A 115343-nucleotide genomic window follows, 5' to 3' on the forward strand; every position below is an offset into this window, starting at 1 on the left:
TCGAGAAAGAGATTGAGATCACGCGCCAAAACGCCAAACTCATCGGCGCTGCGGATGTCGGCGCGATGGGTCAACCCGCCATAGGCCCGCGCCAGATTGCTCACCACAGCCCGCAGACCCAAGAGCGGCTCCAACCGCGCGCGCAGAATGAGGAACAACAGCACCGAATGCAGCAGGATCTTGGCCAGGGCCAAGAGGCCGGTCAGGCGCATATCCTCGACCCATTGCGCGAAATCCGTGGCCAGATCGCGCCGCACCGTCACCTCGCCCAGCACGTCGCCCACCGCCGCCTCGGTGTGGCAGGCGAGGCAAAAGGGCTCTGCGGTGAGGGGCAGGGTGGCGCTTGCATGGGCGGTGTCAGGCCAATCGCCGCGCGGCAGGCCCTCGGGCGTGAACTCGAACCCCTGTTCAATGGACCGGATCGTAACCTCTGAGGGGATGATCGCAATGCGATAGCCCAGCCCGTCCCAATTGTCCTTGAGGATCGGATAGACCGTGCGCGCGGCCACCGGCCCGCCCTCGTTGCGCATGATCGAGCGGACGTTATCGGCCAGATCCTGTGCGGCCTCTTGGGCATCCGTGGGGCCATGCACCCGGAATTTGTAATAGACCATCCCGGCCTTGAGCGCGAATTCCAACACCGTCACCATCAACAGGATGACAAAGAAATCGCGGATCATATGGATCAGGAAAGACTGATCGAATCGTCCGATCAACGGACTGTTCTGGTCGAGTTTCTGCCCTGTCATGGCGCTGTCCCCGGTGTTTATCCCAAGGACGTAGAGCGTATTTTCCGAAAGGTAAGGGACGGCGTGGTCACAAAGGATCGCAGCGGCGCGACGGCGACGTCAGGCGCAAGAGGTCTGCGCGCGCACGGTCTCCATCGCCTCAACCACCGCTTCGAGCGTCAAAAGGATCGACGCATGGCGATTCTTGTAATCCCGCGCAGGCCGCAGCACCTCGAGCCCGTCAAACGGCGCGGGCGGGGTCGGGCCGTCGGATTTCAGCATGTCGCGCAGCGCGTCGCGTGCCGCCGTCACCTGAGCCAGATCGCAGCCGATGATGCCGCGCCCCACGACACTCGCCGCCGCCTGACCAAGCGCGCAGGCCTTGACCTCGGCGGCATAGTCGCTGATGCGCCCGTCCTCGCAGCGAATGTCCACGGTTACGGTCGAACCACAGAGCGGCGCGCGCCGTTTGACGCTGGCCTGCGCATCGGCAAGCCGCCCGTGATGCGGGATGTCGGACGCCAGTTCCAATATCCGCGCGGAATAGAGCTTGATCAGGTCGGTTTCGCCGCTCATGGCTTTCCCTTTCGTGTGTTGCCCCATAAATAGGCGCGTGACGCGCAGATGCAAAAGGAAATCCGCCATGCCCTTCGATCCGGCGACACTAAAGTATGACGCGAACGGGTTGATCCCCGCCATCGCCCAAGAGGCCGCGACCGGCGAGGTGCTGATGATGGCCTGGATGAACGCGGACGCCGTGGCGCGCACGCTGGACACTGGCCGCGTGACCTATTGGAGCCGCTCGCGGCAGGCCTTCTGGATCAAGGGCGAAACCTCGGGCCATGTGCAGGACTTGGTCGAACTGCGCGTCGATTGCGACCGCGATTGCCTGTTGGTGCAGGTGCGCCAGAGTGGCCCCGCCTGTCACACCAACCGGCGGTCGTGTTTCTACACGGCGGTGCGAGAGGGAAAAGAGACCGAGATCATGGCGCCGATTGCGGGCGCGGAATGAGTATTTAAGGAACGATGAAAGCCTAGAGGCCCAGCAGGGCGCGAATGTCGCTTGGGCTGGCCCCTTCGGCGCGATAGGTCGCGATGGCGCGCGCATCGTCCCGTTTGGCCAGACGCCTGCCCGCCGCGTCGCGGATCAGGGCGTGATGGTGATAGGCCGGCGTGGGCAGGCCAAGAAGGCGCTGCAAGAGTACATGGATTTGCGTCGCCTCTTGCAGGTCTTCTCCCCGGATCACATGGGTGATGCCCTGATCGGCATCATCCACCACCACCGAGAGATGATAGGATGCGCCCATCTCGCGCCGCGCCAGCACCACGTCACCGACAGTATGCGGCAGGTTGTGGGGGGTGATAATCCTGTCTTTTTCTTTGTAAATCAACGGGCCGCTTAGCATTCTGCAGGCGCGCGCCATATCAAGGCGCAGGGCGCACTCCTCAGGCATAGGGCCCTGCGGTGGGGTCGTGGGGCGGCAGGTGCCGGGATAGATCACGCCATCGGGGCCCAAGAGCGGCGCGCCCTCTTGCGGGGCGGTGGCGGCGGCGCGAATATCGGCACGGCTGCAGGAGCACGGGTATATAAGCCCCTGATCCCAAAGCGATTTCAGCGCCGCACGATAGCGGGGTAGGCGGGTGGACTGGCGCAGCACGGGGCGGGGCCAGCCTAGCCCAAGCCACGCCAGATCGCTAAAAATCTGCAGCTCCCACTCCGATCGACAACGGGTCTGATCGAGGTCGTCGATGCGCAGGAGAAAGGTTCCAGCCTCGGCCTGCGCCCGGTCATAGGCCAGTATCGCGGAATAGGCATGCCCCAGATGCAGCGGGCCGGTCGGCGAGGGGGCAAAGCGCGTTATGAACATCTATACAATGGGTTATGAGGCAATGCTCATGTTTTGATCGGCCAGCCATTCGCCCCAGGCCGCCTTGGCGCGGTCGGTATAGCCCTTGTAGCGATCCATGCGTCCGCGCCGCCCGCCCTTGAACCCGTCGATCGGGCGAAACAGGCCGAAATTCACGTTCATCGGTTGAAAGGTCTTGGCCTCGGCCCCGCCGCTGATGTGGTGGATGAGCGCGCCCATGGCGCTGTCCTGCGGTACGGGGGGCAAGGTTTGCCCAAGAATTTCCGCCGCCGCCAAACGGCCCGCCAAGAGGCCCATCGCGGCGGATTCGACATAGCCCTCGACCCCGGTGATCTGCCCGGCAAAGCGGATATGCGGGCGCGAGCGCAGGCGCATCTGCGCATCGAGCAGCGTCGGCGAATTGAGAAATGTGTTGCGGTGAATGCCGCCAAGACGTGCGAACTGCGCGTTCTCAAGGCCGGGAATCATTTTGAAAACAGCGGTTTGCGCGCCGTATTTCATCTTGGTCTGAAAGCCCACGATATTGTAGAGCGTGCCAAGCGCGTTGTCGCGGCGCAGTTGCACCACGGCATGCGGCTTGACATCCGGCGCATGCGGGTTGGTCAAGCCCACAGGTTTCATCGGGCCATGGCGCAGGGTCTCGCGGCCACGTTCGGCCATGACCTCAATGGGCAGGCAGCCGTCGAAATAGCCCGCCGTTTCGCCGTCATGGAATTCGGTTTTGTCAGCGGCCAGCAGCGCGTCGATGAACGCCTCGTATTGGTCACGGTCCATCGGGCAGTTGAGGTAGGCGGTGCGCTCGGCCTCGGTCTCGCCCTTGTCATAGCGCGACTGCATCCAGGCGCGCGACATGTCGATGCTCTCGTGATAAACAATCGGCGCGATGGCGTCGAAAAACGCCAGCGCTTCGGTGCCGGTCTCTGCGGCAATCGCGCGACCCAGCCCCTCAGATGTCAGCGGGCCAGTTGCGATGATCCAATGGCCGCTCTCAGGAAGTTGCGTGATTTCATCATGTTGCACGGTGATCCTCGGGTGATCCAAGAGCCGCGCCGTGACCGATTGGGCAAAGCGGTCCCGGTCCACCGCCAAGGCCCCACCGGCAGGCAGGCGGTTTTCGTGGGCCATCGCCATGATCAACCCACCCGCCGCGCGCATTTCCCAATGCAAGAGGCCCACGGCATTCTGTTCATCATCATCCGAGCGAAAGGAATTGGAACAGACCATTTCCGCCAGATCGCCGGTGCGATGCGCAAAGGTTTTGACCTTGGGGCGCATTTCGTGGATGACCACGTTGACGCCCATATTGGCCGCCTGCCACGCCGCCTCTGATCCGGCCATGCCGCCGCCGATGATATGCAATACCTTGTCCATGGGCTGCGATTTAGGTCATTGCGTGCGGTTTGGAAAGGGGCGTCACTGATCCCAGTCCGGCGCGCGTTTGTCGATAAAGGCCGCGATGCCTTCGGCGGTGTCGCGGTCGAGCATGTTCTCGACCATCACCGCGCCGGTATGGGCATAGGCGGCATCCAGCCCCATTTCCAATTGCTCATAGAACGCACGCTTGCCGATCCGCACGGCAGACCCCAGCTTTGCCGCTACAGTTTCAGCGAGCGCCGTGGTTTCCGCTGCCAGGTCCTCTTGCGGCACCGCCCGGTTGATCAACCCCAGCTCCGCGGCGCGGGTCGTGTCGATAAAGGCCCCCGTGGTCAGCATCTCGAACGCCTGTTTGCGCGGGATATTGCGGCTGAGTGCCACCATCGGCGTGGAACAAAAGAGGCCGATATTGACGCCATTCACCCCAAACCGCGTGCCATGGGCCGCCACGGCCATGTCACAGCTTGCCACCAACTGACAGCCCGCCGCCGTGGCGATGCCATGTGGGGCGGCGATCACCGGCTGGGGCAGGGAGCGAATTGCGGTCATAACAGCGGTGCAGCGTGCAAAGAGATCGGCGAAATAGGCGCGCCCACCATCCTCGGCCTGCCGCCCGGCGGTCATTTCCTTGAGATCATGCCCGGCGCAAAACGCCTTGCCCGCGCCCATCATCGTGACCACGCGGATCGTGCGATCCTGTGCCAGCCGGTCGAATTCGGCCTGAAGCGCCGCCAGCATCGCATCCGAGAGCGCGTTGAGATTGCCGGGCGAATTCAACGTGAGCCGCGCGATTGCACCCTCATCGGTGCGGTCGAGAATTGTCATCTTGTAACCCCTTGTGCCTTGGGGTCATTCTAGCCCGGAACAGGGCAGGGAGCAAAGCATGAGCGTCAAGATGACCGCCACGGAATTGATGGAGTTCCTCGATCGGGAATTTCCGCAAGTGACTGGCGACTTCGCCATCGAAGAGGTGGGCGATATGCGCATCAGAACCCGCCTTCTGGTGGCGGATCGTCATTTGCGCCCCGGTGGCACGGTGTCGGGACCGTCGATCTTTGCTTTGGCGGATGTGTCGGTCTATCTGGCGATTCTCGCGATGATCGGGCCGCAGGGGTTGGCCGTGACCACCAATTGCAGCGTCGATTTCATGCGCAAACCGGTGGCGGGCGTCGACCTGATCGCGGAATGCCGCCTGCTGAAACTCGGTCGGGTTCTGGCAGTGGGAGAGGTTTTGATCTTTTCCGACGGTATGACTGCCCCCGTGGCACGCGCCAGCCTGACCTATTCGATCCCCCCGAAATGAGCGCAGAGCCAGGGGGCTGTCCGCCCCCCGGACCCCCCGAGAGTATTTTGCGAAGGTGAGGGGTGAGATGTGTTGGGGTAATATAATACCTATTTTTTAAGTCCTTGTTTTTGAACATCTAAATTGAACATATGGCGGTTGACCTGCGCATCGAACTGATTATAACCCGCTCATCGCATCAGCGCTGCCCGCAGGGTGGCCGAAACTGATCAAGACCAAAGACCAAGCACAAGGTTCTGCCTGACATGAAAACATTCTCTGCTACCCCGGCAGATATCGACAAGAAATGGATCCTGATCGACGCCGAAGGCGTTGTTCTGGGCCGTCTCGCCTCGATCATCGCCATGCGCCTGCGCGGCAAGCACAAGGCCAGCTTTACCCCTCACATGGACATGGGTGACAACGTGATCGTCATCAATGCCGAAAAGGTGCAGCTGACCGGCAACAAGCGCAGCAAACCCAACTATTGGCACACCGGCCATCCGGGCGGCATCAAATCCCGCACCACCGGCGAGATCCTCGAGGGCAAATACCCCGAGCGCGTCGTGATGCAGGCGGTCAAGCGCATGCTGCCGGGCAATCGCCTGTCGCGCACGCAGATGACCAACCTGCGCGTCTATGCAGGCGGCGAGCACCCCCACGAGGCGCAGAGCCCCGAGGTGCTGGACGTCAAATCCATGAACTCCAAGAACACGCGGGTGGCATACTGATGGCTGACGAAATCAAATCCCTCGAAGGTCTCGAAGCCGTCGCTGGCACCGTCAGCGCAGCACCGATGGAGATCAAAGCCCCGCGTGAGCCGCAGCGCGATTCGCTTGGCCGCTCTTATGCAACCGGCAAGCGCAAGGACGCGGTCGCCCGCGTCTGGATCAAGCCCGGTTCGGGCAAGGTCGTGGTGAACGGCAAGCCGATGAAAGAGTATTTCGCGCGCCCCGTGCTTCAGATGATCCTCAAGCAGCCCTTCACCGTGTCGGGCACCGAAGATCAGTTTGACGTGATGGCGACGGTTGCCGGTGGTGGTCTGTCGGGTCAGGCCGGTGCGGTCAAGCACGGCGTGTCCAAGGCGCTGCAACTCTATGATCCGTCCCTGCGTGGCGCCCTCAAGGCCGCCGGGTTCCTGACCCGCGACAGCCGCGTCGTGGAACGCAAGAAATATGGCCGGGCCAAGGCGCGCAAGAGCTTCCAGTTCTCCAAGCGCTGATCGCTTTCCGGATATCACAGTCAAAGGGCCGCCCAATGGGCGGCCCTTTCGCATCTGTCACGGGTCTCAGCTGGTGGCCTGACCCTCGGCGGGTTTGCGGCGCTCATCAATGAATTGATCGAACTCCGCCTTGTCGCGGGCATCGCGCAACCGCTGCAAAAACGCCTCGAACTGCTCCTGTTCCTCTTCCAGGCGGCGCAGCGTGTCGGCCTTATAGGCGTCAAAGGCGGCATTGCCGGTGCCCTTTGAGGCATGACGGCCCTGAAAACGCGAGAGTTTGCTGCGACAGGTCATACGGTTGCTCCAGATCATATAGCCCAATAGGGCGAGGCCGACGGGCCAGAAAACGATAAAGCCAAGGACCATGGCGATGATCCAGGCGGGTCTGCCTTGGCGGTCGAGCCAGGATTCGGCTTGTGCAGGCCAGGTGGCGATGGCGGACATTGGGTCTCCTTTGCGGTGTAAATGTTACTTACATTTACATAAGTAAGATCCAAAATGTCCCATGCAAGGGATATGCGCGGATTTTTTGCATCAGACCTCGGTGTCGGGCGGAATCAGCCCCAGACCCCGCAGATAGACGCCGATGCCGGATTCCAGCAGGTCTTCGGGCGGGTAGGGCGACCGTGCCCCCGGCGCGCCGCGCGCATAGAGCTCGACCACCCCGTGGCTCATCGCCCAGACATGGGCGGCAAACATCGCCGCAGGTGGCCTGCGGTCCGGCGGCAAATGCGCCGAGAGCGCGGCGGCGGCGCGGGTCAAGATCGCCTGCGCGCGCCCCGCCGCATCGGCCAGTTCCGGGTTGGTGTTCACCGAGAGGCCGGATTCGAACATCGCCACATAATGCCCCGCATTCGAGCGCGCAAAGGCCAGATAGGCCCGCCCGGTGGCCATGAAGGCCGCCAGCGGATTTGGACGGGCGTCATCAAACGCCGCCTCCATCCGCTCGACAAAGATTTCAAACCCCTGGCGCGCGGCCTCTGCAATCAGCGCCTCGCGGCCCGGAAAATGCCGGTAAGGGGCGGCGGTCGACACCTCGGCCAGCTTGGCCGCCTCTGCCATGGTAAAGCCCTGCGGTCCCTTCTCGGCAATCAGCCGCAAGGTGGCATCTACCAAGGCTTGCCGCAGATTGCCGTGATGATACCCCTGTTTACCCATTCCAGATTTCAGGCCCGGCGGTGATGGATGGATCACAGTCCCCCACCGCGCGTACATCCTTGCGGGCATAGTCCAACCGGCTCAAAACGCTCCGGATGGTTCCCAGCCGCGCCCGCCGCTTGTCATCCGAACGCACCACGGTCCACGGCGCATGGTCGCTATGGCTGCGGGTCAGGGTCTCGGCGATGGCGGCGGTATAGCTGTCCCATTTGCGCAGACCCTCCACGTCGATCCAGCTCAGTTTCCATTGTTTGAGCGGGTCTTGCTCGCGCTCCAGAAATCGACGGAGTTGTTCGGCGCGGCCAACGTTGAGCCAGATCTTGAAGAGATGGATGCCCTCATCGACGATCATCCGCTCGAAATCCGGCACCTGAGCAAAGAAATGTTCGCGCTGCGCGTCGGTGCAAAAGCCAAAGACCTTTTCCACCACCGCGCGATTATACCAACTCCGGTCGTAAAGCACGATGTCACCACCGGCTGGCAGGTGGTCGATATAGCGCTGGAAATACCACTGTGTTGCCTCGACATCCGAGGGTTTGCTGAGGGCTACGACGCGCGCGCCGCGCGGATTGAGATATTCGCGAAACCGTTTGATCGTGCCGCCCTTGCCCGCCGCATCGCGCCCCTCAAAGACGATGGCAATCCGCGCGCCGCTTTCCTTGGCCCAATGCTGGAGCTTGACCAGTTCGATTTGCAGCTTTGCGAGATCTTTCTCATAGGTCTTTTTCGACATTGCCTCGGAATAGGGGAAATCACCGCCCAGAATGTCGTCCTTTTCGGCACGACGGATTTCCTTGCGGATCGCGTCGGGGGCTTCGGTCTCGAAAAAGGCGCTGATTGCGCCATCAAAGGGCAGGTCCATGGGGCCTCTCGCAGATGTTTCGCGCAGTATGGCCGCTCAATCGGCGGGGCGCAATCCAGCGCGGGTGGCCGCGCGGTGGATGGCGGCGATCACAGCCTCGGGGGCGCTGTGATGCGGCATATGACCGATGCCATCGAGCACGGTCAGATTGGCCCCCTCGATCTGGGCCGCCAGCGGTTCGGAATGGATGGCGACGCCCACCGTCGTATCCGCGCTGCCATGCACGATCTCGACCGGCACCGCGATGTCGCCAAATCGGCCATGCAAGGCCTCGACCTCACCCAGCAAATTGGCGCGTTGCAGGGCATTGGCACGCATACTGTCCCGCCGCAGCGTCAACCCCGCGCCGATGTGATCCAGATAGCCGTCGGGTGGCCCTTGGGGTTCAAAAATCTCGCGCACCGCCTGTTCAACGCGGCTGTCATGCACAAAGGCCGTCAGCAGCGGGATCAGCACCGGCCCCAACACCGGATGCGACAGAATCCGGTAATAGGTTGAGAGGCCGGTGTCCCATGGCTTGGCTGCGCCGGCCACATCGACCAGCGCGGCAATGTGGTCGGGCCGTGTCACCGCCCAGGCCAGCGCCACCGCGCCGCCATAGCTGTGACCCAGAACGATCGGCCGCTCCGCCCCCAATAGCGCTGCCGCCGCTTGCAAGAGGGCGGCTTGCTGGGTGATCGTGGCTCCGGTGCGATTGATCCGCGCGGTATAGCCCAGACCGGGACGATCCAGCACGATGACCCGGTAGTGCCGTGCCAGACGCGGAGCGAGATCAAAGGTCATGTCGCGCGTATTGCCCGAAGCGCCGTGAATCAGCACGAGATCGGGGCCATCGCCCATGACGACCGCATGCACGCGGTGGCCGTTCACCTCGAGAATCTGCCCCTCAGGGGGAAAGGCCGCCTCCGCCTGCGCCTCATGCGCCCGCGCCCGATACTGGCTCCAACTCCAGAGCGTTGCCAGACAAAAGACAAGTATGATCAGGGATTTAACAGCCAATGGCATTCATATCGAACGGAGTCGTCTGATAAATCTGGTTGATCCAGTTGCCATAGAGAAGATGCGCGTGACTGCGCCAACGGTTCTGTGGCGGGCGCGCAGGGTCATCACCCGGGTAGTAATTGCAGGGCACATTGATCGGCGTTCCATTGGCCACGTCGCGGTCATATTCCTGCTTGAGCGTGTCGCTGTCATACTCGAAATGGTTGAAGATATAGAGCGCATGCCGCGCCGTATCCTCGACCAGACAGGGACCAACCTCGTCACTGTCCAAGAGGATCGTCAGCCCCTCGACCGCCTCGATCTCGTCCCGCTTCATTTCGGTCCACCGGCTCACCGGGATCACGCAATCGTCGGAAAAGCCACGCAGATAGGGCGAGGCAGGCACCATGTTGCGATGCCGGAAACAGCCAAAGGCCTTTGCTGGCAGCATATGTTTCTTGACCCCGTGGAAATGGTTGATCATCGCCATCCCGCCCCAGCAGACGCCAAAGGTCGAATGCACATGGCTTTGCGTCCACGCGAACACGCGCTCCAACTCTTCCCAATAAGTGACCGCGTCAAACTCCAGATGCTCGATCGGTGCGCCGGTGATGATCAACCCATCATATTTGTCCCCCGACACCACCACCTCCTCAAAAGGCCGGTAAAAGCTCTCCATATGCTCGGCAGCGGTGTTCTTGGCCTGATGCTCGCTCATGCGAATCAGGTCAAACTCGATCTGCAACGGTGTCGCCCCGATCAGCCGGGCAAACTGGTTCTCGGTCTGGATCTTCTTGGGCATGAGATTGAGCAGGCCGATGCGCAGGGGGCGAATATCCTGCCGCGCCGCCTGATCCGGGTCCATCACCGACACCCCTTCGCGCGTCAGCACGGCATAGGCGGGCAGATTGGCGGGCATCTTGATGGGCATGGGGCAGGGGTTCCTTGACTGTCTGGCCTTAGATAGGCGTGGCGGCGCGGCGCTCAAGTGCGGTGGCAATCAGCGCCTCGAAATCCTGCGCAGTCTTGACCCCCGCCACCTCATTGGCACTGACGCTCACCCCCCATTTCACCATCGCCTCATAGCGTGGTTGCCGATGCGCCAAGGCGCGCGCATAGGTCCAGCGGATAAAGCTATCTGGATTAACATCACCCTCTTCACACTTGTTTTCGCGCAGATATTCCGCCCAGGCCGCATCAAGGAACGCGGGCTGATAGGCCATCGGCTTGGGGGCGCGATCAAAGCGGCGGATGAGCTCTGCGGTATGCGCCTCGGACCCCTCGATGTAGATCAAGAGGCACTGCGCCGAGAGCTCCGTCAGAATCGGATCGTCGGGATTATTGCCATCCACCCATTCACAGATCGACCCGCCCGTGTCGCAGATGAAATGCGGGTAGCCATAGAGCGCACCGGCACGGCGGATGAAATACGCCGTATCCATCAGCGCGTGGATCTCGGCCTGCCGGAACTGCTCCTGCCGGATGCGGTATTCCTCGATCGGCATGCCGCCCTTGGCCGGATTGCCCGGCTTGCCCAGATAGGTCGAGACGGGGGTGAGATTGTGAAAGGTGATGTTCGACCCGATATAGATCGAATCGCTCAGCAGCAGGTCGCGCAGGAACGGCACCTGCATCGCATGTGCCTTGGCATTATCCGCGATCAGCTCGCCCATGTAGCGGGTGCCAATGCGGTAATCTATCGAATAGTGAAACCAGTCCCCGGCATCGCGCAGCATGTTGGACAGATGCGTTTTTCCCAGCCCTGACATGCCATAAAACAGCACCCGTTTATGTGTGGCCTCGCGCCAGTCCTGTGCCGAAGTGTAAATCATCACCGCTCCCTCTCGGGGCTTGGTACAAAGCGCAACGCGCAGGGTCAAACGCTATCATGAAAAACCCCGCCCAAGAGGGGGCGGGGCTTGAATTTGGCGAGTGAACCGCTCAGAACCGGAACGCAACCTTGGTGCCGATGGCAATGGCGTCGCTGCCAGAAAAGGACGTCACGCTGGTATTCGCGTCACCGATGTCAAAATACTTGATACCGGCAGAGATTTCCCAAGCCTCTGTCTCATAGGTCGCGGCCAGACCATAGCTGATATAGCCGTCCTTGCCCGAGAGGTTGCCGACAATATCGCCTTCGTCCTTTTCATAGCCAAGGATGAATGCGCCGCTCCAGTTTTCATTGAACTTGCGTCCAATACCGAGCTCATAGGTCCAGATGTCGCTGGGGCCGCTTGCGATGGGGACGTTGACCGGAACACCCGTTGCGACAGAAAAGAAATCGCCCGGCTGCACGGCGAACTTCGACCATTCCCGCCATTTGACAGACCCGAAGAGCAGCGTGTTGGCCGCAATGCCCGACTGCGCATGCAGCGTAAAGGCCTGCGGGATCTCCACTTTGAAACCCGCGCCGGTGTTGTCCTTGAAATCGTGCTCGGTCTTTGACTCATAGGTCAGGGCAACGCGCAGCGCGATATCCGGGATCTCATAGGCCGCGCCCAAGAGATAGCCGACCTGGAAATCCTTGCTCACGCCAAGGGTATAGGGCGAGTTGGGGGCGGGAACCGCACTGCCCAATGTGGCAGGCGAGATCACGGTGATGTTGCCCGAGAGACCGATATACCGCAGGCCACCATAGACGCTGATCCGATCAGTGGCCTTGTATTTCGCCAGACCTGTGAACGCGACCGAGTTGACCTCGGCATTCGATCCGCCAAAGAACGCACCGCCCAGGCCGGCGGGGGGCGTGCGGTAATTCACCGACGCGCCGACCGGCTCGTCGACGACAATCGCAAAGGTGAGCCTGTCATTCAGGTCGTGCTTATAGCCGCCCGCAAAGGACTGATAGCGTTCCTGAATATTGCCTGTGGGGGCGGTCGGAATGCCCGGAAGCGCGGTGCCCGAAACGGATGGGTCAATCGTGGCGGCAGAGAACTCAAGATAGTTCTTGCCCTTCTCGAACAGGATCATCGACGGATCGCCGCGGCGCTCTATCTCTCCACCAAAGGCTGTGGATGCTGTTGCGGTGAGCAATGTCGCCGCGAGCCAAGTTGTCTTCATGTGTCCCTCTCCTCCAGAGTTATTGGCGTCACATTACCGTTACGCCGAAACCGGTCAATCTTTGACGCGGCGTCACAGATTGCGACGGCGACACGGGTTGCGCTGTGGACACACCCTAAAGGTGAAAAAAGAGCAAATTCAGGCGCTTTTGCGCGTTTCGCGCCATATATTCAGGTAATTCGCGCCAAAGATCACCATCGCGCCCAAGATCACAAATGCGTCAACAGGCTCAGCATACACCACAAGACCGATGATTGCGATCACGGGCAGTCGCAAAAAATCTACCGGCGTGATCAAAGTGGCGGGCGCGAGGGACAAAGCCGTGGTCAAACAGAAATGCGCGAGCAGCCCCGCACAGCCAATCAGAATCAACCAAGGGGCAGAGGCCAGCGACGGCAGCGCTATGTCGCCGTCCACCCCGGCGCAGAGGATACCGAGGATGATCTGAACCAATGTCATCCAGAACAGGATACAGGTCAGGCTCTCGGTCCGGGTCAGCCGCTTGGTCATCAGGATCGACCCGGCAAAGCCGATGGCCGCCGCCGCGGCCGCCAGAGTGCCTAGACTGAATGTCTCAGGACTTGGCCGTGCCACGATCAGAATACCAATGAACCCGATCACCGCCGCAAGGGCGCGGGTCCGCGTCAGCCGTTCACCCAGAATCAGCGGAGACAAGACCAGCACCCAAAGTGGCGCGGTGAATTCCAGGGCAAAAACCTGCGCGAGCGGAATGACCGTGATCGCATAGAACCAGAGGTTCTGTCCGGCAAAGTGGCACAGATTGCGAATCAGATGCGTGCCGGGACTGCGCGTGGTGATGGTGGCGGCATGGCCTGTCAGTCGCGCCAAGATGATGACGATGACAAAGCCCACGATGCTGCGGTACATCATGATCTCGAACGTATCGAGCTCAAAGCTGACCGCGCGTCCCGCAACCGCCATCGACGAAAACGACACCACCGCGCCCAGCATCCAAAGCCCCGCGCGGAGCACAACACCCGGATCGCGGGGCGGGGTGAGACCCGTCGCCATTCAGCCGCGCCACCGCTGTTGTGATCGTGCCGCCGCCACTTCGTGCCCGTGGGCCCTGTGACCCGCGTGATGAATGCCGCCGCAAACAGGGGGACGCAGATCGTACGTGCCACCCATCCTGTGCCGCCGACCGGGCTCTGTCCGACTCACATGCGGTCTTTGCGCGTCCTCCGGTCGATCCATCTCTGCCCCCGTTGACCCTGCTTCATAGCCAGCGTGGCAGGCTTGGTCTCGTGTCGTTCTACCGCTGCATTCGGGCGATGGCCCTGTGTACAATTCAAGCCCGAAAATGCACATCCTGTACACAGTCAGCGCGCGATCTCAGGCGAATTTGCAAAAGACGTCGCCGGATCAGCGTTTGCGCCCGAAAGCGGTCATTCCCACTCGATCGTTCCCGGTGGTTTAGAGGTGATGTCATAGGTCACGCGGTTTATGCCTTTGACTTCATTGATAATTCGCGTGGCGGTCTCGCCGAGAAACTCATGGGTGAAGGGATAGTAATCCGCCGTCATCCCATCGACGCTCGTCACGGCGCGGAGCGCACAGGCGAAATCATAGGTTCGCCCATCGCCCATCACCCCCACCGTCCGCACCGGCAAAATGGCCACAAACGCCTGCCAGATCGCATCATATAGTCCATGTTTGCGGATTTGATCTATATATACCGCGTCCGCCTTGCGCAGGATCTCCAGCTTTTCGCGGGTAATCTCCCCCGGACAGCGGATCGCAAGCCCGGGACCGGGGAACGGATGACGACCAATGAAACTCTCCGGCAGCCCCAATTCACGCCCCAAGGCACGTACTTCGTCCTTGAACAACTCGCGCAACGGCTCAACCAGCTTGAGCCCCATCTTCTCCGGCAAGCCGCCAACATTGTGGTGCGATTTGATCGTCACCGAGGGACCACCCGAGAAGGAAACGCTCTCGATCACATCCGGATAGAGCGTGCCCTGAGCCAAGAACTCAGCCCCTTCAATTTCATTGGCGTGTTTCTGGAACACGTCAATGAACAGACGTCCGATTATTTTTCTCTTTGTTTCCGGGTCACTTACGCCATCAAGTTCACCTAGAAAAAGGTCTGATTCATCCGCGTGAATGAGGGGGATATTGTAATTGTCGCGGAACATCGTCACGACGTCTTGCGCCTCGTTCAACCGCAAGAGCCCGTGATCGACAAAGACGCAGGTGAGCTGATCGCCAATCGCCTCATGGATCAAAACAGCGGCCACGGAGCTATCAACCCCGCCCGAAAGACCGCAGATCACCTGTTTGTCGCCGACCTGCGCACGGATCTTGGCAATCGCCTCTTCCCGGTACGCGCCCATGGTCCAATCACCTGCAAATCCCGCGAGCTTGATGAAATTCTCATAGAGCCGCGCCCCATTGGGCGTGTGATGTACCTCAGGATGAAACTGCACCGCATAAAACCGCCGCGAGCGGTCGGCCGTGATCGCAAAAGGCGCTCCCGGCGAGGTGCCGAGAACCTCAAATCCTGGAGCGATTTCAGAGACATGGTCGCCGTGGCTCATCCAAACCTGCTCGCGACCCGAGTCATCAGCGAACCAGCCGTTCACGAAGTCACTCTCGATCTGGGCACCGGTCACATAGGCGCGGCCAAACTCGGCTGTGGCGTGTTCTCCCGCCTCAACCTTGCCACCAAGATCCTGCATCATCACTTGTTGACCATAGCAGATACCAAGGATCGGCACGCCCAGATCATAGGCGGCCTGAGGTGGCCTTGGGCTACCCTCGCGCATCACGCTGTCGGGCCCCCCCGAAAAGATGATCGCCCGCGGCGCCATCTCTTGCAGAAAGGCGTCCGTCACCTTTTGATAGGGGTGAATTTCGCAATAGACATTCAGCTCGCGCAGGCGACGCGCAATCAGCTGCGTCACCTGGCTGCCAAAGTCGATGATCAGGAGGCGGTCATGGGATATCTGGCTCATGTTCTGCCTAGTAATTGGCGTCCCGCCCCTGCGCAAGAGAAAGAGCGCGCCTTACCAGCGATAGCTGATGCCGGTTGCGATCTCGTCCTGGTGCATGCGAATTTTCACCGGTTGCGCCACGCCCGTGAGCGCGGGATTGCTCCCGGAGAAACTGTTGGAGAACGCATGGGTGTAGGAGAACGTAAAGGCCCAACGCTCGTTGATCCGATATGTGCCGCCGGCCGAGAGATGCCATTGCGGCGTTGCAGGGGCGATGGTGTTGATCACCACGTCGCCGTCGTTCTTGATGAATTCGGTCGAATAGCTGACCCCGGTGCGCAGCGTCAGCTTGTCCGACTTGCGCCAGATGGTGGCCAGACGCCAGACATCGACATCGTCCCAGCCAAAGCCCACGCCATTGGGTGCGCCCAGCGGTCCGTTCGGAGGCGCGCTCGGGTTGGAGATGGATTTTACATCGCCGTAGAAAATGCGCTGATATTCGCCTGTGATCGTCCATTGCGGCGCTGAGGCGGGCGTATAGGCCGCGCCAAGGGTCAGCATCGCGGGCACGTCAAATTCTCCCCCTGCAAAGAGGCCCTGGTATCGGCTGAACTTGGACATCTGGATTTCGTTGCGATAGGCCGCGCCAAAGGTCCATTGCGGGTTGGCCTCGTAGAGCAGACCGAGGTTCACGCCGAACCCGGTGGACCAATCATGGCCCCGGTTGGTGACTTCGCCGGGGCTGATCGAGAGGCCGGAGAAGGCCTGTAGCCCCTGCGCCTTGAACCGTTGCATCGCAAGGATCGGAGAGATGCCCAAAGTCAGGCGATCGTTCACCTTGCGGGCATAGTTCAGCGTTATGAACGCCTGTTCGAGATTGACCCCGAGCGGGGCGGACCCCGCGCCAAGCCCGGCAAAGAAATTCGTATCGAATTCGGTGTTCATGCCTCCGTTGCCAAAGACAAAAGCGCCCAGCGACGAGCGATCATCGAGTTTCCAGTTGGCACCGCCGCAGGGGATGAAGAACACGTCATTCTGGCTTTTGTGGGTGCCGGGGGTCAGCGGGCCACCGGGGGCAATTTCGACCTCGCGGTTGGGGGCAAAGGTGGTGAGGCAAAACCCCGCCTGATTGCCCACCTTGACGCCCGTGGCCGGGTTCTGCGCCATGCCCAAAACACCTGTCGTCACCGCGACGCCCGCTCCGGCCATGCTTTTGGACTGACCGCCATAGCCATTGGCGAAATAGCCATTGGTGGCCGTGGCGGGACTGGCGAGTACAGCCGCACTCATCAGGGCGCAGACCTTGGCCATGAGGCCAAAACGCTGTTTGATCATTGTATCCCTCCCAATGCAGTGCGGTTCGCCCGCATCTGTCAGTTTGTCTTTTGGTTTTCCAGAGCCGTTTAGGGTGGTCGAAAGATGAAGCTCACACTCAAATATTACGATCTATGAATGTAATTTGTCATTCACTTTTTTGTGTTCCGAAATGGCCGCTCTGTGAGGGCCGAATTGATCTTCGGAATGTGTCGCTTTTTCCCCGCAATCGCCGGAATCTTCGCCTGATACGCCCCGGCAAAGAGGTATGACGGGCCGAGACCTGCCGCGTGGCGGGCGCATTGGCTATCGCAATTGACCATGAAAAGGGTGCATCCATGTCAGAAGCAGCAGTTAGCAGCAGACGGTCCCGGGGTGGCGGTGGCGCCGCACGTCGCGCCGAACGCACCGCCGTCAGCGTTGAAACCGCGCGTTATATCGAACGCAACATCCCGAATTTCGAAGTTCTGACCGAAGAGGCGCTCGAGATCATCGAAGCCAACGCCGAGATTGTTCTTGAAGAAGTTGGGGTGAATTTCGTTCAGAACCCAGCGGCACTTGAGCGGTGGCGCAATGCGGGTGCGGACGTTCAAGGTGAGCGGGTGCGCATCCCGCGCGGCCTTGCGCGGCAACTTTGCGCCACGGCCCCGTCGCGGATCATCCAACATGCCCGCAATCCCGAACGTACGGTGGAAATCGGGGGCAAGTCCCTCGTTTTGGCTCCGGTCTATGGCCCTCCCTTCGTGCGCGACATGGAAGGCGGGCGCCGCTATGCCACGATGGAGGATTTCCGCAAATTCGTGAAGCTGGGCTATATGTCGAAATGGCTGCACCATTCCGGTGGCACAGTGTGTGAGCCGACCGACATTCCGGTGAACAAGCGCCATCTCGACATGCTGCTGGCGCATATGACCCTGTCGGACAAGCCCTTCATGGGGTCGGTGACAGAACCAAGCCGCGCGCAGGACAGTGTGGATATGTGCAACATCCTCTTTGGAGAGGAGTTCGTGCAGAACAACACAGTTATGACCTCGCTCATCAACGTCAACTCGCCGATGACGTTCGACGATGTCATGATGGGGTCGCTGGAAATCTACGCCGCCAACAATCAGGCCTGTATCCTCTCGCCCTTCATCGTCGGCGGCGCGATGGCGCCGGTATCGGTCGCGGGTACGCTGACGCAGGTTCTGGCCGAGGTCCTGGCGGGCATCGCCTATAGCCAGCTCGTGCGCCCCGGTGCGCCGATGATCTTTGGCGCGTTTGTCACCTCGATTGACATGAACTCGGGCGCGCCGACTTTTGGCACGCCGGAGGCCGCGCATATCACATATGGCGCGGGGCAATTGGCGCGGCGTCTGGGGCTGCCATTCCGGTCCTCTGGGTCGTTCAACGGTTCGAAGCTGCCGGATGCGCAAGCCGCATATGAGACGGCGAACAGCCTCAACGTGGGCCTCTTGGCCGGTGTCAATTTCATGCTGCATGCCTGCGGTTGGCTCGAAGGCGGGCTGGTGTCCTCCTTTGAAAAATTCGTCATGGACGCCGATCAGTTGGGCACCTTGCACCATCTGGCGCGCGGCGTGCAGATGGACGAAGAGGCACAAGCCATGGACGCAATCCGCGAAGTGGGTCCGGGGGGGCATTACCTCGGCTGCGCACACACGCAGGCGAATTTCAAATCCGCCTTCTGGCGGTCTGACCTGTTCGACTACAAGCCGTTCGAGACATGGTCGGATGAGGGCGAGCGCGATACAATGGTTCTGGCCAACGCGCGGGTCAAGAAGATGCTGGCTGACTATCAACAGCCTGAACTTGATCCGAGCATCGCCGAGGCGCTTGCGGTTTATGTCGCGAAGCGTAAGGCAGAGATGCCCGACGCCTTCGGCTAAGGCGATCGCTCTCGAAGACGTCAAAACGCGTCGCACTTCGGTTGCGGCGCGTTTTTGTTTGATAGGTCAACCAGCATGGGTGCAGTGCAAATCAACTGTGCCTCACCCATCATGGCGATCAGAATGTCGACATGCTGCAAGGGTGAATATCCGGTCGCATGGACTTTCCGATCGTGTTCCAGCCGCGCTTCGGTTTCGATCAGATGGGCAAGCGCCTGCGAACTGCGCGGCAGGACTCCGTTGCCGACATGTCGGCCTAGATGTGCCTCACGACGGTAGGCCGAGAGACCAATCCGCGCTGCGCGGATCAAGAGAGGTGGGCGGCGTAATGTTCTGAGTGTTCCAAGTACATCTTGCATGAGGGCCTCCTGGTATCGTGCGACTCCTTAGTTGCATGGGTCGGAGGCCCGTTGCGTCCAAGCTCGATACGCCGCACGCAGGTCATTGGATTTGTTTACGATTTGTCAACAAAGGTTACATTTCTGGAAACGATTAACGAACCGGTAATCTTTGCACGCCTAAGTTGTGGATAACTCTGTGGGTAAGTTGCTTGGCCGCTATCCGGTGCCGTATGGCCTAATTCTGGGGGACGACGATGCGCGAGGGTTATGCATTCAAATGCAATTTGCAGGAGATGCCGAGTTGGGTACCCGAAGCCGCGCTGCACTATTTGGCCCACACTGAAACAGGTACGCCCATTCGGGCGTTGGCGCGGCGGGCAGGGCGGCATGCCTCGACCGTGATGCGCCAGATACGTGCCTATGAAACACGGCGCGACGATCTGCTGGTTGACGAGGCGCTGAGGCGGCTTGGCCAACGCGTAATCCACGACAGGACGCCCGGTTCTCCCCCCAAGGAGGCCACGATGACATCCCAAACCATCCCGACGCCCTACGATACGCAAGAATTGACAGAACTACGTCTGAAATCAGAGGCTCGCCGTGTTCTGCGGCGCCTCTGTGAGACGGATGCGCTCTTGGCGGTTTCGGCCGAGATGGACAAGGCGGTCGTGGTCCGTGACTCAGGTAGTGATCAGCCGTCACGAACGGCCGTGGTTGACCGCGAAGTGGCCGAGGCCATGGCACTCAAAGGATGGATTTCCTGCGATAGGCCCGGCCGGATCTCGCGCTATAATGTGACCGCCATGGGACGTAGTGCGTTGAGCCTTATGCTGGCAGAAGCTGAGAACCACGCAAGTGGTCTTGGTGATGGGGCCATCGCACGTGTAGCTCACAGGATCCCGCAGGCCTATTCAGAGGCTTCGGGACGACGGGTGCGCTACGGCATTGTGGATTCGCCGCTGGTCGCCCTAGCGCGTCGCCGGGATAGGGACGGCAGCCGCTTTCTGTCCCCAGATTTGGTACGCGCTGGCGAGCGTCTGCGCGAAGATTTCGAATTGGCTCAGATGGTGCCCCGTGTCACGCAAAATTGGGATGTTTTCCTCAGCCACGTCGATCAGTCAGACCGTTCCCCTTTTCTGGGAGGATATGGGGCAGAAGCCGCGCGTGCGCGTGTCATGTCGGCCTTGCGCGAGTTGGGCCCGGGACTGGGTGATGTGGTGCTGCGGTGCTGCTGCTACATGGAAGGATTGGAGCGTGCAGAAAAGAGAATGGGTTGGTCGGCGCGCTCAGGAAAGATCGTGCTTCGCATCGCTCTGCAAAGGCTTAAGCGGCATTACGAGGGGTTGGGTGATGCCGGTGGCATGATCGGTTAAAGCATGCGAGCCTGCAGGCGGACGTTTGGACCGTTGAGGCCCGCCGGTTCCCTGCAGGCGGTGATATCAAACAAAGAGTTTGTATCCGGCGGCCTGCATTCCCTGGATTTTGATAATTCATCCTTGCAGAGTTTGCCGAAAGTAATAATTTTACACTATGAATGTAACGCTGCGACAGCTCGGTTACTTTAAGGCGCTTGCGGAGCAGCGTAATTTTGGGCGTGCGGCTGAGAGGGTCAATATCTCTCAACCTGCACTCTCGGTTCAGATCAAGGAGTTGGAGAGCACCTTGGGTCAGAAGCTCGTGGAACGGCGCGCGCGCGATGTTGTTCTGACCCCGTTTGGCCGTTTGATCCTCGCGCACGCTATACGGGTTCTTGACGAGATGCAGGGGTTGACCGAGGCCGCCCGTTGGCAAGGAGGCTTGGCAGGGCGGCTTTCGTTGGGAATCATCCCCACAATTGCGCCTTATATCCTTCCTGGTGTGCTTGAGGCGTTGCGCAGTCGCGACATCTCGCTGGATGTCCAAGTGCGCGAAGCGAAAACCGATCAGTTGATTGCTGATATCCAAAGCGGACAGTTGGATGCCGCGATCATGGCCAGGCCCGTGGCATCCGAAGGGTTGAGTGAACGGCTGCTTTTCGAAGATCGGTTTCTTCTGGCGGGGACGGCGGTGCGGCTTTCGGCCTTGGGGCAGGGGGTAGATGCGCTGCGACCCACGTCGTTGGCTCATAGTCCGCTTTTACTTCTTGAGGATGGTCATTGCCTGACCGATCAGGCGCTTGAAGTTTGTGGGCGCGGTCGCGGGCATGCCCAAATTGACATGGGTGCCTCATCCCTAGGCACCTTGTCGCGACTGGTGGCCGCAGGATTTGGGCTGACGCTCATGCCCGAGATTGCCGCAGCGACCGAAGTGCGCGCGGCTCCAGGGATATATTTGCGCAGATTTACCCCGCCCGAACCTGCACGCCAGATTGTTCTCGTCCGTCGCCATAGTACCCATGACGAGGTCTGGTTTGAGAAACTGGCCGAGGTGCTACAGGCTGTGGGGCAGAGCATGATAAGTCACGCGCGCGCGGATCAGCCGGAAAGGTCGGATATGTCAGATGCACGGCCTGCGCCAGAAACAGCGCAGGCCGACGTTACAGGGACACTCGCTAATCGCGATGGTCACTCGTTACCTTGATTACAGACGCCAAAATGCGGCGTTGCTTGACTGGCACTCTCCATCGCTATGACCTATACTAGACAAGCGTTACCAAACCATTCGCGGGGAAAAAAACGTGCGCGATCTCAAACTGCCCGACCAACGTCATCCTGAAAAGGCGCATCGCCCCGACAATGCTCAGCCGCGCAAGCCAGATTGGATCAGGGTCAAGGCGCCGACGAGTAAAGCCTATTTCGAAACGCACCGGATCATGCGTGAGCACAAGCTGGTGACTGTTTGCGAAGAGGCGGGATGCCCCAATGCCGGCGAGTGTTGGAGCCAAGGGCATGCGACCATGATGATTATGGGTGAGATTTGCACCCGCGGCTGCACCTTCTGCAATGTGGCGACCGGAAAACCGCAGACGCTTGACGCATTCGAGCCGGGACGGGTCGCTGACGCTGTTTCAAAGCTGGGCCTCAAACATGTCGTCATAACAAGCGTCGATCGTGACGATCTTGAAGATGGTGGAGCAGAGCATTTCGCACAAACGATCCGGGCAATTCGTCACCGGGCGCCCGGCACCACTATTGAAATTCTAACACCCGATTTTTTGCATTGTGCTGACAGTGTTCTGGAAACTGTGGTTGCAGCCAAGCCGGATGTGTTCAATCACAATCTGGAAACCGTGCCCGGCCTTTATCTTACGGTTCGTCCCGGTGCGCGCTATTTTCACTCGCTACGCCTGTTGCAGCGGGTCAAAGAAATGGACCCCACAATGTTCACCAAGTCCGGCATCATGGTGGGTCTCGGAGAGGATCGGCAGTCTGTGCATCAGGTGATGGACGATATGCGTGCCGCCGAGATTGATTTCTTGACCATTGGTCAATATCTACAACCGACACCCAAGCATCACGCGGTGGACCGCTTTGTGCATCCTGATGAGTTCGCAGCCTATGAGAAGGCCGCCTATGGGAAAGGGTTTCTCATGGTATCCGCCTCGCCGTTGACGAGGTCGAGCTATCATGCGGGTGACGATTTTGCCCGTTTGCAGGTCGCGCGAAACGCTAAATTCGCCTGAGAGGGCATTAATGCGATCTCGAAGCGCGTTTTTACTCGTTGAGGAGAGGAAGGCGCTGTGTCCTGAGACAGCGCTCGGGGTGTCTTCTTTATGTCGACGGAAAACACACATGTCCTGCGCAAGTGTTTAGTAGGCGCCAATCTGATGCCTAGCTTTTCATACGCTCTATCTCTGACCGATATTCAGCGACCCCAGGTGCGTAAGGGACCGCAATCCATATGCACAAAGTTGCTACCGGAATAGCGTCCGACTCCGCCAGCTCCGCAGGCGACGCCCGCGCGATAGATCTGGCTGACTGAGCGGCTTCCAAGCCGAAGGTCCGCAGCCTCGCCAACCATGTGGAGAGAATTCTTCGCAACCCCACCGGAACGGCTTCGCAACATGGCATTGGTTTGAGCGCTGCGATACCCGCTTAACAAGGTATAGGGTTCCGACGCGTCCAACAGATTGTGGCTCGCCGCCATGATGTCGATTGTGCGAATGTCAATGTTTCGCACTTGGTTTGTCCGCCAATCACGCATGAAGAGTGAAATTTCTCGCACTGCTTCCTTGAGATAATCGCCCTCGATCCAATAAATTGTATCGAGGCGTTCACCGGTTCTTGGAGATACCAGGCGGATGCGGCGAATATCACCAGCTCCGCGAAGGAACCCTGCAGCACTTGAGAACGTTGGTGCTGCTGCAACCGCCGTAGCGGCAAAAGCCATCAACACGCCACGGCGCGAGATGCCAGTTGAACTGAATTTTGTCATATTTTCAATCGCCTGTCCCGTAGCCTACCTGCGGCCGCTGTCCCGCGACCTTTTCGTATCATCCCCAGATGTGGGAGTTTATTGCACACTGGGAATCAATGACCAAGACTTGTTTTTACCGTTCAAAGAACCTTCAAGTGATTTCGGCGGGTTTTCGCGCATTATTTTTCCCCTGTGACTACATTGCGCAAACCCCGCTGTATTTTCGCCGCAGTCACGCGGTTGTTGTCAAAGGTGACATGGATTCCTTAGTAAAAAATTGAGAGCGCCATGATTTCCGGATTATAATTAAGAGTGAACGAAATCCGCGACCTAGGGGTAGAACTATGAATTTGGCGCTCAGCCGCTGGCGTGATGGACATTTGGTCGGGATCGCCTCTCTTGCATTTATGATTGTCTTCCTCATGGTTGCATCTACCGTGCCAGCCGCGGCGCAAGTAACCGCTTTTCGACAGGCTGTGGCAGAAGCGGCAGCCGAGGACCGCGACCTCGCTGCGTTCTATCAGAGCACTGAGTATCGGTCCGTTTGGATCGGCGAGGGCGAAGAAGATCGAACCCGCAGGCAGGCTCTCGTGCGTGCCCTGTCGCAGGCGGAGGTTCACGGACTGCCCGCCGTGCGGTATGATCTTGCCGGGTTGATGACGATGATGGCAGAGGCACGCTCGTTGCGGGATCTGGGCGCTGTCGAGGTCGCATTGAGCCGGACTTACCTGCAATATGCAAGGGATGTTCAGTCTGGAGTCCTGATACCGTCCCGCGTCGACAGCGATATTAAACGAGACATCGTTTATCGTGACGCCTCCACGCTGATGTCGCAGATCGTGTCAGGAGATGCTTTCAAGGTTATGCGGAGTTTCCCGCCGCATAGCAATGAATACGCGCGATTGCTCAAGGAAAAGCTACGACTTGAACGATTGATCGCCCAAGGAGGATGGGGGGGGGCCGTCCCCGCTGAAACGCTTCGTCCGGGAGACACCGGGCAATCCGTTGTTGCTCTGCGCAACCGTTTGATTGCGATGGGATATGTCACCCGCAGTGCATCACAGACCTACGACGCCCGTCTCCAACAGGCTGTGCAGGCATTTCAGACAGATCACGGGCTTGATGCAGATGGCGTTGCAGGGGGGGCCACTATGGCTGCTTTGAATACATCTGCGTCTGAACGTCTGAAATCCGTGATTGTCGCGATGGAGCGGGAGCGGTGGTTGACAGAAGATCGCGGAACGCGGCACATTCTTGTGAATCTCACTGACTTTAGCGCGCGCATTCTGGACAACGATCAGGTTACATTCGCGACTCGTGCGGTGATCGGCAAGAACGACGCTGGCCGACGCAGCCCGGAGTTCTCGGACGAGATGGAGCATATGGTGGTCAATCCGACTTGGCATGTTCCCTACTCGATTGCGGTCAACGAGTACCTTCCACAGATGCAACGCAATCCCGGAGCGGCATCACATCTCAAGCTGTATAATCGGAACGGTCGAGAGGTGAGCCGGGGGGCCGTCAATTTTGGCGCCTACAATGCGCGTAATTTTCCCTTTGCCATCAAGCAACCGCCATCCGAGCGAAACGCGCTTGGACTGGTAAAATTTATGTTTCCAAACAAATACAATATCTATCTGCACGATACGCCGCAGAAGGCATTGTTCGATCTCGAAAAGCGCGATTTCAGCCATGGTTGCATCCGTTTGCATCAACCTTTCGATTTTGCGTATGCGCTGTTGGCCAAGCAGGAAAGTGACCCTCAAGCTTATTTCAAGTCGGTGCTTGACACGCGGCGTGAAACATATGTCCAACTTGAGCAGCATGTGCCGGTTCATATCATTTATCGGACGGCGTTCACTCAGGCACAGGGTCGGCCACAGTATCGTGGTGACGTTTATGGGCGAGATGGTCGAATTTGGGACGCGCTTCAAAAAGCAGGGGTTTTGCTGGAGGCGGTTCAGGGCTAGTTAGCCTTTGATTGCGCGGGGTTCCACATGCTCTACAACGATGACGGGTGTGTTGTGCGTGTGGCCTTCCTCGGCGTGTCGTTAGTGTTCTAGGAAACAAGCAGCATGGAAGCAAAGCCGGCCTCTTAGGCGAAATCGGGTTCAGTGAAGGTGTCTTTGTTTTTGTCAGCTTGATCGCCGATAGTGCGGGCATCGAGTGGCGCTTTATTCCGACGGTTCGCGTCATGATGTTCGACGTGCGATAATGATGACCATGATTGTCGAGCGTTTCACGGGTTATGTTTGACTGAAAATATTGCTCGACAGTGTCCCGGATCATAAAAAACGGTTACAAAACCGACGCACAACTCCGACAACCGGCCCGATATAGGGCGACAGAATGAAAGACCTTGCCATGAGCAGCATTCAGGACCGAGTCATAGCAATTATCGCAGAACAGGCTGTGCTGGAACCTGAGGATGTGACCCTCGACAGCACCCCTGAGGATCTGGGGATCGATAGCCTTGGCTTGGTCGAGAGCATTTTTGCAATTGAAGAGGCGTTCGATATCTCCGTTCCCTTTAATGCCAACAATCCCTCGGAGAGCGACTTTGACATTTCCTCTGTCCGCACGATCATCGCGGGTATCGAGCGGCTGGTCGCGGAGCAATCGTGAAACGGGTTGTGATTACCGGTGCGGGCACGATCAACGCGCTTGGTGCAAATGTTGCATGCACGCTCGAGGCGATGCGAGAAGGGCGCTCTGGTATTTCTGATCTTGAGTTTCAGGATGTGGAGCGGCTCTCGATCCGTATCGGAGGGCAGGTCAAAAATTACGATCCAGAGGCGCAATTCAATCGCCAGCAATTGGCTCTCTTTGACCGTTTTACACAGTTCACGCTGATAGCCGCGCGTCAGGCGATGGCACAGTCCGGGTTGGAATTCTCGGGCGAATTGGCAGCAAAGGCTGGGGTCATTCTTGGCAATTCGGGTGGAGGCATGACCACACTCGATGAAAATTACCGCTCCGTTTATGAAGAGGGCAAGAACCGGGTGCATCCCTTTGTGGTGCCCAAATTGATGAACAACGCCGCCGCATCGCACCTGTCGATGGAGTTCAACCTCAAGGGGCCAACATTTACCGTCTCCACCGCTTGCGCCTCTTCCAATCATGCGATGGCGCAGGCGTTTCAGATGGTGCATGGCGGCATTACGCCCGTGATGATTACCGGCGGCTCCGAGTCGATGCTCTGCTTTGGCGGGGTCAAAGCGTGGGAAGGGTTGCGTGTGATGTCGCGCGACGCCTGTCGCCCGTTCTCGGCCAATCGAAATGGCATGGTGCAGGGCGAGGGGGCTGCGATTTTTGTCTTTGAAGAGTTGGAGCATGCACGCAAACGTGGTGCGCAAATCCTCGCGGAAGTGGCCGGTTTTGCAATGACTTCGGATGCATCCGATATCGTCATGCCCTCCAAGCAGGGGGCTGCGCGCGCGATAACTGGTGCGCTCAACGATGCGAGGGTCAACCGTGAAGAGGTCGGGTATATCAACGCACATGGGACTGGCACGGCTGCCAATGACAAAACCGAATGTGCTGCCGTTGCGGATGTCTTTGGCCATCATGCGGATCGGCTGATGATTTCGTCTACCAAGTCCATGCACGCCCACCTGATAGGCGGCACCGGTGCCGTAGAGCTATTGGCGTGTATCATGGCGCTGCGCGACGGGATCATCGCGCCTACTATTGGTTATGAAGAGCCGGACCCTGAATGCGCCCTTGATGTGGTGCCCAACGTGGCGCGAGAAGCGCGGGTTGACGTAGCGTTGAGCAACGCCTTCGCTTTCGGAGGTCTCAATGCTGTGCTGGCGCTGAAGCGGTTCAATTGAACCAATCCAAGCAAAACGCCGCCCAAACGGGCGGCGTTTTCTCAAGCACTATTAACGTAGATCAGTTCTGGAGTACGGATGCCTCGTCAAATGCAGCGGTAAAGCCTTTCAGTGAAGCTTCGATGCGGACCTTTTGATCCGGAGCCTGTGCCGGAACGATTTCGATGGTGACCTTGACGCCGCGTTTCATCGCATTGATGTCTTCTTGTGTCAGGCCAATACGCGCGAAACATCCTGCCATCGTGCAAAATGAATAGGCATAACTCTTGGCATTGCCTCCATCAACAGACAGCTTGATCTCCTCAGTCAGCAAAGTGCCCAGTGGTGCTGCAATAGTTGCTCCTGCGACAACGGGTGCACCCTCAGGTAATTTGTAAATGCTGAATTCTGCGACTGGATTGCCACCGCTCTCTTTCAACAACTGATACATCTGGCACAGGTCTTCTTGACCCTCCGCGCCAGTTCGGAAGCATTTTAACTGCCAGTCATCGTGTGTGGCTTTGATATACGCGGGGTCCTCTTGTACCGGGCGTCCAGTGTCGAGTCCAACACCTGAGCTATCGCTTTCCGCTTGGGCTGCGTCTGCCTCGGGATCGGGTGTTGGCTCGGTTTCCGCCGCCGTCTCGGGTGCGGGAGCGGGTTGTGTCGCCTCTTGTGCGCTGAGGGCACTCCCCATCGCCAGAAGCGCCATAATCGAAAGGCTGGTCAGAAGTTTAGGCATCGTTTCCCCATCTAGCTCTGAATCTCTGCTGTGCTCTAGCATGGCGTGCCGAAAGTGTCAGGATCAAAACGGAAAAATCACGACATGGCTAGCAGGTTTATGCCAGCCTAAGGATGCCTGATCAGGTGGACGTGCACGCGGAAAGCCCGTTGCGTCATCTGCTATCAGCAAAAAGAAAGAGGCCTTTCGGCCTCTTCCTGCGTTTCTCCCCGTCGGACTGGCCGACTTAGTTATTGAACAGGACGCTAGGACAGATGCGGTCACCCGTCAACAGGGAAGGTCGTAAAATGCGAAAAAAGGCCGCACCCGTAAGGCGCGGCCAGTCTGACAGGGAGGAAGTCACCCGCAACCAGAGGACAATTGGCTCCGGGCATGAATTCAGACTGGCATGGGAGGGTTAATTAAGTATGGTCAGCCCGTGATCCTTTCTGGACAGGGGGTGTGAGGGTGCAGACTTCGATATTCGTGGGCGGCGGTGGCGCGGATTATGCCGAGCCTCAGGAACTCTTGCTTAAATACGGCAATCGACATGGGCTTGTCGCGGGGGCCACGGGCACCGGTAAGACCGTGACGCTGCAAGTGTTGGCCGAAGGGTTCTCGGATGCGGGCGTGCCAGTGATCCTATCGGACATCAAGGGCGATGTGTCGGGCATGGCCGTGGCCGGTAGTCCTGACAGCAAGCTGCACGCGCCTTTTACGGAACGGGCGCAGAAAATCGGCTTTGACGGCTTTCGCTACGACACCTTTCCGGTGATTTTTTGGGACCTCTTCGGCGAGCAGGGCCACCCGGTGCGCACCACGCTGGCCGAAATGGGGCCGCTCTTGCTGTCACGCCTGATGGGTCTGTCTGAGGCGCAGGAGGGCGTGCTCAACATCGCCTTTCGTGTGGCCGATGAAGAGGGGCTGCCGCTCCTTGATCTCAAGGACCTGCAAGCGCTCCTGACATGGGTGGGCCAGAACAGCGGCGATCTATCGCTGCGCTATGGTAATGTCGGGGTTTCCTCGGTCGGGGCCATTCAGCGCGCGCTCTTGGTGCTGGAAAATCAGGGCGGCGCGCATTTTTTTGGCGAGCCTGCTCTGGCGCTCGAAGACCTGATGCGCGTGACACCGGAGGGGCGTGGCTATGTCAATATCCTCGCGGCCGACCGGCTTATCAATTCGCCGCGCCTCTATGCGACGTTTCTTTTGTGGCTCTTGAGCGAGCTCTTTGAATCGTTGCCCGAGGTGGGCGATGTCGAGAAGCCAAAGCTCGTGTTTTTCTTTGACGAGGCGCATCTGCTGTTTGAAGACGCACCGAAGGCGCTTGTGGATAAGGTCGAACAGGTGGCGCGGCTCATTCGGTCCAAGGGGGTTGGGGTCTATTTCATCACGCAGAACCCCGATGACGTGCCCGAGGATATTCTGGGCCAGCTTGGTAACCGGTTTCAGCATGCGCTGCGTGCGTTCACCGCGCGGGATCAAAAGGCGCTGAGCCGCGCCGCCGAGACCTATCGGCCCAATCCGCGCTTTGACACGGTCGAGGCGATCCGGGATGTGGGCGTGGGCGAGGCCGTGACCTCGATGTTGCAAAACAAAGGCGTGCCCGGCGTGGTGGAACGCACGCTCATTCGCCCGCCCGCGACACAGCTTGGGCCTTGCGGTGCCGCCACGCGCCGCGCGGTGATTGCGGCCTCACCCGTGGCGGGGAAATACGAGGCGGCGATTGATCGGCAGTCCGCCCATGAGATTCTGGCCGCCCGCGCCGAATCCGCCGCAAAAGAGGCCGAAGAGGCTGAGGCCAAGATTGTCGCAGAGGCAGCCGCCGAAGAGGCAGAAGCCGAGCGCGCGCGCGAATTCAAGGCAGCGCGGCGCTATTCGGCTGGTACCCCGACAAGTTCAAGTCGTCGTGCGCGGGAACCTGATGGCATCGGAGGTCAACTCGCCTCGGTCGTTATGAAGGAATTGACCGGCACCACAGGACGCCGCATCGTTCGCGGTATTCTCGGGGGGCTCTTTAAGGGGCGCTGAAGCGCCCCGTTTCAGGCTTTCGCCGCGCGCTGCAGCATCCCAAAGAGGTCGCGGGGGTCGTCCGGGTCGGCCAGAAGGTCCAACTCGAGGAAAAGATCGGTGCCTGCGATATGGTCGCGCACATAGCGCAGCGCGGAAAAATCCTCGATGGCAAAGCCTACGCTGTCGAAGAGCGTGATTTCGTTGGCGCGGGTGCGTCCCTTGGCGGTTCCGTTGATCACCTGCCACATCTCGGTTACGGGGTGGTCGTGGTCAAGTTGCTGGATCTCGCCCTCGATCCGGGTTTGTTCGGGATATTCGACAAAGATGGTTGAGCGGTGCAGCACGCCGGGGGCGAGTTCCGTCTTGCCCGGGCAGTCACCGCCGATGGCGTTGATATGCACGCCAGCCCCGACCATGTTATCGGTCAGAATGGTGGCATATTGTTTGTCCGCGGTACAGGTGGTGATGATCTGCGCGCCTTCCATGCTCTCCTCTGGGCTGGTGCAGCTGACAACCTCCAGCCCCAGACCGCGCAGGTTGCGAGCAGCCTTGGCCGTGGCAGCGGAGTCTATGTCATAGAGGCGCACGGATTTGAGCCCGCAGATCGCCTTCATCGCGAGCGTCTGGAATTCCGACTGGGCACCATTGCCGATCATCGCCATGGTGTCCGCGCCTTTGGGTGCCAGATACTTGGCCACCATCGCGGAAGTGGCCGCCGTGCGCAGGGCCGTGAGCACCGTCATTTCAGAGAGCAGCACCGGGTAACCATTGCCCACATTGGCCAAGAGGCCAAAGGCGGTGACGGTTTGCAGCCCTTCGCGGGTATTCTTGGGATGACCGTTCACATATTTGAAGCCATAAACCTCGCCATCCGAGGTGGGCATCAGCTCGATCACGCCTTCTTCGGAATGGCTGGCGATGCGCGGGGTTTTGTCGAAAAGCTCCCAACGGCGGAAATCGGCCTCGATATAGTCGGCCAGACCGCGCAACATCGGTTCGATCCCGATGTGATGCACCAGCTTCATCATGTTGTCGACAGAGACGAAAGGCACCAGAGCCTTGTGGGAGGGGGACAGCGTCATCTTTGGATCCTTAGCTATAGGCCTGGGTCGGGCGGTCGAACACGCGGCGACCAAGGGCCGAGGCCGCGAGATCAACCATCACCTGCGCAGTGCGCCCGCGCTCGTCGAGAAAGGGGTTGAGTTCTACGAGATCGAGCGAGGTCATGAGCCCGCTGTCGCAGATCATCTCCATTGTTAGATGCGCCTCGCGGATCGTGACACCGCCGGGCACCGTGGTACCCACGGCGGGGGCAAAGAGCGGGTCGATGAAATCGACATCAAGGCTGACATGCAGCGCGCCACCCACGCCTGCCACGCGGTCAAGAAAGGCGGCGAGCGGGCGGGAAATGCCCTCTTCGTCTATCACACGCATGTCGTGATAGCGGATGCGGCTGGCTTGAAGCGCCTCGCGCTCGGCCCGGTCGACGGAACGCAGGCCAAGGATGCAGATATTCTCCTCGGGCACGGGATTGGCAACCTCAGGAAAGCCATAGAACCCGTCGCGGCCAGTGACATAACCGAGCGGCGTACCGTGCAGGTTGCCCGAGGCTGTGGTCTGTGGCGTGTGAAAGTCGCTATGGGCATCGAGCCAGAGCACGAATTGCGGGCGTCCCGTGGCGGTGGCATGATTGGCCACGCCGGCCACAGACCCGAGCGAGAGGCTGTGATCCCCACCCAGAAAAATCGGCAGCCCCTCGTGCATCGCGTCCTCAGCCGTTTGCATCAAGGTTGCTGTCCAGCCGGCCGTTTCCGCAGGTGCATGCACATGCAGGGGCAGGGCGGGATCGACCGTAGCCGGGGCAGGGCAGAGATTGCCAAGGTCGCGCAAGCTATGCCCGAGATCACCAAGTGCCTCGGCCAGCCCTGCCGTGCGATAGGCATCAGGGCCCATCAGGCAGCCGCGCCGGTCCTTGCCGCTATCCACCGGGGCACCGATCAGAAGAATGGTTCGAGAGGTCATGGAATAGTCTCCAAGCTGCGGTGACTTTTAGTGTGCTGCCGAATTGAGTTGAACTGAAGGGTGATATTTGCACAAATAGGGGATATTTTGTACAAAGTGGATCTGGATAGTTTCGAAATGGATGATACTGATCACAGATTGATTTCTATATTGCGTCACGATGCACGCGCATCTCTGTCGGATCTGGCAATTGATCTTGGGATATCACGCACCACGGTGCGCGCGCGCATCGAGCGGTTACGTGCTAGCGGTGAAATTGTCGGGTTTTCGGTCGTGTTGAGGGGCGATGCTGGTCGCGATCCGGTACGTGGCCTCATGATGTTGGGGATCGAGGGGCGCGGTACGGATCGGATCATTCGTCAGCTCAACGGTTTGAGCGCAGTACGCGCAACCCATACGACGAATGGCAGATGGGATGTGATCGTCGAGATTGGCACTGTGACACTCGAGGAATTGGACAAAATTCTCGCGCAAATCCGACGGTTCGACGGGATTGCGCAATCCGAGACCAGCCTGTTGCTCAATACTTGGAAATCAGGGGGCTGACGACAACTCAGCGCGCGCGAAATGCCATGAGCCAAACCGCCGCAAGCCCGAGTGACGCCAGCATGTTCCAGCTTGCCATTGAGAGGCCAAGCATCTCCCACGGAACCTCGTCACAGCGCACAAGTGGCGCCGACATGATTTGATCGAACAGGTCGTCAGCGCTGATGCCGCTCGCGCCAGACGACGAGCAACTGGTTGGACCCTGCCACCAGCCGCGCTCGACGCCGGTGTGATAACTGCCGATTGCGGCGGTTGTGAGGGCCGCGGCAACGCCACCCGCGGCCATAAACCGCGGCAGAGCGACGAGTGCAAATACCCCAAAGCCGATTGCGATCACATGGGGCCATCGCTGCCAGATGCACAGTTTGCAAGGTGCCATCCCACCAAGATGCTGGAATCCGAGCGCGCCCAGCATGAGCGCGAGGGAACCTCCGGCAGCTATTAGTATGAGGTGTTTTTGAGAAAGGGGCATCACAGGAACCTCGTTGCGTAGAACCCGCCAAAGAGCAAAACCACAAAGACGATGGTCATCAATCCCAGGCGTCGTTCGATGAAATCCCGTATCGGAGCGCCATATTTCCAGAGAAGCGCTGCGACCAAGAAGAATCGGATACCGCGCGCAAGGATAGAGGTTGCGATGAACACCCCAAGTGGCATACCGGTCCAACCTGACATGATGGTGATCACCTTGTAGGGAAAGGGAGTGACCCCGGCCGTCAGCACAGCCCAAAAGCCAAAATTGTTAAACCGCTCACTGAAGGCCGTCATAGCGTCACCCTTCCCCAAGGCATCAAGAATGGGTTGACCGATTTCCTGAAAGGCGAATGCTCCGATGACGTATCCCAAGAGACCACCTAGAACTGAAGATACGAGTGCGACCGCCGCAATAAGCCATGCCCGGTTGGGGCGGGCCAGGACCATTGGGATCATGAGCACATCGGGTGGGATCGGAAATACCGAGCTTTCAACAAAGGAAACTGCTGCCAACGCCCATAGTGCATGCCGGTGTTCGGCCATGCGGATCGTCCAGTCATAGAGAGCACGGATCATTTTGGATCTCTTTGTTGATCTATCGCGACACATCATGCCCGCATGCCGGGGTCAAGGGCCGAGAGGATTAAGCCACAGATTCCGGCGAAAATGCTGTTTCGCCACTGGACGAGGCCTGCGGGCTTCGCTAATTACCGCATCGGGCCCAAGTGGCGGAACGGTAGACGCAGCGGATTCAAAATCCGCCGCCTTTACGGGTGTGTGGGTTCGAATCCCACCTTGGGCACCATCCGCATTCCTACAGTTAGACAATCGGGTGCTTTCCATTGCGCTGTTCGATGCGTCACGGTGTGAATTCAAATGTATCGGCGCGGGCGTGGCTCCAGTATTTTTCGAAGGCTGGGTGGTTCACGCGACCGGAGAGCAATTCCCCCGGCTCCAACCAGAGATATTGGCTCGCCGCAGACCGAACCTCTCGGCTATTAACACGGATCATGAGGTGATCTGGGGTAAAGTCCTGCGGTCTGCGCAGGCCTGAGGATTCCACAGCTTCTTTAAGTGCGAAGAGTGTGTTGCGGTGAAAATTGGCGACACGCTGGTGCTTTTCTGCGACCACGAGGGCGCGATAGCGGCTTGGATCTTGTGACGTCACGCCGGTGGGGCATTTCCCAGAATGACAGACTTGGGCCTGAATGCAGCCGACGGCAAACATGAACCCACGTGCCATGTTGCAGCTATCGGCCCCCAAGGCGAACATGCGACACATGTCAAAGGCGCTGATGATCTTGCCTGAGACAATGAGACGGATGCGGTCGCGCAGGCCCATCCCTACCAGTGTATTATGGACTAGCATCAAACCCTCGCGGATGGGCGCTCCCTTGTGATCCGCGAACTCGACCGGTGCTGCCCCGGTGCCACCTTCTGCCCCGTCGATCGTAATGAAATCAGGAGTAATTCCCGTAGCGTGGAAGGCTTTGACCATGGCAAAGACTTCCCATGGGTGACCAACGCACAGTTTAAGTCCAACAGGTTTGCCGCCTGAGAGGATGCGCAGTCGGGCGATGAAATTGCAGAGCCCATCGGGCGTGGAGAACTCGGAATGCGCCGCCGGGCTGATGCAATCTTGACCAATCCGGACACCACGCGCTTCTGCGATGGCCTCTGTTACCTTGGCTCCTGGCAGGATGCCACCGTGGCCCGGCTTTGCACCTTGGCTAAGCTTTATCTCGATCATCCTGACTTGATCCTCGGCAGCAGCCATCGAGAACATGTCTGGGTCGAAGCCACCTCCTGAGGTGCGACATCCGAAGTAACCCGAACCGATCTGCCAAATCAAATCTCCGCCATGCTTTCGGTGAAACCTCGAAATCGAGCCTTCGCCTGTCGTATGTGCAAATCCACCAAGCTTTGCGCCCCAGTTCAGAGCCTCAATTGCGGTGGGTGATAGGGCACCATAAGACATGCCGGATATGTTGAGCGGAGAGCTCTTATAAGGCCGCGCGCAGTCCGGACCTCCAATCCGCAATCGAAACTCTCCATCACCCAGATGCGTCGGAACCATAGAGTGGTTGATCCATTCATGCCCGACGGCGTTCACATTGCGCAGAGTTCCAAACGGGCGCAGCCCCTCGATCCCTTTGGAACGTCGATAGACCAGAGCGCGCTGTTCGCGCGAAAATGGGGTCTCTTCGTGGTCGCTCTCGAGGAAATACTGCCGGATCTCAGGGCGAAAATGTTCAAAGAGAAACCTGAGCCGTGCCGATATTGGGTAGTTCTTGAGCACGGCGCGTTTGGTTTGAAAGAGGTCATAAAGACCGACCGTGGCAGCCAGACATGCAACGCCACCGAGCAGACCGCCCCAGACGGGGAAGTGGAGGGCCAGTGCAATCCCACATGGGATGAGTAGGATGCTGAGACAGAGAGGTATGTAACGCATTTTATCCGTTCCCCATCGTACCGATCCTCAGGCCACAAAAGCACCTACTGTACGTGCAAGGTGTTTTAGGACGCAATCATGGCTATTGAGTGAATGTGCTCAGATATTCGTCCTCAGTAATCTCGTTCAAAGAACACACCAATCCCTGTGGAGCCATCGTTCGACGTCCCTCCCTTGACCGTAAGATTGTCGGTCAGGTCGAGATTAAGATTAATTCGCTGCTTTCCTTCGCTGTCCGCGGTAACTTCAGTATAGACTTTGTCCGAGATATAGGCACCCGCACTTACTTCTGTTCCACCATCATCGGTCTGCGACACATCAAGATCTGACAGACCGACGGCATTCCGCAATTTACCGACGACATCACCGCCGCTCCGACCTGAGAGGGTGGCCACCGCAGAGGCCATCTGAGCCGCTTGGAATGGCGATATGCTGTCGAGGCCGCGCCCGAAGATCAGGCGAGAGACAACTTCTTCTTGCGGTAGATCCGGATCAGAGATGAAGCGAACTTCTGGCGCACTTGCCAAACCTTCAATGATCACCTGAACGGTAACGTCATCAGTTTCGGTTTCTCCTACAAAACGGAGATACGGGTCAAGCGAGCCTTGCAAGGTGACGCGTCCTTGGGTCATGGTCAACCGCTGGCCCAGAATGTCGAGCCGTCCGCGGATCAATTCAAAGAACCCATCCGGTGCGACGGCCTCGGTTGTTCCAGCTAGGCGCAGTTGGCCGCCCAATTCAGCATCCAGCCCGCGACCGCGCACAAATATCCGATTGGGAGCGTTGATTGAGAGGTCGAGGAGATAGGGTCGTGCGCGGCCCGTGCCCGGAGCCTTTATAAGGCCGGCGCGTTCTCTGGTCGCGCGGACATCTACGGGTTCGTTCACGTGCTTCAATTCTGGAAGGGACACAGATGCGGGACCGAGGCCCGAGGGAATACGGATATTGGTTTCACCTAATGTCAGGGTGCCTCCAATCCGGGCACCTCCGGTCAGCGGGCCATTCACCGCCACGTTGCCATTGACGGATGTCGTGTAAATTGCCTGATCGCTGAGCACGAGATCGGTCAAACCAACTTGCAGATCGCCAGCATAGCCCGGTGTCAATGCAATCGGACCTGTGATCCGGACTTGCCCACCATCCCGCATGCGAGCGGTGAAATCAGTTTGCATGCGGCGCTCACCGAGCGTCGCTGTCCCGCTGATGTCCTCTACGGCAAGACCCGTGCCGGGAAGGGCAATCCGTGTTCCAGACGTGGTAATGCGGCCAGACACCGCCTCTAGTGAGGGAGCGCCGTCTATCCGAAGGTCGTAGCTGGCACTTCCCTGAAGCGCATTTGGTTGAATGAAACTATTTGCAAGCGCGAGAGGTAGGGAACCATTAGCGGCGATATCAACGGATGCCGCATGATCGACGATATCGCCGGAGACTTGTGCCGTTGTGCCTCCGGGACCGGTGGCGGACAACGTGAGAGAAATTCGTTGTGCCAGATCGCCAATCAGCCTAGCGCTTCCGTTTGCCGATACGGGGCCGGAAAACTCTGGGGCAAAAAGCCCAAGGTTGGCGAGGCGCGCGGTGAACTCAACCGGCGCGTCGGGACTGTTTGATCCAGCCGATAGAGAGACTTGTGGAGTTTCGAAGTCCAAATTGCTGATCTCGATCCTGTCGGGGCGTCGGGCGGCGTCTGCGGTGAGGGTCAATCGCCCGGCAATGAGCTTGTCGAGTTCGGCAATGCCGGTCGCCAGGTTTTGCCCGTTCATCGCGGCTTTAAGAGCCACGTCCTGAGCACTGTCCTTGGCTGAGCCCTCGAGCGTCAGGTCAAGCTGTCCGCGCAGGGTCTGACCCGCGAGGGCATTGAAACGCGCCAGATCCTCGATTTCCGCCCTGAGCTTTCCCCTTACGGGCAGCCCTGGTGTCTCTGGCGAGAGGGCTGCATCGGCGCGCAGGCGCGCCCCCATCAACTGTGCGTCAAGCCCGTTCAAGGTTATGTCGCCGCCGGCCTGCCATGACACGTTGCTGCTGAGTTCTGCGGGGCCAGAGAGGCGAGGATCAGAGAGAGAAAGATCTGAGAGCCGCGCGGCAAGGCTGAGCGCGCCGCTTTCACTGCTAAGGCGCCCCGAAGCCGTGGTCCGAATGGTGTCATTGTCAATCTGGAACCGGCTGAGATCGGTGCCTGCCGTATCTCGGCGGGCCGCCAAGGAAAGCGTTGCTGGGTTGGCGATCAACGGATCAACCTGCGGTAGTCCAAAGGCGAGGCCGTCAGTTTCGGCGTCGAGTGTGATGTCAAAATCTCCGCCCAGCAGGCTCCCTGAGCCAGCAATCGTCGCGCGCGCCGCACCAGCAATGTCTTGACCTGCAAGCGCTGCAAACCGCGACAGGTTCGGAGCTTCGAGAGTCACCGTGCCCGACACTGGAAATCCTGCGGCTAACTCCGCTATTTGTCCGTTGCCCGTGAGCTGTGCTGCGCCTGCGTCGAGACGCAGTCCAAGCAACTTGAGCGGGCCACCTTCGGTAAAGTCGAGCGACGCAAGCCCCGACAGCACTGTTCCCGCCGCCTCAGCGAGGGCAGCGTCCTCTAGCCTCAGGCCTGATAAATCAAACTCGGTCAGTGCAGTAACGCCGCGCGGTGCGGTCCGTCGCAATACGCCGCGGCCAGAGAGATTGGCGCTTGTGATGCCGATTTCTGGCCTCTCGAATCCAGTCATGCCGACCTTGGCCCGCCAACGGTCGCCGCGCGCGGCATTAAACCGCGCCTCAATCGTCGCGCTTGTAACATGCGTGGCGGGACCGGTGATCGGCAGGCGGACCGGGGCGCCTTCATTGTCCAACTCGCCGTTGAGGGCAAACCGTACAGGCCATCCGGCTGCGTCAAGCGAGAGTGAGCCATCGAGTTTGATCTGTGCCGCAGAAAGGTTGAATTCTTCGATGTCAAGATTTCCACCGCTCTGCTGCTGACCCTCTACTGAAAGTTGGCTGTTCGTGCCAAAGAACGGACGATACTCGGCGGCAAAGAGCGGCGTCAAATCGCCCCGCAGCTTTGCTGAAAATGCCCGGATGGGCGTCTCGGATGTGTCCACATTACGAAGGGTCACCTGACCAGTCAGGCGTGGCTCATTGTCAGATGCCAAGCGAATGTCTGCAACGTAATCGCTCAGAGGGGCCGTGCCGTTGATCTCTAATGACAACGCGGGCCGATCAGGCAGTTGCAGCAAAGTTGCTGCAATGCCGCCCTCGTCCTCTTCGAGAGATAGGTCTAAAGCTAGAACTTCGGTCTCGTTCACAAAACTCGCGTCTAATTGAACAGCACCGCGCCCGTCCAAGCGCGTCACGTCGATCTCAGCCGCGCCTTCGCCGCCTCCGAGCGACAGTCTTCCCAAGAGTTGAAGGTCAATCTCTTCACCGAGGATGGGCGAACCAAGTGTGAGTGTTTCGGCGCTGATCTCTCCTATGTTGACCGAGACTGGCAGGTCAGGAAGTTGAAACGGCTTGGCCTCGGCCATCTCGGGCGAGAGTTCCTCTTCGGCCTGTGGTAGCCGGGCCAGCACAATTTCACGCGCGGTCAGACGATTGATCTCTACCCTACCTCGCAAGAGGGCCGAACGTGTCCAGTCAAGTGTGACTTCATTCAAGGTGATCCAGATGCCGTCTTTGTCGGCGATGGTTAGTTCGTCCACTGTAGCCTGTGATGAGAGCGCCCCGGAAAATCCGATGATCCGTACATCACGACCGGCGCCCGAGAGGTTGTCCTCTAGCAGGGCTTGTAGATAGCCCCGGTCCTGTTCAGGCGTCTGCGCCAAGAGTGGCAGCGCAAGACAGGCGAGTGCAATCGAGAGGATGGAGATAAGGCGTGCCATCAGAAGGCCTGTCCGATGCCGATGTAGATCTCAAAATCTTCACCGACATTGTCGCCAAGAGGCGTGCCTATGTCCACACGAATTGGGCCGACAGGAGTGAAGTAGCGTGCGCCAAAGCCCGCGCCGCTGTGCCAACGCCCACGTCCGGTGCCGAGCGCATCTTGTCCGATAAATCCCGTATCAGCAAAGGCCACGGCCTGAATTTTATCGTTGATGTTAGCGCGCAATTCGCCTGAGAAACCAGCAAACGCACGGCCGCCCACGGTGACGCTGGGTGCGATATCAACACCGAGCGACTGATAACTCTGACCACGCACGGTGCCTGCACCGCCCGAGTAAAAGAGCATGTCAGCCGGGATTTCATCAACGGTTGCACCCGCGATCGATCCGATCTGCGCCCGTCCTGCTAGGACAAAGCGATCGTCAGGACCAAAGCTGCGATAATGTCGTCCATCCGCATAAATTCGCGCGCCGTCGCCACTCTCTTGATCAAGACCGATAAACGGGGTCAGCGTCACTTCGAGGAAAATCCCGGATGTTGTGTTCAACGGATCGTTGCGCCGATCCCATGTGATGCTGCCTGGAAACAGCAAGTGTTGCAGTTTGCGCGTTCCCAAATCGTCACTTATGTCGGAATAACGGTAGGCGATGCCGAGCTCGCCGCTCAGTTCATCCGAAAAGATGTGGCTCAGACCGCCGCCGATTTCTATCTTTGCCTCGCGATAGTCAGGCTCATCATTTCCTTCGGCGCGAGCTTCTAGGAAAAGACCTGTGTCGGGGGTGAATGTTGCGGGTCGGTCGTAACGCACGCCAAGCCGGTAATCCTCGCCGCCAGAGTCACCGCCAATACCGCCGATCAAACCATCGATCCGCAACCTCTCGGCCCCGCCCCAAAGGTTTCGGTGCAACCAGAAGCCAGATAATGTAAGACCTTCCAATGACGCCAACTCTGCGCCCGCGCCGATGCGGCGACGTTCGGCGTCGGTCACACGCGTTGTGATGTCGAGTGTTCCATCCGTATTAGGACTCTCGGCTTCGGTCATCACTACAGAACGAAAAGCCCCTGACCGACGTAGGCGTGTGGCAGCCTCTTCCAGATCCTCGGGTGAAAATACTCGGCCAGTGGGAAGGCCTGCGATGGCCCGAATACGTGATGGGCGAACGCGGCTTGGGTCGCCTTCGTTTGAGATTTCGAGCGTCCCAAATCTTAGACGCGGACCCGGATCAAGAGCGATGTCAGCGGTTAGCGTCGAGACCGCGTGGTCAGCAATAACAGTTTGATCGGCAACAAGCGCCTTGGCATGACCTGAGGCACGCCACGCGGCAATCCCCGTTCGTGTCGCCTCTCCGACCAACTCGCCCTTGGCCGGATTGCCCGTCGCAAACCCTTCTGGCAGCTTCGTATCCGGTGGGAGTGGGGCCACCCGAGCCGTTGAGAAAGTGAAGGCCGTCCCGCGGTCAACGCTGATATCGATTTGCGCGATCTCGGTTGGGGCCCGCAGGGGTGGTATACTCGCTGCTTCCTGTCCATTCACCCGGATGCGGATCACCCCGCCGTAATAGCCTTCAGCATAAAGGACGCCAATCAATCGCCCGTAATCTGCCTGGGCTGCGGCCAAGAGATCTTGCGCCGTCGCCTCTTGTTGAGCGGCAGTGGTCATAACAAGCGATGCACTGCGCAGCTTCTCCGAGAATGACTTGGGGGCGTTGGGTGTGGAGAATGACACATCTGTTGCATGAGCGAACAAAGGCATGAGCCCTACGCAAAGGGCCGTTATTCCTAACAGTCTTGAATGGGACTTCATCACTCGAGATGCACTCCGCTAGCTTGCGCTTTTTATCGCATTGCGAAGGAGGGATTGCCACCCTTGCCAAGAGCCAAATCCGCGCCCGGCGTTTCGAAGAGGGCAAGATTTCATTCCGCCGGTAGATGGCTTTTGGCCAGCGCAGCGTCGAGAGTCTTCTCAACGGCGCCGCGTGGTTTGGTGAAACGGGCCATCAGATCGTAAAGAATTGGCGTCACAAAGAGCATCAACGTCGTAGCCATGGCGAGGCCCGCGATGATCACTGTACCGACTGCGATCCGGCTTTCAGCACCTGCACCAGAGGCTGTAATCAGCGGTACGGCTCCTAAAATCGTTGAAACTGCAGTCATCATGATGGGGCGAAGACGCAGCACCGAGGCTTCGATCACTGCTTCGCGCACGGCGTATCCTTCATCGCGCAGTTGGTTGGCAAATTCCACGATCAGGATGCCATTCTTGGATATGAGCCCGATCAGCAGGATAATTCCAATCTGACTGTAAACATTGAGCGACAATCCGCCTGCTGCCATTGCGTAAATCGCGCCGGCGATGCCGATGGGAACGGTCAACATAATGACAAGTGGGTGCACAAAGCTTTCGAATTGTGCGGCAAGAACCAAGTAGACGATCAGCAGCGCTAGAAGAAACACAAGACCAACGCCACCTGAGGTATCCTGATAGGTGCGCGATTGGCCATCATATCCCAACTTGGCCTCTGGTGGCAGGATCTCTGCAGCAATTTCCTCTAGTCGGCTCAGCACGTCGCCAAGTTCGGCGTCGGGTGCCAGTGCGCCCGAAAGCTGAATCGAGGGCAAACGGTCGAAGCGTCGAAGTGACGGGGTTGCAGCGTTTTCCTTGAGGGTCACAAGAGCCCCCAAAGGAACCAATGTCTCACCGTCTCCGGCCCGAACGAAGATATTCGTGATGTCGGTGGGTGAGCGCCGATCTTCATCTTCGGCCTGAACGAGGACGGGGTATTCACGGCCTCGACTTACAAAGGTCGTAACCTCCCGCGATGCGAGCATGGTTTGCAACGTGGCTGCAATTGCATCCGCGGATATGCCCAAATCGTCGGCGCGCGCACGATCAATCTCTATGTCGAGTTGCGGCAGGTTCTGGTCAAAGTTGATCTCTGGGTTCACAAGGCCTTCGACACTTTCTGCACGCTCTAGAAAGGTTGTCGCCCAGTCTTTGACGCTCTCGAAATCGGGGCCTCCGATCACTATCTGTACCGGGGTAGAGCTGCCGCGTAAGCCAAGCCCCGCAGGTGTTACAGGGAAGCCGCGCGCAATGGTGACATTCCCCATCTGCGGAGCAATCTCCGACACGATCTCGGTTACAGAGCGCTCTCGGTCTTCCCAAGGAGCGAGACGGAAGACAACAAATGACCGCCACGGACGACCACCCCAACCTGTAAAGCTGAACACGGTTTCAATTTCACCGGACTCTCGCAGGGGTTCCATAATGGCTTCAACCTGACGGGCGGCCATGTCGGAATGTGCGACGGTCGACCCCTGTGGCGCCGTCAGCGGCACGAAGCCCACCCCCCGATCCTCACGCGGTGCAAGTTCGCGCGGAAGTCCATCATAAAAGAGCACGGCTCCTGCCGTTATCACAAGTGCCAACGGCAGGATAACAAGAGGCATGCCAATAGCACTGGTCAAGAGCGAACGATAAATGCGTTGAATCATCGTTGGTGGACGTGGTCCGGTGGGAGCGTTGGCGCGCAACTTGCGAGCGCTCAGAACTTTTGAAGCAAGCGCCGGGCAGGCAGAAAGCGCGACAAACGTAGAGATCGCCACCGTTCCAGCCATAACCCAGCCAAATTCGACAAACAGCCGTCCTACTTGACCGGGCATGAAGGATAGCGGCACAAAAACTGCAATCAACGTTAGCGAGGTTGCAATGACTGCAAATGTAACCTGCCGCGCTCCATGCATGCTGGCTACCAGAGGGCTTTCACCGTCTTCAATTCGGCGTTGGATGTTCTCAAGAACAACAATGGCGTCATCCACAACAAGACCAATGGACAGCAAAAGCGCCAGAAGCGTTAGCGTGTTGAGCGAAAATCCCCAAATTCCAATCAGCAAGAAGCTTCCGATCAATGAAACTGGAATTGTGATGAACGGCACAAGCGTCGCAGGGATGCTGCGTAGAAAAAGGAGGATGACCGCTATCACGAGTGCCAGCGAAATAAACAGAGCCACCACCACCTCGCGGATTGAGGCTCCGACAAAAAGGGCGTCATCGGACCCAACTATAATCCTCATGCCCGCTGGCAGGTTGGGCGCCAATGTCTTGATTTCGGCGCGTACGGCCTTGGAGATTGCCAGAGTATTGGACTGGCTCTGACGCAAGACCTGAACGCCGACAGCATCGGTGCCATTGGTTCGAACAATGGTTGAATCGTCTGCAACTCCCGGCACGACACGCGCCACATCGCGCAATCTGATTGGATATCCGGCCATCCTGTCCAAGACGATGTCACGAAAATCCTCAATGCTGCGCAATCGGCTGTTGAGACGGACTGTGAGTTGGCGGTTGGTCGATTCAACGTCGCCTGCAGGCAGTTCGAGATTATTGCGACGCAAAGCCGCTTCGACATCGGCCACCGTGAGGTTGCGCGCGGCAAGGGCTCTTCGATCCAACCATATGCGAACCGCAAAGGGTTGATCCCCAATGATTTCGACATTGGCGACGCCGTCAAGTGTGGCGAACCTGTCCACGACAAAACGGTCAATATAATCGGTAATCTCGGCTGTGGTCATGCGGTCCGACGTGACAGCAAGACGCATCACGGGATCTGCATCGGCATCACTCTTAACGACTTGTGGTTCGTCCGCCTCTTCAGGCAGATCACCACGCACTCGCCCCACAGCATCGCGGACGTCATTTGCCGCAACATCGATGTCGACGCTGGTCTCGAATTCGACGGTGACCCTTGATCTTCCCTGGCGGCTCTCGGAACTGATTGTGCGGATGCCGGATATGGAGGCTATGGCACCCTCCACCGTTTCCGTAATGTCGGTATCGATTACTTCAGGCGCTGCTCCGCGATAGGTTGTCGTGACAGTAACAACCGCATTATCTACGTCGGGGAGTTCCCGCACCGGAATATCGCGTAGGGCGGCCATGCCGAATATCACGATCAGAAGACTTGCCACCGCAGCCAGAACGGGCCGTCTGATCGAGATGTCAGAGAGGGTCATGTTGCACTCTCGGGCTGGGGTAGATCGGTTTCGGCAGTGGCTCCGGTGTCGGCCTCTAAGATCCTAAGCAAGGTGCCATCGCGCACCCGTTGCAGACCGCGTATGATCACGGATTCACCGGCCTCTAGGCCTGAGGTAATGGCGATCTGCCCATCCTTGCGTTGTCCTGCGATTACGGTACGGCGGCTGGCTTTGCCGTCCGTAGCGACAAAAACATAAGTTTCGGCTGCTTGGAAAACGATAGCCTCTTCCGGGACCGTGACTTCTTCGCTCTCTGATAGGACCAGCGTCAGTGACAGGAACATCCCTGCAGGGAGTGTGCTATCGGAGTTTGGGATTAACGCGCGGGTGCGAAAGGCGCGGCTGACCGGGTCTATGCCACTGTCCACAACATCCACGGTGCCATTGAACACGCGATCTGCGAAGGCCGCGCTGCGCGCGGTCAGTGGTTGTCCCTTCTGCACTTGCCCATAGATCATCTCGGGCAGGGAGAACTCGACTTCGACCTGGCTCAAGTCGTCGAGCCGGGTGAGGACCTCGCCTTCTGTGACGCGTGCGCCCACATCGAAGTTTGTAAGCCCGACGATGCCTCCAAAGGGCGCTGTGATGGTTCGATCGTCAAGGCGCCTGCGTGCGCGCTCGACCTCTGCCTCAGCTTCTGCGAGACGTGCGATCGCCTCTTCCTCGGTGGCTTTCGATACGGCACTGGTCTGACGCAACTGACGTGTGCGTTCCAAAGTCTGACGTTGTTCAATCAGAACAGCCTCGGCTTCGGCTAGATCCGCGCGCTCGATCGTATCATCAAGGCGCGCCAACACGTCGCCTTTTTCCACCTTCGTCCCCGGAGAGATGGACAGCGCGATCAAGCGCCCGTCGACTTCTGGAACAATGTCGATGGATTTCAAGGCCCGCGTCGTCCCAACCGCTTCAATTGTCTCTTGGAGCGTACGTCTTTCGGCTGATGTCACTTCAACAGTTACAGGTCGCTCTCCATCGGGCGCGGTCTCTGCGGCGGCATTGGGCGCGAAATAGGTCTGGTATGCCAAATACCCGCCGTAAGATGCTGCACACATCAGACAAAGTACTACCAGTTGTTTCCATATCTTCATATTGGCCGGGGTCCCGTTCTCTGGTGCCCCGCGATGACGCGGGAAGTCTGATAGCGAAGTGTATGCCGTGGAACCTATAGTAAGCCAGATGAAAGGCAACTCTAAGTGAGTTTTTCAGCGTTTCTGATTGTGCTCTTTGAGCTGTGCCAGCGTCGCTTGCAACAGCTCTGGGATTGCCACGCTGGTTGTTGCTATTGTGGATTCGTCTCCAGTGCGCAGGGCTACTTCTGTGAGTCCCAGAAGGGCCTGTAACCTGAGCGCGCCTGTTGAGGCGGCTGTGCCAGCAAGTTTGTGTATGTGATCTGCGAGGTCGTTGTCGGATCGTCTGTCTTGCTGATTGAGTGCAACGAGGATCGCAGAACCTTCGGCCTCGAACTCTGTGATAAGCCGGTCAATCCGCTCTTGAGGCAAGGCTGAACGCAATTGTGTTAGGTATGTGGAATCGACACAATACGTCGTGTCCGCGGAGCTGACGCCTTGGGTGGCCGTCTGATTGATGACGGCGCGCAAAGCTTCGCGACGCAGAGGTTTCGTTTCGACCCTGTCAAAACCTGCGGCTTCCAGATCGCCGCGGTCCTCCGCCCGCACATGCGCTGTCAGGGCGACGATGGGTGTCTTTGAATTCGGGCCCCGGCTGGCTCTGATACGGCGCGTAGATTCTCTACCGTCCAGCCGCGGCATGCTGATATCCATTAAGATCAAGTCATATTGCTCAGCTGCCGCGCATTCCAACCCTTCCATGCCATCACAGGCAAGCTGGACTTTGTGACCATCGTTGGTCAGCATGCTCTCCAGCACAAGACGGTTGGTGGCATTGTCCTCGACAACCAGAATATTGAGGGTTCGATCGGATTTTTTCCTTGGGGGTAGGGGGACATGGGAAGGCTCCGGCGCTGCGACTACGCCTGTTGCCGGGGGCAGGGGCAGGCGCACCCAAAATAGGCTGCCTTCTCCAAGTTCACTTTCGACGCCAATGTTGCCTTTCATAAGCTTGACCAGTTGGCGTGCAATGCCGAGCCCAAGACCCGTCCCCTCGGGTCTGTCACCCGAGATGTCCTGAACACGCATAAAATCATCAAACACTTTCGGTAGGTCGGTCTCACTTATACCAATGCCGGTGTCTGTGACCTGAAATTCCACCTCGTCCAAACCGCTCTGGCTAGGGTCATGTCGCGTCACGTCCAACGTGATTTCGCCATCCTTGGTGAATTTGATTGCATTCGAAACGAGATTGAGGAGCACTTGATAAATCCGTGCCCGATCTCCTATGCTTCGTCCAAGCCCAGAGTGGGGCCTGCGCAGGCGAAGGGCATTTCCTCGGGCCTGTGCCGGCCCCTGTTGGGTTTCAACCAACTCTTCCAGCAATTGGTCCAGATCAAAGGCCGCAGGTCGCAGGACGATCTGTCTTGCAGCGGCTTGGGTCAAATCCAGCGCATCGGTGATTTGCGTCAAGAGGAGTTGACCCGACGACCGCATGATCCGGGTGAACTTCTCTTGGTCGGGCGTTAACCCAGTATCGTCCAGCAGTTCAAGCGCTCCCAGAATACCATTCAGCGGTGTGCGCATTTCGTGACTGATCATCGCGAGAAATCGTGCTTTGGCTCTCTCTCCTGCAAGTGCCCGGTCGCGGGAGCTAGCGATTTCGGCCTCGGCGGCGATCCGTTCGGAAATATCCCGAACAAAGCAGATGCAAATTGTGGTTTGGCCCCGCTTTGCAAGATCCGCCGACAACTCAGCTGCAAACTCGCGGCCTGCGAAATTGCGAACTATCACATCCTCTCGGCGCACTGGACCGTCGACGCATGTCTCTCGCAATACGTTCGCATCAAGTGGCTTCAACCGTCCATCAGCTTGCTTGTAAAATAGAAATTCACTTAGTTTGACTGGAGTTGCAGGATCTCCTGAAAGTTCCAGCAAGTCACCTGCGCGCGCATTTGTATCTTCGATGCGCCCATCTGGGCCAACGACCAGAACGGCATCCTGCGAGGTGTTGAGGATGGTTGCCAGCCTATTTGATGTACTCGTACTTTGCTCGGCCTGCCTGCGATAGCTGCGATACAGGCGCCAAACCAAGAATAAGAGCGAAGAGAGGGCCGCAAGCATCATGACACTGAGTGCCGCCATCGAAAGAATTTTTGCGGTGAGGCCGGCGCGTTCCGAATCCGAGCGCTTGGCATGCGCGGCCAGTCCCCGCGTTGCGATACTTCGAATTGGGTCGGCCATTTCCAGACCGAGTGAGATCAGGCGGTCTCGTTCTTGAAATACTGTTGCCGCATCCGTATCAACAAGAGGTACCATTCTCGCAAGAAGGTCCCCGATGCGGTCGAGGTCTGCATGAGAAACATCCTGTGCCAAAACTTCGCGGTACACCCTGCCGTTCCTTAGGGCCGTTGCTCGGCTGTAGAGAACATCAAACTGACGCCGGACGTGATCGACTTGCTCAGGGTCAGGCGCTGACAAGGTCTGCAATGCGGCCAAGTACTTGAGCTGGTCAACCTCCAGGCGCGATGTCGTCCACTGTAGATTGTCTTGGTTCGCGATGCCGTAGTCGTCCAGTTGTACGAAAACCTTGCTGGTCATAACCACCGCCGCCACCATGCAGCCGATCGCAAACACGCTTAACGTGATCAGTAACAAGCGATGCTGGGTTGGTGACTTGCGAAGTCTCGAGGCGTGCATGATTTGCCTTATAATTCGTTACCTACATACAACTTGTTCTAGCCACTGACCGACAAGTACGCCAAACGCACCCCCTGAAAAATAGTTCAGTACCCTGGATCGGACTAGCGCTATGGTTGTATATCAATCAAAGTGATCCTTTGTCACCTAGGCCTATGGGTTTTCAGCGCCTTTCCATCTTGTATCGAACGTGGCGCGCAGCAAAGCTCTGGGGAGTGTTGATTGCCGTGAGGCCAAGTATTTCTATTCTTTCATTTTGTTGGTTTTATGGCGCAGAGACGTGCCGGTCGGCCTTTCGCTAAAGTTTTTGCTTTTTTTGTTGGAATGTGGCGTTTGGCGTCGAGCAAAAAGGTTGGAATGCACGGATGGGACCATGGGAACCACCACTGCTCTTGCGGGTATGCTGCGGTTTTCCAAGGTTTGACCAGCCCCCTATCCCGAAAGATAGGGGCAGCGCGGGGATTGGCATGGAACTTGCCACATGTGCAGAGGATATGGGTGACCTTGATGCGGGTTGCCGAACAATTGTCATGGCACCGAGCGCAGCTTATTATTTGAAATATAAGCAGAAAATCGGTGGCAGAGGGAAGATGCACTGATGACCAAACTTTTACTGGCCGACGACCACGATCTGGTGCGTGAGATGATCGCCGAGTACCTCCGGGTGCAGGGAGGCTTTGACGTTTTCGTGGCCGAGAGCCTAGAGAGCGCATTGAAGGTCCAAGAAAAAAATGTTCCTTTTCAGTTGGTTATGCTTGATTTGATGATGCCCGGAATGGATTCTCTGTCGGGCCTTGCCGTGATGAAATCGCGGGCGGGGTGTCCGGTGGCGATTTTGTCGGGGACGGGGACGCCGGAGGTGGCGCGGAGGGCGCTCAGATCTGGGGCGGCGGGGTTCTTGCCGAAAACGCTGGATCCACAGTCTTTGGTGGCTGCTGTCCACCATATGTTGTTGGGAGAGACCTATACGCCGCTAGATTTTCTTGAATCCGGCGATACGGAGGCGGAGGGGAAGGTGCACCTCACGCCCAGAGAGACGGATGTTCTGGTCGGCGTTCTGGACGGAAAATCCAACAAGGAAATCGCAAGAGACCTTGATATTCAAGAGGTTACAGTCAAGCTGCACCTCAAGACCCTATCCCGCAAACTCGGCGCCAAGAACCGCACCCAAGCCGCGATGATCGCCCGCGATATGGGGCTGACCTGAGGGGCGGCGCGTACAGGATGTACGTTTTGTACATGGGTTCTGTACGCAGGGGGAGGGGCGCGGTTGGCTTTAGTCGTCTTTATTGAACGGCGGGTGAAAAGTGGTCGGAGTAGCCTGTCTTGGACGGTTGTGCAGCGTGCCGCAAGTATCGGGTTGTCGACGCGAAGGGCGGATTTTGTTGAAAAAGTCTTCAACCCGAAATTCGGCGCGAAAAGTTGGAACGCAGTTCTCGCGAATAGACTTCTGGCAAATATCGTTTGCCACATCACCATTTTGCGGGAGGATGTTCCGCAAAATTGATCGCTATCGCTTGAAGGTGGAGTTTTTCAACAAAATCGGCGGATTCCGGACATTCGCTGCAGTACCGATTGATTGATACAGGCCTTGTCAAAGCAGGCCTTTATCGTGAGAGCCAAGGTCGGCAATCGACCGTCCATGTCGGGACGCGCTCTCCAGTTGGGGTTTCTCTACCTAATAACAATTATGAAGTTAGCCGATTCATGAAATATGGCCGCATTAGTTCTTGTTCGGCGGTAGTTTTGTTAAGATCAAAAGGAAGAATTAAATACCGTAAGAAAACGCCTTCCTTATCTGGATCAATCCATAATTTCTCTGGGTTTAAGATAGTTCCAACAATGTAAAAGCCCGTCGTGTTCTGAATGTGCCCTACTTTCTGCGGTGGGTGAACTTGATACTGTACCTGTACCTCTGCGATGAATTGGCCTGGTTCTTCGCCAAAAAGTCCGTTCAAGCGCTCAGGCATAAATTCACCGTCAACAATAACATGCTCACGCATTGACATCTTGGCACCATCCAAATGATTGAGAACTAAACCACAGAAAAGAAAACTTCTTACTGGATCGGTGACAATAAAGTCATTTAGATTGAGCGCACGGTAAAACTCCGATAACTCACTTAGGAGCCGTTCTATATTTAGACAATCACTAAACTTGGATTGAATAGAGCGTTCATCATCAATACCAGGCCACAAACTTTTTGACACATTGGCAAGGTGATGTCGCGCTGCAGCACGATCCAACCTTTCATGAAGCAAAAAGTCACAAACAAGATCTACAGTCTTGTATTTACCTCTAAATTTAAGCGCCTCAATGCATGATCGAGTGTCAGACATTATCATTGCGACATCGGCTGAGATTGGAATGTCTAACTCTGCAGTCTTATCGAGGTAGAATTGTAGGCTCTTTAGTTTTCTTGGCTCATCCAAAACAGCTAGACTCCCTGCCGCGATCACATGCCTACATCTTCGCGGACCGACATGGCGAGCACCGCGGCGTGGGATGCAGTGAAGTGTAAGCGGTATCTGCGTTCACTGTCACGGTAATTTTCCGAGTTTACATGGCATGAGCTTGTCGATGCGAATCGCAAGGTGGCGCACTTTCCCGGCTCCAAAGCGCCGCACCGCATTCGATCCAAGTGTTCTTCATAGAAGATCCGTTGAGCCATCTGGAATGTGTTGCTGGACTGCATTTCTACGCCAGCGCCCAATCGGCTTTGGTGTAAATGCGGTTGTTTTACCCGCTGACCAACGATTGAGGCAATAGAAAAAACTGCCGGTGGATGAATGGCCGCAATGCGAAAGCTGCACCGCAGCGCTGGAAGTAGCTATCAAAGTCCGCTTCGGGCCGGTCGCGTTCCGAAGGGCACTTACGGTTTGCGCTTTTGAACTGTCCGTTTCCTGCGCATTGCCGACAGTCGTTCCTGATGAGCTGTAAGGTAGATCAGTTGTGGGGCTTACCTTCTCAAATGCTGCGGTAGCCCGGCCTTGGTTTGGGTATCCTCAAGAGACCCCGGATCAAGTCCGGGGTGACGGGGTTGGGGATACATTGGCGTGTTTGGGGGGAGGTTTACCCCAACCGCTGAGCCGCGCGGGGCCTGTCCGCCGGGGGGGCGCTGCTGCGGTGTCGGCTGGCAGTTTATGTCTGCCTCATACTTCCGCGTTTTCAAGGAACTGCTACGTTGGAAAAGCGCCCGCCCGTCACGCCAGAGGCGTGCCGACTAGAAGCGGCGCACCTTTGGTGCGACAGGGCGGACGGGCGCTGCGCGGCGGGCTTCGCCCTTGATTCCGCGCATAGGTACGTAGGGGTGAGGCGCGTGCCACTGGCGGATGGGTATTGGGTGGCGGCACCTGCGGCGCCTTGATTCCGCGCTTCGGTGATTGGGGGAACGTTTCGCTCAACGAAAAAAGGCGGCCCTTTTGGGGGCCGCGCTTTGCTCTTTTCGGGTTGGTGCCTTAGCCCCGGCGGCGGCTGCGGCTTCCGGCGCGGCCGCCGGTGCGGACCTCTTCGCCGGGTTTGGGGGGGGCTTTGTTGAACTTGATCCAGTTGCCGCCGTGCGGGTCGGCGTTCATCAGGAAGTTGGCGGCCATGATCGCCTCCATTTCCTTGCCCGGACGGGCCTTGGTCGAGCCCAGGCCAAAGAGTTGGCAGAAGGTCTCGTCGTCCATATCGTCGGGCAGGATGAGGCCGGAGGCGGCGACTTCGGCCTTTTTCGCCTCGATCTCGGCCTGTTTCACCGGCAGCGCGATCGGGTTCATGATGGCGGAGGTCATGCCCGCCTGCATCGCCATCGGCAGAAAGGCATTGTTGATGCCGTGGCGGTTGGGCAGGCCAAAGGAGATGTTGGAGGCACCACAGGTGGTGTTGACGCCCAGCTCTTCGCGCAGGCGGCGCACGAGGGTAAAGACCTGACGACCGGCGGTGCCCATCGCGCCCACCGGCATGACCAGAGGATCGACCACGATGTCATGCGCGGGGATGCCGAAATCGGCAGCGCGCTCGACGATTTTCTTGGCGACGGCAAAGCGGACGTCGGGATCCTCGGAAATGCCGGTGTCGTCGTTGGAGATGGCCACGACCGGCACGTTGTATTTCTTGACCAGCGGCAGCACGTATTCGAGGCGGTCTTCCTCACCCGTCACCGAGTTGAGGAGGGGGCGGCCATGGGCGGCCTTGAGACCGGCCTCAAGTGCTGCGGGCACCGAGCTGTCGATGCAGAGCGGCAGGTCGACGAGGCCCTGAACCAGCTCGATCATCTTGGTCATCAGGGGCGGCTCGGTCTCGTTCGGGTTGGGGTTGGAGTTGTAGACCACGCCCGCATTGATATCGAGCACGGTGGCGCCAGCGGCGGCCTGTGCCAGAGCATCGGATTCCACGGTCGAGAAATCGCCTGCCTCAAGCTCGGCTGCGAGCTTCTTGCGGCCCGTGGGGTTGATGCGTTCGCCAATGACGCAGAACGGCTCGTCAAAGCCGATGACGGCGGTTTTGGTTTTGCTCTCGACGATAGTGCGGGTCATGTGTGGTCCTTCAGGATGCGTTGGCAGGGGTGGCGGCGGCACCGCCATTGGCGATGGCCCATTCGGCATTGCTCTTGATCCCGCCGAGCGGGAAGAAATGCACATGCTCGATGTTGAACTCGGGGTTGGCGGCCTTGTGGGCGGCCAGTTCGGTCAGAACTTCGTTTGGCTCGTAGGGGAGCAGGAGTTTCGAGACATCCATGGCGCGTTTCTGCAGAACCTTGAGCGAGGGGCCGACACCGCAGGCGATGGCGAATTTGATCAGGGTCTGCAGCTTGGCGGGGCCGGCGATGCCGATGTGGATAGGCAGGTCGATGCCTGCCGCCTTGAGATTGTCGGCCCATTGGATGATCGGCTTGGCCTCGAAGGCGAATTGGGTGGCGAGGGCCATTTTCGCGTCGGTGGTTTCAGAGAATTTCTGTTTCCAGCGCAGCGCGTCCTCGACGTTTTTCATGCTGCCATCGGGGTCGATGTCACGGTTGCCTTCGGGGTGGCCTGCGACATGCAGGCGCTTGAAGCCCGCGCGGTCGAATTCACCGGATTGCATCAGTTGGATGGAACTGTCGAAATCGCCATGCGGGGTGGTGACGCCTCCGGCGAGGAGGAGGGCCTGATCGACGCCAGCCTCACCTTGGTAGCGGGCGATCCAATCGGCGAGGGTGGCGCGGTCCTTGATGATGCGGGCCGGGAAATGGGGCATGACGGGATAGCCGTCCCGCGCCAGACGCGCGGCGGTGGCGACCATATCCTCGATCGGGGTGCCCTCGATATGGGCGATGTAGACGCGGGTGCCGGTGGGCAGCAGGTCGCGGAAATTCTCGATCTTTTCGGCGGTGCGGGGCATCACCTCGACGGAATAACCCTGCAAGAAGGCCTCGAGTTGGCCATTGGCGGGGGTGAATTTCTCACGCTTCTTGAAGTTGAAAAGTGCCATCGCGGCCTCCCATAGAGATCCAGAGCGCATTCACGCCCAGCCATCATTCGCGATCAGGGCCTTGATGCGCTCCTGATCAAACTCTGCGTCGATCCGGGCCGCCTCGGATTGGGCGACGGCGTCGGGTTCGCCTTCCACGGGATAGGGATCAGCCTTGCGCCATTCGGCGAGGTAGGCGTCGGTGCCAGCGGCGCCGCATTTCATCGCCGCGCGGTCGATGGCCTGCTCGAAGCGCTCGGGCAGTTGAACCTTGCTGCCGCGGCGGCCCTTGCCGACGATGACCTGAGCGGGGATGTCCCGCCAGTAGACGATGGTGACGTCGACCATGGTTGATTCCTTTTTCCTTCGTGGTCCCTACCTAATGCAGGCTGGGCGATGCGCAGGGTCCGATTTCGACAGAACGGGAGCGTCATGCGACGTGGCCACCTTAGCGGCGCGCGGCGCGGCGAGCCATTGGGCGAGATGCGAAAAATACTCATCATCGTTATGACCCGTCGCAACGCTTGCGTGCGCGCCCGCTTCGGACTAGTTTGGAGGTAACTTGAAATGGAGGGCGTGTTGCTATGACGCCCAAGCGTCCCGAAAGTGCGGGCGCGGTCCCGAAACCGGTTGAGAGCCCCGCACTGACCCATCTGGATCAGGGGCCGCTCTATGCGGCGCTTGATCTGGGAACAAACAGTTGCCGGATGCTGATTGCCCAACCCGAGGGCCATCAGTTTAAAGTCGTGGACAGTTTTTCGAAATCAGTGCAGCTGGGCGCGGGGCTTGAAAGCTCTGGACGTCTGTCGCGCGCCTCAATCTATCGGACCATTCAGGCGCTTCGCGTTTGCAAGCAGAAGCTGAAGCGGCACCGGGTGACGCGCATGCGGCTGGTCGCGACCGAAGCCTGTCGTCGCGCAAGCAATGGCGCGGACTTCATGGCGCGGGTCGAGCGCGAGACCGGTCTCAAGCTCGATATCATCGCGCCTCAGGAAGAGGCACAATTGGCTGTGGTGTCTTGTGCGCCGCTGGTCAGTCTGCGCACCGATCAGCTCTTGGTGGTGGATATCGGGGGCGGGTCCACGGAGTTGGTGTGGATTGACCTGACGGCCGTGCCGCATTCCGAGCGGCGGCGTGCCATCATGCGGATGCATATGGGGTTTCATTCCAGCCCGGTCGGTCTGCCTGCGGCCAAGGTGGTGGATTGGATCAGCGTGCCCTTGGGTGTGGCAACGCTGCGCGATCAGTTCCGGGATGTCGAGGATGACGCGGCGCGGTTTGCGTTGATGAGCTGGTTCTTTGAGGAGAACCTTGCGGAATTCGCGCCCTACAAGGATGAGCAGTCGCGCGAGGGGTTTCAGATCGTGGGCACCTCGGGCACGGTGACGACGGTGGCGGCCAGCCACTTGAACCTGCGGCGCTATGATCGCAACAAGGTGGACGGGCTGACCATGACAAGTGACGAGATTGATCGGGTGATCCGGTCCTATCTGACGCTTGGTCCGGCGGGGCGCAGACGTGATCCGCGCATAGGTCAGGACCGGCAGGCGCTGATCATGTCGGGGGCGGCGATCTTGCAGGCGTTGTTGCGCTGCTGGCCGACGGATCGGCTGAGCGTGGCGGATCGAGGCCTGCGCGAAGGCATGCTCTACGCGCAGATGGCGGCGGATGGCGTATTGACGGACGGAGAGGCATGATGGTGGAGGACGGTCCGGCGCAATCACAGACTATCTGGCCTATGCCGAAGTTTTATTTCCGGGTGGCATGGGACACGTTGGAGCTGACTTTCCAAGAGGTGTCTGGGCTGGAGGTGGAAAGCCAGCCGATTGAATATCGCGCGGGAAATGCGCCCGAGTTTTCGCAGGTGAAAATGCCGGGACTCCTGAAATCGAGCACCATCACCCTGAAAAAGGGGGTATGCGCCACGGAGAGCAAAATCTTTGACTGGTTTTCCGAGATCAAGATGAACGTGATCAAGCGTAAAGATCTGACGATTGCCTTGCTGGATCAAAGTGGCGCGCCGACGATGATCTGGCGGGTCAAGAACGGCTATCCGGTCAAGGTGACAAGCAGCGCTCTGAAGGCCGAGGGCAATGAAGTGGCGATTGAAGCGATTGAGATCGCTCATGAAGGGCTGACAATTGAAAACGTGTGAGGCAGACTAGATGGCCAAGACACCGGATGGCAAGAATACCTCGGGGCGCGGGCAACGCGATCTGACGGTCAAGGTCAAGACGGCGCGTGGGCGCACATCGTCGTCGACGCGCTGGTTGCAGCGGCAGTTGAACGACCCCTATGTCAAGCGGGCGCAGATCGAGGGCTATCGCGGTCGTGCGGCCTTTAAGATCATGGAGTTGGATGACAAGTTCCGGTTTCTGGTGCCCGGCGCGCGGGTGCTTGATCTGGGCTGTGCGCCGGGGGGCTGGTGTCAGGTGGCGGTGCCGCGTGTGAACGCCCTCGGCGAGAAGAAGGGCAAGGCGATTGGCCGGATCGTGGGAGTCGATCTGCAAGAGGTGGAGCCGATTGCGGGATGCGAGATCCATCAGCTTGATTTCATGGCCGACGATGCAGACCAGCAAGTCAAGGACTGGCTGGGCGGCAAGGCGGATGTGGTGATGTCGGATATGGCCGCCTCAAGCTCGGGTCACAAGCAAACAGACCATTTGCGCATCATCGCGCTCTGCGAGGCGGCGGCCTATCTGGCGTTTGACGTCCTGGAGGTGGGCGGCACATTTGTGTCCAAGGTTCTGGCAGGTGGGGCCGAGGGCGAGTTGCAGACGCTGCTGAAAAAGCGGTTCGACAAGGTGGCGAATGTCAAGCCGCCCGCATCGCGCGCGGACAGTTCGGAGAAGTTCGTGATTGCCACGGGATTTCGCGGTTAGGCGCTCAGAACAGCGGCTGGGATGGACGGTCCGGCGCGATGGAGCGGCTGGCGGATTGTGCAAAGAGGCGCAGGTCGGCGGATAGAGTTTCGGGCAGTGCGGTTCTGTTCTGCGCCACATAGTGCGCCATGTTGCGCTGACGGAACAGCTCGAACAAGAGCGCGTGACGCGCTCTGTCGAGTTTGGGGCGGGGGCGCGGATCGGGGTCGGACATCTATGACCTTTGAGTGGCGGTGGACCAGGTATGCAGCAAAGAGCTTGTCAAAGGATTACGGCGATTTTGGCACATTAACTGTCCGAACCTATGGCATCGGGGGCAGGGGACGCACAGGAATGGCGCGCAAGGGCGGCTGAATGTCGGCAAGCGGTTTGCGTCTTGGCCCGAGTTGCGGGATAGTCAGCGAAAATGGGACTGAGTCAGATTGGGATCTGATCGGCGAACAACAGGAAAGGAAAGCCGGAATGCGGTATGAGGCACCTCAGGATGTAGAGGCCGCTGTGCGGATACTGGCCGCAGAGCAGGGCGCGTATGTGTTGGCGGGGGGCACGGATCTGTTGGTCAAGCTCCGCTCGGAGATGGTCGAGCCGGACGTGATCGTCGATATCAAGCGGATCGCAGGCATGAAGGCGGTGACGCCGGAGGCCGGAGGCTGGCGGATAGGTGCTGCGGTCTCGGGTGCCGAGATGGGCGAGCATGCGGGGCTTGTGGCGGCATGGCCCGGTGTGGTCGAGGCGGCGGGGCTCATTGGCTCGACGCAGGTGCAGGGGCGGGCGACATTGGCGGGCAATCTCTGCAACGCCTCGCCTGCGGCGGATTCGGTGCCGGCGATGGTGGCGGCGGAGGCGGTCGTGCGCGTGGTTGGCCCCAAGGGCACGCGCGACGTGGCGGTGATTGATATTCCCACGTCGCCGGGCAAAACCTCGCTGGGTGCGGGGGAGTTCATCGCGTCGGTGTTTTTGCCTGCGCGCGGCGAGCGCGCGGGCGATGCCTATCTGCGGTTCATTCCGCGCACCGAGATGGATATTGCGGTGGTGGGGTGCGGGATTTCCTTGAGTTTGGACGCGGCGGGCAAGGTTGCGGCGGCGCGCGTGGCGCTGGGGGCGGTTGGACCCAAGGTGATGTTGGTGGATGCAGCGGCGGAGGCCATTGTGGGTCGGGCGCTGGATGAGGCGGCACTGGCGGATTTGGCGGCGGCCTGTTCAGCGGCGGCCACCCCGATTGATGACAAGCGCGGTACGGTCGATTTCCGTCGCCATGTTGCGGGCGTTTTGGCGCGCCGCGCGGCGGTGATCGCCGAGGCGCGCGCGAAAGGAGAGAAGGCATGAGCCGGATACATGTGACGACGACGATCAACGGGGATGAGACCGAGTTTCTCTGTGATGCTGAGGCGACGCTCTTGGATGTGCTGCGCGACGAGCTGGGCCTGACGGGCACCAAGGAGGGCTGTGGCACCGGCGATTGCGGCGCCTGTTCGGTGACGGTGGATGGGCGGCTCTTGTGTTCGTGCCTGATGCTGGGGGCCGAGGCCGAGGGGCGTGAGATTGCCACGATCGAAGGGATGGCGGCGGGCGAGGTGCTGCATCCGTTGCAGCAGAAGTTCATCGAGATGGCCGCGCTGCAATGTGGCATCTGCACGCCGGGGATTCTGGTGGCGGCGAAATCGCTGCTCGAGCGCAACCTGGACCCGTCTGAGGAAGAAGTGCGCTATTGGCTGGCGGGCAATCTGTGCCGTTGCACCGGCTATGACAAGATCATCCGCGCCGTGATGGAAACGGCAGCGGACATGCGGAGGGCGTCGTGATGGCATTGGATGACACCAAGAAAATAAAGGATTTCAAGGTTGTGGGCACGCGGCCCAACCGGCCTGACGGGATCGACAAGGTGACGGGGCGCGCGCGGTTCGGTGCCGATGTGGTGGCGCCGGGGATGCTGACGGGGCGTATTCTGCGCAGCCCGCATGCCCATGCGCGGATCTTGCGGATTGATACCAGCAAGGCCGAGGCGCTGCCGGGGGTCAAGGCGGTGGTCACGCGCGCCGATTTCGGCGATGTGCCGGACCATGTGGCCGATGTGATGGATAATTGTCTGGCCGGGGCCAAGGCGCTCTATGACGGGCATGCGGTGGCGGCGATTGCGGCCAATTCGGCGGCGGTGGCGCGCAAGGCGATCCGGCTCATCGAGGTGGAATACGAGGTTCTGCCGCATGTGACGGATGTGGACGAGGCGATGAAGCCCGGCGCGCCGGTGCTGCATGAGGGGCGACGGCAGGAGACGGTGCCAGAAGGCCTGTCCGGCAATGTCATCGCGCGCTCTGAATTCGGGCATGGCGATATCGAGGCGGGGTTGAAACAGGCGGACCGCGTGGTCGAGCGGACCTATCGCACCGGGGCCACGCATCAGGGCTATATCGAGCCGCATGCCTGCCTTGCGACGATGAGCGCGGATGGTCAGGGCGATCTCTGGGTCTGCACCCAAGGGCATTACATGGTGCGCAATGTCTGTGCCGCGATCCTTGGGATGGAGCAGGGGCAGTTGCGGGTGACGGCGAGTGAAATCGGCGGCGGTTTTGGCGGCAAGACGGTGGTCTTTCTGGAGCCGGTTGCCCTCATGCTGGCCAAGAAATCGGGCCGCCCGGTCAAGATGGTGATGAGCCGGTCCGAGGTGCTTCGGGCCACCGGGCCCACGGCGTCTTCCTCGATTGATGTCAGGATCGGGATGAAGACGGATGGCCGGATCACGGCTGCCTTTGCCGAGTTGCGCTATCAGGGCGGCGCCTATCCGGGGTCGCCGGTTGATATGGGGTCGATGTCGGCCTTTGCGCCCTATGATCTTGAGAATGTGAAAACTGTCGGCTGGGACGTGGTGAGCAACCGGCCCAAGGCGGCGGCCTACCGCGCACCGGGCGCGCCGATGGCCGCCTTTGCGGTGGAAAGTGCCATTGACGAATTGGCCAAGGGATTTGGTCTTGATCCGTTGGCGGTGCGGTTGATGAACGGAGCGAAGGAGGGCACGAAAGCCTCTTACGGTCCAACCTATCCGGCGATTGGTCTGATGGCGACGTTGGAGGCGGCGCATACGCATCCGCATTGGACCGCGCCCTTGGGCGATAACCAAGGGCGCGGTGTGGCCTGCGGGTTCTGGTTCAACTTTGGCGGTGATACGTGCGTGAGCCTCAACGTGACGCCGGACGGGACGGTGACGGTCTCCGAGGGCAATCCCGACATTGGCGGGTCGCGCGCGTCGATGACGATGATGGCCGCCGAAGAGCTGGGCATTCCCTATGATCAGGTGCGGACGGTTATTGCCGATACCGGATCGCTGGGCCAGAACGAGGTGACGGACGGCAGCCGTGTGACATTCGCGGTGGGTCTGGCCACGATTGAGGCGGCACGCGCTGCCAAGCGTGAGATGTGCAAACGCGCCGCGATGATCTGGGGCATCGACGCCGATGCCGTCGAGTGGGAGGATGGGGCCGCGCGCCCCGCTGGTCCGAATGCGGGGAAATTCCCGCCGATGACCCTCAAGGAGATCGCCGCGATTGCCAGCAACACGGGCGGTCCGATTGCAGGACACCATGAGGTCAACGCCGAAGGGGCGGGCGTGAGTTTTGGCACGCATATGGTCGATGTTGAGGTTGATCCCGATACCGGCGCCACCAAGATCCTGCGCTACACGGTGTTTCAGGACGCGGGGCGCGCGGTGCATCCGGCCTATGTCGAGGGACAGTTTCAGGGCGGTGCCGTGCAGGGCATCGGCTGGGCGCTCAACGAGGAGTATATTTATGGCGAGGATGGGATTCTGCAAAATGCGGGCTTCCTCGACTACAGGATTCCCGTGGCCTCTGACCTTCCGATGATCGACACGGTCATTTTGGAAATCCCCAATCCCGGCCATCCCTACGGGGTGCGCGGTGTGGGCGAGACGCCGATTGTGCCGCCGCTTGCGGCGGTGGCCAATGCGGTCTCGGCGGCAGCGGGCGTGCGGATGACGCGCCTGCCGATGTCACCGCCGCGTGTGTTGGCGGCGATCCAAGAGGCCGCGCGCGGCTGATGGTCAAGGTCGTGCTCTGGGGGGCTTTGGCCGAGAGTGCGGAGGGCGCGCGCGAGGTGGTGGTGGAGGCCGCCACGCTGCGCGCGTTGCTTGATGGGCTGGGGGAGAAGTTCCCCGGCCTGCGCGCGGAGTTGGAGCGCGGCGTGTCGGTGTCGATTGACGGGCGCGTCTATAACGACAGTTGGTTCACGCCGATTGAGCCTGATAGCGAAGTTGTGTTGCTCAAGCGGCTCAAGGGCGGCTGAGCCGCGCGCATTCGCCGCTTTTCCTGCGGTTTCGCTTGGCCTATGCCGATGCGAGCATAACCGGAGAGTTTCCCCATGATGTCCGCCTCTGTTCCCCTGACTCGTGATCTGGTGCTGATCGGGGGTGGGCATGCACATGCGTTGGTGCTGCGGATGTGGGGGATGGACCCGCTGCCGGGAGCGCGGTTGACGGTGATCGACCCCAATCCGGTTGCGCCTTATACGGGCATGTTGCCGGGGTTGGTGGCGGGGCATTACCGGCGCGAGGAGCTGGAGATTGATCTGGTGCGGCTGGCGCGGTTTGCGGGCGCGCGGCTGATTGTGGGGGCGGTCACGGGGATTGAGGCGGGCGCGGGCCGGGTCACGGTCGCGGGGCGCGGCGCGATCGGGTTTGACGTGGCCTCGGTCGATGTGGGCATTCATTCGGGGATGCCACGGTTGCCGGGATTCGCCGAGCATGGGGTCGCGGCCAAGCCGCTTGGGCCCTTTGCGGGGGCCTGGGAGGGGTTTCTGGGCCGGGTGGCCGACGGGACCGCGCCGCAAGCGGCGGTGATCGGCGGCGGCATTGCCGGAATCGAATTGTCGATGGCGATGGCCTATCGGTTGCGGGGCGTTGCGGGGCGGGCCGAGGTAACGCTGATCGAGCGGTCGGTGGAGATTGCGCCGGGCGCGCCGGTGATCCGCCCGCGCCTGATCCGCGCCTGTGCGGCGGCGGGGGTGCTGATTGTGACGGGGGCCGAGGTGGCGCAGGTGACGGGCGCGGGTGTGATCCTGAGCGATGGGACCCAGATTGCGGCGGGGTTTGTCGCGGGGGCAGCGGGCGCGCGGGCGCATGGTTGGCTGGCAGAGACCGGATTGCCGGTGACAGAGGACGGGTTTCTGCGCGTGGGTGCGGATTTGCGGGTCGAGGGGCAAGAGGCGATTTTTGCCGCTGGGGATTGCGCGCATCTGAGCCATGCGCCGCGCCCCAAGGCCGGGGTCTATGCAGTGCGTGCCGCCCCTGTGCTGCGCGACAATCTGCGCGCGGTGCTGAGTGGGGGCAAGACGCGGCCGTTTCATCCGCAGCGCGATTACCTCAAGCTGATCTCTCTCGGGGGAAAATCGGCCTTGGGGGAAAAGATGGGCATGGCCTTTGGCGGGCCGCTCTTGTGGCGGTTGAAGGATCGGATCGACCGCAAGTTCATGGTGCAATTCGCGGAATTGCCGGCGATGGCTGCGGCGGAGGCACCGCGTCTGCGCGCCTTGGGTGGTGTGGGAGACGAGCCGCTTTGTGGCGGATGCGGAGCCAAGGTGGCACCGGGGGTTTTGCGCGAGGTGCTGGCGGCGGAGCTGTCGCGGGGGCGCGAGGACGTGCTGACCGGGCCGGGGGATGATGCGGCGGTGATCCGGGTGGGGGGCGTGCGGCAGGTGCTGACCACGGATCATCTGCGCGGCTTTACCGAGGATCTGGGGGTGATGGCGCGGATTGCGGCGCTGCATGCCTTGGGTGACGTTTGGGCGATGGGGGCAAAGCCGCAGGCGGCCCTGGTGTCGGTGACACTGCCGCGCCTGTCTGAGGTGTTGCAGGCGCGCAGTATGGTCGAGATCATGGCGCAGGCGGGCGATGCGTTGCATTGCGCGGGCGCTGAGATCGTTGGCGGGCATTCGACATTGGGGGCGGAGGCGAGCATCGGCTTTACCGTGACGGGAATTTTGGACGGCGAGGCGATCACGATCGCGGGGGCGATGCCGGGCGATGTGCTGATCCTGACGCGGCCTCTTGGCTCGGGCGTGCTCTTGGCCGCTGAGATGCGCGGGGTGGCCGACGGGCGCGATATTGCCGCCCTGCTGGCCGCGTTGCAGGTGCCGCAGGGGGAGGCGGCGGAGATCTTGGGGCAGGCGCATGCGATGACGGATGTGACGGGTTTTGGTCTTGCGGGGCATCTGATGGCGATGTGCCGGGCGTCGGGCGTTGCGGCTGAGGTCGATCTGGCGCAGGTGCCGGTCTATGCGGGGGCTGAAGGGTTGGCGGCCGCGGGGGTGCGGTCCACGATATGGGCGGCGAATGTGGCGGCAGCGCCGGTTGAGGGCGGGGCTGGGCCACGGTTGGCGTTGTTGCATGATCCGCAGACGGCGGGCGGGATGCTGGCGGCGGTTGGGGTCGATGCGGTGCAAGGGGTGGTGCAGCGGTTGCATGCGGCGGGCCATGAGGCGGCGGTGATCGGGCGGATTGTGGCGGGGCCGGTGGGGATCAGGGTGCGGGGGTGAGTTTGGGTCTCAAGCGATCCGCGCGGCGGCGCGTACCGCGCCTTGATTCCGCGCGGGGTGGGGATTTTGGCTGACGCTCGCGATACCCCACGCCTATGCGCTCTTGATCAAATTCCGTGCTGCCGCGTGCAGCGTGGCCTCTGACAAATCTGGCAAGTCCAAGGGGGTGATCCCTTCGGGGCGGGGTTTGCGGATGTAGCGCGGGTCGTAATGGGTCTCGATCAACTGCGTCACGAGGGTGGGAAAATCCCCCGTGGCGGCGAGGGCGCGCCATTGGTCGACCTGCGCATGGCCATGATACTGGACCAGCCGCGTGAGGATCGCGTCGAGCCGGTCGGGATCGGCGATGAGGTCGGTGTAATCGGCGCAGAGATGGGACACGCGGGCGGCAAGGGGCACCTCGAGCCGGATCACAGGTGCGACACGCATGGCGCTGGTCAGCATGGGCGGCAGGTTGATCCGCCCGATGCGGGTGCTCTCGGCCTCGATATAGACCGGGCGCGTGGGATCGAGCCGCGCCATTTGAGCGGCCAGCGCGCTCTCGAACGATTTCTGCGAGGGTTGCCCGCCCGCGACGGGGCCAAAGACCGAGCCGCGATGGGCGGCCAGGTGTTCAAGGTCGATCACTTGCGCGCCTTGGGCTGCGAGATGGGAGAGCAGATGGGTCTTGCCGGTGCCGGTGCCACCGTCAATCAGCGTGATTGGGGCGGGAAACGCCTCTTCATAAAGGGCGCGGACGACGAGGCGGCGATAGCTCTGATAGCCGCCCTGAATGGTGTCTGCCTTCCAGCCGATCTGTTGCAAAATCACGGTGAAAGAGCCTGAGCGCTGACCACCGCGCCAGCAATAGACGAGCGGACGCCAGCCGCCGTGACGATCCGCAAGCGGGCCTTCAAGATGGGCAGCAGCGTTTCGGGCCACGAGTGCCGCGCCAATCTTGCGAGCGAGAAATCGGTCCTGTTGCACGTAGATGGTGCCAACATGGGCGCGTTCTTCGTTCGAGAGTGCGGGCAGGTTGATGGCACCGGGAATGTGATCCTCGGCGAATTCGGCGGGGGACCTGACGTCGATCACCTCGTCAAAGGGCAGGGCGGCCAGTGCCGCGAGACTGTCGAGGGCAATTGGCATCAGGGAAAATCGGGATGAGGACAGGGATGGGACATGGCCCTGTGCATGCGCTGCGCGTCCCCCAAGATCAAGCCCTGACGCGCCTGTGTGGCGTCGGGGGATGTGAAAAAAGGTGGGCAGCGCGGGGCCGCCCACCTCAGTCAGGGAAGGTTAGTTCTGGAGGTAAACTTCGAGACTGTCGTCAAGCGCGTCTTTCCATGGCGTATGGTGCATGGGCGCCATTGTGCCGGTGATGACAGATTTATAGGCGTTGTTGCGGAAGCCCATGATGTCCTTTTTCTTGTGGCCCTTCCACTCCTTGAAGGCTTTGCAGGCGCCTTCGACATCAAAGCTGGGATAGTCGGTCTCGTCGATCAGTTCCTTGACGTAATCGCCCTGATACCAGATCGCTGCGTAATCATCCTCGCCGGCGTCCTCGCGGGCAACGCGCTCGATCACATCCGCCTCCATCGTGGCCTGATCCGGTAGGGCGATGCGGCCCATGATCACGTCGCGCACCCACCACGCCTGCGCGTCGAACATGTTGAAGGTGAACCACTGGTCCTGCATGCCGAGGTAGAAAAGGGCCGGTTCGCGCACGAAGGCGACACCTTTGTAGAGGTCGGCTGTGGCGAGGCGATTGGCGGTCTTGAGCCGCAGATCGTCGGGCAGGAAGGGGAAATGGTGCTTGTAGCCGGTGCAGAGGATGACCGCGTCCACGTCCTTGGTGGTGCCATCCTTGAAATAGGCGGTGTTGCCCTCGACCTTTTGCAGGAGCGGCACCTCTTGCCAGTTGTCTGGCCAGTTGAAGCCCATGGGCGCGGTGCGGTGGCTGACAGTCACGGATTTGCAGCCGTATTTCCAGCATTGCGAGCCGATGTCTTCGGCGGAATAGCTGGTGCCGACGATGAGAATGTCTTTGTCCTTGAATTCCAGCGCGTCGCGGAAGTCATGGGCGTGCAGGACGCGACCTTTGAAATTCTCGAAGCCGGGGAAATAGGGTACGTTGGGCGTGCTGAAATGGCCCGAACAGACGATGACGTGATCAAATTCCTCGGTATAGGTGCGGTCTTCGGGTAGGTGGCAGACGGTGACGTTGAATTTATCGCCGGCTTTTTCGACCCAGCGGACGGCGGTGGAGAAGCGGATCAGATTGCGCACGCCGGCCTTGAGCACGCGGCCTTCGATATAGTCGAAAAGCACGGCGCGGGGCGGATAAGAGGCGATTTGCTTGCCGAAATGTTCCTCAAAGGAATAGTCGGCGAATTCAAGGCCTTCTTTTGGTCCGTTCGACCACAGGTAGCGATACATGGAGCCATGCACCGGCTCGCCATATTGATCAAGGCCGGTGCGCCATGTGTAGTTCCAGAGCCCGCCCCAGTTGTCCTGCTTTTCGAAACAGACGATTTCGGGGATTTCGGCACCCTTGGCCGCTGCGGATTGGAAGGCCCGCAATTGGGCCAGGCCCGACGGTCCCGCGCCGATGATCGCAATTCGTTTTTTGGTCATGTAGCCCTCCAAGCTGGTATGGACCAATATTCTAGTATTGGTGCCTTTGGTCCATGCCAGACTGAGGTTGCGCCGGACCTGTTGTCAATAAATTTTCTCGCGAAGAATAAAATTTTCCCATGAACTGGGTGGCGCAGGGCCGCGAACCTGCTAGAAATCAAGCATGTCCAATTCCAGTTTCGCACAACGTCTGGCCATCAGAAGCGCTCTGCCCCGGTTTTCCGTCGGGATGCGCAAGACGTTGACCATCGGATTTCTGGCCCCCTTGAGCGGTCCGGTCGAATCATGGGGGCTGCCGGGGCTGAACGGCTGTCAGATTTGGGTGGATTGGCTCAACCGGGCGGGGGGCGTGCTGATGGGAGGGCGGCGTTTCCCGGTGCGGCTGGAGGCCTATGATTGCGGCTATGACGGGGCGGAGGCGCTGACCGGGGCGCGACATCTGGTGCAGGAGCATGACGCGGCACTGGTGATGATGCTGGGGGGCGATTCGTTTACGGAGGTGCGCGATTACCTGATGGGGCAGAAGGTGCTGACCTCATCCTTGCTGACGAGTGATCTGTCGCCGGATACGCCGTATCTGATCGCGCCGGGCGAATCGCTGCCGATTTATACGGTGACGGCGGTGGAATGGATCGCCAAGCATCGGCCGGATATTCGCACCGTGGCGCTCTGTGCGCAGACCGATGCGCTTGGCCTGCCAGCGCTGGCCGCCTATCGCGCGGCGTTCAAGGCGGTGGGGATCGAGATCGTTGAGGAAATCCGCTATGATCCCGGCACGGCATCGGCCCCCGAAGTTGTCGCGCCGATGTTGGCCGCGTCGCCGGATATGCTGTGCTGGTGCACGAGCTATACGCCGATGGTGCATGCGATGACGGAATTTGCCTATCTTCAGGGATATGAGGGCCAGATCCTGAGCTGTACGGCGGATTGCTATGAGCAGTTGATCGCGCTGACTTCGGCGGAATTCATGGAAGGGTTCCTGTTCCAATTTCCCGATTTCGACGATCCGGCGCTTGCGGAAAAGGCGTTCTTCTTTAACCAGCCGCAGGCGTTTTATGAGGAATACAACAGAAGGTTTCCGGGCAGCTGGACGGCGGTGAGTTGGGAATATGCCGCCATCCTCGATATCTGGCAATCTGCGGTCGAGCGGGCGGGGACGGTCAATTCGGTCTCGGTTCTGGCGGCGATGCGGCAGTTGGGCGAGGTCAACCATGCCTTTGGCCCGGCGCAATGGTGGGGGCAGGACATGTTTGGCCTCAATCATACGCTGATCGGTGATTGGCCGGTGGTGCAAATCCAAGGCGGTAAGGCGCGGATCGTCGATTTCGGGTCAATCCCTGAGTGGCTGGCGCGGCACGAGGCGCTTTTGCGGGCCGAGATGGCCGCATTGGGGCAACTGTGGCATCAGCGGCACGGGCAGGGGGCGGGCAAGGCCTGTTTGGAGGCGCGGCTGGTGGTGAGCTGAAGCGGCGCGGCCGTCTTGGGCTCAGTCCTCTTGCAGCAGGGTTTTTTGTTCTTCGATCAGATGCAGCTTGATATATTCCACAGCGGTTTCGACGTCGCGGGAGGAAATCGCGTTGAAGAGCGCATTGTAGCGTTTCTGGTAATCCTCGATGCGTTTGGGCGTGAGATGCCGCCGCATCATGGTGGAACGATGGGTCTGCAAGCAGGCCTCGATCGCCAGATCATAGCAGGAGGCGAGCAGCGGATTGCCGGTGCCTGCGGCAATCTTGCGATAGAATTCCTCTTCGCAGCTCACGAATTCGGCGGCATTGGTGCTGATTGCCTCCATCCGGGTTAGAATGTCGTCGAGTTCCATGATGTCGCGGGGGGTCATGTTGATGACCGCGAGGCGGATCATCTCGGGTTCCAGAATACCGCGCACGACAAGGTGGTCGAGCGGGCTGGTGTTTTCGGCCAAGGCGCTGCGGTTGCCGGTGCGGCTGAGTTCGCTCTTATAGGTGACAAAGCTACCCGAGCCTGCGCGGCGGCGGATGATCTGGCGCGATTCGAGCACATCGAGCGCATCGCGCACCGTGTTACGGGCGACGCCGAGTTCTGACGACAGCGTGCGCTCTGACGGCAGTCGGGCACCCTCGGGATAGTCCTCGGATTTGATTCGGGCAAAGAGGCTGTCGATCACCACCTGCACGGTCGCCCCAACCGAATGTGTGGTGACGAGTTGCGCCGTGGTATTCGTGGTCTGACTGGCCATGATGTGATGTCCCTCGTCTGGTCCCTCGTCTGGCGCGAAGGGCGATTGGTGGAAATCTAGGCGGAATGCATCGCCTTCACAAGTCGGACGGCGGGATCATAGGACCAATTTTAACCCCTTGGAGGACCAGTTTTTCAGGGTGAAAGCCGTTATGTGCCAATTGCCCGCAAACTGATCTTGCTAAAATTCTGTGCGAATTGAAAGATTTGGCTTAGAGATCCTGTTTAATTATAACTCTAAGAAACAAATTTTCTTGTGAGTTGCAGATCGCTTTGCTAGCCTTCCCTCGTGGGCCAAACCAATTTCGGAAACTGGTATAGTGACTGAGGTTGGAAATGAACCAAAAACAGGTCGCTCTTGGCTACTCTCTGCTGCGCGGATGGCGCGTGGCGCCAACAGTTGGAGGAACGCATGCTTTCCAAATATATCGCTTCGGGGTTCACACGTCGGACCTTTCTAAAGACATCGGCAGCGGCGACTGCGGCGCTTGGGCTGCCGAAAATGGCGCTTGCGGCGGGTGAGCCGATCAAGATCGGATTTCTTGCGCCGCTGACAGGTGCTGTCGCGGCCTGGGGCAAGCCCGGTCTGGATGGCTGTGAAATCTGGGCCGAGCGGGTCAATGCCGCGGGCGGCATCACGCTGGCGGATGGGGCGCATCCGGTGGAATTCGTGTCTTATGACAATGAATATGACCCTGCCAAGGCCCGGACAGGGGCGACCAAGCTGATCCGCGAAGATGGCGTGAGTTTCATCATGATGCTGGGTGGCGATACCTGGCCCGGTGTGCAGCCGGTGGCGGAACGCACGGGCATGCTCTTTTCGACGCTTCTTCCGTCGGATCTCTCTCCGGACAGCAAGACGCTCTTGGCACCTGCTGAGGTGCACCCGATCTACAACGTGACAGGGGTCGAGTGGCTGGCGCAGAACAAGCCGGAGCTGAAAACGGCCGTGATGTGCGCGCAGGACGATGCGCTTGGCCTGCCGTCGGTGGCAACCTATCTGGCAGCGTTCGAGGCTGCGGGGATCGAGATGCTGGACGAGCCGCTGCTGTTTGATCCTGCGACGACGGATTTCGCGCCGGTGGTGACGCGGCTCTTGGCCAAGAACCCCGATATCATCTGTCTCGACACGTGTTATTCAGACTATGTTCACCCGATCGCAGAGCAACTCTTCCAGCAGAACTTTGGCGGGCAGATCATCAGCTGCACGGCGGATTTCTATGACCAGATGATCGCCAAGACCTCTAAGGAATTCATGGAAGGGTTCATTTTCCAGTTCCCGGATTTCGATGATCCGGCGCTGAATGCAGAAACCGTGAATTTCGAAGACCCCAACGGGTTCTATGCCGAGTATAACAAGCGGCATCCCGGTCAGTGGGGCGCGGTGAGCTGGGAATACGCCTCGATCATGGATCTGTGGAAAGCGGCGGCGGAAAAGGCAGGCTCTGCCGATCCCGAAGCGGTGATCACAGCGATGCAGGACGGGCCCGGCAAACACGCCTTTGGTGATGCGGAATGGTGGGGTGAGGAACTCTTTGGCATCAACAACGCGCTGGTCGGCGATTGGCCGGTGGTGGCGATTGAGAACGGCAAGGCTGTGATCAAGGAATTCCGGTCCATTCCCGATTGGTACAGCCGGCATGGCGATCTGTTGATCAAACATATGCAGGCCTATGGCCAGATGTGGGATCAGCGAACCTAAGATCGGCACACGGACAGCGCCCGGCACGCGGGCGCTGTTTCTTCTTCTCTCTAAAATTCGAGCATTCCGATGATGGAACTCCTGGCGCAGACCGGCCTGAACGCCGTCTATGCAGCAAGCTATATTTCTTTGGTCGCGGTCGGCCTCGTGTTGATCTTTGGGGTGATGGGTGTGGTCAATTTCGCCCATGGCGAGTTGTTCATGGCCGGTGCCTATGCGGTGGTGGCGCTCTATGCCGACATGCATTTGCCGTTCTTTGTCGCGGTGCCAATTGGCATGCTGTTCGTCGGCATGTTGGGCCTGCTGATGGAATGGGGGCTGTTTCGACCGCTCAAGGATAATCCCCTGGGCGGGCTGGTGGCCTCGATCGGGTTTCTGATGATCCTGCAATCCCTGGCGGTGATGGGGTTTGGCGTGCGGATGGAGCATATTCCCCCCGTCACGCAAGAGGTGTGGCGGATCACTGACAAGGTGGGCGTGCCGGTGGCGCGGCTCTATGTGATCGTCGCGGCGGTCGTGCTCTTGAGCGCGCTGTGGTATTTCCTCAAGCGGACGCGGTTTGGCTGGGCGCTGCGCGCCTCGGCGCAAGACCCGGAGGCCGCCGCGTTGCAGGGGATTTCGATCACGCAAACGGCGCGGATTGCGATGTTTATCGGCGCGGCACTGGCTGGGGTTGCGGGAGCGCTGACGGCGCCGCTGGTGTCGGTCAACCCGCATATGGGGCATTCGGTGATTGTCACGGCCTTTATCGTCATCATCGTGGGTGGTGTTGGATCACTGGAAGGGGCGATCGTCGCCTCGGTGGTCTATGCCTTTGTCCACACCTTCGTGACAACGTTTTCTGATGGGGTGCTGGCCGATATCGTGGGTTTGTCGCTCATGCTGGTGGTGCTGATCGTCAAACCCACCGGATTGTTCGGGAGTGCGGATCGTGCTTAAGCCGTTGATGTTTCTCTTCGGCGCGGTGGCGCTGATTGCCTTGCCGCATGGGTTGAGCTTTTCCCAGCAGGAAATTCTGGTCTTTCTGGTGATCAATATCCTCTTGGTCACCTCGTATCGGTTGCTGACGCTGACCGGCGAATGGTCGCTTGGGCATGTGGTGATCATGGGGGTGGGGGCCTATGCCTCGGCGCTGCTGACCAAGGAATTAGGTGTCGCCGTGCCGGTGGCGATGTTCCTTGGCGGGATCACATCGGCGCTTTTGGCGGTGCTGCTGTCGTTTCCGCTCTTTCGGATGAAGGGGTTCTACTTTCTCATCGGATCGTTTGCCGCGGGGGAGATCATCCGACTGATCTGGAAGCGGTTCCGCGAGCCATTCGGCGGCGTACGGGGGATTTCGGGGATTGATCCGATGCCGGACTTCTCGCTGGGGTTTTACAGCTTCGATTTCTTCGAGCCGGTGTCCTACTACTATTTTGCCGGGGTGATTGTCTTGGCCTGTCTCTGGGTGCTGTGGCGGATCGAGAAATCACCCGTGGGTCTGACCTTTCACGCAGTGCATTGGCAGGACAAGCTGGCGCAGGCGTCGGGGGTCAATCTGCGCGCCTACAGAACGCTGGCCTTTGCCATTGCCTCGGGCTTTGCCGGGATCGCAGGGGCGTTGCAGGCGCATTACGTGGGCACGGTGAATCCCAATTCCTTTGACATCGAGGTGATGGTCTTTGTGCTGACATGGGCCATCGTGGGCGGCACAACGACATTCTACGGGCCGATATTGGGCTGTGTTCTGCTGACCGTGATCAATGAGATTGTGCTGCGCGGGATGGGGTTCGAGCAGGCACGGCCGCTGATCTACGGGGCGATCATGATCCTGTCTATTCTCTTTCTTCCCAACGGATTGGAGAGCATTGTTCAGAAGTTTCTGCCACGTAGGTCCACAGCTAAATCCGACAGAAAGGCAGAGGCATGACCGATTTTCTGGAAATGCGCGGGCTGACCATGCGCTTTGGCGGGTTGATGGCGGTGGATGGGCTGTCGTTCAAGGTGGCGCATGGCAGCATCCACGGGCTGATCGGGCCGAATGGCGCGGGCAAGACGACCACGTTCAACATGATGTCGGGGTTCTATACGCCGACGTCTGGTCAGATCCTCTTGCGGGGTGAGGATATATCCGGCCTTGCGATGCATGAGGTCGCGCGGCGCGGTGTGGTGCGGACGTTCCAGCACTCGACGTTGTTTGCCGAACTGACGGTGCTGGAGAACGCGCTGGTGGGCACGCATATGCCGTTCCGGCCCAATATCTTTGCCGCCATCGTCGGCTGGGATCGCGAAGATCGTCGTGGGGCAGAGGCGCGGGCGCGTGAGGCGCTTGAGTTCTTTGGTCTGAGCGATCTGGTTGAAGAACGTGCTGGGGATCTCTCGCATGGGCATCAGCGCGCGCTTGGGCTGGCGGTGGCCTATGCCAGCCATCCCGATGTGATGCTGCTCGATGAGCCGTTTACCGGCATGAACCCCGAGGAAACCCGGCAGATGATGGAGTTGATGCGCCGTCTCAAGGCGGATGGGATTACGATTCTCTTGGTCGAGCATGATATGCAGGCGATCATGGGGCTCTGCGATACCATCACCTGCATGAGTTTCGGCAAGTTTCTGGCCGAAGGGGGGCCTGCGGAGATCCGGCACCACCCGGCGGTGATCGAGGCCTATCTGGGAGGCGCGCGCCATGTTGCTTGAGATGCGCAAGATTGCCGTCAACTATGGCAAGATCAACGCGATACGCGACATTTCCATTGCCGTGCCCGAGGGCAAGATCGTGACGATCATAGGCGGCAATGGCGCGGGCAAGACCACGACGCTGCGCGCCATGTCGGGGATGGTCCCGATTGTCGCGGGGGAAATCCTGTTCGAGGGCAAGCGGATTGATCATCTGCCGGCGCATAAGGTGGTGGCGCATGGCATCGCCCATGTGCCCGAAGGGCGGCGCATCTTCAAGGATATGACGGTGGAAGAGAACCTGCGCACCGGTGCCTTTCTGCGGCGCGACAAGCCGGAGATCGAGCGCGATCTGCAGCAGGTCTATGACCGGTTTCCACGCCTGCGCGAACGGCGGGTGCAGCGGGCGCAAACCATGTCGGGCGGCGAGCAACAGATGCTGGCGATTGGCCGCGCGCTGATGTCGAAGCCGCGTTTGTTGCTGATGGATGAGCCGTCGATGGGGCTGGCGCCTGTGATCGTCGAGGAAATCGCGCGGATCATCGAGGAAATCAACGCGCAGGGGCTGTCGGTGGTGCTGGTGGAACAGAATGCCGAATTGGCGCTGGAACTGGCGCATCATGCCTATGTGTTGGAAACCGGGGATACCGCAATGGAGGGACCTGCCCATGAGTTACGTGGAAATGAACATGTTCGCGCCGCGTATCTGGGGCTTTGAGCGCGGCGACACCGAGATGCGGGTGGCGCGCGCGGCAGGCTGGTCGCGGGCCGATCTGGTCTGGGAGCGTCTGACCGAGGCGGGCTGTGCGGCCTATACGACGGGCGACCGGACGGGTGCCGCCCGGATGCTGCGGCGGGCCGGATGGGTGGCGCGGCTGTTTTTCCCGGCGCAGGATATGCGACGGGCGACAAGCCTTGCCAATCTGGCCGTTCTGGCGCGGGATGCCGGGCAGGGGGCGCAGGCGGAGCGGTTGCAAAAGCAGGCGTTGAGCCGGTGGATGGGGGCCTCGGAGGCCGTCGGCGGGATTGTGTTCAAGCCGCGCAGCCGCTCGTCGCTGTTTCATCTGCGGATGGAGGCGCTGCACCGCGACACGTTCCATGACAATATGCGCAAGCGGTATCGCGCGATTGCGGCCGAGAGTGATCAGGCCTTGCGTCGGCTGTTGACCGGGGCGCGACCGGACCGACCGATTTGTGCCCGCTGGCGGGGCGAAAAGCCGCCGGTGTTTGATGACGGGCGCAAGTTTCTGGCCGCAGCGTTGTTGATCGCCGAGGGCTGAGATTTTTGAGTATTTGAAGACCGATGAAAGCGGCAGGTCAGTGACCGCTGCCCAGGAGTCCGATGGCGGTGAAGACGCCCAGAACCGCCAGCCATTGCGTGCCGCGCAGCCGTTCGCGCAGGAAAATGGCCGCGAAGAGGACGGTGATCACGCCAAAGGTCGAGGCACCGATGGCGGCGAATTCGGGCCGCGCGGTCTGACCCGCGCCGATCACGCAGCCGATGGCCAGCGCATCGAGTGTGCCCATCAGCGCCAAAAGCGGGACGTGGCGACGGGTGAGGGTGAGGGGGGCGCGTACGGCGAACGCAAAGCCCAGCACGACCACCAGGGCGGCGGCGCGGGTGGGGGCCAAGAGCAGTAATTCGCCGCCGTTGGCCGTGGCCCTATGCCCGACTGCAAAGGTCAGCGCGAAACCCACGGCGGCCAGCAACGACCAGCCGATCGCAGGAAGCGGACTTGGGGTGGCCTCGGCCTGGTCATGGCCCGCATCGCTCTGGGCGATATAGGCCACACCGCAGATGATCAGGCCCACCATGACCCATTCGAGTGCAGTGGTGGGCGTGCCACTGAGGCTGGCCCAAGCGACCGAGAGAATCGGATAGGCACCGATGACCGGGGCGACCAACCGCACCGGGCCGATGGAGAAGGCACGGTAGAGCGCCGTGCCGCCCACGCCAAAGCACAGGCCTGCCAACAGGGCGAGGCCGAAATTGCCCTCAGCGGGGGCCGCCCATCCGGCAAAAGCACTGATCGGGGTGACAAGGATCAAGCCAAAGGTCAAAACCCAGACCAAAGGCGCAAAGATACCGTTATTCTGGCTGACGTAGCGAACGCAGACATCATGTGTGCCCCAGGCGAGGGCCGCCACCAGCCCAAGTATCAAAGCGGTCATTCGGATTTCGGTCCTTTGTCTTTATGTTAGATTTCGGGTTGGTGGTCCGGTTTCAGGTTGCTGGATTGGACGGGTTCGGATATTCTTATTGTTAAATAAATATTCCGCGTATGCAAATGTCTTGCGGAGAACGAGGAGGTCTGTGGTGTTGGAAACGCGCTATCCCGAGGTTCAGGCCGGACCACCCCGGCCAAGTGTCATTGTCGAGCCGCGCGTGTTTGCGCTGCCGCCCGGAAGCGAACGCTATGTGGTCGAGGGCGCGGGTGCAATCCTGATCCGGGTCGAGGCCGGAGACCGTCTGCGCGTGGTCAATACCGAAGGTGGACAGCGCTGCGAGATCGTGGCGGCGGGGCCGGATGGCGTGATTGATCCGGGTATTCTGGGCGAGGCGGGCACGGGCGAGGCGGGCACGGGCGAGGCGCGCGGGCTCAAATCGCTCCTGAGCGGATCGGAAACCTCATTGCGCGGGTTGCGCATGGGGCTCGAGGCGCGGGGGATTGATCTGGCGCATGCGCGGTCTGTGGATGTATTCGAGGCCAGTAGCCCAGCGGGGTGCGAGGCTGAGTTCGTCGCGCGGCGTGACGGCGTGGTGGTGATCGCGGCCCCCGGCGGGATCATGGATTTCGCGACGCAGGATACGGCGACGCCGCTCACAGTCTGGGTGACGCGCGCGGTTCTCAAATCCGCTGCGCGGTTTGAATTGCCCGATCCTTTGGCTGATCCGGTGACGGATCTACGCGTGCATTCGGCCACCGCCGAGGCCTATTTCGTCAAGGCGGGGGATTATATCCAGATCGTTGACGTGGACGGGCGGCAATGCACGGATTTTCAGTGTTTTGCCGCGCGCAAGCTGGATAAGGGCATTGAGCATGCGCTGGATGTGACCACGACGCGCACGTTGATGGGGCACGCCTATCCGATGCCCGGGCTGCATGCGAAATACTATGATCAAGAGATGATGCCACTGGTCGAGGTGGTGCAGGACACGGTCGGGCGGCATGATGCCTTTGCGCTGGCCTGTGCGGCAAAATACTATGACGACATCGGCTATCCGGGGCATGTGAACTGTTCGGACAATTTCAACGGCGCCTTGGCCCCGCATGGGGTGACGGGACGCGCGGGCTGGATGGCGATCAATTTCTTCTTCAACACCGGCATTGACGCCCATGGGGTCATGTATACCGACGAACCCTGGACGCGGCCGGGCGACTATGTGCTGTTGCGGGCGCTGACGGATCTGGTCTGCGTGAGTTCGGCCTGTCCGGATGACACCACCGCCGCCAATGGCTGGAACCCCACGGATATCCATGTGCGCACGTATAGTGGCAAGGAAACATTTCAAAGATCGGTGGCCTATCGGCCCACCCCCGACGCGGAGCCAAAAATGACCAAACAGACAGGATTTCACCCGTGTTTCGCGCGGTTCACCGAGAATTTCATCGAATACAATGGCTATTGGCTGGCCAGTGCCATGTCGAGCGCCGGGCCGATTGCGGAATATCACGCTTGTCGGCAGAAATCGGTGGTGCTGGATCTGAGCGCGCTGCGCAAGTTCGAGATCACCGGGCCGGACAGCGAGGCGCTGTGTCAGTATGTCTTTACCCGCGACGTCAAGAAGCTGCCGGTGGGTGGCGTGGTCTATACCGCGATGTGCTATCCGCATGGCGGGATGATCGACGATGGCACGGTGTTCCGCCTTGGTCAGGACAATTTCCGCTGGATCGGTGGCAGTGATTATGGTGGCGACTGGCTGCGCGAGAAGGCCGAGGAACTGGGGCTGAAGGTGCTGGTGCGGTCCTCGACTGATATGCAGCACAATATCGCGGTGCAGGGGCCGGAGAGCCGGGATCTCTTGAAAAAGGTGATCTGGACCGCGCCGCATCAGCCAAAGTTCGAAGAACTGGGTTGGTTCCGGTTCACACCGGCACGGATCGGGAATCACGACGGGATTCCGGTGGTGGTGTCGCGCACCGGCTATACGGGTGAATTGGGGTATGAGATATTCTGTCACCCCAAGCATGCGGTTGAGGTGTTCGATGCCGTCTGGGCGGCGGGCAAGGATCATGGGCTGACACCGATGGGCCTTGAGGCGCTGGATATGGTGCGGATCGAGGCGGGGCTGATTTTCGCGGGCTATGATTTCAGCGACCAAACGGACCCCTTTGAAGCGGGGATCGGGTTTACCGTGCCGCTCAAGTCGAAGCCGGATGATTTCATCGGGCGTGAGGCGCTCATTCGACGCAAGGAGCATCCGGCGCGGGTGTTGGTGGGCTTGGACATCGAGAGCAATGTGGCGGTGGGCCACGGCGATCCGGTGCATATCGGGCGTGCGCAGGTGGGGGAGGTAACGTCCTCCATGCGTTCACCACTCTTGGGCAAGAATATCGCACTGGCGCGGGTCGATGTGGCGCATCATGCCGTGGGCACTGCCGTGGAGATTGGCAAGCTCGATGGGCTGCAGAAACGGCTTCCTGCCGTGGTGGTGCCTTTTGCTCATTACGATCCGCAAAAGACCAAGCCGCGCTCTTGATTTGGGTCAAGGCGGTCGGGGAGATCAGAGGCGAAGGTGAAAGCCATGAGCACAGCCCTTGAGGATATCGGCGGTGAAGACCGTCTGCGGGATCTGGTCGGGACGTTTTACGACCGGATGGAGCATGATCCGGCGGTTTATCCGCTGCATCGGCTGCATTTTCGCGGGCATGGGTTGGAGCATACCCGCCAGACGCAGTTTGAATTCCTGTCGGGGTTTCTGGGCGGGCGGGCTTATTACCGGGAGCGGTTCGGGCATATGGATCTGCGCGAAATTCATGCGCATGTGCCGATCCGGCAGGCGGATGTGAGCATGTGGCTCGAGACCTTTGACGCGGCGCTGCGCGATGAGGGGATGGAGGGGCCTGTGGTAGAGCGGTTTCGCGCCACGCTGGATCGGGCGGCGCATATGCTGATCAACGCGGTGCCGGATTGGCGTGAGGAGGCGGATCGGATGGGGCAGGGGTGCCCGGTGTCGGAGGGCTGAGGGACGCGTGGCTAAGTTGTGAGCCGCGCGGTCGCTGGGCCGGGGACTAGCGAAGCAACGGTGCCATCTGGCACTTTATGCCAGCAACGTCTGTCTAACTTGACAGTATGGTGTTTCATCTCGAAATCGCTAGGCCGCGGGACGGCCCAGCGATCCGCGCGGCGGCGCTTCGCGCCTTGTTCCGCGCGGAAGGCAAAGGAAACGTCGCAAAACCCGAGTGCGCAGTGCGCGCGCGCAACTCAAAGAAAAAAGCCCACGCGATCTCTCGCGCGGGCCTCTTTTGGCGTTTTGAACCGGCTCAGATGTCGAGCGTGTTGTCGCGTTCCCATTTGGTGAAATGGCTGACAAAGGAATTCCATTCCTGACGCTTGAGCTTGAGATAGGCGGCGGAGAAATCCTCGCCCATGGTCGCCTTGAGTTCTTTGTCCTTGTCATATTCGCGCAGGGCGTCGAGCATGTTCAGCGGCAGCTTGGGTGCGCCGCGCACCTTGTGACCGTCAGCATACATGTCGATGTCGTGACGCTTGCCCGGGTCGGCCTTGGAGCGGATGCCCGAGAGGCCCGCCGCGATGATCACCGCCTGCAAGAGATAGGGGTTGACCGCGCCATCGGGCAGGCGCAGCTCGAACCGACCGGGGCCGGGGACGCGCACCATATGGGTGCGGTTGTTGCCGGTCCATGTGACCGAATTTGGCGCCCAAGTGGCCCCCGAAATGGTGCGGGGCGCGTTGATGCGCTTGTAGCTGTTGACGGTCGGGTTGGTGATCGCGGCCAAGGCGCTCGCGTGTTTCATGATGCCGCCAAGGAAATGCTTGCCGCGCTCCGACAGGCCCACTTCGCCGGTCTGGCCTTCGCCTTTGCCCGCGAAGACGTTGTTTTTGGCCTTTTTGCCCGGACCATCCCAGACTGAGATATGCGCATGACAGCCGTTGCCGGTCATGCCCTCGATCGGTTTGGGCATGAAAGTGGCGCGGAAGCCGTGCTTTTCGGCGACGGATTTGGTCATGAACTTGAAGAAGGAATGTTTGTCAGCCGTGTCCAGCGCGTCGTCATATTTCCAGTTCATTTCGAACTGGCCATTCGCGTCCTCGTGGTCGTTTTGGTAAGGTTCCCAACCCAGTTCGAGCATGTAGTCGCAAATCTCGCGCACGACGTCATAGCGGCGCATCACCGCCTGTTGGTCATAGCAGGGTTTGCCGCTGGTATCGAACGGATCGCTGATCTGATCGCCCTCGGGGGTCAGAAGGAAGAATTCGGCCTCGATGCCGGTCTTGACATACATCCCCTCGGCGGCGGCCTCTCCGATCAGGCGGCGCAGCACGTTGCGCGGGGCTTGGGGCAGGTCTTTGCCATTCATCACGCAATTGGCGGCGACCCAGGCGACATCGCGTTGCCAAGGCAGTTGGATGACCGACGCAGGGTCCGGCACTGCCAGCATGTCGGGATGCGCCGGGGTGAGATCAAGCCAAGTGGCAAAGCCTGCGAAACCGGCTCCGTCCTCTTGCATGTCGGCGATTGCCTCTGCCGGCACCAGCTTGGCGCGCTGTCCACCGAACAGGTCGGTGTAGGAAATCATGAAGTATTTTACGCCCTTGTCCTTGGCAAATTTCGCCAGATCACTGGTCATTTTTTCAGTCCCTGTTGTCATGTGTTGTAAGAGAGGGGCGTGGCCGATAAGGCCACGCCGGATCGGGGATCAGAAGCTGGTGCCGGGCTTGCCGGGCCACCAATCGGTGCCTGCGAGCGGAACGCGTGCCATGGCGGCGGCCTCCATCGTCACGGCGCAGAGATCCTCTGGTTCGAGATTGTGCAGGTGGCTCTTGCCGCAGGCGCGCGCGATGGTCTGGGCCTCGAGCGTCATGACCTTGAGGTAGTTGTTGAGGCGGCGACCCCCTTCGATGGGGTCAAACCGCTTCATCAACTCAGGGTCTTGGGTGGTGATGCCGGCGGGGTCTTTGCCCTCGTGCCAGTCGTCATAGGCCCCGGCGGTGGTGCCCAGTTTGTTATACTCGGCCTCCCACTTGGGGTCATTGTCGCCCAATGCGATCAGGGCGGCGGTGCCGATGGCCACCGCATCCGCGCCTAGCGCCATGCATTTGGCCACGTCGGCCCCGGTGCGGATGCCGCCCGAAACGATGAGTTGCACCTGGCGGTGCATGCCCAGATCCTGAAGCGCGCGGACGGCCTCGCGGATACAGGCGAGGATGGGCTGGCCCACATGTTCGATAAACACGTCCTGCGTGGCCGCTGTGCCGCCTTGCATCCCGTCGAGCACGACCACATCCGCCCCCGCCTTGACCGCAAGCGTGGTGTCGAAATAGGGGCGTGCGCCACCGATCTTGATATAGATCGGCACTTTCCATGCGGTGATTTCGCGCAGTTCCAGCAGTTTGATTTCCAGATCGTCCGGCCCGGTCCAGTCCGGGTGACGGCAAGCCGAGCGCTGGTCGATGCCCTTCGGCAGGTTGCGCATCTTGGCCACGCGGTCCGAGATTTTCTGACCCAAGAGCATGCCGCCGCCGCCGGGTTTGGCCCCTTGGCCCACGACCACTTCGATCGCATCGGCGCGGCGCAGGTCATCTGGGTTCATGCCATAGCGGGAGGGCAGGTATTGATAGACCAGTTTCTTGGAATGGCCGCGTTCCTCGGGCGTCATGCCGCCGTCGCCGGTGGTGGTCGAGGTGCCAGCCAGCGTGGCACCGCGCCCCAGAGCCTCTTTGGCGGGGCCGGAAAGTGCGCCAAAGCTCATGCCTGCGATGGTGATCGGGATGTCGAGTTGGATGGGGTTCTTGGCGTAGCGGGTGCCGAGGGTCACCGAGGTGTCGCAGCGTTCGCGGTAGCCTTCGAGCGGGTAGCGCGAGATCGACGCGCCCAAGAACAGCAGGTCGTCGAAATGCGGCACCTTGCGTTTGGCTCCGCCACCGCGGATGTCATAGATGCCGGTGGCTGCCGCGCGGCGGATTTCGGCGTTGATCGACTGCGTGAAGGTCGCCGATTGGATCGGCTGGGTGCGCGGAGCGCCGTGGGTCTCGTCTTTCATGGTCTGAGCCCTCAGTATGCGTTGTCAGGTTTGAAGTTGTAAAGTTGGCGGGCAGAGCCGTAGCGCTTGAACTCTTCCGGGCGGGCGTCACAGCCACCACGTTCCAGCAAATCGGCCAGAATTTCCAGATGTTCGGGACGCATTTCCTTTTCGATGCAATCCGCACCAAGGGATTTCACAGAGCCGCGCACGAAGAGACGCGCCTCGTAGAGGCTATCGCCCAACGCGTCACCGGCATTGCCGCAGACAACCAGATTGCCCGATTGCGCCATGAAGGCGGACATATGGCCGATGTTGCCATGGACGATGATGTCGATGCCCTTCATCGAGATGCCGCAGCGCGACGAGGCATTGCCCTTGATGATCAGCGTGCCGCCATTGCCGGTGGCACCGGCGTATTGGCTGGCGTCGCCTTCGACGATCACGGTGCCACTCATCATGTTTTCGGCCACGCCCGGACCGGCGGAGCCATGCACATGCACGGTGGCCTGTTTGTTCATGCCGGCGCAGTAATAGCCGGTCGAGCCTTTGACATGCACCTCGATGGGGGCATCAAGACCGACGGCGATGGCATGGCTGCCGCGTGGGTTGACGACATCCCAGCTGGTTTGGTTGGTTTCGGCGGCCTGCGCCTGCAGGGTCGCGTTGAGGCTGCGCAGCCCTTCGGCTGCTAGGTCAAATGTCTGCATGTTCAGTGCTTCCAAAAATAGACGGTTGCGGGCTCGGGTTCCCAGACGCGGGCCTCTTCGATGCCGGGCAGGTTCACAAGCGCGCGATATTCGCTGCCAAAGGCCACATATTGATCGGTTTCGGCCATGACAGCGGGTTTGCAGGCGATGGGATCGCGGACCACGCCAAAGCCGTCCTCAGTGCCGACGACGAAGGTGAAGAACCCGTCGAGATCCACCAGCGAGCTTTCGAGGGCTTCGCCAAGTGTGGCCCCTTCGCGCATTTTCCAGGTGAGATAGGCGGCGGCCACTTCGGTATCGTTCTGCGTTTCGATCCGCACGCCTTCGCGCAGCAGCTTGCGGCGCAGGGAGTTGTGATTGGAGAGCGAGCCGTTGTGCACGAGGCACTGGTCAGCCCCGGTGTTGAACGGGTGCGCGCCCATGGTGGTGACGGCCGATTCTGTGGCCATCCGGGTGTGACCGATGCCGTGGCTGCCGCTCATCGAAGAGATGTCGAAGCGAGCGGCCACGTCCTTGGGCAGGCCGACTTCCTTGTAAATCTCGATGCTCTCACCTGCGGACATGACACGCACGCCGGGGGCGATGCGTTCAAGCGCCGCACGCGTTTCGGCGGCCTTGTCGGCGGGGAAATCCAGCACCGCATGAGTATCTTTGCGGGTAAGCGTGACCGGCGCGCCTATTTCGGACGCGAGGCGGTCTGCCAGCCCGTCAAAATCCTTGGCTGCTGCATCCGATTGAACGGTCAGCTTGCTGTGACCCGATTGCGCCGCGCCATAGATGGCGATCCCCGCACTATCGGGACCACGGTCCGTCATGGTGATCAGCATATCCGTCAGCATGCTGCCAAGCTGGGGTTCAAGTGCTTTGTCTTTCAGAAAAAGTCCGACAATCCCGCACATTCGCGTTTGCTCCACTTTGTGATTCTGCCCCGTAGGGTTTCCTAAGTCCGAAGCTAGCATCGGGCTGTAGGTACTGCAACTGAAATGAATAAAAGTTTCCTACAAGTAATTTGCGCGAACCACAAAGGCCCGCGCAAATTTGATCATCTCAGTAGCGGTCGAGATGTTTGCGGACCTTTTCGGGGTCGCCCATCTTGCGTGCCTGTTCCAGATGCTCGCCCTCGCGGACGAACTGGATTCGGTGCCATGCGAGCCAGAAGATGACGCCCACCACGGTCATCGGGATTTCCCAACCTTGGAAGGGGTAGATAGCCCCAACATCGGCCAGATCAACGGCCCATGATTCGTATCCGATTGTAGACATGTGCCTTTTCCTTATTCTGCGGGGGTTGCTTTGGCCGAGAGATAGGCCTTGTCGGCCTCGATCACCTTAACGATCGCGTCCTCATAGGCATGGTGTTCTGCGTAATCGAGACCCTGCAATTCGACCTCAACCGGGATGCGGAGCACACCGGCGGCGGCCTGCATCTTGGCCACCACAAAGGCGGGTACGAAGCCCAGGACGAAGAACATGATCACCGCGCCAAGAGTATTGCCCAGCGGATTGATCGTGGCGTAGCCCTCGAACGGTGAGGACGGTGCGCCCCAGAGAATGAAGCCCGCAAGGATAAGCCCGACGACGCCGGAATAGCCATGTACGGCGACCGCGCCCACGGCATCATCCAGTTTGAACCGGCGCTCGACCCAGTAGTGCAGTTTGTAGACGATCACGACACCGACCGCGCCGACCAGCATTGCCTGAATCGGGTGGTAGAGGTCATTGCCCGCGGATGCGGTGATGATCCCGGCGAGACCACCCGAGAAGGTCCAGAAGGCATCGCCCTTGGACACCACATAGGCCGCCATGAGACCGCCCGAGAGCGACATCAGGAAGTTGAAGGTAATGGCCGAGAGTGAGGTTGGCGCAAGGTAGATATTGGTGGCCGTCCAGGTGGTGCCGGTGATCTGGCCACCGATCACTTCGGGCGAGATGAGCGGTACGTTGCAGGCGGCATAGAAGCCCCAGAAGCCGGTATAGATCAGGAAAATCCCGATGGTGAGCATCCAGGGGTTATGGGGCGGGATGTCGCGCGGGGTGCCGTCGGCGGCGAATTTGCCGATCCGCGGCCCCAGAACCATGATCACGCCGAGTGCATAGCCGCCCGCGATGGCATGGATCACGCCCGAGGCGTAGGCATCGTGATAGCCAAGATATTTCACCATCCATCCGCCGTAGTGCCAGCCCCATGCCGCGTCGATGATCCACCAGACCGAGCCGATCAGCACCGCATGCACCCAAAGGGCAGAGGAGCGGATGCGCTCGATCACAGAGCCCGAGACGATCGAGGCCGCAGTCCAGGAGAACAGCAGGAACGCCGCCCAGAACACGCCGGTAATATGGTCATCGAGATTGGTGGCCATGGTCGGCGACCACGGCAGATTGGCGCTGGCCATCTCATGGTCAAGTCCGCCGAAGAAGGGGAACATCGGGAACGCCCAATAGATCCACCATCCGAAGAAGAAGAAGGTCACGGTGACCAATGGAATCACCATCACGTTTTTCATCAGCGTGTGCATGTGGTTGCGGCGGCGGCTTGCGCCCACCTCGTACATGCAAAAGCCGACATGGATTAAGAACATGAAGACGACCGTCACCCAATAATAGAATTCGGTGAAGATGGTCGTCAACGCATCAAGGTTGCCGTTCATCGCACTCTCCCTGTTGTGCTGTGTGTTGTTTTATTGGTGGTGAAAACTTTTTCTTCTAAGGGAGGCAAAGATTTCGGTCCCTGTCAACAGGTTTGACTCGGATCGCTGATCAATTCTCTGGTCGCTCGAAATTCGGGCATGGATGGTGGGGATATTCCCGTCAGGAAAATAATCTGCATGAAAGTATTGATTTTTGCTGCGATCTAGGTCTGAATATCGTCAAACATAACACCGATAGGGAACCTGCCATGGCCATCATCTATAGAACTTCCGCGCTTGCACCGCGTCATACCGACATCGGGGGCGAGCTGACCGACTGGAACGGGATGGGAACCGCATGGTTCTATGACCACACGGACGAACGCGCCGAGGCGGATTATCTCGCGGTGCGCACCAAGGCAGGTCTGATGGATGTGTCGGGACTCAAGAAGATTCATCTGGTGGGGCCACATGCGGCCGCCGTGATCGACCGTGCCACGACGCGCAATGTCGACAAGATCATGCCGGGACGCGCGGTCTATGCCTGCATGCTTAACGATGCCGGAAAATTCCTCGACGATTGCGTGATCTACCGGCTGTCGGTCAATCACTGGATGGTGGTGCATGGCACCGGCACCGGCCACGAATCGCTGGCGATGGCGGCCTATGGCAAGAATGTCGCGATGATCTTTGACGACGATCTCCACGACATGTCGCTGCAAGGGCCGGTTGCGGTGGATTTCCTCGAAAAGCACGTGCCGGGGATCCGCGATCTGGCCTATTTCGGCATTCTGCAGACCAAGATTTTCGGTCTGCCGGTGATGATCTCGCGCACGGGCTACACGGGTGAGCGTGGGTATGAGATATTCTGTCAGGCGCGGCATGCCCCGCAAATCTGGGATCAGATTCTGGAGCAGGGCAAGGAGATGGGCATCAGGCCGGTGCAATTCTCGACGCTCGATCTGTTGCGGACCGAGAGCTATCTGTTGTTCTATCCGGGTGACAATTCCGAGACCTATCCGTTCAAAGACGACCTGTGTGGCGATAGCCTGTGGGAATTGGGTTTGGATTTCACCGTATCGCCCGGCAAGACCGGGTTCCGCGGATCAGAGAACCACTATGCGCTCGAGGGTCGCGAGCGGTTCAAGATCTATGGCGTGCGTTTGGACGGCAAGAAGCCGGCCGATATGGGCGCGCCTTTGCTCAAGGATGGAGAGACGGTGGGCGTGGTCACATTTGGGATGAATTCCAATCTCAATGGGCATAATGTCGGCATCGCCCGCATGCCGGTCGATTGCGCCGTACCCGGCACCAAGATGAGCGTGCGGTATGCGGATGGCACCGAGGTTGCCTGTGTGGCCGAGGAAATGCCGTTCTACGACAAGGACAAGGTGATCCGCGCGGCCAAGGGTTAACCCCTTGGCCCTCGGGCCTTTGGGCCAAAAGATGCGAAAGGGAGCAGACGCTAAGATGTCGAAATTCCAGTTTCCGGAGAGTATCACCAGCCGCCCGGTCTATGGCACGCTGGCCCCGCGGCCGGGCAAGGCGCATTTGATGATTGCCGATGCCGAGGGCGCCGAGGCGATTCTGGACTTGGCCGCGCAGGAAGACGGTCTGATGGCCAAGACGCATATCATCTATATCCCCAAGGGGACTGGCGAGACTTATGTTGAAAAACTGCGCGCGCTCAAGCCTGCACAGTTCTACGTCGGTCCTAGCTATCCGGCCTCGGTTCAGCGTCTGCGACGGGTGCTGTCGGATGCGCATATGGGGTTGCAGGTCTATCTTGCGGGAACCGAGGGGCTGATGGGGCAGGCGATGAACGAGGCGGTGACGGCGGGCATTCCGCATAGCGCCATTCAGACCGAGCATCGCGGCTCGACCGCGCGGCGGATGCAATGCGTGCATTGCAAGGGGATCACCGAGGATGTGACCACCGATCCCTTTGTCTGTTCGCATTGTGGGCTAAACCTCTTTGTGCGCGATCACTATTCGCGCAGGCTGGCCGCGTTTCAGGGGGTGTGCATCGACGCGGAAGACCCCGGCAATGTCCCCCCCGCACAGGAGTTGTATTCATGAGCGCCGCCCCCCAGAAGGCCCGCGCCGGGGCTGAAAAGATCGAGGTGGTTGTCGCCGCTGTGGTGCCGGTCAACGACTTGGTGACGCGGTTCGAATTCCGCCGCCCGGAGGGGGCGGAGTTTCCGCCCTTTTCGGCGGGCGCGCATACGGTCGTGGAAATGCATGACGAGGGCCGCACGCGGCTGAACCCCTATTCGCTGATGTCCGACCCCGGTGATCGGTCGCTCTATGCCATTTCGGTGCGGCGCGATGATGAGGGGCGGGGTGGGTCGCTCTATATGCATCGCCATGTCAATCCGGGTGACGCGATGACGATCACCTATCCGGTCAATCTCTTTCCGCTCGATCTGCGGGCGCGCAAGCATGTGTTCTTTGCCGGTGGCATCGGGATCACGCCGTTTATGGCGATGATCGCGCAGTTGGAGCAATCCAACGGCAATTGGGAATTGCACTATGCCTGCCGGAATGCCGATCTTGGCTCTTATGCTGATGAGTTGCGGGGCAAATATTCCAACAAGGCGCATATCTATTACGACGATCAGGAGCAGGCGATTCCGCTCGATGATCTCTTGAGCGGGCAGCCTCTGGGCACGCACATCTATGTCTGCGGTCCCAAGGGGATGATCACGTGGGTCAAGACCCGCGCGGTCGCGCTTGGCTGGCCGGACGAGGCGGTGCATTCCGAGGAGTTTCTCGCGCCGCAACCCGGCGTGCCGTTTGAGGTGCGGCTCTGCAAATCCGATCTGGTCATTCAGGTGGGCGAACATGAGAGTCTCTTGGAGGCCATCGAGCGGGCAGGGGTCGATGCGCCCTTCCTCTGTCGCGGCGGGGCCTGCGGCCAATGCGAGACAGATGTGGTCGAGTTGGACGGCGAGATCGTGCACCGCGATCACTGGCTGGACGATGCAGAGCACGCCAGCGGCAAGAAAATCATGCCCTGCGTCAGCCGTTTCATCGGCAAGACGCTGGTTCTGGACCGATAAGGAGCCACGCGAGATGACCATTCAGTTCAATAACGAGACCTTCCGCAACGATTATTCATTCCGCAATTCGCCCTGGGCGATCAAGCGGTTCCCGTTCCCGTTCCACGAAGACAGCTATATGTATTCGGTGAATATGGAGCAGCATCGCGGCGGGCCTGCCGGATCGGTCTATGAAAAGCGGTTCGATGTGGACGAGCATTACCTGTCGGAAATGGCCGACCGGGCGCTGGTGCTGGCCGATGATCCGCTGCGGTGCCAATCCCTGCCGCATATGACGCTGGCGGGATGGGACGTGCTCGAACTCATCATGACCTGCAAGTCCGAGGATTATCCCGACCTCTTTGAGTTGCATCGCGACGGTAACAGGTGGCGGTGGATCAACAAGCCGATGGGAATCGACCACAGCTTTACCTTTCTGGACGAGACCACGCTGCCGCAGGGACCGTTGGAGTATATTACGCGCCAGACTCAAGGCGATTTCGCGGTGTTGGATCAGCGCGACGAGATGCTTTGGATGGATGCGGGGATGATTACCACGCAGGCCGATTGGTCGCTCGATTTCGACATCGGCATGAATTTCTTTGAGTGGCATGCGCCGGTGCCCCTAGCGCATGAGATGGGGATTTTCCAGCGCGCGTTGAAGTTCCTGCTCAATGTGCAGCAGGGCGCGCCCGCGCGGCGGCTGAACTGGACGATGACAGTCAATCCGCTGCTCGATACCAGCCCCGAGAATTATCACAAATGGGGCGTGCAAAAGACCACGCTGACGCCCGAGAATATCGGCGCGAAACAGCATCTGCGGGTCGAGTTGCAGACGTTTTTCCGGCTGCCGCGCTCGAATGCGCTGCTGTTTCCGATCCGCTGCTATCTGATTGCGTTTCAGGATGTGGTGAGCGTGCCGAAATGGGGTCGCCGTCTGCACCGCGTGGTGCGCGATCTGCCTGAGGAACTGGCGACCTACAAGGGATTCATCGCCAATCGTCCGCTGATGATCGAGTATCTGAGCCGGTTTGACGATGGCCTGCCCACCAGCCCCGGTATCTGGCCGGATCTGGAGACGGAGCCACCGTTGCAGAAGTGAGGAGGTGTGGGGCTATTGCGAAGGGTGCCCCAAAAGCACGCCCGCGCGGAATCAAGGCGCGAAGCGCCGCCGCGCGGATCGCTGGGCCGTCCCGCGGCCTAGCGATGCTGAGAGGAGCAGCAATACTGTGAGGCCATGCGGACTTGGCAGGCATAAAACGCCATAACGTGCCGTTGCTTCGCTAGTCCCCGGCCCAACGATCCGCGCGGCTCATTGTTTGAGGTGAAGGGGAGCAACCCGGCACCCAAGCCTCAACTCTTCTGCGGGTAGCTGATGATGGACAGATACCGTATCGGAAAGCGGATCAACTGATCCGGCCCATGCGGCGAGTCGGCGTCGAAAAAGAGCGTGTCGCCGGGGGTGAGATGGTAGGTTTCGTTGCCATGGCGATAACCGACCTCGCCTTCGAGCATGTAGATCATCTCGATCCCCTCATGCTGAAAGGTCTTGAACGTGTCGGATTCGGAGTTGAGCACGATGAGATAGGGCTCGACCATGACACCGCTGCTGTTCGATCCGATGTGGCCAAGGAGATTGTATTGATGGCCTGCACGGGTGCCTGCGCGCTCGATCTCGACACCTTGCCCGGCTTTGGTATGGACTGCCTCGCGGCGCTCTTCGTATTCCTTGAAAAACGCGGTCAAGGGCACTGAGAGGGCGCGTGCCAGCGTTTGCAGCGTGGTTAGCGAGGGCGAGGTATTGCCGTTCTCGATCTTGGAGAGCATGCCGATGGAGAGTTCGGTCATGTTCGAAAGTTCGGCCACGGTGATGTTCTGTTTCTTGCGATAGGCGCGCACCTCGCGGCCGATGGCAACTTCGAGCACTTTCTCGCGTTCGTCGCGCAGTTTGTGAGGATCCTGAGTCAGTTTGACCAATTTTGCGGGTTCCATGATGCTCATCGTTTTCCTCTCGGGTTGTAATTCGGGCCGTTTCGAATTGCCAGATTGTTCGTAAGTTTCTCGATGTACTTCACCATATTGCATAATTTTTTCCCAAGTGGAAAATGTTACGTAGAGACAAAGCAGGGTCTGACAAGAGGAAACTGACGATGACAGAGCGCGTGATCCGGGTGGGGTTCCTGATATTTCCGGGATTTCCGATGTCTTGTCTGACCTCGGTGATCGAGCCGCTGCGTGCGGCCAATGAAATTTCGGGGCGGCATACCTTTGCCTGGGATCTGATAGCTGAAGGGACCGAGCCGGTGATCTCAAGTGCCGGGATTGCGTTTGAACCCAGTCGCAGCCTCGCAGATACGGCGAATTGCGACTATCTGCTGCTCTTGTCCGCGCCCACCAGCGTGTTTGCGGAGCGCAGTTCACCTGCTCATTTGCGGCGCGCGGCGCGGCATGGGACCATTCTCGGGGCAATCAGCGGCGGGGTGTTTCCACTGTTGCGGAGTGGTGCCGTGGGAGATGCGGCCTTGTCGGTGCATTGGTGCTACGAGGCGGCGTTCCTGGCAGAGTTTCCGGGCGTGCCTGCGTCGGATCAGGTGATCGAGATTACGCCGCGCTGTGTCACGGCCTCGGGGGCGGCGGCTGCGTTTGATCTGGCGCTGCATATGGTCGAAACCGAGCTTGGCGTGGGGATCGCCACCGAGGTGGCGTGTTGGTTTCAACATCCAATGATGCGCAAGGCCGGGGTTCAGCAGATGGTGCCGGTCCTTGGAGAAGGCAGCAACCAGGAGGATCTCCACCCCATCGTTGCGCGGGCGATCGACCTTATGGCACGGCATATGTCGGTGCCCATTTCCATGGCAGAGGTGGCGGAGGATTTGGCGATCACGCCGCGCCATCTGGAGCGTAGCTTCAAGCGGGCGACGGGGCAGAATCCGACCAATTATTACCGCGCCATGCGAATGAAGGCCGCGCGGCAGATCGTGATGTATTCCAACGACACAATGATGCAGATCGCCGAAGCTGTTGGGTATGCCAGTTCCAAGGTGTTGGTGCGGCATTACCGCGAGGCTTTTGGCATCTCGCCGCGTGAGGATCGCCAAAGGATCAATCTCACGCGGGTCAAGGGCAATCTGCCGGTGCCCTCGGTGTGAGTGCGGCCCTTTTCTGGTCCTCAACTGTGCCGTTAATGGGGTGCCCCATTGGTGGTCACTTGAGTCACGGGCGCCATCTTTAATGCGCTGAGCGTATCGCTGTCAGAATCGCGTGATGCAGGGAGCCCGCCGAGGAGCGGGGGCCGATCACCGAGATATGGCGCGGGCTGTGGCAAAGCAGGAAGCAGCCCATATGCTCAACCGCCGTGCGCTGCGCCTCGCCGCCGGTGAAGGCGCGGGTGTTGGCGTTGGTGAGGCGTTCCAACACATCGGCCAAGCCGTCACCGCTGAGGTCAAAGCGGCACCATGCGCCAGTCTGGTCGGTGACGCTTGTGGCGCCCTTGGCCTGCGCCACGATCTGATGTGCCAGATCCTCGTGGGTCTCGATGGGGGCGTCGAGCATCCATTGATCCGGTCCCATCCAGAAGGCGGTGAGGTCAGTGCCGCCCATGCGGACCGGACCGGGGGCGGGGGCACCGATCAGAGAGGTCACAAGGGCGGCGGTCTGCGCCTCATGCCCAAGACGCGCCGCGACGGAGGCAAGCGCCCGGTCGGTGACTTCGGTCAATGTGACCGGGCCGTGGCTGTCGATACGGGGACGGGTCGCCCCGAGCGGGGTGATGGCGATGAGATCAGGCACGGAGGCGCTCTCCTTCTGGATCGACGAAATGGGCGCTGACGACTTCGACGTCATGCTCGACGCCGGTCAGGGGCGAGACGAGGCGCAGGACCTCGCCCATGCGGGTATCGCCGGATTTGAGGAAGGCCAGCGCGATGGCATGGCCCAAGTTGGGCGAGTAGCAGGCGGAGGTCACATAGCCCTGATCATGGGCGGCATCGACCGGGCTGCCGCGTGTCATCAGATGCGCGCCTGCGGGCACGGGGTTGGCGCGGTCCACCGGGCGCAGGCCGACAAGGCGCAGCGCATCCGGGGTATTGAGACCTTCGCGGCGTGAGAGCACAGCCCCGATCGAGTCTTTTTTGTCCGAGACCATCTTGCCCATGCCGAGATTGAGGGCCGTGGTGGTGCCGTTCAGCTCGTTGCCCGCGGCGTGACCCTTTTCGATCCGCATGACGCCGAGCGCTTCGGTGCCGTAGGGAACCACGTCAAACTCGCGCCCCGCCTCCATCAAGCGACGGATCATGGCATCGCCGTAGCGCGTAGGCACGGCGATCTCATAGGCCAGCTCGCCCGAAAACGAGATCCGGAACAGGCGCGCGCGCAAGCCGCCGCAGACGGTGATTTCGCCGCAGGCCATGAAGGGGAAGCCGTCGTTCGAGAGGTCAAACGCAGGGTCCACCACCTTTTGCAAGAGTTTGCGGGCATTGGGGCCAGCGACGGAAAACTGTGCCCAAGCCTCGGTCGTGGAGATGAGCTGCACATCCATGTCGGGGCAGAGGCACTGGCGCACGAATTCCATATGGCGATAGACCGTGACCGCATTTGCGGTGGTGGTTGTGACCACGAAATGATCCTCTGCCAGACGTGCGGCGGTGCCGTCGTCCATGGCGATGCCGTCCTCGCGCAGCATGAGGCCGTAGCGGGTGCGCCCCACGGGCAGTTTGGCGAAGGCGTTGCAATAGATCATGTTGAGGAAAGCGGCGGCATCCGCGCCCTGCACGTCGATCTTGCCCAATGTGGTCACATCGCAGATCCCGACCGAGCGGCGGGTTTGCAGAACCTCGCGGTCCACGCTCTGCCGCCAATGGGTTTCGCCGGCGCGGGGGAACCATTGCGCGCGCAACCACATGCCCACTTCGACAAAGACCGCGCCCTGTTCTTCGGCCCAGAAATGGCTGGGGGTCTTGCGGGTGGGCCGGAAATCCGCACCGCGTGAGCGACCCGCAAAGGCCCCGATGGCGGTGGGGGTATAGGGCGGGCGGAACATGGTGGTGCCCACCTCGGGGATGGATTTGCCCGCCACTTCGGCCATGATCGCCATGCCCGCAGTGTTCGAGGTCTTGCCCTGATCAGTGGCCATGCCAAGGGTCGTGTAGCGCTTGAGATGTTCGACGGAGGTGAAGTTTTCCTGATGCGCCAGTTTGATATCCTTGGCGGTGACGTCATTCTGTTGATCCACCCACGCGCGCTTGGCCCCTTGGACATGCCAGAAGGGGGTGAGGGCGATGGGCGTATCCTCGGCCTGAGGCAGATCGGGGCGGGTGACGGTGCGGCCAAGGTCGGCGACGATGCTTGCGGCGACGTCGGCACCCGAGGTCAGGGCGGCATGGGTCGAGAAGAGACCATCGGCCGCGCCGACCACGGTCATGCCCTGAGGCAGGGTGCCACCGGGAACAAAAGCATGGATATCGGCGTTCCATGTTGGACGGCCGCGCTGATGGCAGGTGAGGCTTACGTTCGGGTTCCAGCCGCCCGTGACGCCAAGCGCGCCGCAGTTTAGGCTACGGCGAGTGCCGCGCGCGTCCGTCACCTCGATCTTGCTCAGCCCAAGGCGGCCTGACGTGTTGGTAATAGTGCCGCCAACGATGACCTCGTAGCCGTTGCCTTTGGGGGCATCGGGACGGGTGTCGATCACGGCGGTGACCGTCACGCCCTTGGCCAGCAAATCCTGCGCGGTGCGATGGCCGTCGTCATTATTGGTGAAAACGGCGATCTCTTGCGCCGGGGTTGCGGCCCAGCGGTTGGCATAGGCGCGCAGGGCCCCCGCCATCATGATGCCGGGGCGGTCGTTATTCTCGAACACGATGGGGCGTTCGGTGGCCCCGGCGGCGAGAATGGCGCGGGTGGAATAGATGCGCCAGAGGATCTGGCGCGGCTTGCCCTCGGGCGGGACGGGCAGGTGATCGCTGACCCGTTCCAGCGCGCCGTAGATGCCGTGATCGAAGGCGCCAAGGATGGTGGTGCGGGTCATCAGGCGGACATTGGGCAGGGCGGCCAGACGCTCGGCGGCCTCTGCCGCCCAGTCGGAACCGGATTGTTGGCCAAGGCCGAAGGTTTCGGTGTTGAGGCGGCCACCGGGCAGGGAATCTTCATCCGCGAGGATGACGTTGACACCGGATTCAGCCGCGGTGAGGGCGGCGGCCAAGCCTGCGGGGCCTGCGCCGATGATCAGCAGGTCGCAATGCAGATAGCCCTTGTCGTAGCTGTCGGGGTCGGCTTGCAGGCTGAGCGATCCCAGACCGGCGGCGCGGCGGATCATGGGTTCGTAGAGTTTTTCCCAGAAGGCCGCGGGCCACATGAAGGTTTTGTAGTAGAATCCGGCGGCAAAGAAGCTTGAGAGGCGGTCGTTGATCGAGAGCGCGTCAAAGGTGAGCGAGGGCCAGCGGTTTTGCGATTGCGCGGTTAGGCCGTCGAACAATTCGGCGGTCGTGGCGCGCGTGTTGGGTTCGCGCCGCGCGCCGTCGCGCAATTCCACGATCGCGTTGGGTTCTTCGGAGCCAGCCGAGAGCGGGCCACGTGGGCGGTGGTATTTGAACGAACGGCCCATCAGGCGCACGCCATTGGCCAAAAGCGCCGAGGCGAGCGTGTCGCCGGGATGGCCCTTCATCCATTTGTCGTCGAAACGGAAGGAAATGGTGCGGCTGCGATCGATCAGTCCGCCCTGCAAACGGTTTTCTTGGGTCATTTGGAGCGTCCCTCGCGGCGGGCCACGTCGCGGGCCAATTCCACCGAAGTGATTTCATGGGTGAGTGTGTTGCGGGTGACGACGAGCCAGCATCGGTCGCCCTGTTCGTGAAACCACAGTTCACGATGCGCGCCTGCGGGATTGTCGCGCAGATAGCCGTAGTCGATGAACTGCGCCAGCGCATCGGGTGCGTCCGGGTCGGGGCGGTTGATAAGGGCGGCGTCGCCTTTGTAGACGAATTCGCTGGCGTCGCGGGGGCCGAGGGTTGGGTGGTTGATCAGCATGGCGCGACCTCTTTCAATGCAGGTTGGGCTGGTTGCCCATGCCCTTTTCGTCGATCATCCGCCCCAAGGCGAAGCGATCAAACCGATAGGCGGTGGCAGTCGGGTGGGGCGTGTCGGTTGCCAGAAGATGCGCATAGGCAAAGCCCGAAGCAGGAGTTGCCTTGAACCCGCCATAGCACCAGCCGCCGTTGAAATAGAGCCCCGCAATCTGGGTACGGTCGATGATGGGCGAGCCGTCCATGCTCATGTCCATGATGCCGCCCCACATCCGCAAAAGACGCGCGCGGCCCAGCATCGGAAAGATCGCCATGCCGCCTTCGCAGACATCCTCGACCACGGGCAGGTTGCCGCGTTGGGCATAGGAATTATAGCCGTCGATGTCGCCGCCGAACACGAGCCCACCCTTGTCAGATTGGCTGCAATAGAAATGGCCCGCGCCGAAGGTGATGACGCCGGGCAGGACGGGTTTGAGACCCTCGGAGACAAAGGCCTGCAAGACATGGCTTTCGATCGGCAGGCGCATGCCCGCGTGCGACATGAGGCGTGAGGAGGAGCCAGCAACGCAAGCGCCGACCTTGTTCGCGCCGATGAAGCCGCGCGATGTCTCGACTCCCAGACATGTGCCGTTCTCGATGCGAAAGCCGGTGACTTCACAATTCTGGATGATATCCACCCCGCGTTGATCGGCGGCGCGGGCATAGCCCCAGGCCACCGCGTCATGGCGCACGGTGCCACCGCGATGTTGGGCGAGACCGCCCTTGATCGGGAAACGGGCATCATTGACGTTCAGGAACGGATAGCGCGCCACAATCTGCGCGGTGGTCAGCAGGTCAGCATCGGCTCCGTTCAGCATCATCGCATTGCCGCGCCGGATGAAGGCGTCGCGCTGTGCGTCGGTGTGGATCAGGTTGAGAATGCCACGCTGGCTGACCATGGCGTTGTAATTCAGGTCCTGCTCTAACCCTTCCCAGAGTTTGAGCGAGAATTCGTAGAACGGCTCATTGCCATCAAGCAGGTAGTTGGAGCGGATGATGGTGGTATTGCGCCCGACGTTGCCGCCGCCGATCCAGCCCTTTTCCAGCACGGCAATCCGCGCCTGTTTGAATTCCTTAGCCAGATAATAGGCCGTGGCAAGCCCGTGGCCGCCGCCGCCGATGATCACATAGTCATAAGACGCCTTTGGCGCTGCATCGCGCCATGCAGGGCCCCAACCCCGATGTCCGGTGAGGGCCTCTTTGATGACCTTGAAACCTGAATAGCGCATGGAATCCGACTCCTTTTCCCTAATTTCAGGGAAAAAGAGCCGCTATGTAATATCGAATTCGGACAAAGCAGGTCGCAAATCGGACTCTGCCTCAAATTCACGGCGCGCGCGGACCTAATCGGCGCGGATCGCCTCGAATTCGAGAATGATGTTGACCGAGTCGCCAACAAAGTCGGGCAGGGCGTAGGTGCTTCCGAAGGCGCTGCGCAGGATTTCGGCGGTAGCGGAGATACCCAGCGTTTCCTTGCCATGGCAGCAGGGGTAGTCGGCGCGCTTGTTGAGCGTCACGTCGAGGGTGACTGGCTGCGTGACGCCGCGGATGGTCAGATCCCCCGACACGGTGCCTGCGGTGTCCGAAATCGGGGTTCCGCCCTCGGCGGTGAACGTGATCATCGGATGGGCCTCGGCATCCAGAAAGTCAGGCGAGCGGACGTGGGTGTCACGCTGCTCGTGGTCGGTATCGACACTCGGCGTGCCAATCGTTGCGGTCACTTTGCCCAAGTCCTGCGTCTCGGGATCATAGGTGAAACTGCCCTCGATCTGGGAAAATCGCCCGAGAACCTTGGCATATCCCGCGTGCATGATCGTAAAGGCCACAACGGCATGTTCCGGGTCAATCTGCCATGTAGCGGGTTCTGCCTGCACGGGGTGAGCGACCCCGAAGGCAAGCGTGGTGCCGAGTGCGGTCAGTCTTAGTCCGGTCATGCTGTTTCTCCTATGTCACGCGGTGTTGGCGTGGATTGCAGGGGTGTCAGTCGTTCTGGGGGCACGATCTTCGGGAATATCAAAGAGGCCCGTGTCCATGGACCACCGGCTGAGCCGAGGCAGGGTCGAGACCACGGCGATCGGGATCGAAAAGACCAAGGCGAGCAAAACGGGCGCGCCGAAAATCAAGGCCCATGGGGCGTTGGTTCCCAGCCAGAAACAGAGACCCAAACCCAAGAGAGTTTGCGGCCAGAGCACACGCGCTGCTTCATCCCAGCCCAACCGGTCACGGCTGCGCTGTTGCGCGCTCCAGCCGATCCGCTGACCGAAGACGAGGCCAAGGGCGAATTGGGTGAGTGCGACCGCGACGATCGGGGATGTGAGCATCGAAAACAGGATCTCGGCCAAACCGCCCGAAACGACCCGTAGCCGTCCGCCGTAGTCCTGGCTGCGGCTCTGTGAGAAAAGCACCTGCGCCAGTCCCATGAGTTTGGGGCTGAGGCTGAGTGTCATGAGAACGGCAAAGAGCGTAAGCCCCGGTCCCAAAGGCACGGCGCTCATTTGATCCACGGTTCCCGCAAGAGAGGCACCGATCAGGATGAAGACAATCCATGCCGGCGCGCTGATATACATCAAGATGGCAAGCACAAGCTGGATGCGGCTAACGGGTTTTAGGTCCGACAGGCCAAGCAGGCGGACATACTGCAAATTACCGTTCATCCAGCGCAATTCGCGGCGAATGAAATCGACAAGGCTGGGCGGATTTTCCTCGTGGCTGTCTGATTCCTCGGCCAGCACGCGCACTTCGTAACCCGCGCGGCGCATGAGCACCGCCTCGACCTGGTCATGGCTGAGGATCGCACCGGACAGGGGGCCGCGCCCCGGCAGCAGCGGTAGCATACAGTGTTCGCGAAACGGGGTGGTGCGGATCACAAGGTTATGGCCCCAGTTCGGGCCGCAATCCCCCTGCCACCAAGCCGAGCCGAGTGTGTAGGATCGCATGCCGTGACGCATGCCGAATTGGAAGGCGCGCGTGAAAAAGTTGCGTGAGGGCAGTCCCGTGACGAGGCTTTGCAGCATTCCGATCTCGGGGCTGGCTTGCATCACGCGGATCAGGTGTAGCACCGTTTCGGCACCCATCTCGCTATCGGCGTCCAACGGCAGGAAAAAGTCGCTTTGGCCTTCGGGGCTGTGCAGGAACTCGGCAATATTGCCAGCCTTGTAGCCGGCATTGTCGGTGCGGCGGCGATAGTGAATTGTGGCGAGAGGCCGGGAGGAGCGCCATTGCGCGACCCGAGCCTCTTCCTTGAGGGCGATGCCGGCGTCATTGGTATCGCTAAGGACGTGGAAAGAAAAGCGCCCGGCCCAAGGGCTGAGCGCCAGCTCTTCCTCCAACCTGCGCAACCGGGCAATCGAGGCGTCGGGATCCTCGTTGCGAAGCGGCATTACCACCGCAATCCGGGACGTGATCGGCTCGTCGCCTCTGACCCGTGTGATGGCGGGTGTTACCCGCGCTGCGGCACCGGCCCCGTGGCGCAGATCGAGCAAAAGACCCAGAACACTATTCCACAGACCAATGGACAGCCAAGGCAGGGTCAGCAGAAATGCGCCCAGCATTGCGCCTTCTCCAAAGGTGATGCCGGTTGGGGCAAAGAGCGTATACATTGCCCAGAACAGTCCGATGACCGTGGCGGTGTTGAGCGCGAGCACACAGCGGCGACGGGCGGGCAGGGGCATCCCACGCCGCGCGCGTGGCAGGCGGATCGCCCCATCTGTTGGCTTTGCGCGATCAGATCCAGACGTATTCCCAGACGTATTCACAGTATCTCCTTGCGATAATCTCTGCCGCAGTCGCGCTCAGCGCCATAATGCAGTGCATACAGATATTGTCCAAAGAATACCCGTCCACTGAAATCTTTTGCATATGCGGGAAGTTGCCGAAAGTCTGCCGCGCCTTGACGCGTTGAGGTCGCGTGTTAACTCTTTCGCGAGATTGAAAAAGGAATCCAATATGTTCGCCGTCGAAGTCCGTGATCACATCATGATCGCACATTCTCTTCCTGATCCGGTGTTTGGACCGGCTCAGGGTGTTCACGGCGCGACCTTTGTCGTCGACGCTGCCTTTTTCACGCAGGACATAGATGCGCATGGGCTGGTGGTGGATATTGGTCTGGCGTCAGAGGCTCTGGCACGGGTTCTGGCCCCGTTGCGGTACGGAAATCTGGACGACAAGCCCGAGTTTGCGGGCAAGTTCACCACGACCGAGTTTCTATCTCATCATATCTGGAGCGGGCTGCGCGATATTGCCAAGGCAGAAGGCCTGGGAGATCATGGGCGCCTGCGCAAGATCCGTGTGACGCTGCATGAGAGCCATGTGGCGCGCGGGTGGTATGAGGCTGACATCTGAGATGGGATTTGACGCGGAGTGGTTGGCGCTGCGCGAGGCGTCGGATATGGTGGCGCGAGATGCCGATCTATTGGCGCGGGCCATGACCTATGCAGGATCGGGGGCTACACTCCTCGATCTGGGATGCGGAACCGGCGCGACCGCGCGGGTCTTTGAGAGCGCGGGTGCGCAAGATATCCGGTGGCGTTTCTTCGACAATGATCCTGAGCTTTTGCAACGTGCCGCTGCGCGCCATCCTCAGGCTGAAATCATCCAAGGTGATTTGGCTGATATCGACGAATTGCCCCTTGCCGGGGTTCGTCTTGTGACAGCCTCGGCGCTGCTTGATCTGGTGTCACGCAATTGGATGGAGCGTTTTGCAGCGCGTCTCGCCAGTGAGCGTGTCGCCCTCTATGCCACGCTAAGTTATGATGGGGTCATGAACTGGACACCGCTTGATCCAGAAGATGCACTCATAACAGAACGGTTCAATGCGCATCAACGCGGAGACAAGGAGTTTGGACCCGCGCTCGGCCCGGATGCGGCTGAAAGCGTCGCGCAAATACTCGGTGCGAGGGGATACAGCGTCAGTCTCGCTCCGAGTCCATGGCGGCTGGGAGCGACTGCGGCAGACATGCAGCGCGCTCTTTTGCACGGTATTGCACAGGCCGCGCTCGAGATGGGCCACGCCACGGCCGATCAATGGATTGGGCGGCGAAAGGCGCATCTGTCTGAGGGTTGGGCGGAGATTGGTCATATGGACCTCTTGGCTCTGCCTCCGTCTTGATGTCCCATAGGTGACATTTTTGAGAATGCCTCTATCTTTGCCATGGCCTTGACGGAACAGTCGAATGGATCACCTCCATGGCCATGGCCAGTCGTTGAACGGAGACCCGGATGCAGACCGCCCAAGTAACTCCCAAGGTTTGGGATCGGATCCTCGCTGCCCGCGCGGGCAGGTCGTGCTTGTGTTGCGGCGATTGGGAAACAGGGGAGCGCGCGGCGATGACGCTCTATGGTTCGATGATTGCGGCCCCCGGATCACCTCATGTGGTGGCACAGATCGGACAATCGCTCGATGGCCGGGTGGCGACCGTCAGCGGAGATGCCGCGGATGTTTCAGGGCCGGACGGGTTGGCGCATCTGCACCGCATGCGGGCCTTGGTGGATGCCGTGATTGTGGGGGTCAAGACCGCGTTGCAGGATGATCCGCGCCTCACCGTGCGCCTCGTGGCTGGCCAGAATCCGGCGCGCGTTGTGATCGATCCTTCGGGACGTTTGCCCAATGATGCGCGACTCTTCGCCGATGATGGGGCGCGACGTGTGGTCATTCAAACCGTGGAGAAGTCTCGTCCGGCCGGAGTTGAAGTGATCACATTGCCGCGAAGCCAGTGGATTTCCCCAGCCGCCATCGTCGCCGCCCTGCGCAAACTCGGCCTCAATCACCTCTTGGTCGAAGGGGGGGCCATCACCATCGCCCGATTTATCGAAGCGGATCTTCTGTCGCGGCTCCATGTGGCCGTTGCGCCTTTGCTGATTGGTGCCGGACCGCAGGGATTGACGACCCAGCCCATTGCCAAGCTGGCGCAGGCGCGTCGCCCCGAAACGCAGGTCTATGGTCTGGGCTCGGATGTGGTGTTTGATTGTTTGATGGGGACACGCGCACAGGCGCAGGTCTGGCCCCACGCCAAACAGGCTACCGCCTTACGGCACGGGTGAAAGACATGGTGCAGCACAGCCGCGCGCTCTGGATCACCGAGGCGGGCCGGGCAGAGATCTTATCCGCATCCTGCGAGGATCATCCGGATCATTGCGTTGTCGAGACACTGTTCTCTGGCATAAGCCGTGGGACAGAGCGTCTGGTCTTTCAGGGTCGCGTGCCCCGGAGTGAGCATGAAACCATGCGCGCGCCGTTTCAGGAGGGCGCGTTCACCTTTCCTGTGAAATATGGCTATAGTTCTGTCGGTCGGGTGATGTCGGGGGCGCAGGCCGGTCAGGTGGTCTTTTGCCTTTATCCCCATCAGGAGCGGTTCGCCTGTCCTCTTGCCGCGGCGGTATCCGTGCCGCATGCCGTGCCACCCGGTCGGGCGGTGTTGGCGGCCAATATGGAAACGGCGCTCAATATCATCTGGGATGCCGGCGTGATGCCCGGTGATCGGGTTGCGGTCGTGGGGACAGGGACGGTCGGAGCTTTGACCGGGTATCTGGCGGCGCGCATGCCCGGCACACAAGTCTGTCTGGTGGACATTGATCCGGCCCGCGCTGGCTTGGCGGAAAGTCTGGGATGCCGGTTTGCGCTGCCACCCCATGCCCAAGAGACATTAGGCGGTGAGGCGGATGTGGCCATCCACAGCTCTGCAACCGATGCCGGTCTGGCAAGTGCGTTGGCCTTGGCTGGCTGTGAGGCGGTGGTTGTCGAAGCAAGCTGGTATGGCACAGGCCAAACCGCAATTGGCCTTGGCGGTGCGTTTCATCAGCGGCGGTTGCGGTTGGTGGCCTCTCAGGTTGGACGCATTCCGGCCAATCACGCCGCCAGATGGACCTATCGCAGGCGATTGGAGGCCGCGCTTGGGTTGTTGACCGATCCAGCACTCGATGCCCTTATTTCGGGTGAGAGCCGGTTCGAGGATCTGCCGCGCGACTATGCCGCCATCCTTGATGCGCCGGGCACGCTGTGTCACCGGGTTCGGTATGGCGACTAAGCCTGAACGCCCTTTGCGGCGCATGGCGTTCGCCGTGCCGGGGGATATCAACACGACAACCGGCGGCTATCTCTATGACCGCCGACTGGCCCAAGCTCTTGAGGCGCGCGGCATCGAGGTGCGGCATCTGAGGTTCGGCGACAGCTTTCCGCAGCCGACGCCGATTGACATGCAGGACGCCGTCAAGCAGTTGCAGGCATTGCCGTCAGATTGCCCGGCGCTCGTTGACGGTTTGGCCTATGGAGCGCTTGAAACCTCGGCCTTGTGCGACCTGCGCGCGCCGCTGGTGGCTCTGGTTCATCATCCACTGGCGCTCGAGCCGGGGTTGAGCGCAGTGCAGGCGCGTGACATGGCCGCACGCGAGACCGCCAACCTTGCCTTGGCGCAGCAGATTGTGGTTACGAGCGGGCATATCGCGGGCTTGTTGCGCGATGCCTATGGGGTGCCCCCTCACCGTGTCCACGTCGCGCGACCGGGTTTCATGCGCCCGCTTGCCGCCGTGCATGAGCGCGATAGCCCGCCCCTCATTCTCTCGGTGGGGATACTTGCTCAGCGCAAGGGGCATGACGTTCTGCTGCAAGCCTTGGCGCAGATTGTTGATCTGGAGTGGAGGGCGGTGATTGTCGGTCGTGCGCATGAGCCTGATACGGTGCGCGCCTTGCACATGCAGCGTACCGATCTGGGTCTGAGCACGCGGGTCGAGATTGCGGGCGAGATTTCACAATCGGCGCTTGATGGGCTTTACGCGCGTGCGACACTCTTTGCGCTCGCGACGCGTTACGAGGGATATGGCATTGTCTTTGACGAGGCGATGGGACACGGCTTGCCCATTGTCAGCACCGATGTCGGGGCGGTGCCGGATACGGTCGCGCCGGGGGCAGGTGTTCTGGTGCCGCCTGAAGACCCCGCGGCATTTGCATCAGCGTTGCGCAGAGTGCTGGAGGATGCGGGCTTTCAGGCAGGCTGCGCCTTGGAGGCGCGGCGCGCGGCCTCTCATCTCGGGGATTGGAATGCAGCAGCCCGCGTGGTTGAGGGTGTGCTCTTTGAGCCCTCAAACCTCGGCTGAATAGTCGAGCACACGCTCTCTGTGTTTGCCGCGGAAATCCGAGGGTGTCAGGCCGTAGAACTTTTTGAACGCCGTTGACAACGTGCCGGTCGAGCCAAAGCCGGTGGCGGTGGCAATATCAATCAAGGGCAGCTTGGTGTCCTGAATCAGATGGTGTGCACGCCGGACGCGCAACTGTTTGTAATAATGGCCCGGTGAGGTTTCAAACACCGCGCGAAACCGCCGTTCAAGACAGCGCTGCGAGGTGTCAACCTGGTCCGCGATTTCGGTGATTGACAGAGGCTCTGACAAGTTATCCTCCATGATGGCCAGCGCATCAGACACCGCCTTGTCATAGAATTTGTGAAAGGCGGCTGGCGCGAAGGGCTGTGTGCTGGAGCTCGTCCGTATGCTCGGTAGCAGGAGATGTCGGCCAATTTCGGTGATCTCGGAAACCGGGAGATCCTTGGCCAAGAGACCAATGACCAGTTCGGCCGTGGCGGCACGGCCCGCTGCAGTGATGATCCCATTGGACAGCTCTGACAGGCTCTCAGTCAGTCGCGGGAGGTCTTGGGTCTCGCGCAGGACGACGGCATCGGCCCAATGGGTCGTGACGGCCCCAGTGCTGATTTGGGTTCGGGCGATGAAGCGTGTTGCGGCATCCGCGAGCAAGATGACAGCATTGCCTAGGCGCCGCATGCTGCGGATACGCGCCATCCACGTTGACGTGTCTGCCGTTTTCGAGGCGATCACGATCAGATAATCAGCAAGGCAGTGATCTGGAATGACCGGCTCTGCCCGCACGATGCAGGCCCCGGTGCCCTGAACAAAGCCAGGATTGTCCGAAACGATCCGCCAGACAAAGCGTGGGCTGCCGTGAACCATGTTCGCAGTCTGTAAGGTGTGAATCACAGAAGCGAGTTCAAGATCACAGAACTTGCGCTGAACGAAAATCTCGAACACGGTTGTTGCGCCGTCAGGCGTGATGGTCGGTTGGGATCGTGAAGTCTGTTCGGTCATGGCGATTCTATAGACTGTAACTTTAGGATTAAAAACCATGATTGATTACATGGTGGGATCAAGCCCTGACTTCTGTTTTATGCGCCGCGTTGGTTTTGATCACAATCGGTAAAGAAGACGGTCAGGGGAATGGGGCTGTTGCGTCTGAGCGCTGTCGTGTATCTTGAGCCATAGAACAGACCGGGAAACGGTGAATGAGCAGGACCCTTGGAATAGTGCTGGCGATGGCTCTGGCCTTTGCCGGACTTACAGGCGCGCGGGCGCAAGACGCGACATTCAGTGGTCTTGCGCGGCTGGATGTTGCCGCCAGTGCGATCACCGATACGGGGCAGGGCGTCGATGTCCATCTGCGCCTTAGCCAAGGTGTGCCCTACCGGGTCTATACGCTGTCGGATCCCGCCCGCCTTGTGCTCGACTTCAAGGAGGTCGATTGGCAAGGGGTCGGGGCTGCCGATCTGATCCGCGGCGAGCGTGTCAAAGGGCTGCGCCTTGGACAGATTAGGCCGGGATGGTCACGCATGGTGGCCGATCTCGATGCTCCCTATCCGCTCGCACGTGCCGGGCTAGATATCGACAACGCAAGCGGTGCCGCCGACTTGCGCGTCCGTCTGGGGGCGGCGGATGCGACGCGGTTCGCTGCGACGGCTGGCACGCCGGACCTGCCCGGCTGGGATATGCCCGATCCGCAGAGCGGGCTTGCTGCGGCACCGGGGCGGGTGCCGGGTGAGGGTCCGTTGATGGTGGTGCTTGATCCGGGGCACGGGGGTATTGATCCCGGTGCGCAGGAGGGCGAATTGGCTGAAAAGACGTTGATGCTGCAATTCGCCCAAGAGCTCCGCGAGGAGTTGCTGCGCGCGGGCGGTTTCGATGTGATCCTCACGCGGGACAGTGATGAATTTGTCAGCCTCGAGCGGCGTGTCGCATTGGCCCATTGGGCCGGGGCAGATGTGTTTTTGTCCCTGCATGCTGATGCGCTCACAGGCGCGCAGGCGCGGGGTCTTTCAGTCTATACCCTGTCCGAGAGTGCCTCGGACGAGGCCAGTGCAGCCTTGGCAGAGCGGCACAACCGCGCCGATATGCTGGCGGGCGTCGATCTGAGCGGCAAGGATGATATCGTAGCTGATGTTCTTATGGATCTCGCCCGAATCGAGACGCGCCCGCGGACGGAACAGTTGGCCACTGCCTTGATCGAGAGCTTTGCCGCGCATGAGCTGCCGCTGCTGTCGCGTCCTCTGCGTCACGCCGGGTTTTCGGTACTCAAGGCACCTGATATTCCCTCTGCGCTGATCGAGCTTGGCTTTCTCTCCAGTCCCCGAGATTTGGCTCGGCTGCGGAATGCGGAGGGACGAGCGCGGATTGCGACGGCCCTGCGCGCGGGACTTATGGCCTGGCGCGATGCCGATGCAGCGCGTGCCGGGTTGGTGCGGCAATGATCCACCGTGAACGCTTTGTCTGGTGGGACGTGGCGTTGACCTGCGCCCTTTCCCTTTTGACCCGGACGCCTTCGATGCCTATATCGGGCACACCAAGCATGCGGGGGCCGTGGTGTTACGTCCGATTCTAAGCCTTTTGGGCACTGTCTTTAGCCTGATCACCCTGATCGTGGTGGTTGTTGGCCTCAGCATTGGTGCCGTGTTGCATATTTATGGCAAGGATTTGCCGAGTCACGAGTCGCTGGCCAATTACACGCCTCCGACCATCAGTCGTATCTATTCGGGCGAAGGGCGGATCATTGATGAATTCGCGCGTGAGCGCCGTCTTTTTACACCTGCAGAGGATATTCCGGATCTGGTGAAGCAGGCCTTTATCAGCGCCGAGGACAAGAATTTTTACACGCATGGTGGTTATGATGCCGTCGGCATTGCCTCGGCGGTGGTGGATGCCGTGAAATCGCGGGGGCGGAACGTGCGTGGCGCCTCGACCATCACGCAGCAGGTGATGAAGAATTTCCTGCTCTCGGGTGATCGTCAGATGGAACGCAAGATCAAGGAAATCATCCTTGCCACGCGGATCGAAGAGACGCTGAGCAAGGATAAGATTCTAGAACTTTATCTCAACGAGATTTTTCTGGGTCAGAACAGCTATGGGGTGGCTGCCGCCGCCCAGACCTATTTCAACAAGACCCTGAGGGAACTGGCCCCACATGAGGCCGCGACGATCGCCTCGATGCCGAAAGCGCCCAGTGATTACCACCCGGTGCGTGAAAAGGAACGGTTGTTGGAGCGCCGTAACTACGTGCTCAAGCAAATGTGGGATAATGGGTATCTGACCGAGGCCGCCTATGAGGAAGAACGCGCAACTCCGTTGCGCAGCGTACAGAACGGAGACTTTGAACCGTTCAGTGCGGAACTTCCGCCGCGTGACTACTTCACGGATGAAATACGCCGCCAGTTGAGTGAGAACTTTGGCGAAGGCGAATTTTTCACCGGTGGTCTGTCTGTCCGCGCCACAATCGACCCTGAAATGCAGGTCCAGGCCGCGCATGCGTTGCGGCGCCAGCTTGAACTCTACGACCGGGGGCAAGGGCGTTGGCGGGGGACTGGCCAAACGCTTCCGCAAGAGGTGCTTGGTACAGAAGCGAAATGGCGTGAAGCCCTTGGAAAGGTGAGTGTCGCGCGGGACATCGATCTGGACGGTCCTTGGTATCCCGCTGTCGTGCTTGAAACCGGCGAGCAAGTCATGCGTGTTGGCGTCGAAGGGGTCGAGGGTATCCAAGAGGTTCCGCGCAGCGATATCAAGTGGTTGGCCGGTGATTTCAATTCCACCTTCGAGGTTGGGGATGTGGTGCATGTGCGCCGCGTGACCGGGCAAGACGGGGCCTTTGTCAACTGGTCCCTGCGGCAGGTGCCTGAGGTGCAGGGCGGCTTTGTGGCGATGGACGTGAACACCGGCCGGGTAATTGCCATGCAGGGCGGTTTTTCCTATCAGGCCTCTGTCTTTAATCGCGCCACACAGGCGCTGCGTCAGCCGGGATCAAGCTTTAAGCCGTTCGTCTATGCTGCGGCGCTCGACAGCGGGTATTCCCCGGCAACGATCGTGATCGATGCTCCGATCGAGATCAACACGCCGCAGGGCCTGTGGCGGCCGCGCAATTCCTCCAACAAGTTCTATGGCCCCACCCCTCTGCGCACCGGAATCGAGCAATCACGGAACCTGATGACCATCCGCCTTGCGCAGGAGGTGGGCATGGATGTGATCGCCGACTATGCCGAACGGTTCGGCGTCTATGACAACATGGGCCAGTTTCTGGCCAATTCGCTCGGCTCGGAAGAGACCACGCTTTATAACATGGTCGCCGCCTACGCGATGTTCGCCAATGGCGGCGAGCGCGTGCGTCCGACATTGGTGGACCGGGTGCAGGACCGTTACGGCAAGACGATTTATCGCCATGACGAACGCGAGTGCGTGAATTGCGACGATCCCGGGATTCCGGAAAACCGTGGCCCGCGCATTGTTTCAGACCGTGAGCGCGTGATGAATGCCGTCACGGCCTATCAGCTCACCTCGATGCTCAAAGGTGTTGTGGACCGTGGCACGGCCTCGGGGGCAATCAATCTGCCGGTGCCTGTTGCGGGCAAAACCGGGACAACCAATGATGCGCGTGATGTGTGGTTCGTGGGCTTTACCAGCAACATCGCCGCAGGGTGTTACATTGGTCATGATCAGCCGCGCGGCTTGGGCAAATCAGCCTATGGGTCGTCGCTCTGCGGCCCTGTCTTTCAAGAGTTCATGACGGAGGCTGTCAAGAAATACGGGGGCGGGCCGTTTGATGTCCCTCCGGGTGGCCACTTCATCAAGATCGACCGCTTCACCGGGGCGCGCCTGTCGGATGATGCCGAAGGTGCAAACGTGGTGGCCGAGTATTTTCGTGATGGTGAGGAGCCGGTATTTGGCTTGGCGTATGATGGTGGCTTTGCCATGGGCAACGATCTGGAGCTGTTCAGTGCCGGCGAGCGTGAGCGCGTGCAAGAGGTGACCACCTCGACTGGGGAAAAGGCACGGGTCGGGGGCAAAGCCAGCTTTGGCTCGATGAGTTCGGGTGGCCTGTACTAGGGCTCTCTTGCCCGGCCCGGCGCGCTGCGCTATCACCCGCACCTGACCAGACAAGGACACCCCGATGCGTGCAGAAACCCAGAACCTCGTGGCCGAGATCGAAAAGTCGTTGGAGCTGTTGCGCCAGCGGCTGGGGTGGGAGACCGCTCGGCACCGCCTTGAGGAATTCAATGCCCGCGTCGAAGACCCTACGCTGTGGGATGATCCCGCCCGCGCGCAGTCGCTGATGCGCGAGCGTCAGGCCCTGGTGGATGCGCTCGACACCCATGACAGTCTCAAGCAGGAGCTGGAGGACAATCTTGGCCTGATCGAGTTGGGCGAAATGGAGAATGATACCGAAGTCGTGTCTGAGGCGGAGGCCGCAATCAAGGCTCTGGCCAAAGTGGCGGCCGCCAAGGAACTGGAAGCGCTGTTGGACGGAGAAGCAGATTCCAATGACACCTTCCTTGAGATCAACGCAGGTGCGGGCGGCACCGAAAGCTGTGATTGGGCGTCTATGTTGGCGCGTATGTATGTCCGCTGGGCCGAAAAGCGTGGCTACACGGTCGAGTTGCAGTCGGAATCGGCGGGCGAGGAGGCGGGGATCAAATCTGCTGCCTACAAAATCAGCGGCCACAATGCCTATGGCTGGCTGAAATCCGAATCGGGTGTGCATCGCTTGGTCCGCATTTCGCCGTTTGACTCCGCCGCCAAGCGGCACACGTCGTTCAGCTCGGTCTGGGTCTATCCGGTTGTGGACGACAATATCGAAATCGAAGTGAACCCGTCGGACATCCGTATTGACACCTACCGCAGTTCCGGTGCGGGTGGGCAGCACGTGAATACCACCGACTCGGCGGTCAGGATCACGCATATTCCAACTGGGATCGTGGTCACCTCCTCGCAGAAATCACAGCATCAGAACCGTGACATCGCGATGAAAGCCTTGAAATCTCGGCTTTATCAGCAAGAACTGGACCGTCGAAACGCCGCCATCAACGAAGCGCATGACGCCAAGGGGGACGCAGGCTGGGGCAATCAGATCCGGTCTTATGTGTTGCAGCCCTATCAGATGGTCAAGGATCTGCGGACGGGGGTCGAGACTTCGGACACCAAAGGGGTGCTGGATGGGGATCTCGATGAATTCATGGCCGCTACTCTGGCCATGAATGTCAGCGGTAAGAGCCGCGCCGAGGCTCAGGGGGGTGATTGACCCGGCCTGGTCGCCCTGCTTAGGGTAAAGTCGAAAAAAATGCGGCGAAATCGAGGGAACCGTGCTGCATTGCTGCTTCCAACTGGCGATGTGAGCGACTAGGTAATGAAAATGAAATTCCCGGGGGCGCACCAACCGACCCCCCGAGAAAGGGAGAGATTGAAATGCTGAACAATATTGGCCTTCCGGGGCTTCTTCTGATCGCGGTCGTCGTGCTCGTGCTGTTTGGGCGCGGCAAGATCTCGTCGCTGATGGGCGAGGTGGGCAAAGGCATCACCTCTTTCAAAAAGGGTGTCGCAGAGGGCACCAAAGAACTGGATGACACCACCAAGGATTCCGCCGAAGGTGCGCGCGACGTGACCCCGGCCGAAGACAAAGACAAGGTCTGATCCCTAAATGTTCGATCTAGGCTGGACGGAGCTATTGCTCATCGGCATCGTGGCCTTGATCGTGGTGGGGCCCAAGGACTTGCCCGGAATGTTTCTGGCAGTCGGAAAGTTTATTGGCAAAGCCAAGGGTATGGCTCGCGAATTCAGCCGCGCGATGAATGACGCCGCCGAACAATCCGGGGTGAGCGATATTCAAAAGACCTTCAAGTCGGCATCGAACCCCATGAAAACCGCGATGGATGAGGTGCGCAAGACCACCGATAGCGTCAGCCGCGATCTCAAAGACGCGGCCAAGCCGCCGCTCACCCAAGAGCAAAAGGCCGCGGCCGAGACGGCGCGTGAGAAGACCGCCGAGATGGCCGCGACGCGCAAGGCCGCCAAAGCCGAAGTCTCACCTGCCACAGCTCCTGCTGAGGTGAACCCCAAACCGAAACCGAAACCCAAGCCGAAGAAAAAGACCAAGGCAGAGGATCAGGCATGAGCCCGCGCGAAGAGATCGACGACAGCAGCGCGCCTCTGATCGAGCATTTGGCCGAGTTGCGCACGCGGCTGATCCGGTCGGTCATCGCCTTTATCATCGGGATTGTGCTGGCTTTTATCGTGGCTGAGCCGATCTTGCAGTTCCTGCTCGAACCGATCGAGGCCAGCCTGCGTGAGTTGGGCGATCCGTCCCCGACGATGCAATATACAAGCCCGCAGGAATACCTCTTTACTCTGTTCCGTATCTCGATGGTGTTCGGCTTTGCTCTGGCCTTTCCTGTGATCGGCTTTCAGATGTGGCGCTTTGTTGCGCCCGGTCTCTACCGGCAGGAAAAGAACGCGTTTTTGCCGTTCATGATCGCGTCGCCGGTGATGTTCCTGTTGGGGGCGTCCTTTGCGCATTTCGTGGTAACGCCGCTGGCGATGGCGTTTTTTCTGGGCTTTGCCGATGTGCCCTCGATCATCGCCGATCTGATGACTGGACTGGTCAGCTCAGAGGACCTGCCGGGTGCCGTTGCGACCGCGCCCGATACGAGTGAAGGCATTCGCATCACCTTCTTTGGCAAGGTCAACGAAAGTCTCGATATTACGCTGAAATTCATCATCGCCTTTGGCCTGTGCTTTCAATTGCCGGTGTTGCTCACGCTCATGGGCAAGGCGGGGCTGGTCAGTTCTGGCGGCCTGAAATCGGTGCGTAAGTATGCGGTGGTCGGTATCCTGATCCTTGCGGCGCTTGTGACGCCGCCTGATGTGATGACGCAATTGATCCTCTTCGTCGTGGTCTATGGCCTTTATGAAATCTCCATCCAACTTGTTTCGTGGGTCGAGAAGAAGCGCGAGGCGGAGTTGCGGGCCGAAGGGCTGTGGTTTGACGACGAAGACGAGGCGGATGCCGATGTCGACGACCCGCTGACCGACGCCGCCGAGGACAAAGGCAAGAGCTGAATGACTGTTGACCCGTTGGACCGTATCGCCGCCGCGCTTGAGCGGATGGCCCCGGCGCCGCTTACGGCTCCCGAGTTTGAGGTGGCGGATGCCTTTGTCTGGCATGTGGCACCGGACCGGCTAGAGCCTGTCGCGCAGGTCAGTCGGGTTGACATGGGTCTATTGGTCGGGGTGGACCGGTCTCGCGATACGCTCTTGCAGAACACGTTGCAATTCGCCCGCGGTCTGCCTGCCAACAATGCCCTGCTTTGGGGCGCGCGGGGCATGGGAAAGTCGAGCCTCGTCAAGGCGGTGCATGCCGCCGTGCGGGCTGAGGGTCTACCGCTCAAGATTGTGGAATTGCAGCGCGAGGATCTACCTTCGGTCAGCCGGTTGCTCAATCTGCTTCGGGGCAGCAAGACGCGGTTCCTGCTGTTCTGTGACGACCTCAGCTTTAGCCATGATGATCAGCATTATAAGTCGCTGAAAGCGGTTCTGGATGGCGGTATTGAGGGACGTCCCGACAATGTTGTGTTCTATGCCACCTCGAACCGACGCCATCTGATGCCGCGTGACATGATCGAGAATGAGCGGTCGTCTTCGATCAGCCCGTCCGAGGCGGTCGAGGAGAAGGTATCGCTTTCGGATCGGTTTGGTCTCTGGTTGGGTTTCCATCCGTGTGATCAGGACCAATACCTTGCGATGATCCGGGGGTATTGCGATGCCTACGGCGTCGAGATTGACGCGGCAACGCTGCGCGCCGAGGCGATTGAATGGCAGGCGACCCGCGGTGCGCGCTCGGGACGCGTGGCGTGGCAATATTTTACAGATCTCGCTGGACGACGTGGCGTGGCCGTCACGGAGCGTCACAGCACTTTGGCCGGAACGTCTCAGGAATAGGCTATCATGCGACCGCAGAGCAAGACTGCGGTCCATAGCCCTAGCGAACCAACGGCCACTCTGCGTTGCCGTGGCAGGTGTTGATCGGCGATCTGTAAATGCAGAGCCGCGTTCAGCAGAGCGAGCACCAGGAGCGCTATCTTTGCGCGAAACCAGCTGTTCGCTACGTAGTCTGTCGCTTGCACCGAAAACAGTAGGCCCCCGCAAACCGCCGCAATGGAGAGGCCGATAATCGCATAGCTTCGCAGAAGCTGCACGGCGCGCAAATCGCCCCGCAAGAGCCTCAGATTCATTGGAATGATCGCGCCAATCAGCATCGCAAGGCCCAAGATGTGGCCTGTATTCACCAATGGGTAGGTCCAACGCGAGGCGCGCAAGGCCTGAGCAAATGGCTGTGCCTCAAGCGCGGCGGCCCACTCCATCAGAGGCGTTCGGGATAAAGTTCATAGAGTTTGCCCGCAATCCCGACGGCCTCTGCCTTGACCAAAAGCTCGTTCGGATCGGCTGCGCGTTTGCCGATGATCGTAACCTCGGTGCCGGGCGCGAGCATCGCGTCGCTTAGACCTGCGCGTTCATTGCGCCAAGGCTGACCAACCTCCGCCTTCCAGATTTCGCCTTCGGCGTCGAGGGTCAACACCCCATGCGGATTGCCAAGCCGGGCCTCGGTGATCACGCCGGTCAATTCGAACCTGCCATCATCGGTCCAGCGCCATCCATGATGGGCATTTACGGGCCACGCGATCAAAAGGGCGGGCAGGGCGACTGTGATAAAGCGGCGTGTCAGGGTCATGGGGGGCTCCTTTCTCACTCTTCCATATAGCTGGGCACGCAACCCGCGCAGGTAAAATTAAATTTTCCCGCACAAGATGTGCCGCACTTGTAAGCGGAACTATTGGTGGCCAAGGCCACGTGGCGGGCTGGTTCAGTGGATTGTTGCATGTTCGCGCTCTGTTCGCAAAATTGGCTTGGAAGCTGCGCGCGTCTCGCCTATGTGTGGGGGATATGAACCCCGGGGGTCAGAATGGCCGATCTGAAGTATATCGAGGTGCGCGGCGCGCGCGAGCACAACCTCAAGAACATCGACGTGGATATTCCGCGCGATCAGTTGGTTGTGATCACCGGGCTTTCGGGGTCGGGCAAGTCGTCGCTCGCGTTTGACACGATCTATGCCGAGGGTCAGCGGCGCTATGTCGAGAGCCTCAGCGCCTATGCGCGGCAATTTCTCGACATGATGGAAAAGCCAGATGTGGATCACATCAGCGGGCTATCCCCTGCAATTTCCATTGAGCAAAAGACGACCTCCAAGAATCCGCGTTCGACCGTTGGCACCGTGACCGAGATTTACGACTACATGCGGCTGCTCTTTGCCCGCGTCGGCACACCCTATTCGCCTGCCACCGGCCTGCCGATCGAGGCGCAGCAGGTGCAGGATATGGTCGACCGTGTGATGGCGATGGAGGAGGGCACGCGTGCCTATCTGCTCGCCCCGATCGTGCGCGACCGCAAGGGCGAGTATCGCAAGGAGTTTCTGGAGCTGCGCAAGTCCGGGTTCCAGCGGGTCAAAGTGAATGGCGAATTCTACGAGTTGGACGAACCGCCCACGCTCGACAAGAAATTCCGCCATGACATCGACGTGGTGGTGGATCGCCTCGTCGTGAAAGAGGGGCTGGAGACGCGGCTGGCGGACAGTTTCCGCACCGCGCTCGATCTGGCCGACGGGATTGCCGTGCTGGAAACCGCACCCAAGGACGCTGAACCGGAGCGGATCACCTTCAGCGAGAAATTTGCCTGTCCGGTCAGTGGGTTCACCATTCCAGAGATCGAGCCACGACTGTTTTCCTTCAATGCCCCGTTTGGCGCGTGTCCCGCCTGTGACGGGCTTGGGGCGGAACTGTTCTTTGACGAACGGCTGGTTGTCCCTGATGAGGCGCTGAAATTGGCGGATGGCGCGATTGCGCCGTGGCGCAAGGGCAAAAGTCCGTATTTCACGCAGACCATCAACTCGATCGCCAAGCATTACGAATTCGACAAGAATAGCTTGTGGAAAGACCTGCCTGCACATGTGAAGCAAATTTTTCTGCATGGCTCTGGCGAGGAAGAGATCCCGTTCCGTTATGATGAGGGCGGGCGCGTTTATCAGGTGAGCCGCGTATTCGAGGGGGTCATTCCTAATATGGAGCGGCGCTATCGCGAGACGGATTCGAACTGGGTGCGTGAGGAATTCGAGCGCTATCAGAACAACCGCCCCTGCGGTGCCTGCGGTGGTTATCGCCTGCGGGCCGAGGCGCTTGCGGTGCGCATTGCAGGCCTGCATGTGGGGCAAGTGGTGCAAATGTCGATCCGTGAGGCGCTGGACTGGTGCGGGACGGTGCCGGATCATCTGGGCAAGCAGAAGAATGAAATCGCCCGTGCCATTCTCAAGGAAATCCGCGAGCGGCTTGGGTTTCTCAACAATGTTGGCCTTGATTATCTGACACTTAGCCGCAATGCAGGCACGCTGTCGGGGGGCGAGAGTCAGCGGATCAGGTTGGCGAGCCAGATCGGCAGTGGCCTTACCGGCGTGCTCTATGTGCTCGATGAGCCGTCTATCGGCTTGCATCAGCGGGACAATGGGCGGCTTTTGCAAACGCTGCGCAATCTGCGCGATCAGGGCAATACGGTGATCGTGGTTGAGCATGACGAAGAGGCCATTCGCACGGCGGATTACGTCTTTGACATTGGTCCCGGTGCGGGCGTGCATGGCGGGCGGGTGGTCAGCCACGGCACGCCTGACGTCGTGGCCAATGACCCCGCCTCGATCACGGGGCAATATCTGTCGGGGACGCGTGAAATCGCGGTGCCCGAGGTACGTCGCAAGGGCAACAAGAAGAAACTGACGGTGGTCAAGGCGACCGGAAACAACCTCAAAGAGATGACGGCAGAGTTTCCGCTTGGAAAATTCGTTTGTGTTTCAGGGGTCTCGGGTGGGGGGAAATCCACTCTGACCATTGAGACCCTGTTCAAAACCGCCTCGATGCGTCTGAACGGCGCGCGGCAGACGCCTGCGCCCTGCGAGACGATCAAGGGGTTGGAGCATCTCGACAAGGTGATTGACATCGACCAACGGCCCATCGGGCGAACTCCTCGTTCAAATCCAGCCACTTACACCGGGGCCTTTACGCCAATCCGGGATTGGTTTGCTGGGCTACCCGAGGCCAAGGCGCGCGGGTACAAGCCCGGGCGATTCAGCTTTAACGTCAAAGGCGGGCGATGTGAGGCCTGTCAGGGCGACGGTCTCATCAAGATCGAGATGCATTTCCTGCCGGATGTCTATGTGGAATGTGAGACCTGCAAAGGCGCGCGCTATAACCGTGAAACGTTGGAAATTCGCTTTAAAGGCAAGAGCATAGCCGACGTTCTTGATATGACGGTTGAAGAGGCGCAGGAGTTTTTCAAGGCGGTCCCATCCATCCGCGAGAAGATGGATGCGCTGATGCGCGTTGGCCTTGGCTATATCAAGGTCGGCCAGCAAGCGACGACTCTGTCGGGTGGTGAGGCGCAGCGCGTCAAACTGTCGAAGGAATTGGCCAAGCGCTCCACGGGGCGCACGCTCTATATTCTGGATGAGCCGACCACGGGATTGCACTTTGAGGATGTGAAGAAGCTCTTGGAAGTATTGCATGAATTGGTCGATCAGGGCAATTCTGTCGTAGTAATCGAGCATAATCTCGACGTGATCAAGACCGCCGATCATGTCATCGACATTGGTCCCGAAGGGGGCGATGGCGGGGGTGAGATTGTGGCCGTTGGGACACCGGAACAGGTGGCAGACGAACCGCGCAGTCACACCGGGCATTATCTCAAGGAGATTCTGGCCGCGCGCCGAGTTGCAGCGGAGTAGGGTGGTGGGGCGGATCGTACGGTTGTGCGGGCGGATCGTACGTCTCGTCGTCCTTTTGTTCCTCGCGCTCTGGATTGGCCTGAGTGTGCATTTTCAGATCACCGCCCCGCTTGTCTATCTGCTCTATTTCGCCTTGGCGCTCTGCTGTCTTGTGATGGCTCGGTTCATGACGCGCGGGGAGTGGGGCCGGGTCTGGGGGCTATGCATTTCTGTGCTGGCGGTTTGGGGGCTCTGGTGGGTGACGATCGAGCCGCGTCAGGATCGCGACTGGATGGCGGAGGTCGCGCGCGGTGTCACGTCTGAGCAGGGCGTCGGTGATCTGGTCCGTGTCCGTAACATCCGAAGTTTTCGATGGTCGAGTCCGACTGAGGCGGTTGAAGGCTGGTATGATCTAGACCTTGATCCAACGGCAATCCAGTCAGTGGATATGATCATGTCGATTTGGGATAGTCCGGAGATTGCCCATACGCTGGTCAGTTTCGGTTTTTCTGACGGGCGGCACATCGTGTTTTCGGGAGAGATTCGCAAAGAGGTGGGCGAGGAGTTTTCGGCACTCGGTGGGTTCTTTAAGAAGTATGAGCTGGTGCTGATTGCCGCTGACGAGCGCGACATCGTGCATTTGCGAACGGATGCGCGGGGCGAGACGGTGTCGCTTTATCCGGTGGCGATGCCTGCTGCGCAACGGACGGCGTTGT

Annotated in this window: 103 protein-coding genes and 1 tRNA gene (2 of these 104 cut by a window edge); 51 read left to right on the forward strand and 53 right to left on the reverse strand. The window is 59.9% G+C overall.

Annotated features, from left to right (window positions below; translation table 11 throughout):
* Positions 1–749, reverse strand: the 5' portion of a protein-coding gene (locus VR71_RS02305; protein ID WP_045680841.1) for a methyl-accepting chemotaxis protein. Its footprint begins 472 nt before the window's first position; only the first 749 of its 1221 coding nucleotides appear in the window; it begins with the start codon at positions 747–749; its stop codon lies beyond the left edge, outside the window.
* A 99-nt stretch (positions 750–848) separates the two neighbouring features.
* Positions 849–1304, reverse strand: coding sequence for an iron-sulfur cluster assembly scaffold protein (locus tag VR71_RS02310; RefSeq protein ID WP_040651524.1), 456 nt, complete (start codon positions 1302–1304; stop codon positions 849–851).
* Between the two features lie 67 nt (positions 1305–1371).
* On the opposite strand from VR71_RS02310, the gene hisI reads away from it, so the two are divergent.
* The gene (hisI, locus tag VR71_RS02315) at positions 1372–1740 is read left to right on the forward strand and encodes a phosphoribosyl-AMP cyclohydrolase (RefSeq protein ID WP_009818528.1); all 369 of its coding nucleotides are present in this window, start codon (positions 1372–1374) and stop codon (positions 1738–1740) included.
* A 22-nt stretch (positions 1741–1762) separates the two neighbouring features.
* Here hisI and gluQRS read toward each other — a convergent pair whose 3' ends face one another.
* The 3 genes from gluQRS to VR71_RS02330 are packed head-to-tail and all read right to left on the reverse strand — an operon-like array spanning position 1763 to position 4795.
* Complete coding sequence (gluQRS, locus tag VR71_RS02320; protein WP_045680845.1) at positions 1763–2596, reverse strand: tRNA glutamyl-Q(34) synthetase GluQRS; 834 nt, start codon at positions 2594–2596, stop codon at positions 1763–1765.
* A gap of 12 nt (positions 2597–2608) precedes the next feature.
* Entirely contained in the window at positions 2609–3967 is a 1359-nt protein-coding gene (trmFO, locus tag VR71_RS02325; RefSeq protein WP_009818530.1) for a methylenetetrahydrofolate--tRNA-(uracil(54)-C(5))-methyltransferase (FADH(2)-oxidizing) TrmFO, read from the reverse strand.
* 42 nt (positions 3968–4009) lie between these two features.
* Positions 4010–4795, reverse strand: coding sequence for an enoyl-CoA hydratase (locus VR71_RS02330; protein ID WP_045680847.1), 786 nt, complete (start codon positions 4793–4795; stop codon positions 4010–4012).
* 58 nt (positions 4796–4853) lie between these two features.
* On the opposite strand from VR71_RS02330, the gene VR71_RS02335 reads away from it, so the two are divergent.
* From VR71_RS02335 to rpsI, 3 genes are all read left to right on the forward strand, one after another.
* A complete protein-coding gene (locus tag VR71_RS02335) occupies positions 4854–5273 on the forward strand; it encodes a PaaI family thioesterase (RefSeq protein WP_009818532.1) in 420 nt (139 codons plus the stop codon).
* Between the two features lie 245 nt (positions 5274–5518).
* Positions 5519–5983, forward strand: coding sequence for a 50S ribosomal protein L13 (rplM, locus tag VR71_RS02340; protein WP_009818533.1), 465 nt, complete (start codon positions 5519–5521; stop codon positions 5981–5983).
* Positions 5983–6474, forward strand: coding sequence for a 30S ribosomal protein S9 (gene rpsI / locus VR71_RS02345; protein ID WP_009818534.1), 492 nt, complete (start codon positions 5983–5985; stop codon positions 6472–6474). The genes rplM and rpsI overlap by 1 nt, the downstream gene beginning before the upstream one ends.
* Before the next feature lie 66 nt (positions 6475–6540).
* On the opposite strand, the gene VR71_RS02350 is transcribed toward rpsI, so the two are convergent.
* The 10 genes from VR71_RS02350 to VR71_RS02395 form a co-directional block, all read right to left on the reverse strand.
* Positions 6541–6918, reverse strand: coding sequence for a DUF2852 domain-containing protein (locus VR71_RS02350; protein ID WP_045680849.1), 378 nt, complete (start codon positions 6916–6918; stop codon positions 6541–6543).
* A gap of 90 nt (positions 6919–7008) precedes the next feature.
* Positions 7009–7632, reverse strand: coding sequence for a TetR/AcrR family transcriptional regulator (locus tag VR71_RS02355; RefSeq protein WP_009818536.1), 624 nt, complete (start codon positions 7630–7632; stop codon positions 7009–7011).
* The gene (gene ppk2, locus VR71_RS02360; protein ID WP_045680852.1) at positions 7625–8494 is read right to left on the reverse strand and encodes a polyphosphate kinase 2; all 870 of its coding nucleotides are present in this window, start codon (positions 8492–8494) and stop codon (positions 7625–7627) included. Before ppk2 ends, VR71_RS02355 begins: the two co-directional genes overlap by 8 nt.
* A 36-nt stretch (positions 8495–8530) precedes the next feature.
* Positions 8531–9499: an alpha/beta hydrolase gene (locus VR71_RS02365; RefSeq protein WP_045680854.1), complete on the reverse strand. Its 969-nt coding sequence runs from the start codon at positions 9497–9499 to the stop codon at positions 8531–8533.
* Entirely contained in the window at positions 9483–10406 is a 924-nt protein-coding gene (metA, locus tag VR71_RS02370; RefSeq protein WP_045680856.1) for a homoserine O-succinyltransferase, read from the reverse strand. Before metA ends, VR71_RS02365 begins: the two co-directional genes overlap by 17 nt.
* 28 nt (positions 10407–10434) lie before the next feature.
* The gene (locus VR71_RS02375; protein ID WP_045680858.1) at positions 10435–11307 is read right to left on the reverse strand and encodes a hypothetical protein; all 873 of its coding nucleotides are present in this window, start codon (positions 11305–11307) and stop codon (positions 10435–10437) included.
* A gap of 109 nt (positions 11308–11416) precedes the next feature.
* Positions 11417–12535 carry an OmpP1/FadL family transporter gene (locus VR71_RS02380; protein WP_045680860.1) on the reverse strand — a complete coding sequence of 373 codons (1119 nt, stop codon included), beginning with the start codon at positions 12533–12535 and terminating at the stop codon, positions 11417–11419.
* Positions 12536–12673: 138 nt separating this feature from the next.
* Entirely contained in the window at positions 12674–13567 is an 894-nt protein-coding gene (locus VR71_RS02385) for a DMT family transporter (protein ID WP_045680862.1), read from the reverse strand.
* 374 nt (positions 13568–13941) lie between these two features.
* Positions 13942–15513, reverse strand: coding sequence for a glutamine-hydrolyzing GMP synthase (gene guaA / locus VR71_RS02390; RefSeq protein WP_045680864.1), 1572 nt, complete (start codon positions 15511–15513; stop codon positions 13942–13944).
* Positions 15514–15564: 51 nt separating this feature from the next.
* Entirely contained in the window at positions 15565–16827 is a 1263-nt protein-coding gene (locus tag VR71_RS02395) for an OmpP1/FadL family transporter (RefSeq protein ID WP_296429750.1), read from the reverse strand.
* Positions 16828–17144: 317 nt separating this feature from the next.
* On the opposite strand from VR71_RS02395, the gene VR71_RS02400 reads away from it, so the two are divergent.
* Entirely contained in the window at positions 17145–18692 is a 1548-nt protein-coding gene (locus VR71_RS02400; RefSeq protein WP_009818546.1) for a trimethylamine methyltransferase family protein, read from the forward strand.
* Between the two features lie 20 nt (positions 18693–18712).
* Here the strand turns inward: VR71_RS02400 and VR71_RS02405 are convergent, their stop codons facing one another.
* Positions 18713–19051, reverse strand: a complete 339-nt coding sequence (locus VR71_RS02405) for a DUF6477 family protein (RefSeq protein ID WP_045680867.1) — start codon at positions 19049–19051, stop codon at positions 18713–18715.
* 275 nt (positions 19052–19326) lie between these two features.
* On the opposite strand from VR71_RS02405, the gene VR71_RS02410 reads away from it, so the two are divergent.
* From VR71_RS02410 to lipA, 3 genes are all read left to right on the forward strand, one after another.
* Complete coding sequence (locus tag VR71_RS02410) at positions 19327–20406, forward strand: DUF6456 domain-containing protein (RefSeq protein WP_296429753.1); 1080 nt, start codon at positions 19327–19329, stop codon at positions 20404–20406.
* Positions 20407–20563: 157 nt separating this feature from the next.
* On the forward strand, positions 20564–21592 hold the full coding sequence (locus VR71_RS02415; RefSeq protein ID WP_045680871.1) for a hydrogen peroxide-inducible genes activator: 1029 nt from the start codon (positions 20564–20566) through the stop codon (positions 21590–21592).
* A gap of 97 nt (positions 21593–21689) precedes the next feature.
* The gene (gene lipA, locus VR71_RS02420; RefSeq protein ID WP_009818551.1) at positions 21690–22634 is read left to right on the forward strand and encodes a lipoyl synthase; all 945 of its coding nucleotides are present in this window, start codon (positions 21690–21692) and stop codon (positions 22632–22634) included.
* Between the two features lie 182 nt (positions 22635–22816).
* Here lipA and VR71_RS02425 read toward each other — a convergent pair whose 3' ends face one another.
* Complete coding sequence (locus VR71_RS02425) at positions 22817–23386, reverse strand: DUF882 domain-containing protein (protein WP_045680873.1); 570 nt, start codon at positions 23384–23386, stop codon at positions 22817–22819.
* A gap of 326 nt (positions 23387–23712) precedes the next feature.
* Here VR71_RS02425 and VR71_RS02430 point away from each other — a divergent pair, with 326 nt between their 5' ends.
* The 3 genes from VR71_RS02430 (at position 23713) to VR71_RS02440 (ending at position 27201) form a co-directional block, all read left to right on the forward strand.
* Positions 23713–25338, forward strand: a complete 1626-nt coding sequence (locus VR71_RS02430; protein ID WP_296429756.1) for a L,D-transpeptidase family protein — start codon at positions 23713–23715, stop codon at positions 25336–25338.
* Positions 25339–25732: 394 nt separating this feature from the next.
* Positions 25733–25993 (forward strand): acyl carrier protein, encoded by a 261-nt coding sequence (locus VR71_RS02435; protein WP_040651529.1) that lies wholly within the window; start codon positions 25733–25735, stop codon positions 25991–25993.
* A complete protein-coding gene (locus VR71_RS02440; RefSeq protein WP_009818555.1) occupies positions 25990–27201 on the forward strand; it encodes a beta-ketoacyl synthase in 1212 nt (403 codons plus the stop codon). The genes VR71_RS02435 and VR71_RS02440 overlap by 4 nt, the downstream gene beginning before the upstream one ends.
* A 61-nt stretch (positions 27202–27262) precedes the next feature.
* Here VR71_RS02440 and VR71_RS02445 read toward each other — a convergent pair whose 3' ends face one another.
* Positions 27263–27922, reverse strand: coding sequence for an invasion associated locus B family protein (locus VR71_RS02445; RefSeq protein ID WP_045680875.1), 660 nt, complete (start codon positions 27920–27922; stop codon positions 27263–27265).
* A 447-nt stretch (positions 27923–28369) separates the two neighbouring features.
* Here VR71_RS02445 and VR71_RS02450 point away from each other — a divergent pair, with 447 nt between their 5' ends.
* On the forward strand, positions 28370–29929 hold the full coding sequence (locus VR71_RS02450) for a helicase HerA-like domain-containing protein (protein WP_045680877.1): 1560 nt from the start codon (positions 28370–28372) through the stop codon (positions 29927–29929).
* Between the two features lie 11 nt (positions 29930–29940).
* Here the strand turns inward: VR71_RS02450 and VR71_RS02455 are convergent, their stop codons facing one another.
* Positions 29941–30993, reverse strand: a complete 1053-nt coding sequence (locus VR71_RS02455; protein ID WP_009818558.1) for an ornithine cyclodeaminase — start codon at positions 30991–30993, stop codon at positions 29941–29943.
* Positions 30994–31003: 10 nt separating this feature from the next.
* The gene (rocF, locus tag VR71_RS02460) at positions 31004–31933 is read right to left on the reverse strand and encodes an arginase (protein WP_009818559.1); all 930 of its coding nucleotides are present in this window, start codon (positions 31931–31933) and stop codon (positions 31004–31006) included.
* Positions 31934–32050: 117 nt separating this feature from the next.
* Between rocF and VR71_RS02465 the strand changes: the two genes are divergently transcribed.
* Positions 32051–32479, forward strand: coding sequence for an Lrp/AsnC family transcriptional regulator (locus VR71_RS02465; RefSeq protein WP_009818560.1), 429 nt, complete (start codon positions 32051–32053; stop codon positions 32477–32479).
* A gap of 7 nt (positions 32480–32486) precedes the next feature.
* Here VR71_RS02465 and VR71_RS02470 read toward each other — a convergent pair whose 3' ends face one another.
* Positions 32487–32951, reverse strand: a complete 465-nt coding sequence (locus VR71_RS02470) for a disulfide bond formation protein B (RefSeq protein WP_040650616.1) — start codon at positions 32949–32951, stop codon at positions 32487–32489.
* Positions 32951–33529: a YqaA family protein gene (locus VR71_RS02475; RefSeq protein ID WP_009818562.1), complete on the reverse strand. Its 579-nt coding sequence runs from the start codon at positions 33527–33529 to the stop codon at positions 32951–32953. Before VR71_RS02475 ends, VR71_RS02470 begins: the two co-directional genes overlap by 1 nt.
* A 143-nt stretch (positions 33530–33672) precedes the next feature.
* Here VR71_RS02475 and VR71_RS02480 point away from each other — a divergent pair.
* Positions 33673–33758: transfer RNA gene (locus VR71_RS02480), tRNA-Leu, on the forward strand.
* Between the two features lie 54 nt (positions 33759–33812).
* Here VR71_RS02480 and VR71_RS02485 read toward each other — a convergent pair.
* The 6 genes from VR71_RS02485 to VR71_RS02510 form a co-directional block, all read right to left on the reverse strand.
* Entirely contained in the window at positions 33813–35405 is a 1593-nt protein-coding gene (locus VR71_RS02485) for an FMN-binding glutamate synthase family protein (protein WP_045680879.1), read from the reverse strand.
* A gap of 113 nt (positions 35406–35518) precedes the next feature.
* Positions 35519–39259 carry a translocation/assembly module TamB domain-containing protein gene (locus VR71_RS02490; protein WP_045680881.1) on the reverse strand — a complete coding sequence of 1247 codons (3741 nt, stop codon included), beginning with the start codon at positions 39257–39259 and terminating at the stop codon, positions 35519–35521.
* Positions 39259–41064, reverse strand: coding sequence for an autotransporter assembly complex family protein (locus tag VR71_RS02495; protein ID WP_296429796.1), 1806 nt, complete (start codon positions 41062–41064; stop codon positions 39259–39261). Before VR71_RS02495 ends, VR71_RS02490 begins: the two co-directional genes overlap by 1 nt.
* A gap of 110 nt (positions 41065–41174) precedes the next feature.
* A complete protein-coding gene (locus VR71_RS02500; RefSeq protein ID WP_045680886.1) occupies positions 41175–44273 on the reverse strand; it encodes an efflux RND transporter permease subunit in 3099 nt (1032 codons plus the stop codon).
* The gene (locus tag VR71_RS02505; protein WP_296429759.1) at positions 44270–45319 is read right to left on the reverse strand and encodes an efflux RND transporter periplasmic adaptor subunit; all 1050 of its coding nucleotides are present in this window, start codon (positions 45317–45319) and stop codon (positions 44270–44272) included. The genes VR71_RS02500 and VR71_RS02505 overlap by 4 nt, the downstream gene beginning before the upstream one ends.
* A gap of 177 nt (positions 45320–45496) precedes the next feature.
* Positions 45497–48061: an ATP-binding protein gene (locus tag VR71_RS02510; RefSeq protein ID WP_045680890.1), complete on the reverse strand. Its 2565-nt coding sequence runs from the start codon at positions 48059–48061 to the stop codon at positions 45497–45499.
* Between the two features lie 598 nt (positions 48062–48659).
* Between VR71_RS02510 and VR71_RS02515 the strand changes: the two genes are divergently transcribed.
* Positions 48660–49268, forward strand: a complete 609-nt coding sequence (locus tag VR71_RS02515) for a response regulator transcription factor (RefSeq protein WP_045680892.1) — start codon at positions 48660–48662, stop codon at positions 49266–49268.
* Positions 49269–49749: 481 nt separating this feature from the next.
* On the opposite strand, the gene VR71_RS24550 is transcribed toward VR71_RS02515, so the two are convergent.
* From VR71_RS24550 to VR71_RS02535, 4 genes are all read right to left on the reverse strand, one after another.
* Positions 49750–50520 (reverse strand): hypothetical protein, encoded by a 771-nt coding sequence (locus VR71_RS24550; protein ID WP_296429761.1) that lies wholly within the window; start codon positions 50518–50520, stop codon positions 49750–49752.
* A gap of 999 nt (positions 50521–51519) precedes the next feature.
* Positions 51520–52581 carry a methyltetrahydrofolate cobalamin methyltransferase gene (locus VR71_RS02525; RefSeq protein WP_045680896.1) on the reverse strand — a complete coding sequence of 354 codons (1062 nt, stop codon included), beginning with the start codon at positions 52579–52581 and terminating at the stop codon, positions 51520–51522.
* Between the two features lie 10 nt (positions 52582–52591).
* Entirely contained in the window at positions 52592–53515 is a 924-nt protein-coding gene (locus tag VR71_RS02530) for a methylenetetrahydrofolate reductase (protein ID WP_045681049.1), read from the reverse strand.
* 30 nt (positions 53516–53545) lie between these two features.
* Positions 53546–53842 (reverse strand): virulence factor, encoded by a 297-nt coding sequence (locus VR71_RS02535; RefSeq protein ID WP_009818582.1) that lies wholly within the window; start codon positions 53840–53842, stop codon positions 53546–53548.
* A gap of 236 nt (positions 53843–54078) precedes the next feature.
* Between VR71_RS02535 and VR71_RS02540 the strand changes: the two genes are divergently transcribed.
* Genes VR71_RS02540 through VR71_RS02550 form a run of 3 tightly spaced genes read left to right on the forward strand, consistent with a single transcriptional unit; the run spans position 54079 to position 56376 of the window.
* Positions 54079–55191: a Ppx/GppA phosphatase family protein gene (locus VR71_RS02540; protein ID WP_045680898.1), complete on the forward strand. Its 1113-nt coding sequence runs from the start codon at positions 54079–54081 to the stop codon at positions 55189–55191.
* A 41-nt stretch (positions 55192–55232) separates the two neighbouring features.
* On the forward strand, positions 55233–55649 hold the full coding sequence (locus VR71_RS02545; protein WP_254656431.1) for a phage tail protein: 417 nt from the start codon (positions 55233–55235) through the stop codon (positions 55647–55649).
* 10 nt (positions 55650–55659) lie between these two features.
* Positions 55660–56376: an RlmE family RNA methyltransferase gene (locus tag VR71_RS02550; RefSeq protein ID WP_009818585.1), complete on the forward strand. Its 717-nt coding sequence runs from the start codon at positions 55660–55662 to the stop codon at positions 56374–56376.
* A 4-nt stretch (positions 56377–56380) separates the two neighbouring features.
* Here VR71_RS02550 and VR71_RS02555 read toward each other — a convergent pair whose 3' ends face one another.
* Positions 56381–56590: a hypothetical protein gene (locus VR71_RS02555; protein WP_009818586.1), complete on the reverse strand. Its 210-nt coding sequence runs from the start codon at positions 56588–56590 to the stop codon at positions 56381–56383.
* 248 nt (positions 56591–56838) lie between these two features.
* On the opposite strand from VR71_RS02555, the gene VR71_RS02560 reads away from it, so the two are divergent.
* From VR71_RS02560 to selD, 5 genes are all read left to right on the forward strand, one after another.
* On the forward strand, positions 56839–57702 hold the full coding sequence (locus VR71_RS02560) for an FAD binding domain-containing protein (protein WP_045680900.1): 864 nt from the start codon (positions 56839–56841) through the stop codon (positions 57700–57702).
* On the forward strand, positions 57699–58178 hold the full coding sequence (locus tag VR71_RS02565) for a (2Fe-2S)-binding protein (protein WP_045680901.1): 480 nt from the start codon (positions 57699–57701) through the stop codon (positions 58176–58178). The genes VR71_RS02560 and VR71_RS02565 overlap by 4 nt, the downstream gene beginning before the upstream one ends.
* Complete coding sequence (locus VR71_RS02570; protein ID WP_045680903.1) at positions 58178–60427, forward strand: xanthine dehydrogenase family protein molybdopterin-binding subunit; 2250 nt, start codon at positions 58178–58180, stop codon at positions 60425–60427. Before VR71_RS02565 ends, VR71_RS02570 begins: the two co-directional genes overlap by 1 nt.
* Positions 60427–60672: a MoaD/ThiS family protein gene (locus VR71_RS02575; protein ID WP_045680904.1), complete on the forward strand. Its 246-nt coding sequence runs from the start codon at positions 60427–60429 to the stop codon at positions 60670–60672. The genes VR71_RS02570 and VR71_RS02575 overlap by 1 nt, the downstream gene beginning before the upstream one ends.
* Positions 60673–60747: 75 nt before the next feature.
* Positions 60748–62919: a selenide, water dikinase SelD gene (selD, locus tag VR71_RS02580; protein WP_045680906.1), complete on the forward strand. Its 2172-nt coding sequence runs from the start codon at positions 60748–60750 to the stop codon at positions 62917–62919.
* A 93-nt stretch (positions 62920–63012) separates the two neighbouring features.
* Here selD and mnmH read toward each other — a convergent pair whose 3' ends face one another.
* A complete protein-coding gene (gene mnmH / locus VR71_RS02585) occupies positions 63013–64047 on the reverse strand; it encodes a tRNA 2-selenouridine(34) synthase MnmH (RefSeq protein WP_045680908.1) in 1035 nt (344 codons plus the stop codon).
* Between the two features lie 150 nt (positions 64048–64197).
* Positions 64198–65535, reverse strand: coding sequence for an NAD(P)/FAD-dependent oxidoreductase (locus tag VR71_RS02590; protein WP_045680909.1), 1338 nt, complete (start codon positions 65533–65535; stop codon positions 64198–64200).
* A gap of 163 nt (positions 65536–65698) precedes the next feature.
* Between VR71_RS02590 and VR71_RS02595 the strand changes: the two genes are divergently transcribed.
* Complete coding sequence (locus VR71_RS02595; protein WP_045680911.1) at positions 65699–67000, forward strand: ABC transporter substrate-binding protein; 1302 nt, start codon at positions 65699–65701, stop codon at positions 66998–67000.
* A gap of 21 nt (positions 67001–67021) precedes the next feature.
* Here the strand turns inward: VR71_RS02595 and VR71_RS02600 are convergent, their stop codons facing one another.
* On the reverse strand, positions 67022–67750 hold the full coding sequence (locus tag VR71_RS02600; protein WP_009818595.1) for a FadR/GntR family transcriptional regulator: 729 nt from the start codon (positions 67748–67750) through the stop codon (positions 67022–67024).
* A 411-nt stretch (positions 67751–68161) separates the two neighbouring features.
* Here VR71_RS02600 and VR71_RS02605 point away from each other — a divergent pair, with 411 nt between their 5' ends.
* From VR71_RS02605 to VR71_RS02630, 6 genes are all read left to right on the forward strand, one after another.
* Complete coding sequence (locus VR71_RS02605) at positions 68162–69451, forward strand: ABC transporter substrate-binding protein (protein WP_045680913.1); 1290 nt, start codon at positions 68162–68164, stop codon at positions 69449–69451.
* A gap of 69 nt (positions 69452–69520) precedes the next feature.
* Positions 69521–70390, forward strand: coding sequence for a branched-chain amino acid ABC transporter permease (locus tag VR71_RS02610; protein ID WP_009818597.1), 870 nt, complete (start codon positions 69521–69523; stop codon positions 70388–70390).
* A complete protein-coding gene (locus VR71_RS02615) occupies positions 70383–71360 on the forward strand; it encodes a branched-chain amino acid ABC transporter permease (protein WP_254656432.1) in 978 nt (325 codons plus the stop codon). The genes VR71_RS02610 and VR71_RS02615 overlap by 8 nt, the downstream gene beginning before the upstream one ends.
* On the forward strand, positions 71357–72124 hold the full coding sequence (locus tag VR71_RS02620) for an ABC transporter ATP-binding protein (RefSeq protein WP_009818599.1): 768 nt from the start codon (positions 71357–71359) through the stop codon (positions 72122–72124). Before VR71_RS02615 ends, VR71_RS02620 begins: the two co-directional genes overlap by 4 nt.
* Entirely contained in the window at positions 72114–72821 is a 708-nt protein-coding gene (locus VR71_RS02625; protein ID WP_009818600.1) for an ABC transporter ATP-binding protein, read from the forward strand. Before VR71_RS02620 ends, VR71_RS02625 begins: the two co-directional genes overlap by 11 nt.
* The gene (locus tag VR71_RS02630; protein WP_296429764.1) at positions 72772–73383 is read left to right on the forward strand and encodes a tetratricopeptide repeat protein; all 612 of its coding nucleotides are present in this window, start codon (positions 72772–72774) and stop codon (positions 73381–73383) included. The genes VR71_RS02625 and VR71_RS02630 overlap by 50 nt, the downstream gene beginning before the upstream one ends.
* A 37-nt stretch (positions 73384–73420) precedes the next feature.
* Here VR71_RS02630 and VR71_RS02635 read toward each other — a convergent pair whose 3' ends face one another.
* On the reverse strand, positions 73421–74275 hold the full coding sequence (locus tag VR71_RS02635; RefSeq protein WP_045680918.1) for a DMT family transporter: 855 nt from the start codon (positions 74273–74275) through the stop codon (positions 73421–73423).
* Positions 74276–74420: 145 nt separating this feature from the next.
* Here VR71_RS02635 and tdm point away from each other — a divergent pair, with 145 nt between their 5' ends.
* Together tdm and VR71_RS02645 are read left to right on the forward strand one after the other, a co-directional pair.
* On the forward strand, positions 74421–76805 hold the full coding sequence (tdm, locus tag VR71_RS02640; protein WP_045681051.1) for a trimethylamine-oxide aldolase Tdm: 2385 nt from the start codon (positions 74421–74423) through the stop codon (positions 76803–76805).
* A gap of 45 nt (positions 76806–76850) precedes the next feature.
* The gene (locus VR71_RS02645; RefSeq protein WP_045680920.1) at positions 76851–77291 is read left to right on the forward strand and encodes a cyanoglobin; all 441 of its coding nucleotides are present in this window, start codon (positions 76851–76853) and stop codon (positions 77289–77291) included.
* 298 nt (positions 77292–77589) lie between these two features.
* Here the strand turns inward: VR71_RS02645 and glnT are convergent, their stop codons facing one another.
* The 6 genes from glnT to VR71_RS02675 form a co-directional block, all read right to left on the reverse strand.
* Complete coding sequence (gene glnT, locus VR71_RS02650) at positions 77590–78918, reverse strand: type III glutamate--ammonia ligase (RefSeq protein ID WP_045680922.1); 1329 nt, start codon at positions 78916–78918, stop codon at positions 77590–77592.
* 69 nt (positions 78919–78987) lie between these two features.
* Entirely contained in the window at positions 78988–80331 is a 1344-nt protein-coding gene (locus VR71_RS02655; RefSeq protein ID WP_009818606.1) for an FMN-binding glutamate synthase family protein, read from the reverse strand.
* A gap of 11 nt (positions 80332–80342) precedes the next feature.
* Positions 80343–81020 carry a GXGXG domain-containing protein gene (locus VR71_RS02660; protein WP_009818607.1) on the reverse strand — a complete coding sequence of 226 codons (678 nt, stop codon included), beginning with the start codon at positions 81018–81020 and terminating at the stop codon, positions 80343–80345.
* 2 nt (positions 81021–81022) lie between these two features.
* Entirely contained in the window at positions 81023–81919 is an 897-nt protein-coding gene (locus VR71_RS02665) for a glutamine amidotransferase family protein (protein ID WP_009818608.1), read from the reverse strand.
* 148 nt (positions 81920–82067) lie between these two features.
* Positions 82068–82283: a hypothetical protein gene (locus tag VR71_RS02670; RefSeq protein WP_009818609.1), complete on the reverse strand. Its 216-nt coding sequence runs from the start codon at positions 82281–82283 to the stop codon at positions 82068–82070.
* 11 nt (positions 82284–82294) lie between these two features.
* On the reverse strand, positions 82295–83668 hold the full coding sequence (locus VR71_RS02675; RefSeq protein ID WP_045680924.1) for an ammonium transporter: 1374 nt from the start codon (positions 83666–83668) through the stop codon (positions 82295–82297).
* Between the two features lie 248 nt (positions 83669–83916).
* Between VR71_RS02675 and VR71_RS02680 the strand changes: the two genes are divergently transcribed.
* Genes VR71_RS02680 through VR71_RS02695 form a run of 4 tightly spaced genes read left to right on the forward strand, consistent with a single transcriptional unit; the run spans position 83917 to position 87790 of the window.
* Positions 83917–85062: an aminomethyltransferase family protein gene (locus VR71_RS02680; protein WP_009818611.1), complete on the forward strand. Its 1146-nt coding sequence runs from the start codon at positions 83917–83919 to the stop codon at positions 85060–85062.
* Positions 85063–85117: 55 nt separating this feature from the next.
* Positions 85118–85726 (forward strand): dimethylamine monooxygenase subunit DmmA, encoded by a 609-nt coding sequence (dmmA, locus tag VR71_RS02685; RefSeq protein ID WP_045680927.1) that lies wholly within the window; start codon positions 85118–85120, stop codon positions 85724–85726.
* The gene (locus tag VR71_RS02690) at positions 85723–86709 is read left to right on the forward strand and encodes a PDR/VanB family oxidoreductase (RefSeq protein ID WP_045680928.1); all 987 of its coding nucleotides are present in this window, start codon (positions 85723–85725) and stop codon (positions 86707–86709) included. Before dmmA ends, VR71_RS02690 begins: the two co-directional genes overlap by 4 nt.
* 13 nt (positions 86710–86722) lie before the next feature.
* Positions 86723–87790, forward strand: a complete 1068-nt coding sequence (locus VR71_RS02695) for a DUF3445 domain-containing protein (RefSeq protein WP_009818614.1) — start codon at positions 86723–86725, stop codon at positions 87788–87790.
* Positions 87791–88041: 251 nt separating this feature from the next.
* On the opposite strand, the gene VR71_RS02700 is transcribed toward VR71_RS02695, so the two are convergent.
* On the reverse strand, positions 88042–88689 hold the full coding sequence (locus tag VR71_RS02700; RefSeq protein WP_009818615.1) for a helix-turn-helix domain-containing protein: 648 nt from the start codon (positions 88687–88689) through the stop codon (positions 88042–88044).
* Between the two features lie 149 nt (positions 88690–88838).
* Here VR71_RS02700 and VR71_RS02705 point away from each other — a divergent pair, with 149 nt between their 5' ends.
* Positions 88839–89837 (forward strand): GlxA family transcriptional regulator, encoded by a 999-nt coding sequence (locus tag VR71_RS02705; protein ID WP_045680930.1) that lies wholly within the window; start codon positions 88839–88841, stop codon positions 89835–89837.
* A gap of 79 nt (positions 89838–89916) precedes the next feature.
* Here VR71_RS02705 and VR71_RS02710 read toward each other — a convergent pair whose 3' ends face one another.
* The 6 genes from VR71_RS02710 to mdoH all read right to left on the reverse strand — a co-directional run bounded on the left by VR71_RS02710 (position 89917) and on the right by mdoH (position 97498).
* Complete coding sequence (locus VR71_RS02710; RefSeq protein ID WP_045680932.1) at positions 89917–90477, reverse strand: sarcosine oxidase subunit gamma; 561 nt, start codon at positions 90475–90477, stop codon at positions 89917–89919.
* A complete protein-coding gene (locus VR71_RS02715) occupies positions 90470–93424 on the reverse strand; it encodes a sarcosine oxidase subunit alpha family protein (protein WP_045680933.1) in 2955 nt (984 codons plus the stop codon). The genes VR71_RS02710 and VR71_RS02715 overlap by 8 nt, the downstream gene beginning before the upstream one ends.
* The gene (locus VR71_RS02720; protein ID WP_045680935.1) at positions 93421–93708 is read right to left on the reverse strand and encodes a sarcosine oxidase subunit delta; all 288 of its coding nucleotides are present in this window, start codon (positions 93706–93708) and stop codon (positions 93421–93423) included. The genes VR71_RS02715 and VR71_RS02720 overlap by 4 nt, the downstream gene beginning before the upstream one ends.
* Positions 93709–93721: 13 nt before the next feature.
* Complete coding sequence (locus VR71_RS02725) at positions 93722–94972, reverse strand: sarcosine oxidase subunit beta family protein (protein ID WP_045680937.1); 1251 nt, start codon at positions 94970–94972, stop codon at positions 93722–93724.
* 114 nt (positions 94973–95086) lie between these two features.
* Entirely contained in the window at positions 95087–95677 is a 591-nt protein-coding gene (locus VR71_RS02730) for a YceI family protein (protein WP_045680939.1), read from the reverse strand.
* 15 nt (positions 95678–95692) lie between these two features.
* Positions 95693–97498, reverse strand: a complete 1806-nt coding sequence (mdoH, locus tag VR71_RS02735; protein WP_296429766.1) for a glucans biosynthesis glucosyltransferase MdoH — start codon at positions 97496–97498, stop codon at positions 95693–95695.
* Positions 97499–97688: 190 nt separating this feature from the next.
* On the opposite strand from mdoH, the gene VR71_RS02740 reads away from it, so the two are divergent.
* From VR71_RS02740 to VR71_RS02760, 5 genes are all read left to right on the forward strand, one after another.
* Positions 97689–98084 (forward strand): 6-carboxytetrahydropterin synthase, encoded by a 396-nt coding sequence (locus tag VR71_RS02740; RefSeq protein ID WP_040651543.1) that lies wholly within the window; start codon positions 97689–97691, stop codon positions 98082–98084.
* The gene (locus VR71_RS02745; RefSeq protein ID WP_296429768.1) at positions 98068–98850 is read left to right on the forward strand and encodes a trans-aconitate 2-methyltransferase; all 783 of its coding nucleotides are present in this window, start codon (positions 98068–98070) and stop codon (positions 98848–98850) included. The genes VR71_RS02740 and VR71_RS02745 overlap by 17 nt, the downstream gene beginning before the upstream one ends.
* A 110-nt stretch (positions 98851–98960) precedes the next feature.
* A complete protein-coding gene (locus tag VR71_RS02750; RefSeq protein WP_040650624.1) occupies positions 98961–99782 on the forward strand; it encodes a RibD family protein in 822 nt (273 codons plus the stop codon).
* A 5-nt stretch (positions 99783–99787) separates the two neighbouring features.
* Positions 99788–100765, forward strand: coding sequence for a zinc-binding alcohol dehydrogenase (locus VR71_RS02755; protein ID WP_045680946.1), 978 nt, complete (start codon positions 99788–99790; stop codon positions 100763–100765).
* Positions 100755–101831: a glycosyltransferase family 4 protein gene (locus VR71_RS02760; RefSeq protein WP_296429769.1), complete on the forward strand. Its 1077-nt coding sequence runs from the start codon at positions 100755–100757 to the stop codon at positions 101829–101831. Before VR71_RS02755 ends, VR71_RS02760 begins: the two co-directional genes overlap by 11 nt.
* Here VR71_RS02760 and VR71_RS02765 read toward each other — a convergent pair.
* On the reverse strand, positions 101817–102830 hold the full coding sequence (locus VR71_RS02765) for a GlxA family transcriptional regulator (protein ID WP_009818629.1): 1014 nt from the start codon (positions 102828–102830) through the stop codon (positions 101817–101819). The genes VR71_RS02760 and VR71_RS02765 overlap by 15 nt on opposite strands.
* Positions 102831–103024: 194 nt before the next feature.
* On the opposite strand from VR71_RS02765, the gene VR71_RS02770 reads away from it, so the two are divergent.
* From VR71_RS02770 to VR71_RS02800, 7 genes are all read left to right on the forward strand, one after another.
* A complete protein-coding gene (locus tag VR71_RS02770; protein WP_045680949.1) occupies positions 103025–104263 on the forward strand; it encodes an N-acetylmuramoyl-L-alanine amidase in 1239 nt (412 codons plus the stop codon).
* Between the two features lie 112 nt (positions 104264–104375).
* Complete coding sequence (locus VR71_RS02775) at positions 104376–106883, forward strand: penicillin-binding protein 1A (RefSeq protein WP_045681053.1); 2508 nt, start codon at positions 104376–104378, stop codon at positions 106881–106883.
* A 64-nt stretch (positions 106884–106947) separates the two neighbouring features.
* Entirely contained in the window at positions 106948–108075 is a 1128-nt protein-coding gene (prfB, locus tag VR71_RS02780; RefSeq protein ID WP_009818632.1) for a peptide chain release factor 2, read from the forward strand.
* Positions 108076–108239: 164 nt separating this feature from the next.
* Positions 108240–108464 (forward strand): twin-arginine translocase TatA/TatE family subunit, encoded by a 225-nt coding sequence (locus VR71_RS02785; protein WP_009818633.1) that lies wholly within the window; start codon positions 108240–108242, stop codon positions 108462–108464.
* Between the two features lie 7 nt (positions 108465–108471).
* Positions 108472–108945 carry a Sec-independent protein translocase protein TatB gene (gene tatB, locus VR71_RS02790; RefSeq protein WP_045680951.1) on the forward strand — a complete coding sequence of 158 codons (474 nt, stop codon included), beginning with the start codon at positions 108472–108474 and terminating at the stop codon, positions 108943–108945.
* A complete protein-coding gene (locus VR71_RS02795) occupies positions 108942–109889 on the forward strand; it encodes a twin-arginine translocase subunit TatC (RefSeq protein WP_045680953.1) in 948 nt (315 codons plus the stop codon). Before tatB ends, VR71_RS02795 begins: the two co-directional genes overlap by 4 nt.
* On the forward strand, positions 109890–110768 hold the full coding sequence (locus tag VR71_RS02800; protein ID WP_045680955.1) for an ATP-binding protein: 879 nt from the start codon (positions 109890–109892) through the stop codon (positions 110766–110768).
* Here the strand turns inward: VR71_RS02800 and VR71_RS02805 are convergent.
* Together VR71_RS02805 and VR71_RS02810 are read right to left on the reverse strand one after the other, a co-directional pair.
* Positions 110759–111190, reverse strand: coding sequence for a hypothetical protein (locus tag VR71_RS02805; RefSeq protein ID WP_045680957.1), 432 nt, complete (start codon positions 111188–111190; stop codon positions 110759–110761). The genes VR71_RS02800 and VR71_RS02805 overlap by 10 nt on opposite strands.
* Positions 111190–111558: a DUF6152 family protein gene (locus tag VR71_RS02810; RefSeq protein ID WP_045680959.1), complete on the reverse strand. Its 369-nt coding sequence runs from the start codon at positions 111556–111558 to the stop codon at positions 111190–111192. The genes VR71_RS02805 and VR71_RS02810 overlap by 1 nt, the downstream gene beginning before the upstream one ends.
* A 231-nt stretch (positions 111559–111789) precedes the next feature.
* Here VR71_RS02810 and uvrA point away from each other — a divergent pair, with 231 nt between their 5' ends.
* Together uvrA and VR71_RS02820 are read left to right on the forward strand one after the other, a co-directional pair.
* Positions 111790–114648, forward strand: coding sequence for an excinuclease ABC subunit UvrA (gene uvrA / locus VR71_RS02815; RefSeq protein WP_045680961.1), 2859 nt, complete (start codon positions 111790–111792; stop codon positions 114646–114648).
* A 4-nt stretch (positions 114649–114652) separates the two neighbouring features.
* Positions 114653–115343, forward strand: partial view of a DUF4105 domain-containing protein gene (locus tag VR71_RS02820; protein WP_296429772.1) — the 5' portion only. The gene runs 308 nt beyond the window's last position; only the first 691 of its 999 coding nucleotides appear in the window; it begins with the start codon at positions 114653–114655; the stop codon falls past the right edge of the window.

Source organism: Roseovarius sp. BRH_c41 (genome assembly GCF_000961715.1).
Taxonomy (GTDB): Bacteria; Pseudomonadota; Alphaproteobacteria; order Rhodobacterales; family Rhodobacteraceae; genus Roseovarius.

Bases quoted from the DNA above. Each gene is read 5' to 3' on its own strand.
- VR71_RS02540 (WP_045680898.1), top strand. From the start codon at position 54,079: ATGACGCCCAAGCGTCCCGAAAGTGCGGGCGCGGTCCCGAAACCGGTT.
- VR71_RS02730 (WP_045680939.1), bottom strand. From the start codon at position 95,677: ATGACCGGACTAAGACTGACCGCACTCGGCACCACGCTTGCCTTCGGG.
- VR71_RS02665 (WP_009818608.1), bottom strand. From the start codon at position 81,919: ATGTGCGGGATTGTCGGACTTTTTCTGAAAGACAAAGCACTTGAACCC.
- VR71_RS02655 (WP_009818606.1), bottom strand. From the start codon at position 80,331: ATGAAAGACGAGACCCACGGCGCTCCGCGCACCCAGCCGATCCAATCG.
- VR71_RS02560 (WP_045680900.1), top strand. From the start codon at position 56,839: ATGCGGTATGAGGCACCTCAGGATGTAGAGGCCGCTGTGCGGATACTG.
- VR71_RS02515 (WP_045680892.1), top strand. From the start codon at position 48,660: ATGACCAAACTTTTACTGGCCGACGACCACGATCTGGTGCGTGAGATG.
- VR71_RS02395 (WP_296429750.1), bottom strand. From the start codon at position 16,827: ATGATCAAACAGCGTTTTGGCCTCATGGCCAAGGTCTGCGCCCTGATG.
- VR71_RS02475 (WP_009818562.1), bottom strand. From the start codon at position 33,529: ATGATCCGTGCTCTCTATGACTGGACGATCCGCATGGCCGAACACCGG.
- glnT (WP_045680922.1), bottom strand. From the start codon at position 78,918: ATGACCAGTGATCTGGCGAAATTTGCCAAGGACAAGGGCGTAAAATAC.
- VR71_RS02725 (WP_045680937.1), bottom strand. From the start codon at position 94,972: ATGCGCTATTCAGGTTTCAAGGTCATCAAAGAGGCCCTCACCGGACAT.
- VR71_RS02550 (WP_009818585.1), top strand. From the start codon at position 55,660: ATGGCCAAGACACCGGATGGCAAGAATACCTCGGGGCGCGGGCAACGC.
- dmmA (WP_045680927.1), top strand. From the start codon at position 85,118: ATGTCGAAATTCCAGTTTCCGGAGAGTATCACCAGCCGCCCGGTCTAT.
- VR71_RS02415 (WP_045680871.1), top strand. From the start codon at position 20,564: ATGAATGTAACGCTGCGACAGCTCGGTTACTTTAAGGCGCTTGCGGAG.
- VR71_RS02645 (WP_045680920.1), top strand. From the start codon at position 76,851: ATGAGCACAGCCCTTGAGGATATCGGCGGTGAAGACCGTCTGCGGGAT.
- rocF (WP_009818559.1), bottom strand. From the start codon at position 31,933: ATGACCTCTCGAACCATTCTTCTGATCGGTGCCCCGGTGGATAGCGGC.
- VR71_RS02680 (WP_009818611.1), top strand. From the start codon at position 83,917: ATGGCCATCATCTATAGAACTTCCGCGCTTGCACCGCGTCATACCGAC.
- VR71_RS02510 (WP_045680890.1), bottom strand. From the start codon at position 48,061: ATGCACGCCTCGAGACTTCGCAAGTCACCAACCCAGCATCGCTTGTTA.
- VR71_RS02770 (WP_045680949.1), top strand. From the start codon at position 103,025: ATGAGCAGGACCCTTGGAATAGTGCTGGCGATGGCTCTGGCCTTTGCC.
- VR71_RS02670 (WP_009818609.1), bottom strand. From the start codon at position 82,283: ATGTCTACAATCGGATACGAATCATGGGCCGTTGATCTGGCCGATGTT.
- VR71_RS02435 (WP_040651529.1), top strand. From the start codon at position 25,733: ATGAGCAGCATTCAGGACCGAGTCATAGCAATTATCGCAGAACAGGCT.
- VR71_RS02785 (WP_009818633.1), top strand. From the start codon at position 108,240: ATGCTGAACAATATTGGCCTTCCGGGGCTTCTTCTGATCGCGGTCGTC.
- VR71_RS02530 (WP_045681049.1), bottom strand. From the start codon at position 53,515: ATGGCACTTTTCAACTTCAAGAAGCGTGAGAAATTCACCCCCGCCAAT.
- rpsI (WP_009818534.1), top strand. From the start codon at position 5,983: ATGGCTGACGAAATCAAATCCCTCGAAGGTCTCGAAGCCGTCGCTGGC.
- VR71_RS02485 (WP_045680879.1), bottom strand. From the start codon at position 35,405: ATGCGTTACATACCTCTCTGTCTCAGCATCCTACTCATCCCATGTGGG.
- VR71_RS02495 (WP_296429796.1), bottom strand. From the start codon at position 41,064: ATGAAGTCCCATTCAAGACTGTTAGGAATAACGGCCCTTTGCGTAGGG.
- VR71_RS02705 (WP_045680930.1), top strand. From the start codon at position 88,839: ATGACAGAGCGCGTGATCCGGGTGGGGTTCCTGATATTTCCGGGATTT.
- VR71_RS02620 (WP_009818599.1), top strand. From the start codon at position 71,357: ATGACCGATTTTCTGGAAATGCGCGGGCTGACCATGCGCTTTGGCGGG.
- VR71_RS02700 (WP_009818615.1), bottom strand. From the start codon at position 88,689: ATGAGCATCATGGAACCCGCAAAATTGGTCAAACTGACTCAGGATCCT.
- gluQRS (WP_045680845.1), bottom strand. From the start codon at position 2,596: ATGTTCATAACGCGCTTTGCCCCCTCGCCGACCGGCCCGCTGCATCTG.
- VR71_RS02380 (WP_045680860.1), bottom strand. From the start codon at position 12,535: ATGAAGACAACTTGGCTCGCGGCGACATTGCTCACCGCAACAGCATCC.
- VR71_RS02430 (WP_296429756.1), top strand. From the start codon at position 23,713: ATGAATTTGGCGCTCAGCCGCTGGCGTGATGGACATTTGGTCGGGATC.
- VR71_RS02750 (WP_040650624.1), top strand. From the start codon at position 98,961: ATGCAGACCGCCCAAGTAACTCCCAAGGTTTGGGATCGGATCCTCGCT.
- VR71_RS02405 (WP_045680867.1), bottom strand. From the start codon at position 19,051: ATGCAAGATGTACTTGGAACACTCAGAACATTACGCCGCCCACCTCTC.
- VR71_RS02625 (WP_009818600.1), top strand. From the start codon at position 72,114: ATGTTGCTTGAGATGCGCAAGATTGCCGTCAACTATGGCAAGATCAAC.
- VR71_RS02365 (WP_045680854.1), bottom strand. From the start codon at position 9,499: ATGCCATTGGCTGTTAAATCCCTGATCATACTTGTCTTTTGTCTGGCA.
- tatB (WP_045680951.1), top strand. From the start codon at position 108,472: ATGTTCGATCTAGGCTGGACGGAGCTATTGCTCATCGGCATCGTGGCC.
- VR71_RS02525 (WP_045680896.1), bottom strand. From the start codon at position 52,581: ATGACCCGCACTATCGTCGAGAGCAAAACCAAAACCGCCGTCATCGGC.
- VR71_RS02330 (WP_045680847.1), bottom strand. From the start codon at position 4,795: ATGACAATTCTCGACCGCACCGATGAGGGTGCAATCGCGCGGCTCACG.
- VR71_RS02410 (WP_296429753.1), top strand. From the start codon at position 19,327: ATGCCGAGTTGGGTACCCGAAGCCGCGCTGCACTATTTGGCCCACACT.
- VR71_RS02455 (WP_009818558.1), bottom strand. From the start codon at position 30,993: ATGACGCTGTCCCCCTCCCACAAGGCTCTGGTGCCTTTCGTCTCTGTC.
- rplM (WP_009818533.1), top strand. From the start codon at position 5,519: ATGAAAACATTCTCTGCTACCCCGGCAGATATCGACAAGAAATGGATC.
- VR71_RS02630 (WP_296429764.1), top strand. From the start codon at position 72,772: ATGAGTTACGTGGAAATGAACATGTTCGCGCCGCGTATCTGGGGCTTT.
- VR71_RS02385 (WP_045680862.1), bottom strand. From the start codon at position 13,567: ATGGCGACGGGTCTCACCCCGCCCCGCGATCCGGGTGTTGTGCTCCGC.
- VR71_RS02565 (WP_045680901.1), top strand. From the start codon at position 57,699: ATGAGCCGGATACATGTGACGACGACGATCAACGGGGATGAGACCGAG.
- VR71_RS02310 (WP_040651524.1), bottom strand. From the start codon at position 1,304: ATGAGCGGCGAAACCGACCTGATCAAGCTCTATTCCGCGCGGATATTG.
- guaA (WP_045680864.1), bottom strand. From the start codon at position 15,513: ATGAGCCAGATATCCCATGACCGCCTCCTGATCATCGACTTTGGCAGC.
- VR71_RS02445 (WP_045680875.1), bottom strand. From the start codon at position 27,922: ATGCCTAAACTTCTGACCAGCCTTTCGATTATGGCGCTTCTGGCGATG.
- trmFO (WP_009818530.1), bottom strand. From the start codon at position 3,967: ATGGACAAGGTATTGCATATCATCGGCGGCGGCATGGCCGGATCAGAG.
- VR71_RS02355 (WP_009818536.1), bottom strand. From the start codon at position 7,632: ATGGGTAAACAGGGGTATCATCACGGCAATCTGCGGCAAGCCTTGGTA.
- VR71_RS02720 (WP_045680935.1), bottom strand. From the start codon at position 93,708: ATGCTGATCAACCACCCAACCCTCGGCCCCCGCGACGCCAGCGAATTC.
- mnmH (WP_045680908.1), bottom strand. From the start codon at position 64,047: ATGCCAATTGCCCTCGACAGTCTCGCGGCACTGGCCGCCCTGCCCTTT.
- hisI (WP_009818528.1), top strand. From the start codon at position 1,372: ATGCCCTTCGATCCGGCGACACTAAAGTATGACGCGAACGGGTTGATC.
- VR71_RS02490 (WP_045680881.1), bottom strand. From the start codon at position 39,259: ATGGCACGCCTTATCTCCATCCTCTCGATTGCACTCGCCTGTCTTGCG.
- VR71_RS02595 (WP_045680911.1), top strand. From the start codon at position 65,699: ATGTCCAATTCCAGTTTCGCACAACGTCTGGCCATCAGAAGCGCTCTG.
- VR71_RS02465 (WP_009818560.1), top strand. From the start codon at position 32,051: ATGGATGATACTGATCACAGATTGATTTCTATATTGCGTCACGATGCA.
- VR71_RS02575 (WP_045680904.1), top strand. From the start codon at position 60,427: ATGGTCAAGGTCGTGCTCTGGGGGGCTTTGGCCGAGAGTGCGGAGGGC.
- VR71_RS02800 (WP_045680955.1), top strand. From the start codon at position 109,890: ATGACTGTTGACCCGTTGGACCGTATCGCCGCCGCGCTTGAGCGGATG.
- VR71_RS02715 (WP_045680933.1), bottom strand. From the start codon at position 93,424: ATGACCCAAGAAAACCGTTTGCAGGGCGGACTGATCGATCGCAGCCGC.
- VR71_RS02795 (WP_045680953.1), top strand. From the start codon at position 108,942: ATGAGCCCGCGCGAAGAGATCGACGACAGCAGCGCGCCTCTGATCGAG.
- ppk2 (WP_045680852.1), bottom strand. From the start codon at position 8,494: ATGGACCTGCCCTTTGATGGCGCAATCAGCGCCTTTTTCGAGACCGAA.
- prfB (WP_009818632.1), top strand. From the start codon at position 106,948: ATGCGTGCAGAAACCCAGAACCTCGTGGCCGAGATCGAAAAGTCGTTG.
- VR71_RS02660 (WP_009818607.1), bottom strand. From the start codon at position 81,020: ATGCAGACATTTGACCTAGCAGCCGAAGGGCTGCGCAGCCTCAACGCG.
- VR71_RS02535 (WP_009818582.1), bottom strand. From the start codon at position 53,842: ATGGTCGACGTCACCATCGTCTACTGGCGGGACATCCCCGCTCAGGTC.
- VR71_RS02600 (WP_009818595.1), bottom strand. From the start codon at position 67,750: ATGGCCAGTCAGACCACGAATACCACGGCGCAACTCGTCACCACACAT.
- VR71_RS02745 (WP_296429768.1), top strand. From the start codon at position 98,068: ATGAGGCTGACATCTGAGATGGGATTTGACGCGGAGTGGTTGGCGCTG.
- VR71_RS02635 (WP_045680918.1), bottom strand. From the start codon at position 74,275: ATGACCGCTTTGATACTTGGGCTGGTGGCGGCCCTCGCCTGGGGCACA.
- VR71_RS02350 (WP_045680849.1), bottom strand. From the start codon at position 6,918: ATGTCCGCCATCGCCACCTGGCCTGCACAAGCCGAATCCTGGCTCGAC.
- VR71_RS02400 (WP_009818546.1), top strand. From the start codon at position 17,145: ATGTCAGAAGCAGCAGTTAGCAGCAGACGGTCCCGGGGTGGCGGTGGC.
- VR71_RS02605 (WP_045680913.1), top strand. From the start codon at position 68,162: ATGCTTTCCAAATATATCGCTTCGGGGTTCACACGTCGGACCTTTCTA.
- VR71_RS02740 (WP_040651543.1), top strand. From the start codon at position 97,689: ATGTTCGCCGTCGAAGTCCGTGATCACATCATGATCGCACATTCTCTT.
- VR71_RS02765 (WP_009818629.1), bottom strand. From the start codon at position 102,830: ATGACCGAACAGACTTCACGATCCCAACCGACCATCACGCCTGACGGC.
- metA (WP_045680856.1), bottom strand. From the start codon at position 10,406: ATGCCCATCAAGATGCCCGCCAATCTGCCCGCCTATGCCGTGCTGACG.
- VR71_RS02425 (WP_045680873.1), bottom strand. From the start codon at position 23,386: ATGACAAAATTCAGTTCAACTGGCATCTCGCGCCGTGGCGTGTTGATG.
- VR71_RS02690 (WP_045680928.1), top strand. From the start codon at position 85,723: ATGAGCGCCGCCCCCCAGAAGGCCCGCGCCGGGGCTGAAAAGATCGAG.
- VR71_RS02695 (WP_009818614.1), top strand. From the start codon at position 86,723: ATGACCATTCAGTTCAATAACGAGACCTTCCGCAACGATTATTCATTC.
- VR71_RS02335 (WP_009818532.1), top strand. From the start codon at position 4,854: ATGAGCGTCAAGATGACCGCCACGGAATTGATGGAGTTCCTCGATCGG.
- VR71_RS02590 (WP_045680909.1), bottom strand. From the start codon at position 65,535: ATGACCAAAAAACGAATTGCGATCATCGGCGCGGGACCGTCGGGCCTG.
- VR71_RS02500 (WP_045680886.1), bottom strand. From the start codon at position 44,273: ATGACCCTCTCTGACATCTCGATCAGACGGCCCGTTCTGGCTGCGGTG.
- selD (WP_045680906.1), top strand. From the start codon at position 60,748: ATGATGTCCGCCTCTGTTCCCCTGACTCGTGATCTGGTGCTGATCGGG.
- VR71_RS02675 (WP_045680924.1), bottom strand. From the start codon at position 83,668: ATGAACGGCAACCTTGATGCGTTGACGACCATCTTCACCGAATTCTAT.
- VR71_RS02755 (WP_045680946.1), top strand. From the start codon at position 99,788: ATGGTGCAGCACAGCCGCGCGCTCTGGATCACCGAGGCGGGCCGGGCA.
- VR71_RS02760 (WP_296429769.1), top strand. From the start codon at position 100,755: ATGGCGACTAAGCCTGAACGCCCTTTGCGGCGCATGGCGTTCGCCGTG.
- uvrA (WP_045680961.1), top strand. From the start codon at position 111,790: ATGGCCGATCTGAAGTATATCGAGGTGCGCGGCGCGCGCGAGCACAAC.
- VR71_RS02805 (WP_045680957.1), bottom strand. From the start codon at position 111,190: ATGGAGTGGGCCGCCGCGCTTGAGGCACAGCCATTTGCTCAGGCCTTG.
- VR71_RS02570 (WP_045680903.1), top strand. From the start codon at position 58,178: ATGGCATTGGATGACACCAAGAAAATAAAGGATTTCAAGGTTGTGGGC.
- VR71_RS02610 (WP_009818597.1), top strand. From the start codon at position 69,521: ATGATGGAACTCCTGGCGCAGACCGGCCTGAACGCCGTCTATGCAGCA.
- VR71_RS02555 (WP_009818586.1), bottom strand. From the start codon at position 56,590: ATGTCCGACCCCGATCCGCGCCCCCGCCCCAAACTCGACAGAGCGCGT.
- VR71_RS02375 (WP_045680858.1), bottom strand. From the start codon at position 11,307: ATGATTTACACTTCGGCACAGGACTGGCGCGAGGCCACACATAAACGG.
- VR71_RS02810 (WP_045680959.1), bottom strand. From the start codon at position 111,558: ATGACCCTGACACGCCGCTTTATCACAGTCGCCCTGCCCGCCCTTTTG.
- VR71_RS02545 (WP_254656431.1), top strand. From the start codon at position 55,233: ATGCCGAAGTTTTATTTCCGGGTGGCATGGGACACGTTGGAGCTGACT.
- VR71_RS02470 (WP_040650616.1), bottom strand. From the start codon at position 32,951: ATGCCCCTTTCTCAAAAACACCTCATACTAATAGCTGCCGGAGGTTCC.